This is a genomic window from Pseudomonas sp. PDM19 (assembly GCF_014852215.1).
GTDB lineage: Bacteria > Pseudomonadota > Gammaproteobacteria > Pseudomonadales > Pseudomonadaceae > Pseudomonas.
The window spans coordinates 1,711,413-1,824,101 of record NZ_JACVBG010000001.1 but is presented as its reverse complement, the minus strand read 5'-3'; the positions used below and the strand labels follow the sequence as shown (position 1 = coordinate 1,824,101).

General features: G+C 66.3%; 102 protein-coding genes (2 of these 102 running past the window's edge). 59 read left to right on the top strand and 43 right to left on the bottom strand.

All coding sequences use genetic code 11. The annotated features are described in order from the left end of the window. Together IB273_RS08055 and IB273_RS08050 are read right to left on the bottom strand one after the other, a co-directional pair. A protein-coding gene (locus tag IB273_RS08055; RefSeq protein WP_192223756.1) for a DUF3313 domain-containing protein crosses the window boundary here: on the bottom strand, nucleotides 1-452 show its 5' portion. 220 nt of this gene lie to the left of the window's left edge; only the first 452 of its 672 coding nucleotides appear in the window; the start codon lies at nucleotides 450-452; its stop codon lies beyond the left edge, outside the window. Nucleotides 453-533: 81 nt separating this feature from the next. Next, the gene (locus IB273_RS08050; RefSeq protein WP_192223755.1) at nucleotides 534-1,835 is read right to left on the bottom strand and encodes an OmpP1/FadL family transporter; all 1,302 of its coding nucleotides are present in this window, start codon (nucleotides 1,833-1,835) and stop codon (nucleotides 534-536) included. A 411-nt stretch (nucleotides 1,836-2,246) separates the two neighbouring features. Here IB273_RS08050 and IB273_RS08045 point away from each other — a divergent pair, with 411 nt between their 5' ends. Together IB273_RS08045 and aguA are read left to right on the top strand one after the other, a co-directional pair. Continuing rightward, nucleotides 2,247-3,134, top strand: coding sequence for a LysR substrate-binding domain-containing protein (locus tag IB273_RS08045; RefSeq protein WP_081518331.1), 888 nt, complete (start codon nucleotides 2,247-2,249; stop codon nucleotides 3,132-3,134). Nucleotides 3,135-3,435: 301 nt separating this feature from the next. Further along, nucleotides 3,436-4,551 (top strand): agmatine deiminase, encoded by a 1,116-nt coding sequence (aguA, locus tag IB273_RS08040; RefSeq protein ID WP_192223754.1) that lies wholly within the window; start codon nucleotides 3,436-3,438, stop codon nucleotides 4,549-4,551. Nucleotides 4,552-4,603: 52 nt separating this feature from the next. Here aguA and IB273_RS08035 read toward each other — a convergent pair whose 3' ends face one another. After that, a complete protein-coding gene (locus IB273_RS08035) occupies nucleotides 4,604-5,785 on the bottom strand; it encodes a GGDEF domain-containing protein (protein ID WP_192223753.1) in 1,182 nt (393 codons plus the stop codon). 217 nt (nucleotides 5,786-6,002) lie between these two features. On the opposite strand from IB273_RS08035, the gene IB273_RS08030 reads away from it, so the two are divergent. After that, nucleotides 6,003-6,266: a hypothetical protein gene (locus tag IB273_RS08030; RefSeq protein WP_192223752.1), complete on the top strand. Its 264-nt coding sequence runs from the start codon at nucleotides 6,003-6,005 to the stop codon at nucleotides 6,264-6,266. Between the two features lie 10 nt (nucleotides 6,267-6,276). Here the strand turns inward: IB273_RS08030 and IB273_RS08025 are convergent, their stop codons facing one another. The 6 genes from IB273_RS08025 to IB273_RS08000 all read right to left on the bottom strand — a co-directional run bounded on the left by IB273_RS08025 (nucleotide 6,277) and on the right by IB273_RS08000 (nucleotide 16,637). Then, on the bottom strand, nucleotides 6,277-7,104 hold the full coding sequence (locus tag IB273_RS08025; RefSeq protein WP_192223751.1) for a peptidylprolyl isomerase: 828 nt from the start codon (nucleotides 7,102-7,104) through the stop codon (nucleotides 6,277-6,279). A gap of 12 nt (nucleotides 7,105-7,116) precedes the next feature. Next, the gene (gene narI, locus IB273_RS08020) at nucleotides 7,117-7,800 is read right to left on the bottom strand and encodes a respiratory nitrate reductase subunit gamma (protein ID WP_081518326.1); all 684 of its coding nucleotides are present in this window, start codon (nucleotides 7,798-7,800) and stop codon (nucleotides 7,117-7,119) included. Nucleotides 7,801-7,829: 29 nt separating this feature from the next. Beyond that, complete coding sequence (gene narJ / locus IB273_RS08015) at nucleotides 7,830-8,600, bottom strand: nitrate reductase molybdenum cofactor assembly chaperone (protein ID WP_192223750.1); 771 nt, start codon at nucleotides 8,598-8,600, stop codon at nucleotides 7,830-7,832. Continuing rightward, a complete protein-coding gene (gene narH, locus IB273_RS08010; protein ID WP_081518324.1) occupies nucleotides 8,593-10,152 on the bottom strand; it encodes a nitrate reductase subunit beta in 1,560 nt (519 codons plus the stop codon). Before narH ends, narJ begins: the two co-directional genes overlap by 8 nt. After that, on the bottom strand, nucleotides 10,149-13,913 hold the full coding sequence (locus IB273_RS08005; protein WP_081518323.1) for a nitrate reductase subunit alpha: 3,765 nt from the start codon (nucleotides 13,911-13,913) through the stop codon (nucleotides 10,149-10,151). Before IB273_RS08005 ends, narH begins: the two co-directional genes overlap by 4 nt. Nucleotides 13,914-13,988: 75 nt before the next feature. Next, nucleotides 13,989-16,637 (bottom strand): nitrate/nitrite transporter, encoded by a 2,649-nt coding sequence (locus IB273_RS08000; protein ID WP_081518322.1) that lies wholly within the window; start codon nucleotides 16,635-16,637, stop codon nucleotides 13,989-13,991. A gap of 456 nt (nucleotides 16,638-17,093) precedes the next feature. Here IB273_RS08000 and hemN point away from each other — a divergent pair, with 456 nt between their 5' ends. Then, complete coding sequence (gene hemN, locus IB273_RS07995) at nucleotides 17,094-18,491, top strand: oxygen-independent coproporphyrinogen III oxidase (protein WP_192223749.1); 1,398 nt, start codon at nucleotides 17,094-17,096, stop codon at nucleotides 18,489-18,491. 110 nt (nucleotides 18,492-18,601) lie between these two features. Here hemN and IB273_RS07990 read toward each other — a convergent pair whose 3' ends face one another. Beyond that, the gene (locus IB273_RS07990) at nucleotides 18,602-18,928 is read right to left on the bottom strand and encodes a hypothetical protein (RefSeq protein ID WP_192223748.1); all 327 of its coding nucleotides are present in this window, start codon (nucleotides 18,926-18,928) and stop codon (nucleotides 18,602-18,604) included. A 487-nt stretch (nucleotides 18,929-19,415) separates the two neighbouring features. On the opposite strand from IB273_RS07990, the gene IB273_RS07985 reads away from it, so the two are divergent. Next, entirely contained in the window at nucleotides 19,416-19,913 is a 498-nt protein-coding gene (locus IB273_RS07985) for an adenylosuccinate synthase (RefSeq protein WP_192223747.1), read from the top strand. Between the two features lie 54 nt (nucleotides 19,914-19,967). On the opposite strand, the gene IB273_RS07980 is transcribed toward IB273_RS07985, so the two are convergent. After that, nucleotides 19,968-21,356, bottom strand: coding sequence for an aldehyde dehydrogenase family protein (locus IB273_RS07980; RefSeq protein ID WP_192223746.1), 1,389 nt, complete (start codon nucleotides 21,354-21,356; stop codon nucleotides 19,968-19,970). Nucleotides 21,357-21,464: 108 nt separating this feature from the next. On the opposite strand from IB273_RS07980, the gene ptrR reads away from it, so the two are divergent. The 6 genes from ptrR (at nucleotide 21,465) to IB273_RS07950 (ending at nucleotide 30,948) form a co-directional block, all read left to right on the top strand. Then, a complete protein-coding gene (ptrR, locus tag IB273_RS07975; protein WP_192223745.1) occupies nucleotides 21,465-22,349 on the top strand; it encodes a putrescine utilization regulator PtrR in 885 nt (294 codons plus the stop codon). Nucleotides 22,350-22,430: 81 nt separating this feature from the next. Next, nucleotides 22,431-24,014 (top strand): response regulator, encoded by a 1,584-nt coding sequence (locus tag IB273_RS07970; RefSeq protein WP_225610099.1) that lies wholly within the window; start codon nucleotides 22,431-22,433, stop codon nucleotides 24,012-24,014. Between the two features lie 103 nt (nucleotides 24,015-24,117). Next, nucleotides 24,118-24,963, top strand: a complete 846-nt coding sequence (locus tag IB273_RS07965; protein WP_151187452.1) for a hypothetical protein — start codon at nucleotides 24,118-24,120, stop codon at nucleotides 24,961-24,963. A 48-nt stretch (nucleotides 24,964-25,011) separates the two neighbouring features. Further along, nucleotides 25,012-29,193 carry a YadA-like family protein gene (locus tag IB273_RS07960; protein ID WP_192223743.1) on the top strand — a complete coding sequence of 1,394 codons (4,182 nt, stop codon included), beginning with the start codon at nucleotides 25,012-25,014 and terminating at the stop codon, nucleotides 29,191-29,193. A 50-nt stretch (nucleotides 29,194-29,243) separates the two neighbouring features. Continuing rightward, on the top strand, nucleotides 29,244-30,068 hold the full coding sequence (locus IB273_RS07955) for an OmpA family protein (protein ID WP_192223742.1): 825 nt from the start codon (nucleotides 29,244-29,246) through the stop codon (nucleotides 30,066-30,068). Between the two features lie 10 nt (nucleotides 30,069-30,078). Then, nucleotides 30,079-30,948, top strand: coding sequence for a hypothetical protein (locus tag IB273_RS07950; RefSeq protein WP_192223741.1), 870 nt, complete (start codon nucleotides 30,079-30,081; stop codon nucleotides 30,946-30,948). A gap of 59 nt (nucleotides 30,949-31,007) precedes the next feature. On the opposite strand, the gene IB273_RS07945 is transcribed toward IB273_RS07950, so the two are convergent. The 3 genes from IB273_RS07945 to IB273_RS07935 form a co-directional block, all read right to left on the bottom strand. Beyond that, nucleotides 31,008-31,334, bottom strand: a complete 327-nt coding sequence (locus IB273_RS07945) for a hypothetical protein (RefSeq protein ID WP_192223740.1) — start codon at nucleotides 31,332-31,334, stop codon at nucleotides 31,008-31,010. Nucleotides 31,335-31,339: 5 nt separating this feature from the next. After that, on the bottom strand, nucleotides 31,340-31,939 hold the full coding sequence (locus IB273_RS07940) for an NAD(P)H-binding protein (protein ID WP_151187448.1): 600 nt from the start codon (nucleotides 31,937-31,939) through the stop codon (nucleotides 31,340-31,342). 94 nt (nucleotides 31,940-32,033) lie between these two features. Beyond that, nucleotides 32,034-32,822 carry an AraC family transcriptional regulator gene (locus IB273_RS07935; protein ID WP_192223739.1) on the bottom strand — a complete coding sequence of 263 codons (789 nt, stop codon included), beginning with the start codon at nucleotides 32,820-32,822 and terminating at the stop codon, nucleotides 32,034-32,036. A gap of 143 nt (nucleotides 32,823-32,965) precedes the next feature. On the opposite strand from IB273_RS07935, the gene IB273_RS07930 reads away from it, so the two are divergent. Then, nucleotides 32,966-33,319 carry a VOC family protein gene (locus IB273_RS07930; protein WP_081518306.1) on the top strand — a complete coding sequence of 118 codons (354 nt, stop codon included), beginning with the start codon at nucleotides 32,966-32,968 and terminating at the stop codon, nucleotides 33,317-33,319. On the opposite strand, the gene IB273_RS07925 is transcribed toward IB273_RS07930, so the two are convergent. Beyond that, a complete protein-coding gene (locus IB273_RS07925) occupies nucleotides 33,289-34,179 on the bottom strand; it encodes a LysR family transcriptional regulator (RefSeq protein WP_192223738.1) in 891 nt (296 codons plus the stop codon). The genes IB273_RS07930 and IB273_RS07925 overlap by 31 nt on opposite strands. 141 nt (nucleotides 34,180-34,320) lie before the next feature. Here IB273_RS07925 and IB273_RS07920 point away from each other — a divergent pair, with 141 nt between their 5' ends. Beyond that, nucleotides 34,321-35,868, top strand: coding sequence for an MFS transporter (locus tag IB273_RS07920; protein ID WP_192223737.1), 1,548 nt, complete (start codon nucleotides 34,321-34,323; stop codon nucleotides 35,866-35,868). A gap of 153 nt (nucleotides 35,869-36,021) precedes the next feature. Further along, the gene (locus tag IB273_RS07915; protein ID WP_192210771.1) at nucleotides 36,022-36,273 is read left to right on the top strand and encodes a hypothetical protein; all 252 of its coding nucleotides are present in this window, start codon (nucleotides 36,022-36,024) and stop codon (nucleotides 36,271-36,273) included. 18 nt (nucleotides 36,274-36,291) lie between these two features. On the opposite strand, the gene IB273_RS07910 is transcribed toward IB273_RS07915, so the two are convergent. Continuing rightward, the gene (locus IB273_RS07910) at nucleotides 36,292-36,873 is read right to left on the bottom strand and encodes a sugar O-acetyltransferase (RefSeq protein WP_081518302.1); all 582 of its coding nucleotides are present in this window, start codon (nucleotides 36,871-36,873) and stop codon (nucleotides 36,292-36,294) included. A 199-nt stretch (nucleotides 36,874-37,072) separates the two neighbouring features. Here IB273_RS07910 and IB273_RS07905 point away from each other — a divergent pair, with 199 nt between their 5' ends. The 7 genes from IB273_RS07905 to IB273_RS07875 all read left to right on the top strand — a co-directional run bounded on the left by IB273_RS07905 (nucleotide 37,073) and on the right by IB273_RS07875 (nucleotide 44,091). Beyond that, entirely contained in the window at nucleotides 37,073-37,930 is an 858-nt protein-coding gene (locus tag IB273_RS07905) for a MurR/RpiR family transcriptional regulator (RefSeq protein WP_192223736.1), read from the top strand. Nucleotides 37,931-37,932: 2 nt separating this feature from the next. After that, a complete protein-coding gene (locus IB273_RS07900) occupies nucleotides 37,933-38,574 on the top strand; it encodes an isochorismatase family cysteine hydrolase (protein WP_081518701.1) in 642 nt (213 codons plus the stop codon). A gap of 15 nt (nucleotides 38,575-38,589) precedes the next feature. Next, nucleotides 38,590-39,930, top strand: a complete 1,341-nt coding sequence (locus IB273_RS07895; RefSeq protein ID WP_192223735.1) for a glutamine synthetase family protein — start codon at nucleotides 38,590-38,592, stop codon at nucleotides 39,928-39,930. Then, the gene (locus IB273_RS07890) at nucleotides 39,914-40,657 is read left to right on the top strand and encodes an N-formylglutamate amidohydrolase (protein WP_192223734.1); all 744 of its coding nucleotides are present in this window, start codon (nucleotides 39,914-39,916) and stop codon (nucleotides 40,655-40,657) included. Before IB273_RS07895 ends, IB273_RS07890 begins: the two co-directional genes overlap by 17 nt. Nucleotides 40,658-40,771: 114 nt before the next feature. Beyond that, the gene (locus IB273_RS07885) at nucleotides 40,772-42,115 is read left to right on the top strand and encodes an APC family permease (protein ID WP_192223733.1); all 1,344 of its coding nucleotides are present in this window, start codon (nucleotides 40,772-40,774) and stop codon (nucleotides 42,113-42,115) included. A gap of 119 nt (nucleotides 42,116-42,234) precedes the next feature. Next, nucleotides 42,235-42,720: an Lrp/AsnC family transcriptional regulator gene (locus tag IB273_RS07880; RefSeq protein ID WP_081518297.1), complete on the top strand. Its 486-nt coding sequence runs from the start codon at nucleotides 42,235-42,237 to the stop codon at nucleotides 42,718-42,720. A gap of 309 nt (nucleotides 42,721-43,029) precedes the next feature. Next, nucleotides 43,030-44,091, top strand: coding sequence for an ornithine cyclodeaminase (locus tag IB273_RS07875; RefSeq protein WP_192223732.1), 1,062 nt, complete (start codon nucleotides 43,030-43,032; stop codon nucleotides 44,089-44,091). Between the two features lie 3 nt (nucleotides 44,092-44,094). Here IB273_RS07875 and IB273_RS07870 read toward each other — a convergent pair whose 3' ends face one another. Then, complete coding sequence (locus IB273_RS07870) at nucleotides 44,095-45,042, bottom strand: LysR substrate-binding domain-containing protein (RefSeq protein WP_081518295.1); 948 nt, start codon at nucleotides 45,040-45,042, stop codon at nucleotides 44,095-44,097. Between the two features lie 129 nt (nucleotides 45,043-45,171). Here IB273_RS07870 and IB273_RS07865 point away from each other — a divergent pair, with 129 nt between their 5' ends. Beyond that, nucleotides 45,172-46,770, top strand: a complete 1,599-nt coding sequence (locus IB273_RS07865; protein ID WP_192223731.1) for an amidohydrolase — start codon at nucleotides 45,172-45,174, stop codon at nucleotides 46,768-46,770. A 273-nt stretch (nucleotides 46,771-47,043) separates the two neighbouring features. Here the strand turns inward: IB273_RS07865 and IB273_RS07860 are convergent, their stop codons facing one another. From IB273_RS07860 to IB273_RS07840, 5 genes are all read right to left on the bottom strand, one after another. Next, on the bottom strand, nucleotides 47,044-47,259 hold the full coding sequence (locus tag IB273_RS07860) for a hypothetical protein (RefSeq protein ID WP_192223730.1): 216 nt from the start codon (nucleotides 47,257-47,259) through the stop codon (nucleotides 47,044-47,046). Nucleotides 47,260-47,273: 14 nt separating this feature from the next. After that, complete coding sequence (locus IB273_RS07855) at nucleotides 47,274-49,310, bottom strand: pyridoxamine 5'-phosphate oxidase family protein (protein WP_192223729.1); 2,037 nt, start codon at nucleotides 49,308-49,310, stop codon at nucleotides 47,274-47,276. Between the two features lie 55 nt (nucleotides 49,311-49,365). Beyond that, complete coding sequence (locus IB273_RS07850; protein WP_081518291.1) at nucleotides 49,366-49,989, bottom strand: glutathione S-transferase family protein; 624 nt, start codon at nucleotides 49,987-49,989, stop codon at nucleotides 49,366-49,368. A 244-nt stretch (nucleotides 49,990-50,233) separates the two neighbouring features. Then, complete coding sequence (locus tag IB273_RS07845) at nucleotides 50,234-51,136, bottom strand: LysR family transcriptional regulator (protein ID WP_192223728.1); 903 nt, start codon at nucleotides 51,134-51,136, stop codon at nucleotides 50,234-50,236. Further along, nucleotides 51,133-52,044, bottom strand: a complete 912-nt coding sequence (locus tag IB273_RS07840) for a LysR family transcriptional regulator (protein WP_192223727.1) — start codon at nucleotides 52,042-52,044, stop codon at nucleotides 51,133-51,135. Before IB273_RS07840 ends, IB273_RS07845 begins: the two co-directional genes overlap by 4 nt. A 190-nt stretch (nucleotides 52,045-52,234) precedes the next feature. Here IB273_RS07840 and IB273_RS07835 point away from each other — a divergent pair, with 190 nt between their 5' ends. The 5 genes from IB273_RS07835 to IB273_RS07815 all read left to right on the top strand — a co-directional run bounded on the left by IB273_RS07835 (nucleotide 52,235) and on the right by IB273_RS07815 (nucleotide 58,180). After that, entirely contained in the window at nucleotides 52,235-53,119 is an 885-nt protein-coding gene (locus tag IB273_RS07835) for a DMT family transporter (protein ID WP_192223726.1), read from the top strand. Between the two features lie 292 nt (nucleotides 53,120-53,411). Further along, nucleotides 53,412-54,161, top strand: a complete 750-nt coding sequence (locus IB273_RS07830) for a creatininase family protein (RefSeq protein ID WP_151187432.1) — start codon at nucleotides 53,412-53,414, stop codon at nucleotides 54,159-54,161. Nucleotides 54,162-54,335: 174 nt separating this feature from the next. Next, nucleotides 54,336-54,725, top strand: coding sequence for a hypothetical protein (locus IB273_RS07825; RefSeq protein WP_151187431.1), 390 nt, complete (start codon nucleotides 54,336-54,338; stop codon nucleotides 54,723-54,725). Between the two features lie 23 nt (nucleotides 54,726-54,748). Continuing rightward, nucleotides 54,749-55,165: an organic hydroperoxide resistance protein gene (locus tag IB273_RS07820; protein ID WP_151187430.1), complete on the top strand. Its 417-nt coding sequence runs from the start codon at nucleotides 54,749-54,751 to the stop codon at nucleotides 55,163-55,165. A gap of 141 nt (nucleotides 55,166-55,306) precedes the next feature. Next, entirely contained in the window at nucleotides 55,307-58,180 is a 2,874-nt protein-coding gene (locus IB273_RS07815) for an ATP-binding protein (protein WP_192223725.1), read from the top strand. A gap of 6 nt (nucleotides 58,181-58,186) precedes the next feature. On the opposite strand, the gene IB273_RS07810 is transcribed toward IB273_RS07815, so the two are convergent. The 3 genes from IB273_RS07810 to IB273_RS07800 form a co-directional block, all read right to left on the bottom strand. Further along, on the bottom strand, nucleotides 58,187-58,831 hold the full coding sequence (locus tag IB273_RS07810) for a response regulator transcription factor (RefSeq protein ID WP_151187428.1): 645 nt from the start codon (nucleotides 58,829-58,831) through the stop codon (nucleotides 58,187-58,189). 74 nt (nucleotides 58,832-58,905) lie between these two features. Beyond that, nucleotides 58,906-59,277, bottom strand: a complete 372-nt coding sequence (locus tag IB273_RS07805) for a response regulator transcription factor (protein ID WP_151187427.1) — start codon at nucleotides 59,275-59,277, stop codon at nucleotides 58,906-58,908. Beyond that, entirely contained in the window at nucleotides 59,277-62,075 is a 2,799-nt protein-coding gene (locus tag IB273_RS07800; protein ID WP_192223724.1) for a PAS domain-containing protein, read from the bottom strand. The genes IB273_RS07805 and IB273_RS07800 overlap by 1 nt, the downstream gene beginning before the upstream one ends. A gap of 221 nt (nucleotides 62,076-62,296) precedes the next feature. Here IB273_RS07800 and IB273_RS07795 point away from each other — a divergent pair, with 221 nt between their 5' ends. The 5 genes from IB273_RS07795 to IB273_RS07775 all read left to right on the top strand — a co-directional run bounded on the left by IB273_RS07795 (nucleotide 62,297) and on the right by IB273_RS07775 (nucleotide 66,977). Then, nucleotides 62,297-63,646: an epoxide hydrolase family protein gene (locus tag IB273_RS07795; protein WP_225594933.1), complete on the top strand. Its 1,350-nt coding sequence runs from the start codon at nucleotides 62,297-62,299 to the stop codon at nucleotides 63,644-63,646. Nucleotides 63,647-63,703: 57 nt separating this feature from the next. After that, nucleotides 63,704-64,711 (top strand): alpha/beta fold hydrolase, encoded by a 1,008-nt coding sequence (locus tag IB273_RS07790; RefSeq protein WP_081518699.1) that lies wholly within the window; start codon nucleotides 63,704-63,706, stop codon nucleotides 64,709-64,711. Nucleotides 64,712-64,725: 14 nt separating this feature from the next. Then, nucleotides 64,726-65,226, top strand: coding sequence for a cytochrome P460 family protein (locus IB273_RS07785; RefSeq protein ID WP_192223723.1), 501 nt, complete (start codon nucleotides 64,726-64,728; stop codon nucleotides 65,224-65,226). Between the two features lie 58 nt (nucleotides 65,227-65,284). After that, nucleotides 65,285-66,121: an oxidoreductase gene (locus IB273_RS07780; protein WP_192210764.1), complete on the top strand. Its 837-nt coding sequence runs from the start codon at nucleotides 65,285-65,287 to the stop codon at nucleotides 66,119-66,121. Nucleotides 66,122-66,203: 82 nt separating this feature from the next. After that, on the top strand, nucleotides 66,204-66,977 hold the full coding sequence (locus IB273_RS07775; protein ID WP_192223722.1) for an alpha/beta fold hydrolase: 774 nt from the start codon (nucleotides 66,204-66,206) through the stop codon (nucleotides 66,975-66,977). A gap of 218 nt (nucleotides 66,978-67,195) precedes the next feature. Here IB273_RS07775 and IB273_RS07770 read toward each other — a convergent pair whose 3' ends face one another. Both IB273_RS07770 and IB273_RS07765 read right to left on the bottom strand, forming a co-directional pair. Further along, on the bottom strand, nucleotides 67,196-67,714 hold the full coding sequence (locus tag IB273_RS07770) for a ProQ/FinO family protein (protein ID WP_081518277.1): 519 nt from the start codon (nucleotides 67,712-67,714) through the stop codon (nucleotides 67,196-67,198). A 562-nt stretch (nucleotides 67,715-68,276) separates the two neighbouring features. Next, on the bottom strand, nucleotides 68,277-68,702 hold the full coding sequence (locus IB273_RS07765) for a hypothetical protein (RefSeq protein WP_192223721.1): 426 nt from the start codon (nucleotides 68,700-68,702) through the stop codon (nucleotides 68,277-68,279). A 362-nt stretch (nucleotides 68,703-69,064) separates the two neighbouring features. Here IB273_RS07765 and IB273_RS07760 point away from each other — a divergent pair, with 362 nt between their 5' ends. Next, entirely contained in the window at nucleotides 69,065-69,991 is a 927-nt protein-coding gene (locus IB273_RS07760; protein ID WP_081518274.1) for a cation diffusion facilitator family transporter, read from the top strand. Between the two features lie 45 nt (nucleotides 69,992-70,036). Here IB273_RS07760 and IB273_RS07755 read toward each other — a convergent pair whose 3' ends face one another. Then, nucleotides 70,037-71,080 carry a helix-turn-helix transcriptional regulator gene (locus IB273_RS07755; RefSeq protein ID WP_192223720.1) on the bottom strand — a complete coding sequence of 348 codons (1,044 nt, stop codon included), beginning with the start codon at nucleotides 71,078-71,080 and terminating at the stop codon, nucleotides 70,037-70,039. A gap of 135 nt (nucleotides 71,081-71,215) precedes the next feature. Here IB273_RS07755 and IB273_RS07750 point away from each other — a divergent pair, with 135 nt between their 5' ends. The 4 genes from IB273_RS07750 to IB273_RS07735 all read left to right on the top strand — a co-directional run bounded on the left by IB273_RS07750 (nucleotide 71,216) and on the right by IB273_RS07735 (nucleotide 76,999). Beyond that, on the top strand, nucleotides 71,216-73,036 hold the full coding sequence (locus tag IB273_RS07750; RefSeq protein WP_192223719.1) for a DUF1302 domain-containing protein: 1,821 nt from the start codon (nucleotides 71,216-71,218) through the stop codon (nucleotides 73,034-73,036). Nucleotides 73,037-73,038: 2 nt separating this feature from the next. After that, complete coding sequence (locus IB273_RS07745; RefSeq protein ID WP_192223718.1) at nucleotides 73,039-74,385, top strand: DUF1329 domain-containing protein; 1,347 nt, start codon at nucleotides 73,039-73,041, stop codon at nucleotides 74,383-74,385. Nucleotides 74,386-74,446: 61 nt separating this feature from the next. Continuing rightward, on the top strand, nucleotides 74,447-75,829 hold the full coding sequence (locus tag IB273_RS07740; protein ID WP_192223717.1) for a DUF1254 domain-containing protein: 1,383 nt from the start codon (nucleotides 74,447-74,449) through the stop codon (nucleotides 75,827-75,829). Between the two features lie 180 nt (nucleotides 75,830-76,009). Beyond that, nucleotides 76,010-76,999, top strand: a complete 990-nt coding sequence (locus IB273_RS07735) for an AraC family transcriptional regulator (protein ID WP_192223716.1) — start codon at nucleotides 76,010-76,012, stop codon at nucleotides 76,997-76,999. Here IB273_RS07735 and IB273_RS07730 read toward each other — a convergent pair. From IB273_RS07730 to IB273_RS07720, 3 genes are all read right to left on the bottom strand, one after another. After that, nucleotides 76,996-77,529: a GNAT family N-acetyltransferase gene (locus IB273_RS07730; protein ID WP_225610097.1), complete on the bottom strand. Its 534-nt coding sequence runs from the start codon at nucleotides 77,527-77,529 to the stop codon at nucleotides 76,996-76,998. The two genes, IB273_RS07735 and IB273_RS07730, sit on opposite strands and share 4 nt — an antisense overlap. Before the next feature lie 93 nt (nucleotides 77,530-77,622). After that, on the bottom strand, nucleotides 77,623-78,909 hold the full coding sequence (locus IB273_RS07725; RefSeq protein ID WP_192223715.1) for a glycosyltransferase: 1,287 nt from the start codon (nucleotides 78,907-78,909) through the stop codon (nucleotides 77,623-77,625). A gap of 86 nt (nucleotides 78,910-78,995) precedes the next feature. Beyond that, entirely contained in the window at nucleotides 78,996-79,928 is a 933-nt protein-coding gene (locus IB273_RS07720; RefSeq protein WP_151187415.1) for a GntR family transcriptional regulator, read from the bottom strand. A gap of 199 nt (nucleotides 79,929-80,127) precedes the next feature. Here IB273_RS07720 and IB273_RS07715 point away from each other — a divergent pair, with 199 nt between their 5' ends. From IB273_RS07715 to IB273_RS07675, 9 genes are all read left to right on the top strand, one after another. After that, a complete protein-coding gene (locus IB273_RS07715) occupies nucleotides 80,128-81,177 on the top strand; it encodes a spermidine/putrescine ABC transporter substrate-binding protein (RefSeq protein WP_017519222.1) in 1,050 nt (349 codons plus the stop codon). A 172-nt stretch (nucleotides 81,178-81,349) separates the two neighbouring features. Continuing rightward, on the top strand, nucleotides 81,350-82,222 hold the full coding sequence (locus IB273_RS07710; protein ID WP_081518266.1) for an ABC transporter permease: 873 nt from the start codon (nucleotides 81,350-81,352) through the stop codon (nucleotides 82,220-82,222). Continuing rightward, the gene (locus IB273_RS07705; protein ID WP_081518265.1) at nucleotides 82,215-83,030 is read left to right on the top strand and encodes an ABC transporter permease; all 816 of its coding nucleotides are present in this window, start codon (nucleotides 82,215-82,217) and stop codon (nucleotides 83,028-83,030) included. The genes IB273_RS07710 and IB273_RS07705 overlap by 8 nt, the downstream gene beginning before the upstream one ends. Then, entirely contained in the window at nucleotides 83,023-84,102 is a 1,080-nt protein-coding gene (locus IB273_RS07700; RefSeq protein ID WP_192223714.1) for an ABC transporter ATP-binding protein, read from the top strand. The genes IB273_RS07705 and IB273_RS07700 overlap by 8 nt, the downstream gene beginning before the upstream one ends. A 32-nt stretch (nucleotides 84,103-84,134) precedes the next feature. After that, nucleotides 84,135-85,439 (top strand): nucleotide disphospho-sugar-binding domain-containing protein, encoded by a 1,305-nt coding sequence (locus tag IB273_RS07695; RefSeq protein ID WP_192223713.1) that lies wholly within the window; start codon nucleotides 84,135-84,137, stop codon nucleotides 85,437-85,439. Continuing rightward, nucleotides 85,432-85,812, top strand: a complete 381-nt coding sequence (locus tag IB273_RS07690) for a cupin domain-containing protein (RefSeq protein WP_192223712.1) — start codon at nucleotides 85,432-85,434, stop codon at nucleotides 85,810-85,812. Before IB273_RS07695 ends, IB273_RS07690 begins: the two co-directional genes overlap by 8 nt. A gap of 223 nt (nucleotides 85,813-86,035) precedes the next feature. Then, nucleotides 86,036-86,380, top strand: coding sequence for a cupin domain-containing protein (locus IB273_RS07685; protein ID WP_192223711.1), 345 nt, complete (start codon nucleotides 86,036-86,038; stop codon nucleotides 86,378-86,380). A 4-nt stretch (nucleotides 86,381-86,384) separates the two neighbouring features. Further along, on the top strand, nucleotides 86,385-87,437 hold the full coding sequence (locus IB273_RS07680) for an aminoglycoside phosphotransferase family protein (protein WP_081518260.1): 1,053 nt from the start codon (nucleotides 86,385-86,387) through the stop codon (nucleotides 87,435-87,437). Then, a complete protein-coding gene (locus IB273_RS07675) occupies nucleotides 87,434-88,936 on the top strand; it encodes an aldehyde dehydrogenase family protein (RefSeq protein WP_192223710.1) in 1,503 nt (500 codons plus the stop codon). The genes IB273_RS07680 and IB273_RS07675 overlap by 4 nt, the downstream gene beginning before the upstream one ends. Nucleotides 88,937-88,943: 7 nt before the next feature. On the opposite strand, the gene IB273_RS07670 is transcribed toward IB273_RS07675, so the two are convergent. From IB273_RS07670 to IB273_RS07655, 4 genes are all read right to left on the bottom strand, one after another. After that, nucleotides 88,944-89,540 carry a GNAT family N-acetyltransferase gene (locus IB273_RS07670; RefSeq protein WP_192223709.1) on the bottom strand — a complete coding sequence of 199 codons (597 nt, stop codon included), beginning with the start codon at nucleotides 89,538-89,540 and terminating at the stop codon, nucleotides 88,944-88,946. Between the two features lie 111 nt (nucleotides 89,541-89,651). Further along, nucleotides 89,652-90,326, bottom strand: a complete 675-nt coding sequence (locus IB273_RS07665; RefSeq protein ID WP_151187410.1) for a polysaccharide lyase family 7 protein — start codon at nucleotides 90,324-90,326, stop codon at nucleotides 89,652-89,654. A gap of 98 nt (nucleotides 90,327-90,424) precedes the next feature. Further along, nucleotides 90,425-91,105: a response regulator transcription factor gene (locus IB273_RS07660; protein ID WP_081518256.1), complete on the bottom strand. Its 681-nt coding sequence runs from the start codon at nucleotides 91,103-91,105 to the stop codon at nucleotides 90,425-90,427. A gap of 54 nt (nucleotides 91,106-91,159) precedes the next feature. Continuing rightward, entirely contained in the window at nucleotides 91,160-92,482 is a 1,323-nt protein-coding gene (locus IB273_RS07655; RefSeq protein ID WP_151187409.1) for a CapA family protein, read from the bottom strand. Nucleotides 92,483-92,778: 296 nt separating this feature from the next. On the opposite strand from IB273_RS07655, the gene IB273_RS07650 reads away from it, so the two are divergent. The 6 genes from IB273_RS07650 (at nucleotide 92,779) to IB273_RS07625 (ending at nucleotide 101,053) form a co-directional block, all read left to right on the top strand. Further along, the gene (locus IB273_RS07650; protein WP_081518697.1) at nucleotides 92,779-94,632 is read left to right on the top strand and encodes a DUF1302 domain-containing protein; all 1,854 of its coding nucleotides are present in this window, start codon (nucleotides 92,779-92,781) and stop codon (nucleotides 94,630-94,632) included. 27 nt (nucleotides 94,633-94,659) lie between these two features. Further along, a complete protein-coding gene (locus IB273_RS07645) occupies nucleotides 94,660-96,018 on the top strand; it encodes a DUF1329 domain-containing protein (RefSeq protein WP_192210751.1) in 1,359 nt (452 codons plus the stop codon). A 359-nt stretch (nucleotides 96,019-96,377) separates the two neighbouring features. Continuing rightward, a complete protein-coding gene (locus IB273_RS07640) occupies nucleotides 96,378-97,283 on the top strand; it encodes a LysR family transcriptional regulator (RefSeq protein WP_081518253.1) in 906 nt (301 codons plus the stop codon). Between the two features lie 123 nt (nucleotides 97,284-97,406). After that, nucleotides 97,407-98,615 (top strand): M20 aminoacylase family protein, encoded by a 1,209-nt coding sequence (locus IB273_RS07635; protein ID WP_192223708.1) that lies wholly within the window; start codon nucleotides 97,407-97,409, stop codon nucleotides 98,613-98,615. Beyond that, entirely contained in the window at nucleotides 98,612-99,886 is a 1,275-nt protein-coding gene (locus tag IB273_RS07630; protein ID WP_192223707.1) for an MFS transporter, read from the top strand. Before IB273_RS07635 ends, IB273_RS07630 begins: the two co-directional genes overlap by 4 nt. Nucleotides 99,887-99,943: 57 nt before the next feature. Next, nucleotides 99,944-101,053 carry a M14 family metallopeptidase gene (locus tag IB273_RS07625; RefSeq protein WP_151187405.1) on the top strand — a complete coding sequence of 370 codons (1,110 nt, stop codon included), beginning with the start codon at nucleotides 99,944-99,946 and terminating at the stop codon, nucleotides 101,051-101,053. On the opposite strand, the gene IB273_RS07620 is transcribed toward IB273_RS07625, so the two are convergent. From IB273_RS07620 to IB273_RS07600, 5 genes are all read right to left on the bottom strand, one after another. Further along, nucleotides 101,023-101,538 carry a GNAT family N-acetyltransferase gene (locus IB273_RS07620; RefSeq protein ID WP_138216976.1) on the bottom strand — a complete coding sequence of 172 codons (516 nt, stop codon included), beginning with the start codon at nucleotides 101,536-101,538 and terminating at the stop codon, nucleotides 101,023-101,025. The genes IB273_RS07625 and IB273_RS07620 overlap by 31 nt on opposite strands. A 96-nt stretch (nucleotides 101,539-101,634) precedes the next feature. After that, entirely contained in the window at nucleotides 101,635-101,814 is a 180-nt protein-coding gene (locus tag IB273_RS07615) for a hypothetical protein (protein WP_024762799.1), read from the bottom strand. Between the two features lie 165 nt (nucleotides 101,815-101,979). Continuing rightward, nucleotides 101,980-102,426, bottom strand: coding sequence for a hypothetical protein (locus IB273_RS07610; RefSeq protein ID WP_081518247.1), 447 nt, complete (start codon nucleotides 102,424-102,426; stop codon nucleotides 101,980-101,982). A 609-nt stretch (nucleotides 102,427-103,035) separates the two neighbouring features. Then, a complete protein-coding gene (locus tag IB273_RS07605) occupies nucleotides 103,036-103,257 on the bottom strand; it encodes a hypothetical protein (protein ID WP_138216975.1) in 222 nt (73 codons plus the stop codon). Between the two features lie 490 nt (nucleotides 103,258-103,747). Next, nucleotides 103,748-104,371: a Crp/Fnr family transcriptional regulator gene (locus IB273_RS07600; RefSeq protein ID WP_225610096.1), complete on the bottom strand. Its 624-nt coding sequence runs from the start codon at nucleotides 104,369-104,371 to the stop codon at nucleotides 103,748-103,750. A 241-nt stretch (nucleotides 104,372-104,612) separates the two neighbouring features. Here IB273_RS07600 and IB273_RS07595 point away from each other — a divergent pair, with 241 nt between their 5' ends. The 5 genes from IB273_RS07595 to IB273_RS07575 are packed head-to-tail and all read left to right on the top strand — an operon-like array spanning nucleotide 104,613 to nucleotide 109,537. Next, on the top strand, nucleotides 104,613-105,509 hold the full coding sequence (locus IB273_RS07595) for an ABC transporter substrate-binding protein (RefSeq protein WP_231709032.1): 897 nt from the start codon (nucleotides 104,613-104,615) through the stop codon (nucleotides 105,507-105,509). Between the two features lie 10 nt (nucleotides 105,510-105,519). Beyond that, entirely contained in the window at nucleotides 105,520-106,272 is a 753-nt protein-coding gene (locus IB273_RS07590; RefSeq protein ID WP_151187402.1) for an ABC transporter permease, read from the top strand. Then, nucleotides 106,265-106,954 (top strand): ATP-binding cassette domain-containing protein, encoded by a 690-nt coding sequence (locus tag IB273_RS07585; protein WP_151187401.1) that lies wholly within the window; start codon nucleotides 106,265-106,267, stop codon nucleotides 106,952-106,954. Before IB273_RS07590 ends, IB273_RS07585 begins: the two co-directional genes overlap by 8 nt. Continuing rightward, nucleotides 106,951-107,394: a CopD family copper resistance protein gene (locus IB273_RS07580; protein WP_151187400.1), complete on the top strand. Its 444-nt coding sequence runs from the start codon at nucleotides 106,951-106,953 to the stop codon at nucleotides 107,392-107,394. The genes IB273_RS07585 and IB273_RS07580 overlap by 4 nt, the downstream gene beginning before the upstream one ends. A gap of 28 nt (nucleotides 107,395-107,422) precedes the next feature. Continuing rightward, entirely contained in the window at nucleotides 107,423-109,537 is a 2,115-nt protein-coding gene (locus IB273_RS07575) for a TonB-dependent receptor family protein (protein ID WP_151187399.1), read from the top strand. A 356-nt stretch (nucleotides 109,538-109,893) separates the two neighbouring features. Here IB273_RS07575 and IB273_RS07570 read toward each other — a convergent pair whose 3' ends face one another. The 3 genes from IB273_RS07570 to IB273_RS07560 form a co-directional block, all read right to left on the bottom strand. Continuing rightward, entirely contained in the window at nucleotides 109,894-110,328 is a 435-nt protein-coding gene (locus IB273_RS07570; RefSeq protein ID WP_192223706.1) for a hypothetical protein, read from the bottom strand. 178 nt (nucleotides 110,329-110,506) lie between these two features. Next, nucleotides 110,507-110,965 carry a hypothetical protein gene (locus tag IB273_RS07565; RefSeq protein ID WP_192223705.1) on the bottom strand — a complete coding sequence of 153 codons (459 nt, stop codon included), beginning with the start codon at nucleotides 110,963-110,965 and terminating at the stop codon, nucleotides 110,507-110,509. A 321-nt stretch (nucleotides 110,966-111,286) separates the two neighbouring features. Continuing rightward, on the bottom strand, nucleotides 111,287-111,838 hold the full coding sequence (locus IB273_RS07560) for a hypothetical protein (RefSeq protein ID WP_192223704.1): 552 nt from the start codon (nucleotides 111,836-111,838) through the stop codon (nucleotides 111,287-111,289). Nucleotides 111,839-111,999: 161 nt separating this feature from the next. On the opposite strand from IB273_RS07560, the gene IB273_RS07555 reads away from it, so the two are divergent. After that, nucleotides 112,000-112,248, top strand: coding sequence for a helix-turn-helix domain-containing protein (locus tag IB273_RS07555; protein WP_192223703.1), 249 nt, complete (start codon nucleotides 112,000-112,002; stop codon nucleotides 112,246-112,248). A 397-nt stretch (nucleotides 112,249-112,645) separates the two neighbouring features. After that, nucleotides 112,646-112,689, top strand: partial view of an acetoacetate decarboxylase family protein gene (locus IB273_RS07550; protein WP_192223702.1) — the beginning only. The gene runs 961 nt beyond the window's last position; the window shows 44 of its 1,005 coding nt (coding positions 1-44); it begins with the start codon at nucleotides 112,646-112,648; its stop codon lies off the right edge, out of view.

The window sequence follows — 112,689 nt, the reverse complement described above, 5'->3', positions numbered from 1 at the left end:
CTGACGCCGGCGGCGATCAGGGCGATCGGGATCACCTCGTAGGGTTGCAGGCCCTTGGTCTCGGCGCTGACGGCGGTGATCGCCGGACGCACGATCAGCACGCCCGGGCCGGGGCCGGTGGCCAGCGGCAGGGCCTTGGCGAATTGCGTCTGCAGCGCCTGGTCGTAGTACTGGGTGATGCCGTCCAGGGTGCTCTGCGGGATCTTCTCGCTGGGCTGCGGTTTCGGGTAGAGCTGGCTCGGCTCGACGTAGACGCTGGTGAACTGGCTGACGTCGATGCCGGGCTTGATCCAGCGCATCACCGGCGCGCCGGAGGGCGATTTCTCTTCCTTGAGGACGCTGTAGTCCTTGAGGAAGCCTGAGTAGTTCTCCGGCTCCACGTACTTGCTGGCGCAGCCGGAGAGGGTAAGGGTGGCCACGCACAGCGGCAGGGCCAGGAATTTCAGGTTCATTGCAGTGCTCCTTAGGGATGTTTCTTGTGGAAGGTGTCGTATCGCAGTGTCAGGGCCGCGCTCTTGTCGTCGCGTAGGCCGTCAGAATCGCCAGGTCGCACCGCCGCCGATGATGTGCAGGGCGGCGTTGTTGTAAGTGCCGGAAAGGGTCTCGCCGGAGCGTGACTTGGTCTGCTCGACGTCCATGTCGCCGAGCCAGACGAGGGTGTAGGCCAGGTGCAGGTCGAGGCCTTCCTCGACCTGGTAGTTGATGCCGGTCGCCAGGCGCCAGGTCTCGGCCATGGGGTTGTCCACGGTGCGGTCCTTGTCGTCCACCGCCGAGCTGTCGTAGCCCAGGCCGAGGCTCCAGCGCCATTGCGGGGTGGCCTGGTACTGGGTGCCGATGGAGGCGTGCCAGGTGTCCTTGTACTTGCGGTCGACAGTACGGTCGACGCCGCCGGCGTTGGCGTCGACGTCCACGCCGATCTCGCCGAACTCGCTCCAGTCCTGCCAGCCCAGGCTGCCCAGCAGCTTCCACTGCGGGTCCAGCTGGTGGGCGATGCTCAGGGTCGCCGTCTGCGGGATGTTCACGTCCAGCTCCAGCGAGCTGACGTCCAGGCGGTTGAGCGCGGCATTGATGATCGGGTTGCTGATCTTGCTCACGTCGGGGCTGTCTTCGAATTCCAGCTTCACCTTGCTGGTGTAGGCGAGGCCGATCTGCGTGCGCTCGCTCAGGTCATAGAGCAGGCCCAGGTTGACCCCGACGCCGACGTCGGTGTCCTTGTATTCCAGCTGGCCGTCGGGGTTGTCGCGCAGGCCCAGCAGGTTGTTGTTGATGGCCATCTCGGTGCGGTAGTAGCCGTAGACGATGCGCGGGCCGATGCCGACGGTGAGGTCGTCGGTGAACTTGTGCGCGATGGTCGGCTGGAAGGACACGCCGATGATCGCCGTTTCCTGGCTGAAGTAGCGGCCGGCCCAGCCATCGTCATAGTTCAGCGCCAGGCCGAAGTTGCCGTACATGCCGAAGCCGATGGCCGAGCGCTCGTCGATCTGCTGGCTGACGAAGAAGCTCGCGCCGGGCAGCCATTCCAGGGCGTTGCCGCCTTCGTTGCCATCGAACTGGTTGTTGTCGTCACGGGAGAAACGCAGGTCGCCGAGGATGACCTGGGCGTTGGCGCTGATCTGCGTGCCCTTGAGCCTGGCGATACCGGCGGGGTTGCTCATCAGCACGCTGGGGTCGCTGGCCAGGGCGGCGGAGCCGGCGTTGGCCAGGCCCATGCCTTCCTGCCCGGCCTCGTAGATCATGATGCCGCCCGCGGCGGCGGGGCCGGAGAACAGGATACAAAGCGATGTGGCAATGGTGGCGCTGATGGCCTTTGCGGCGCCTGTGCTGTCTCTGGTCATCGAGCATCCCCTGCTGATCCCTGACTGGCTCTCGCGTCGCCTCGGCGACATGAAAGGCATTCGCTCCGAATGCGCTCTGGAGACGTTGAGCCTGCTACCCATAGGACATGGGGAAGCAGGTTGTGTGAAAGAGCCTAGATAGCGATCCGGGATATGCAACACGGGTTTTGCTTCAAGACGCGATAGATGTGCAGGAGACGACACAACCAGCGGCAGAAAGAGTCTCCAATCGTCTGGCCTGGCGATTGGCCCGTTACCGGACGACTGTGCCCCCGCAATGTGGCATTGGCCCCGTGCGGGTGGCGGCTGTCGCGAAATGAGTGAGGCCCCTGCCGCGATGCCGTGGCTTGCGCTGGGCGTGGCGCCTCGGTCAGCATGCCGGCCGCCATTCTTCGAAAAGACCTGCCACCCATGCGCCGCCTGCCCTCGCTTACCGCCCTGCGCACCTTCGAGTCCGCTGCCCGCCATGCGCACTTCGGCCGCGCCGCCGCCGAGCTGTGTGTCACCGACAGTGCGGTCAGCCACCAGATACGCCAGCTCGAAGAGCAACTGGGGGCGACGCTGTTCGAGCGCCAGGGTCGCCAGGTGCAGCCCACTCCCCAGGCGCGGCGCCTGCTGCGCAGTTTGCAGCAGGCCTTCGAGCTGATCGGTACGGCATGCGATGAGTTGCGCGATCCGGGCTCCCAGGCACAGCTGCATATCGCCGTGACGGTGGAGCTGGCGCAGAAGTGGCTGGTGGGCAGGTTGGCGGATTTCGCCGAGCGCTATCCGGAGGTAGTCCTGCACCTGCATGAACAGCCGCTGGAGGCGCCGGGGCCGGCCGCCGAGATCGACCTGGCGATCACCTACGGCACCGGTCCGGCAGACGCCAGCACCTACTTCGTGCGGCCGTTGCCGACCCTGCAGTTCTTCCCGGTGTGCAGCCCCGGGCTGTTCAACCAGTCGCCGCTAAAGCACCCGCGCGACCTGGCGCGCCACTGCCTGCTGCACGACGACCAGGACGGCAAGTCCTGGACTGCCTGGCTGACCACCCATGCCAGTGACATCCGCCCCAGCCGCCACGTCTACCTTGGCCACGCCGGGCTGACCATGGAAGCGGCGGTGCGCGGGCAGGGCGTGGCCATCGGCGACAACCTGACCAGCGCCGAGGACCTGGCCAGCGGCCGGCTGGTGCGCCCGTTCGCCGCGCAGATCACCTCTCTGGGGCAGTACGCGCTGGTTTGCGAACGCCTGCGTCTGGAGAAGCCGGCGGTAGCGGATTTTATCGAATGGATGACCGACCAGCTCAATGACATGTGAGTCCGGCGCGGTCTGTTCTGGCGGCTTGACCTGCGTCTGGCAGGATGAACGCCAGGTAGGATGGCGTGGAGCGCAGCGATACCCATCGATGCGCCGTGAAGCCCAGGCAGCATGGGTGTCATAGGCTCTACCCATCCTACGGCGAGGTTTGCCGGTAAAGTCGGTACTGTTGGTGGGTCTCATCTTTTTGCTGGTTTTCGATGAATTGAATTCAGCTATTCCGCGAAATTCATCAATGGTGCTCTCCGCGGCGAGCCGGCAACCTTGAGGCATTCCTGTCCCTGATTGCGGAGTACCACCGATGTCTCGCACCCACTCGACACTGCCCAAGGCCGACGGCTTCCGCCTGCCCGGCGAATTCGAACCCAAGGCCCGCTGCTGGCTTGGCTGGCCCGAGCGCACGGACGTCTGGCGCAACGGCGGCAAGCCGGCGCAGAAGATCTGGGTCGAGGTGGTCAGCGCCATCGCCAGCAGCGAGCCGGTAACCGTCTGCGCCTCCGCCGCGCAGTACGCCAACGCCCGGCGCATGCTCCCGGAGAATGTGCGCGTGGTGGAGATGACCTGCAACGACACCTGGTTCCGCGACAGCGGCCCGGCTTTCCTGGTCAATGACGCCAGCGGCGAGATGCGCGGGGTGGACTTCCAGTTCAACGCCTACGGCGGGCTCGATGGCGGCCTTTATTACCCCTGGGACAAGGACGACCAGATCGCGCAGAAAATCCTCGAGATCGAAGGTTTCGACCGCTATCGCGCGTCGATCATCGCCGAGATGGGCAGCATCCGCAGTGACGGCCAGGGCACCCTGCTGACCACCGAGCAGTGCCTGCTCAACCGCAACCGCAATGCCCACCTGGGCAAGGAAGAGGTCACCCGCCGGCTCTGCGACTACCTGGGCGCCGAGCACGTGATCTGGCTGCCGCGCGGGTGCAAGTTCGACGAAACCGACGGCCACGTCGACGATCTGGCCTGCTTCGTGCGGCCGGGCGTGGTGGTGATGCAGTGGACGGACGACCGCAGCGACCCGCAGTGGGAAATCTACCAGGAGGCCTACGACGTGCTGCGCAGCGCCCGCGACGCCCGTGGCAGCGCGCTGGAGGTGCACAAGCTGCCGCAACCGCAGGTGCTGGAGTGGACGGCTGCCGAGGCCGAGGGCCTGGACCAGGTCGACGGCAGCTTCGACCGCCAGGAAGGCACGAAGATCTGCGCCTCCTACATCAACTTCTACACCGGCAACTCGGCCATCGTGATGCCGTTCTTCAACGACCCCAACGACCGCATCGCCCAGGGTGTGCTGGCCGAGCTGTTCCCGGACAAGCGCGTGATCGGTATCGACAACTCGCGGGAAATCCTCCTGGGCGGCGGCAACATCGGCTGCATCACCATGCCCCAGTACGCGGCGCCGGCGCGCCACACCTGAGGTCCCCACACGGCCCGCCTTGCGCGGGCCGCGTTGCTCCTATCCGCTCGAGTCAGCCCAGGCGCAGCGGATCGCCACCGGCCACCGTGCGGTCCATCAGGCGGATGCTGTCGCGGCCGCCGCGCTTGGATTCGTAAAGCGCAGCGTCGCCTTGCTCGATCAGCGCGGCGAGGCTGGCCGGTGGCTGGTCGAACAGGTTGGCGCCGATGCTCAGGGTGACTGCCTGGGGCGTGGCGAAGTTCTGCGTGGCGGTGGTCTGGAACTGCTCGCGCAGCTTGCCGGCCAGTTCCAGCACCTGTTCGCCGCTGATATTGCTCAGCAGGATGACGAACTCGTCACCGCCCAGGCGCGCCGCCACGGCCCGCTCGGGCAAAGCGGCGCGGATCATCTCGCTGAGCGCCACCAGCAGGCGGTCGCCGGCGGTATGCCCGTGCAGGTCGTTGACCTGCTTGAAGTTGTCGATGTCGATCAACAGCAGCGCGCCGGGGCGCTCCGGGGAGGTCTCCTCGAACACGCGGGGCGCACGGACTTCGAGGGCGCGGCGGTTGTACAGGGCAGTCAGCGGGTCCCGCGCGGCAAGCCGGGCGATGCGTTTCTCGCGGCGATAGCGCTCGGTGCCGGTCATCGACAGGGCGATCAGCATGATCGCCATGGCGCCTTCGACCAAGGAAATCTGGATGATCTCGCCACGGAAGGCGGCCAGGTCGATCAGCGTGCCGGGGATGATCACCGTCGCGCCCTTGGCCAGGTAGAAGGCGCCGTGCACCAGCATCACGTAGCGCAGCTGCACTGCGCCCACGCTCAGGGACTTGCCGTGGGGCCGCAGCAGGTAACTGGCGGGCAGGGAGAGCAGGGCGACCAGCCAGGAGTTGGCCAGCAGCATGAGCTTGGACCACAGCGGGCCGCCGTCGGGGAGCGCCAGCAACGCAATCCAGGTGAGCGGGACGAGCAGCCAGCCCCGCGACAACCTCGCTTCGGTGAACTTCGCCACGCCGCTGAGGAAGAACCAGTGCGCCAGCACCAGCAGGCCGTTGGCGAACCAGATGCCCACCAGCAGGTAGCCGCTCATGCGCAGCAGGGCGAGGGTGGAGCCGATGGTGATGGTGGCGAAGCCCGCGCTCCAGTAGAGCAGCGAGCGTTCGCGCACGCTGCGCCATTCGATGGCCAGGTACAGCGCTGCGGCCGCCGCGAGGGCGACCGTGATGGTCAACATGGTGGGTGGATCGAGCGACATTTTCGAAACCGTACTGCACTGTCGGCAAAAACCGTGATTGTAAGCGCCCTTGCTGGTTTTCCGGTATGCCAGCCGGGCGCTTCCGGTCGGGTTTGCAGCGCTCCTGCCGTGTCTGGGAAGCGCTTCTTGCGCTTTCGTCGCATTGCGGAAGCGGCCAGTGGCCATCAGACTGCGCGGGTTCGTGAGTATTCGCTGGGGGGCTGGGAGGCCCGAAGCCATGGAGAAGCCACCGCGCCGACGCTGGAGTCCGCTCTGGATGCTGATCGTCGCCGCCAGCTACCTGATTGCCATCCTGTTCACCGTTGCGCTGGCGGGGCTGGGCTGGATTCTCTTTTCCGGTGGCCTGGACGTGACCGTGGTGAAGGAGCGCCGCTACCTGCTGCTGGGTAGCGGCGGACTGATGCTGGCGGTATCGGCCTATATCCTGCTGATGTCGATCCCGACCAGCCTCCTCACGACGGTGCGCCGCGACCGCTCCTGAGCCCGGCGTGTCAGAGCCCGATATCGCTGCGCCGGTTGCCGGAGCCTTCGATGGGGTCTTCATCCAGGCTGAAGCCGCGGACACCGATTTCCTTCTCCAGCGCCAGCAGGTACTGGCGCAGGGCGTGGCGGGTGGATTCCTCGCGCAGGCTGTGGTGTACGTGGTTGGCGACCTGGGCATAGGGCAGCGGCTTGCGTTCCTGGCGCTCGTCGATGCTCACCACGTGCCAGCCATAGCGTGACGCCAGTGGCCGGTCGTGCAGGCCTACCGGCAGGCGCTGGATGGCCTGGTCCAGCTCGGCGACGGTCTGCCCGGAGGTCAGCCAGCCCAGTTCGCCGCCTTCGTCCTTCGACGGGCAGGCGGAATGCCGCTGGGCCAGGTCGGTGAAGCGCTCCGGGTGCTCGCCCAGCTCCTTCAGCAGCTTCTCGCCCAGCCGGTAGTGCGCGTCGCGGGCCTTGGCGTCTTCCGGTGCGGCGGGCAGCAGGATGTGCCGCACTCGCAGGCGGGTCGGTTCGGAGAAGCGCTCGCGGTGGGTGTCGAAGTAGCGCCGGCAGCTGGTTTCGTCCGGCTCCGGGACGTTCAGCTCGCGTTCCAGCAGGGCCGCGATGGCCTGGTCATCATCCTCGATGTTCGCTGTCAGCCCGAGCATGGCGGCGCGCTGCGACAGCAGCTCGCGCACGACCAGTGCGCGCACGGCGCTGAGCTGCGCATCGGCCAGCGAGGAGGCCGGGTGGAAGGGCGTCTCCTTGGCGATGTCGGCCTCGGTCAGTTCGGTGTCGCCGACGCGGATCACCGGGATCGGCGCATCGGGGAGGTTCTCGACGGCAATCATGTCCATTGGCTTTGTTCCTTAGCCGCGACGGCGGACGATCTGGTAGTTACGGCCGAAGTAGCCCAGCGGAATGCTCCACACGTGCACCAGGCGGGTGAAGGGGAACAGCAGGATGATGGTCAGGCCGATGAAGATGTGCAGCTTGAAGATCAGCGGGGCTTCCATCACGAAGTCGGCGGCGCCGCCGCGGAAGAACACGATGGCCTGCGCCCAGTTGGCCAGCGCCAGCATCATGCCGCCGTCCAGGTGGTCCATGGATTCGAAGATGGTGGTCAGGCCCAGGCAGGCCTGCAGCAGGAGCAGGGCGATGATCAGGTTGTCCATCACGCTGGAGGAGGCGCGCACGCGCGGGTTGGTCAGCCGCCGCCAGAGCAGCATGGCGCCGCCGATCACGCAGAGCACCCCGGCGATGCCGCCGAAGATGATCGCCATCAGCTGCTTGTGCCCGGCCGAGAGGAACGGCGCGTAGACCCAGTGCGGCGTCAGCAGGCCGACCAGGTGGCCGCCGAAGATCGCCAGGATGCCGATGTGGAAGAGGTTACTGGCCAGGCGCATGTGCTTCGACGAGAGCATCTGGCTGGAGCCGGTCTTCCAGGTGTACTGGCCATAGTCGTAGCGCATCAGGCTGCCGATCAGGAACACGGTGCCGGCGAGGTAGGGGTAGATGCCGTAGATGAATTGGAGCAGGTATTGCTCGAACATGATGGGCCTCCGTTCATTCTTTGCCGGGTTCAGGGGCGCTCTGACGGCATGATCTGCACGACCTGGGGCAGCGCTTCGTACTTGCGCTCGGCCAGGCGTCGTCCTTCGGCTGACTGCAGGCTGCAGTCCTTGTCGGTTTCGGCGTGGAAGCGCACGGCTTCTTCCTCCCACACCGCGTCCAGCGCCTGGGGCGTGTTGTCCGGTGCTTCGCTGGCGGCCACCGGGCGCTGCTCGTCGATGGCCTCGGTGGCGCCGATCAGCGCGAGCAGGGCGCGCGGCACCAGCGCGTAGCGGGTGTCGCGCTCCTCAAGACGCGCGGTGAGCAGGGCGAGGATGTGCTGGATGTCGCCCAGCCACTGGCCGATTTCCTCATGGCTGCAGGTCGACAGGTACTCCAGGAACAGCGGCAGGTAGTCCGGCAACTCGCGGGCGTCGAGCTGGAAGCCGGCGGCCTCGTACTCGGCCAGCAGGTTGACCATGGCCTGGCCGCGGTCGCGGGATTCCCCGTGCACGTGCTCGAACAGCAGCAGCGAGGTGGCACGGCCACGGTCGAACAGCTCGACGTAGGCTTCCTCGAGATCGAGCAGGTCGCCGGCGGCCAGTTCAGCGCACCACTGCGCCAGCTCCGTGCGCAGCTTCAGTGGCAGGCGGTCCTCGCCGTCGAGAATCTCCACGGCTTCGGCGCAGGCCGCCTGCAGCTCGGCGGTGGGGTAGTCGAGCAGGCGCGCCAGCACGCGCAGGCTGAGCAGGCCGACGATGGGGCCGTCGTGAGGTTTGGGAATGGCTTCGTAGTTACCCATGGCGGCTGTCCTCCACCGGGTCGAAGGTCTGCACCGGCTTGACCAGCGTGGTGGTGTTCTTGCGTCCGCCGAACAGGCTGACCTGGTTGTTGCCGCCACCATTGCAGCCGTCGCCGAAGGTGAAGCCGCAACCGCTGCGTTCGGCATAGGCCTCGGGGATGTGCTCGCGGTGCCCGGTGGGGATGACGAAACGATCCTCGTAGTTGGCGATGGCCAGGTAGCGGTACATCTCCTCGACCTGGTTCTGGGTCAGGCCGACCTGTTGCAGCACCTCGGTGTTCAGCTCCTTGTCGACGTGCTTGGCGCGCATGTACACGCGCATCGCCATCAGGCGCTTGAGGGCCAGCACCACCGGTGCTTCCTCGCCGGCGGTGAGCATGTTGGCCAGGTAGCGCACCGGGATGCGCAGCGACTCGACCTTGGGCAGCACGCCATCGAACTCCACGTGCCCGGCCTCGGCGGCGGACTGGATGGGGGAGAGCGGCGGCACGTACCAGACCATCGGCAGGGTGCGGTATTCCGGGTGCAGCGGCAGGGCCAGCTGCCAGTCGATGGCCAGCTTGTAGACCGGCGAGGCTTGCGCTGCGGCGATCACGTTGTCGGGGATGCCGTCCTTGCGCGCCTGGGCGATGACTGCCGGGTCGTGCGGGTCGAGGAATATCTCGCACTGGCGGTGGTAGAGGTCGCGGTCATCCTTGGAGGCGGCCACTTCCTCGATGCGGTCGGCGTCGTAGAGCAGCACGCCGAGGTAGCGGATGCGCCCCACGCAGGTTTCCGAGCAGACGGTGGGCTGGCCGGTCTCGATGCGCGGGTAGCAGAAGATGCACTTCTCCGACTTACCGCTTTTCCAGTTGTAGTAGATCTTCTTGTACGGGCAGCCGGAGATGCACATGCGCCAGCCGCGGCACTTGTCCTGGTCGATGAGGACGATGCCGTCTTCCTCGCGCTTGTAGATCGCGCCGCTGGGGCAGGAGGCCACGCACGCCGGGTTCAGGCAGTGCTCGCACAGGCGCGGCAGGTACATCATGAAGGTGTTTTCGAACTGCCCGTAGATGTCCGCCTGGACCTGGTCGAAGTTGATGTCCTTGCGTCGCTTGGCGAACTCGGTGCCCAGCAGTTCTTCCCAGTTCGGGCCCCATTCCACCTTGTCCATGCGCTGCCCCGAGATCAGCGAGCGCGGCCGCGCCACCGGCTGGTGGTCGCCCTGCTTGGCGCTGTGCAGGTGCTGGTAGTCGAAGGTGAAGGGCTCGTAGTAGTCGTCGATCTCCGGCAGGTCCGGGTTGGCGAAGATGTTAGCCAGTACCCGCCACTTGCCGCCGATGCGCGGGTTGATGGAGCCGTCGGCGTTGCGCACCCAGCCGCCGTTCCATTTCTTCTGGTTCTCCCATTCCTTGGGGTAGCCGATGCCGGGCTTGGTTTCGACGTTGTTGTACCAGGCGTATTCGATGCCTTCGCGGCTGGTCCAGACGTTCTTGCAGGTGACCGAGCAGGTGTGGCAACCGATGCACTTGTCGAGGTTCAGGACCATCCCGACCTGGGAACGAATCTTCATTTGACGGCCTCCTGCTGATAGTCGTTGCCTTCACCGTCGAGCCAGTCGATGCGGCGCATCTTGCGCACGATGACGAACTCGTCGCGGTTGGAACCCACGGTGCCGTAGTAGTTGAAGCCGTAGGAGAGCTGCGCGTAGCCGCCGATCATGTGGGTCGGTTTGGGGCAGACCCGCGTGACCGAGTTGTGGATACCGCCGCGCGTGCCGGTCATCTCCGAGCCTGGGATGTTCAGGATGCGCTCCTGGGCGTGGTACATCATCGCCATGCCCGGGCGCACCCGCTGGCTCACCACCGCGCGGGCGGCGATGGCGCCGTTGGCGTTGTACAGCTCGATCCAGTCGTTGTCGGAGACGCCAATGGAGCGTGCGTCGTCTTCGGACATCCAGACTATCGGCCCGCCGCGCGACAGGGTCTGCATCAGCAGGTTGTCGCTGTAGGTGGAGTGGATGCCCCACTTCTGGTGCGGGGTCAGCCAGTTCAGGGCGATCTCCGGGTTGCCGTTGCTTTTCGGCGCGGCAACGCTGGCGGCGGCCTTGGTGTCGATGGGCGGCCGGTAGACCATCAGGCTTTCACCGAAGGCGCGCATCCACGGGTGGTCCTGGTAGAACTGCTGGCGGCCGGTGACGGTGCGCCAGGGGATAAGCTCATGCACGTTGGTGTAGCAGGCGTTGTAGCTCACGTGCTCGTCTTCCAGGCCGGACCAGGTCGGGCTGGAGATGATCTTGCGCGGCTGCGCGACGAGGTCGCGAAAGCGGATTTTCTCCTCTTCCTTGGGCTTGGCCAGGTGCGTGTGGTCGCGCCCGGTGATCTTCGACAGCGCCGCCCAGGCTTTCACCGCCACCTGGCCGTTGGTTTCCGGCGCCAGGGCGAGGATCATCTCGGCGGCGTCGATGGCCGAGGCGATCTTCGGCCGGCCGGCGGCGGAGCCTTCCAGCTTGCGGTAGTTGAGCTTGCCGAGCAGGTCGACCTCGGTCTCGGTCTTCCAGGCGATGCCCTTGCCGCCGTTGCCGATGGTGTCCAGCAGCGGGCCGACGGAGCTGAAGCGCTCGTAGGTTTCCGGGTAGTTGCGCTTGACCTCGATGAGCGACGGCATGGTCTTGCCGGGGATTGCCTCGCACTCGCCTTTCTTCCAGTCACGCACTTCGGGCTGGGCCAGCTCGCCGGGGCTGTCGTGCTGCAGGGGCAGGGTGACCAGGTCGGTTTCCTCGCCCAGGTGGCCGACGCACAGGCGCGAGAAGGCCTGGGCGATGCCGTCGTAGATCTGCCAGTCGCTGCGCGCTTCCCACGCCGGGTCGGTGGCGGCGGTGAGCGGGTGGATGAAGGGGTGCATGTCCGAGGTGTTGAGGTCGTCCTTCTCGTACCAGGTGGCGGTGGGCAGCACCACATCGGAGTAGAGGCAGGTGGTGGACATGCGGAAGTCCAGGGTGGTCAGCAGGTCGAGCTTGCCTTCGATGGGCTCGTCCTTCCAGACCACCTCCTCGGAGCGCTGCTTGCCCGCTTCGCCCAGGTCCTTGCCGAGTACGCCATGCTTGGTGCCCAGCAGGTACTTGAGCATGTACTCGTGGCCCTTGCCGGAAGAGCCGAGCAGGTTGGAGCGCCAGACGAACAGGTTGCGCGGGTGGTTCTGCGGGTTGTCCGGGTCTTCGCTGGCAAAACGCAGCTGGCCGCTTTTCAGTTGCTCGACGGTGTAGTCCACGGTGCTCTTGCCGGCGGCCTGGGCGGCGGCGGCCAGGCGCAGCGGGTTGATCCCCAGTTGCGGCGCGGAGGGCAGCCAGCCCATGCGCTCGGCGCGCACGTTGAAGTCCACCAGGCTGCCGCTGAAGTCCTGCGGGCGGGCGAGCGGGGAGAGCAGCTCCTTCACTTCCAGCTTCTCGTAGCGCCACTGGCTGGAGTGGTTGTAGAAGAACGAGGTGCCGTTCATGTGGCGCGGCGGACGGTGCCAGTCGAGGGCGAAGGCCAGCGGCGTCCAGCCGGTCTGCGGGCGCAGCTTTTCCTGGCCGACATAGTGCGACCAGCCGCCGCCGCTCTTGCCGATACAACCGCAGAGGATGAGCATGTTGATCAGCCCGCGGTAGTTCATGTCCATGTGGTACCAGTGGTTCATCCCGGCACCGACGATGATCATGGAACGGCCATGGGTCTTGTCGGCGTTGAGGGCGAACTCGCGGGCGATGCGGATCATCTGCGCCGCCGGCACCCCGGTGATCGCCTCCTGCCAGGCCGGGGTATAGGGCTTCATCTGCCCGTAGTCGCTGGCGCCGTCGTCCTCGCCCGCACCGCCGACGGTGGCTTGCAGGCCACGGTCGATGCCGTAGTTGGCGGCGGTCAGGTCGAACACGGTGACCGCCAGCACCTCGCGGCCATCGGCCAGTTTCAGGCGCTTGGCCGGCACATGGTGGTAGATGACGTCGCGCACTTTCACGTTGGGGAAGTGCTGGCGCTCGATGCCGCCGAAGTAGGGGAAGGCCACCCGCGCCACTTCGTCATGCTGGCCGAGTTGCGACAGGCGCAGGCTGATCTCCTTGCCGTCGGCGTCGACCTGCTCCAGGTTCCAGTGGCCGCTCTCGCCCCAGCGGAAGCCGATGGCGCCGCGCGGCACCACCAGGCGGTCGCCGCTCTCGTCCCAGGCCACGGTCTTCCATTCGGGGTTGTTGGCCTGCTCCAGGTTGCCGTCGAAGTCGCTGGCGCGCAGCTGCTTGCCCGGCACCAGGCTGCCGTCGTCGCGCTGTTCCAGCTCGACCAGGATCGGCATGTCGGTGTAGCGGCGGATGTAGTCGGTGAAGTAGGCGCTGGGTTTCTCCAGGTGGAATTCCTTGAAGATCACATGGCCCATGGCGATGGCCAGCGCGGAGTCGGTGCCTTGCTTGGCGCTCATCCACTCGTCGCAGAGCTTGGAGATTTCCGCGTAGTCCGGGGTGATGGCGATGGTCTTGGTGCCCTTGTAGCGCACCTCGGTGAAAAAGTGCGCGTCGGGGGTGCGGGTCTGCGGGACGTTGGAACCCCAGGCGATGATGTAGCCGGAGTTGTACCAGTCGGCGGACTCGGGCACGTCGGTCTGCTCGCCCCACACCTGGGGCGAGGCGGGCGGCAGGTCGCAATACCAGTCGTAGAAGCTCAGGCAGACCCCGCCGATCAGGGACAGGTAACGGGTGCCCGAGGCGTAGGAGACCATCGACATCGCCGGGATCGGCGAGAAGCCGGCGACGCGGTCCGGGCCGTAGGTCTTCACGGTGTAGACGTTGGCAGCGGCGACCAGGGTCTGCATCTCGTCCCAGTCGGCGCGGACGAACCCGCCACGGCCACGGATGGACTTGTACTGCTTCGCCTTCTGCGGGTCCTCGACGATGCTCGCCCAGGCCAGCACCGGGTCCTTGTGGGCTGCCAATGCCTCGCGCCAGAGCTGTACCAGCGCCTTGCGCACCATGGGGTATTTCAGCCGGTTGGCGCTGTACAGGTACCAGGAGTAGCTGGCGCCGCGCGGGCAGCCACGGGGCTCGTGGTTGGGCAGGTCGGGGCGGGTGCGCGGGTAGTCGGTCTGCTGGGTTTCCCAGGTGACCAGGCCGTTCTTCACGTAGATCTTCCAGCTGCAGGAGCCGGTGCAGTTCACCCCGTGGGTCGAGCGGGCGATCTTGTCGAACTGCCAGCGCTGGCGATAGCCGTCTTCCCAGTCGCGGCTCTCATCGCGGGTTTCGCCGTGGCCGCCGGCGAACTCCGGGGGACGCTTGACCAGGTAGCGCAGGCGGTCGATGAAGAAGCTCATGTTTCTCCTCCTTGGCAGGGCGCGCGGTTAGCAACGCGCCTCTCTAGCAACGCGACTCTTCAGCAACGCAGCTCGTCAGCAACGAACTTCGGCATTGCCACGGGTGTAGTAGAACCAGGTCAGCGCGATACACAGCACGTAGAACACGATGAACCCGTAGAGCGCCCATTCCGGGCCTCCGGTGAGGTCGAACGAACTGCCGAACGATTTCGGGATGAAGAAGCCGCCGTAGGCCGCTACCGCCGAGATGAAGCCTACCGCTGCGGCAGACTCCTTCTCGCTCTGCAGGCCCTGTTGCTCGGCGGGCAGGCTGGGGAACAGGCGGGGTGTCATGATCCGGAAGATCGCCGGGATCATCTGCGTGGTGCTGGCATTGCCCACCCCGGAGAAGAAGAACAGCAGCAGGAACATCGTCAGGAAGCCCCAGAAGGCGCCCGGCTGGTCCTTGCCTTCGATGAAGAACAGCACGCCGCCGACGCACACGGCCATGGCGACGAACACCCAGAGGCTGATCCGCCCGCCGCCGAAGCGATCGGCCAGGCCGCCGGTGAAGGCGCGGGCGAGGGCACCGATCAGCGGGCCGAGGAAGGCGAACTTGAGCACGTCGACGCCGGGGAACAGGTGCCCGGCCAGCAGCGGGAAGCCGGCGGAGAAGCCGATGAAGCTGCCGAAGGTGCCGGTGTAGAGCACGCTCATCAGCCAGGTGTGCTTGCGCTTGAAGATCGCCATCTGGTCGGCGAAGGACGACTTGGCGCTGGCGATGTCGTTCATGCCGAACCAGGCGGCGATGGTTGCCAGGATGATGAACGGCACCCAGATGAAGCCGGCGTTCTGCAGCCACAGCGGCGTGCCGGCGGCGGTCATCTGCGGCTCGCCGCCCAGGCTGCCGAACACCGCCATGGTGATGCACAGCGGCACGGCGAACTGCATGACGCTCACGCCCAGGTTGCCCAGTCCGGCGTTCAGGCCCATGGCCGCGCCCTTGGCCTGTTTGGGGAAGAAGAACGAGATGTTCGCCATGCTCGAGGAGAAGTTGCCGCCGCCCAGGCCGCAGAGCAGGGCGAGGATCAGCATCACGAGGTACGGCGTGTTCGGGTTCTGCACGGCAAAGCCGATCCACAGCGCCGGCAGCAGCAGCGACGCGGTGGACAGCGCCGTCCAGCGCCGGCCGCCGAAGATCGGCACCATGAAGCTGTAGAAGATGCGCAGGGTGGCGCCGGACAGGCCGGGCAGGGCGGCCAGCCAGAACAGCTGGTTGGCACTGTACTCGAAGCCCGCCAGCGGCAGCTTGGCTACCACCACCGACCAGACCATCCAGATGGCGAAGGCCAGCAGCAGGTTGGGGATGGAGATCCACAGGTTGCGCGTGGCGATGCGCTTGCCGGTCTGCTCCCAGAATGCCGGGTCCTCGGGGTGCCATTCGCGCAGGACGAAGCTGCTGGGGGTGGACAGCTCCGGCAGGTCGCGCGAGGAACTGCGCTCGGCCCATTCCACCCGCTCGGCCATGCGGATCGCGTAGTGCATCCAGGCCAGGGCGCCGGCGGCGATGAGGAACAGCAGCATGAAGCAGCTCTGCCAGATGCCGACCACGTCGTTGAGCATGCCGAAGGTCAGCGGCAGCAGGAAACCGCCCAGTCCGCCCATCATCCCGACCAGGCCGCCGACCACGCCGACGTGTTGCGGGTAGTAGGTGGGGATGTGCTTGAACACCGCCGCCTTGCCCAGGGACATGAAGAAGCCCAGCACGATGATGATCGCGGCGAAGCCGATCAGCCCCAGGTGCATGGCGAATTCGACCTCGCCGCGCACACCGGTGACGACATAGCGGGTCGGTGGATAGCTGAGCAGGAAGGTGCAGATCACCGACAGGCTCAGGGTCCAGTACATCACCCGGCGCGCGCCGTAGCGGTCCGACAGCCAGCCGCCGAGGATGCGGAACAGCGAGGCCGGCACCGTGTACAGCGCGGCGACGAAACCGGCGGCGGCCAGCCCCAGGCCGTACACCTCCATCAGGTAGTGCGGCAGCCACAGGGCCAGCGCGACGAAGGCGCCGAAGACAAAGAAGTAATAGAGCGAGAAGCGCCACACGCGCAGCTCGGCCAGCGGCGCCAATTGCTCGGACAGCGGGATGGCCTTGGCCTGGCGGGTGGCAGCCTGCGGGTCGGTCTTGGCCAGCAGGATGAACAGGATGCCCATGACGCCGAGCACGATCGCATACACTAGCGCGGCGCCGCGCCAGCCGAGGGCGAGCATCAGCAGCGGGGCGGCGAGGTTGGTCAGGCCGGCGCCGACGTTACCGGCGCCGAAGATCCCCAGCGCGGTGCCCTGTTGCCCGGCTTCGAACCAGGTGGCGGTGTAGGCAGTGCCGACGATGAAGCCGCCGCCGGCGAGGCCCACGCCAAGGGCGGCCACCAGCAACATCGGGAAACTGTTGGCGAAGGTCAGCAGGTAGACGCAGACGGCCGACACCAGCATCAGCAGGCCGAACACCCAGCGGCCGCCGTAGCGGTCGGTCCACAGGCCGAGGAAGATGCGCGAGATCGAGCCGGTCAGCACCGGCGTCGCCATCAGCAGGCCGAGCTGGGTATCGCTCAGGCCGAACTCGTTCTTGATCTGCAGGCCGAGGATGGAGAACAGCGTCCATACGGCGAAGCACAGGGTAAAGGCCAGGGTCGACAAGCCGAGAGCGCGATAGCGGTCGCCGGCTGGAATTGAAGTAGCCATTCTGCACGCAGTCCCTTGAAGGTACCGTCAGCAACGGTTCGTTCCATCCAGCCGTAACGATGCCGGGGCAGGTCAGTGGGTACCTGCGCTCGCGGGCATTGCCATTAGCCGAATCACGGTGTCTTGTGGAATCTCTGGTTATCTTGGCACCGCTCAGGTGCTGCAGAGGTCCAGCCTAGACGCAGATCACCGGGAATTCCAAAACGAGGCGGGATATTGCTGCGAACGTGCGCAACTTGGTGTTTCGCTGTATAGAAATATAAATAGCGATGGCCATTGGATTGCCATTGCGTGAACAGGCGTGCTGCCATCGATCAGCAACTACTGTAGGAACGTGGAGATTCGTCCTGCACGACAGAACTTCTTGATCCTGCGCAGGAGGCGCGTAGCTTGAGCGGAGTATCGTGCGGCGGCGACTCGCAGCGACAGACTGCCAGCGCCTCAGGAGCCCGTGTCATGCCCGAATCGATGAGTTTCAACCGCGCGCTGGTGGAGAAGTACGACCGTCCCGGCCCGCGCTACACCTCCTATCCCACCGCGCCGCAGTTCCATGGCGCGTTCGCCGCCGACGACTACCGCGCGGCCGCCCGGCGTAGCAACCATCCCGCCGACGGGAGCGCAGCCAAGCCGCTCTCGGTGTACATCCATATCCCGTTCTGCAAGAGCCTCTGCTACTACTGCGCCTGCAACAAGATCATCACCCAGAAGACCCACCGCGCCGTGGAATACCTGGACTACCTCAAGCGCGAAATCGCCATGCAGGCCGAGCTGTTCGACGGCGCCCGCAAGCTCACCCAGCTGCACCTGGGCGGCGGCACGCCGACCTACCTGACCAGCGAGCAACTGGGCGAGGTGATGGACAGCCTGCGCGAGCATTTCAACCTCGACGAAAGCGACGCCCACGAGTTCTCCATTGAAGTCGACCCGCGCACCATCAGCCGTGAGCGCATCGCCGAGCTGCGCGCCCAGGGCTTCAACCGCCTGAGCTTCGGCGTGCAGGATTTCGACGCGAAGGTGCAGGAAGCGGTCAACCGCGTGCAGAGCGAGCAGCAGGTCTTCGACCTGGTCGCGGCGGCGCGCGAGGCGAGATTCAAGTCGGTCTCCGTGGACCTGATCTACGGCCTGCCGCTGCAGACCGTGGCGAGCTTCGACACTACCCTCAGCAAGATCATCGCCCTGCGTCCCGACCGCATCGCCGCATACAGCTACGCCCACCTGCCCGAGCGGGTACGCGCGCAGCGGCTGATCCGCCGCGAGGACATGCCGCCACCGGAGCGCAAGCTGGAACTGCTGGAACTGACCATCCAGCGGCTGACCGAAGCGGGCTACGTCTACATCGGCATGGACCACTTCGCCCTGCCCGACGACGAACTCACCGTGGCCCGCAGCAACGGCACCCTGCAGCGCAACTTCCAGGGCTACTCGACCCACGCCGACTGCGACCTGATCGCCCTGGGCGTGTCGTCCATCAGCAAGGTCGGCGACACCTACGGGCAGAACGTGAAGGAGCTGTCGCAGTATTACGCGCGGCTCGACGAAGGCCTGCTGCCGGTGCACAAGGGCTACCGCCTGACCGACGACGACTGCCTGCGCCGCGAAGTGATCAGCGCGCTGATGTGCCATGGCCGCGTCGACTATGCCCCGCTGGAAGAGCGCCACGGCATTCGTTTCGGCGAGTACTTCGAGGGTTCGCTGCGGCAGTTGCGCGAGCAGGTCGGCGACGGCCTGATCGAACTGCATGACGACGCGCTGGTGCTGCTGCCCCAGGGGCAGCTGATGATGCGCAGCGTGGCCATGGCCTTCGACGCCTACCTCGGTGGCGAGCAGGCGGAGCGCTTCTCGCGCACCATCTGACGCTGCTGCCCGATACAGAACGGCCCGCCTTCCTGGCGGGACGTTGTATTTTTCGCAGCCCCCGAGATAAAAATCCCCGGCCTGGACCGGGGATTTTTCTTTCAAGGCTTCTACGCGCGCCGCCGCCGGCGGTCATGTTCCGCCTGGTACAACGACTGTGCATCGGAGATCAGCAAGAGCAGCGCGCGGCAGATCAGGAAGACGTTGGGTATCGCAGCGTCGTCCTGGTCGACCCTCTCGAGGACCGCCAGCATGTCGAGGGTGGCGCTCATTCGATCTTCCGCGGCATCGTACAAGGCCTCGTCGGGGGCGTCTGCGCGCAGGAACAGCGCAGCGTCCGGGGCGAAGTAGCTGTGTTGTGACGTCGTCGCCAGGGGGATGAAGCGGGGGCCGGCGGGACGCGGGGTTGGGGGTGTCGTATCATCGGCGTTAGCCATGGTCAGCTCCTTAATGGTCAGCTCCTTAAGAGCTGGTTGTGGTCAGCGGGCCGGCGGTGTTACAGCACCTTCGGCCCGCGTCTTTTGCGTTATCGCAAACTCCTTTACCTGATCCGCGCCGTTCGGCACCTCTGGATCATGTCTGTGTCGGTGCGCCGCTCCTTTGCCCAAGACGAACGCTCAGGAACGTGCCTGCAATGAGCGGCGTACTGCCGGAAATGTGTCGCTATTTTATCTGCTCCCGATGCGAGGGCTCCAGGCGTTGGAATGGATTCCTCCCTATCTGGTCGGGGCTTGGGAAAAGGCTGACGTGTTTCCTAGGTACCTTCGGCCACGGTGGCACCGTTGACCGCTCGACAGGGAGCATTGGCTACCTGAAATCCGCGAGGCCCATGGTGGTGATGGGCTATTGAAACGGTCGCGAGTCGCTTGCCCGCTCGGCAACGTGCAGGCAATCGACATCCGCGGCGGAGGTTTTGGCTGAGAAATGGACATGACGCACGCAGAGCTTTGCGAGATTGCCCGAATGTGGCTTACCCGGCGAAATGCGCTGTGCAACCACGGTTGCCACTTGGGCTTGCTGGGACGGGAGTGGATGAAGGGGGCGCATGTGCCCGATGTATTGGGGTTCAAGGCGGTCGGGAAGCGGGTCGAATCCGTGGCGATTCAGGTTCGGCTGGCCTGGTCCGATGCCGATGAAGCGGCGCGCAAGCAGCCACCCGCGAAGACGCTGGGGATGGGGCTGTACCGCTATTATCTCTGCCCCGAGGGGGCCATTCAGCCCTACCAGTTGCCACCACGGTGGGGAATGTTGTGGGTGACGCGCAAGGGGCAGGTAGTCCCTATGGCGGGTGCTGTTGCGGAGTCCTGGAACCGGCTTACGTTCCATTCCGTGGCCCAGGACTGGCAGCACGAACGGGATATCGAGCAGGAAAGCTGGCTCCTGGTTCGTGCGATGACCCGACAACCGTTTAGCTTGCCTTAAGGCCAAGCGACGTGAACGGCCCGCCTCCATGGCGGGCCGTTGCGTTCTCAGCGCTTAGCGGCGATCGACCCACACGGTCTGTGCGTTGCAGAACTCGCGCACGCCGAAGTGCGACAGCTCGCGACCGAAGCCGCTCTTCTTCACGCCGCCGAAACCGACGCGGGCATCGCTGGCGCTGTAGCCGTTGATGAATACGCCACCGACGTCCAGCTCGGCGGTCATCTGCCGGGCGCGGGCGAGGTCGGCGGTGAATACCGTGGCGGTCAGGCCGAAGTCGCTGTCGTTGGCCAGTTCCAGCGCGTGGCGGGCGTCCCTGGCGCGGATGATCGAGGCCACCGGGCCGAACAGCTCCTCGCGGAACGAGGTCATGTCCGGTGTCACGTCCGCCAGCACGGTGGGCTGGTAGAAGTTGCCCGCGCCTTCGGCCTTGCCGCCGCCCAGCAGCAGGGTGGCGCCTTCGGCCAGGGTGCGTTGCACCTGGTCGTCCAGCTCGTCGCGCAGGTCGTAGCGGGCCATGGGGCCGACGTAGGTCTGCGCCTGGGTCGGGTCGCCCATCAGCAGTTCGCGGGTCGCGGCAAGGAAACGCTCGGTGAAGGCGTCGGCGATGCTGTCCTCGATGATGAAGCGCTTGGCGGCGGCGCAGACCTGCCCGGAGTTCTGGAAGCGTCCGGCGACGGCGGCCTTCACGGCCACGTCGAGGTCGGCATCGGCGAGCACGATGAAGGCGTCCGAGCCGCCCAGTTCGAGCACGCACTTCTTCAGCGCGGCGCCGGCCTGGGAGCCGATGGCGGAGCCGGCGCGCACGCTGCCGGTCACGGTGACGGCGGCGATGCGGTCGTCGCGGATGGCCTGGGATACCAGGTCGTTACCGACGTTGATCACCTCGAACACGCCGGCCGGGAAGTCCGCCTGCTGGAACGCCTGCAGCATTCCGTAGGCGCTGCCCATGACGTTCGGTGCGTGCTTGAGCACATAGGTGTTGCCTGCCAGCAGCGCCGGCACTGCGCCGCGCAGCACCTGCCAGATCGGGAAGTTCCACGGCATCACCGCGAGGATCGGGCCCAGCGGGCGGTACTCGATCCAGGCGCGCTCGTGCTCCACGCTGGTGGGCTCCGGGGCGAGCATCTGCGGGCCGTTGGCGGCGTACCAGTCGCACAGGCCGGCGCACTTTTCCACTTCGCCACGGGCCTGGGTGATGGGCTTGCCCATCTCGGCGGTGATAGTGGCGGCAAGGGCATCGGCGTTGGCGCGCAGCGCCTGGCCGAGGCGTACCAGGGCGGCGGCGCGCTGCTCCAGCGGGGTGCGCTTCCAGGTCGCGTAGCCCTGGGCCGCGCGGGCCAGGGACTGCTCCAGCGCCTGCGCGGATTCGAAGGCGTAGCTGTCGATCACCTCGCCGGTGGCGGGATTGCGGGAGATCGCGTGGGTCTGCGGGGAGATGCTCATGGCTCGCTCCTGGAGGGTGGGTTGCAGGAAGTGGAGCCAGTGTCGCGTTGAATCATGCTTATGAAAACTGAATAATAATGACGACTACGCTCTCGTTTGGAGAATGAAATGGACCTCGTCCAGCTGGAAATCTTCTGTGCCGTGGCGGCCCACAAGAGCATCGCCGCCGCCGCCCAGGCCATGCACCGCGTGCCGTCCAACCTGACCACGCGGATCAAGCAGCTGGAAGCGGACCTGGGCGCCGACCTGTTCATCCGCGAGAACAATCGCCTGCGCCTGTCCCTGGCCGGGCACGACTTCCTCGTCTACGCCACGCGCATCCTCGGCCTGGTGGAAGAGGCGCGGGTGGTGGTGTCGGGCAAGGAGCCCACGGGGCGCTTCCCCATCGGCTCGCTGGAGAGCACGGCGGCGGTGCGCATCCCGCGCCTGCTGGCGCGCTACCACCAGCAGTACCCGAAGGTGGAGCTGGACCTCTCCACCGGCCCGTCGGGCGACATGATCGACGGGGTGATCGCCGGCGAGCTGATCGCCGCCTTCGTCGACGGGCCGATCAAGCACCCGGCACTGGAGGGCGTGCCGGTGTTCGACGAGGACATGCTGGTGGTCGCGCCGTCACACCACACGCCGATCCAGCGCGGCCAGGATGCCGACGGCGAGATGATCTACGTGTTCCGCGACAACTGCTCCTACCGTCATCACTTCGAACGCTGGTTCGCCGCTGACGGCGCGGCCCCCGGCGCCATCCGCGAGCTGGAGTCCTACCACAGCATGCTCGCCTGCGTGAGCGCCGGCGGCGGCCTGGCGGTGATGCCGCGCAGCATGCTGAGCAACATGCCCGGCAGCGCCTCGGTCAGCGCCTGGCCCATGAGCGGCGACTTCGCCCGGCTGAACACCTGGCTGATCTGGCGCAGCGATTCGCGCTCTCGCTCGCTGGAGCTGTTCCGCCAACTGGTCGACGAGCAGGCGACGGCGCTGGACATGGCGGGGGGCTGATCTTCTCGATAAAGGCGCTGCGTGGATGGTCGGCGGTGCCTATGCTGTTGCGGACGGAAACCGGCTCGGGGCAGGGTAGCTATGGCCAGGGTTTTGCTCGCGGATGCGACACCGATAGTGCGCGATGCCTTGCGCACGTTGCTGGAAGAAATGGGCCACGAGGTGGCGGCGGAGGCGATCGATGTGCCCAGTGCCCTGAGCCTGGCGCGTGAAGCTCGCCCGGACCTGGTGATCCTCGAACTGAACCTGCCGGGGGCAGGCGGGCTCGACCTGCTGCGGCGCCTGCGCGCTCGCGATGCCCGGCAGAAGGTGCTGGTCTACAGCCGGCAGAACCCGGCGCATTTCGCCCCGCTGTGCTTCCAGGCCGGCGCCAGTGGCTTCGTCAGCAAGCATGAAGACACCGCCCTGCTGCGCAAGGCCATCGTCGATGTGCTCGCCGGGCGCGGCCACTTCGCCCGCGAGCACATGCAGTCGGGCCCCGAAGATGTGCTGGGCAGCCTGACACCGCGCGAATTGTCGGTACTGCAACTGATCGCCGAGGGGCAGTCGAACGTGCGCATCGCCGAGCAGCTGCGCATCAGCTTCAAGACGGTCAGCACCTACAAGGCGCACCTGCTGGAGAAGCTGCGCGTTGGCTCCAACGTCGAGCTGGCCGAAATCGCCCGTCGTGCAGGCCTGGTAGCGGATTATCCGTCGGGTGCGGCGGTGGCCGAAGCGCTGCCCGCCGAGATCGGCCTTTTGCGCGAACTGGTCGATGCCGCGCCCAACCCGATGTTCGTGCGGGGTGTCGACAGCCGCCTGCTGTTCTGCAACCAGCGCTTCCTCGACTTTCACCAGGTCAGCGCGGACGAAGCGCTGGGCGCCACGCTGGCCGGCAGCACCTGGCTGCCGGCACAGCATCGCGAGTCGCTGCCGGGCCGCTTCCAGACCGTGATAGAGAAGGGTGTTCCGGTGACCTTCACCCTGCGCGCCGAGCTGCATGGCAGGCATCGCGTGCTGCACAACTGGATGGTGCCCTGCCGCGACTCCAGCGGCCAGCCGAGCGGCGTGCTGGGTGGCTTGCAGGACATTACCGACAGCGAGGACGAGCTGCTCGAATGGCGCGACCGCGCCCTGGCCGCCGAAGCCGGGCTGCACCGGCTCCGCGAGATCAGCACGGCAGCGCTGGACGAGCTGCACTCCCGCCTGGACGGGCTCGAACTGCACCCGGCAACACCGGGCCTGGACGGAGTCGTCGAAGCGCTGCGTCGGCTCAAGAGCACCAGTAACCCGAAAGAGGATCACCCCGCGCCGTCGCTGACGCCTTGTGACCTGGAGGACCTCATCGAGCGCGGCCTGGCTCAGTACCCGACCTGCCGTTTCGACAACCAGTGCAGCGAGCGGCTGCGCAGCTGGCTGGATGCGGAGCTGTTTTCCCATTGGCTGAACGGCGCGCTGGAGCTGCTTGTCGCGCCACGGGGTGTGATGCTTGCGGCCCGGGCGGTGCAGCAGGGGCAACTGCTGGTGCGCCTGGAGCTGAGTGGTGTGGGCGGAGGCAACAGCATCATCCTCCAGCAGTATGTCCTGCGCCTGGCGCAGCGGCTGAATGCGCGCATGGGCATCCAGCGCAGCGCGGAGCACCTGGCCATCGATCTGGAACTGGAGCTGCGCCTGGCGGCCAACTGATTGCGGAACAACTCTGATGCCGGGGCGGGGAGGACTCCTAGTTCGCTCCGCACGCGCCATTCCTAGCATGACGGCAACTCGAACATTTACAGGAGTTGCCGCCATGAACCCTCTCTCGAAAACCGCCGATCGCAGTCGCTCCGGCAAGCTTTCCACCATCGCCCTGGCATTGCTGGTCGCCACGGGGTCGGCCCTGGCCGGCCCGGCGCAACCGGTGCCGCAGGCGCCCGCGCAAACCGTCGCACAACCCCTGGTGCTGCTGGCCCACCAGCAACTGCTCGAAGGTGACCTCGCTTCGGCCCAGGCGCTGCTGCGTGAAGCCGGCGCGCAAGGGCAGGGCGGCAGCCGCGCCCTGGCCGAGCAGGCCTTCATCGAGGATGCCGGCGGCCGCCACATGCGCGCCCGGCAGTTCTACGACGCCCTCAAGGGCAGCGACCAGGCGGCGGTGATCGCCTTGCCGTCGGCAGTGAACCTGGCCGCGCTGGGCCGCTTCGATCAGGCCGGCAAAGCCTTCGCAGAGCTGCAGAAGACCTCCCCCAATCCGCAGGTCCAGGCCTACGCCGGCCTCTGGAACCTCTGGGTAACCGCCCGCCAGGCCAGCGATGCCGGAGTCAAGCCGGCCGTCACCAAGGCGCGTGTTGAGAAACTCGCCCGTGCCATCAAACCGGTCGACGAGCACCAGCGCGCCATGCTCGCGCTGTTCCAGGGCAAGTCCGACAGCTCCGCGGTGTTCGCCCAGATCGATGGCCTGCAGGCCCCCGACGCGGTCAAGCGTGACCTGCGCACCGAGGCCGGATTGTTCGCCGGTGGCTACCTCGACTACGTCCGCCAGGACCACGCCGGCGCACTGCGCCTTTACGAGCGCGCGCTGCAGCAGTCGCGCCCGACGGCCATGGAACGCCCGCAACTGATCCAGTCCAGCCGCGCCCTGCAGCTGTCCTCCCGCTGATTTCCCTTCGCAGAAATCCGGGGGCAGCGCCCCTGGAAGGAGCTTCTCATGAACAGGATTTATCGTCTGGTGTGGTCGCGCAGTCGCGCTGCCTGGTGTGTTGCCTCGGAGCTGACCAGTCGCGTCGGCCAGAGTGGTCATCGCGGCGCCGGCGCGGGCCGTCCGTTAAAGCAGGCCCTGTCTCTGCTGGCGTTGAGCGTCGGCCTTGCCGTCAGCGGGATGGCCGGTGCGGTGGCAGGTAACCCCGGTCTGTACGTCAACGACAGCACCGACATTGGCTGCAACTTCATGCATGACACCGGCATGACCGGAGAAATGGGCTGGAAATATGACGGCAACAACGCCAAGTGCCAGTCAGATGACAAGTCGACCCAGACTGGGCGGGTGCTTTTCTACGGCACCGGAGTGCAGAAAGACGGCACCAATTCGCTGACCCTGGGCAACGAACTCTTCGTCAACGGCGGCCGAATCGGTCTGAACAAAAAGATCGATGGAAGCAACTCCATGGCCATCGGCAACGTCAACGATGCCAATGGCACCAGCGCCACTGGCGCCGATGCCATCGCCATCGGCAACAACGCCCAGAGCCTGAGCCAGTATGCCAGCGCCTTCGGGACAGGGGCGAAGGTCGGCAGCGAGTCGAGCCAGGGCCTGGCCGTGGGCAACAACGCCCTGGTGCAGGGCAGCAAGGGCATCGCCATCGGCAACGGCGCGCAGACCCTTTCCAACGACGCGCTCACGCTGGGCAATGGCGCGACCGTCAATCGCGGCGCCACCGACAGCATGGCGCTGGGCAACAACAGCCAGGTTGCCGCGGACGCCAACAAAGCGACAGCGCTGGGCTTCGGAGCCAATGCTCAAGCTTCCCGGTCCACGGCGCTGGGCGAAAGTTCGATGGCGGGCGCAGCGGGCTCCGTTGCGATGGGCAGCGCTGCGAAGGTCGGCCAGAGCGCCACCGACAGCCTCGCGCTGGGCAGCGGCAGCCTGATCGTCGACGGTGCCCAGAACGCTGCAGCCCTTGGCAAGGGCGCGACTGCCAATGCCAACAACTCGCTGGCTCTGGGCACATCCGCCGTGACCGGCGCGACCAATTCCGTAGCGCTGGGCAGCTCTGCCGTGGTCGGGACCAACTCCAGCAATGGCCTGGCCCTGGGGAGTAGCAGTCAGATCGGAGTCGGCGCGAGCAACACGGTGGCTTTGGGTACAAAGGCAATGGTCGGTGACCGTGCCAGCAACGGCATGGCGCTGGGCAACGGCAGCAGTGTTGCGGTGGATGCCAGTAACGCAATTGCCCTGGGCAACGCGAGCTCAGCCAGTCGCTCCAACTCGGTGGCCATCGGCAATGGTGCGCAAGCCAAAGGGCTGAACAGCATCGTGCTGGGCGCCAACAGCACCAGCACTGCCGGCAGAAGCATACGCACGGAAACTGCCTACGTTCCGGCTGGCGCCACCAGCGTTGCCGGCAGTGTTGCCGATAGCGAGTTCTCCATCGGTCGTGCTGGCGACACCACCAACACTCCCATCGTCCGGCGCCTGACCAATCTTGCCGCTGGCGCGCAGGATACCGACGGCGTCAACGTCAGCCAGCTGAAAGCCCTGGGCGACCAGGTGGCCGACGGCGACGCCGGCGCGGTCAAGTACGAGCGCAACCCGGTCACCGGCACCATCAACTACAACAAGGTGGTGATGCAGGGCGATACCTACAACTCGGTGACCAGGACCGGTGGCACGAAGATCACCAACGTCGCCCGTGGTGCGGATGACAGCGACGCGGTGAACATGTCGCAGCTCAACGAGACCAACGAGAGTGTCACCAACGTCGATAACCGCGTCACTCAGGTCGACAACCGAGTCACCCATGTCGACAACCGGGTGAACAATGTCTTCGGCAACGACAGCGACGCCAACGTTGCCGATAACGGACGCGGCATCCGCTATGTTCGCACCAATGACAATGGCCTGCCGGTGGACGACGCCTATGCCACCCACCCGGGTTCCACGGCGGTGGGCTACCAGGCACGGGCCACCGCTGAAGGCTCCCTGGCTCTGGGACAAAATGCCACCGCCAGCACCGCCAACAGTGTGGCGCTGGGGGCGGGCAGCAGCACCGGCGCCAATCTGGGCCTGGAGGCCTTCATGGGTGGCGGCCAACCGGCCAGGGGCCGGGCAAGCGGCGAGGTCTCGGTGGGCTCTCCTAACGCCGAGCGCCGTATCACCAACCTCGCCGGCGGCGCCGACGACACCGATGCGGTGAACGTCTCGCAACTGCGGGGTGTTTCCGAACGAGCCGAGCGCGCCGAGCAACTGAGCCAGGATGCGCTGCTCTGGGATTGGAGCAGCAACAGCTTCAGCGCCACCCACCACGGCAATGGGCCGAACAAGATCACCAACGTCGCAGCCGGCGATATCAACGACAACTCCACCGATGCAGTGAACGGTTCGCAGTTGTCCGCGACCAACACTCAGGTGACGAACCTGGGTGGCCGCGTCACCAACGTGGAAGGAGATGTCTCCAACCTGGGCGACCACGTCGAGAATATCTACAACACGGGCACCAAGTACTTCCACGCCAACTCCACCGGCACTGATTCGGCGGCGCTCGGCCAGGACTCCGTCGCCATTGGCATGGGCGCGGTGTCCAGCCATGACGGCAGCGTGGCGCTGGGCGCCGGCTCAGTCGCCGATGGCAGCACCCTGGGGCATCAGGCGTATCTGGTGGGCGGCAGTGCGACAGGTGAAGTCAATGTCGGCAACCGCCGTGTCACGGGTGTCGCGGCAGGCGCGGATGAGACCGACGCGGTGAATGTCTCGCAACTCAAGGGTGTCTCCGACCGCACCGACCAACTGAGCCAGGATGCGCTGCTCTGGGACCCGACCGCCAATGGTGGCAACGGGGCCTTCAGCGCCAACCACGGCGGGCGCGGGCCGAACAAGATCACCAACGTCGCGGCCGGCGATATCAACTCCACTTCCACCGACGCGGTGAACGGCTCGCAGCTGTACGAAGTGACCACCCAGATCAGCAACATCACCCTGGGCGGCATCAGGTACTTCCACGCCAATTCGCAGAAACCCGACTCCATCGCCAGCGGCGCCGATTCCATCGCCGTCGGCCCGGCCGCCCAGGCTTCCGGGACTTCCTCCCTGGCCATGGGGGATGGCGCCAATGCCAGCGCCAGCAACGCCAGCGCCATCGGCAGCAACGCCGTTGCCAGCGGCGAAGGCGCCACGGCGGTCGGGACCGGCTCCAGCGCCACTGGCAGTTCCTCGGTGGCCATGGGCGAGGGTGCTGCCGCCACCGGTGAGCGCAGCTCGGCCATCGGCGCCGGAGCCAGTGCCGAAGCCACCAACAGCGTGGCCCTGGGCGCCGACTCGGTGGCCGATCGCGATAACAGCGTCTCGGTGGGCAGCGCCGGCAACGAACGGCAGATCACCAACGTCAAGGCCGGCGAGGCCGACACCGATGCGGTCAACGTCTCGCAGTTGCGCGACCACGGTGACACGGTCAACAGCACCATCAACAACGTCGACAACCGCGTCACCCAGGCGAAGACCGACATCACCCAGCTGCAGAGTGGCACCGATGGCATGTTCCAGGTGAACAACAGCAGCAGCCTGCCCAAGCCGCGCCCCACCGGCACCGATGCGGTGGCCGGCGGCGCGGGAGCGGAGGCCTCCGGCAACAACAGCGCGGCCATCGGCACCCGTGCGCGGGCCAGCGGCATCAATGCCACAGCGCTGGGCAACGGCTCCAGCGCCCAGGCGCAGAACTCGGTGGCGCTGGGCGCCAACTCGGTGGCCGACCGCGCCAACAGCGTCTCGGTGGGCAGCGCCGGCAACGAGCGGCAGATCACCAACCTTGCCGCCGGCACCGCGCCGACCGATGCGGTGAACGTCAGCCAGCTGCAGCAGAGCATGGGTGACATCTCCAACCAGTTCTACGACTACACCGACTCCCGCTACAACGCGCTGCGCCACGACCTGAAGAAACAGGACGACATCCTCAGCGCCGGTATCGCCGGGGCCATGGCCATGGCGACCCTGCCGCAGCCGCACTCGGCCGGAGCCAGCATGGCCACCGTCGGGCTGGGCAACTACCGCGGCCAGGGTGCGCTGGCAATTGGCGTCTCGCGTATCTCCGACAACGGCAAGTGGGTCACCAAGCTGCAGGGCAGTACCAGCAGTCAGGGTGAAGCCGGCGTCGCTGTCGGTCTCGGTTACCAGTGGTAAGTCATTGCGTCGCGGCCCGGCTCCGGCCGGGCTGCGCGAAGGAGGTCAAGATGAACACTTTCACCATCCGCAACCTGTGCACCCTGGCCCTGGCCTGCAGCGGACTGCTGCTGGCGGCCTGCGGCAGCCACAGCGTGGTCGATGCCCAGGGGCACAGTGCCGATCCGCAATTCCCCGCGATCAGCGACTCCTACCGCCCGCAGGGCAGCTACGTGAACCTGGAAAACCTCGGCAAGGTACAGCCGGGCATGGGCAAGGCCCAGCTCTACGAACTGCTCGGCACCCCGCACTTCCAGGAAGGCCTGTTCGGCGTGCATGAATGGGACTACGTCCTGCGCTTCCGCCGTCCGGGCCAGCAGGACCTGCTCTGCCAGTACAAGGTGCTGTTCGACAAGGACATGCACGCGCAGACCTTCCTGTTCTCGCCGGCCGACTGCCTGGAGCAGGCCCGACCGGCCCCGGCTCAATCACCCGTGACGGCATCGGCTGCTTCGCAGCGCGTCACCCTCGGCGGTGACGCCACCTTCGCCTTCAACAGCGCTGAACTCAGCCCGGCCGGCCGCGCCAGCCTGGCGCCCCTGGCCGAACAACTGAAGGCGCAGCAGCCATCGCAGATCAGCATCACCGGGCACACCGACCGTCTTGGCTCGCCGGCCTACAACCTCGAGCTGTCGCGGCGCCGTGCCGAAGCGGTGCGCGACTACCTGGCCGCCGCTGGCGTGCCGTTCGCCTCGATGCACGTACGCGGTGCCGGGGCCGCTGAGCCGGTAGCCGATTGCCCGGACCTGCCGCGCGCCCAACTGATCAACTGCCTGGCGGCCGACCGCCGGGTCGTCATCGAATCCAGCGCCGTTGCGGCGCAAGCCCAAGAGTGAGGAACACGCCATGAACATCCAGAGCAAATGGCTGACCGCGATGCTGATCCCCGTCTGCCTGCTGGCCGGCTGCAAAGGCTCCGACCAGACTCCCGCCAGCGATGCCAAAGCCACCGCCCAGCAACACCTGGGCACGCTGGACTACCCGGCGCTGCCGATCATCCGCAACGCGGTGTTCAGCATGAGCCCGCTGGTGGACGGCAAGCGCAACCCCGCCGTGATGCAGCAGATCTGCGGCCTGGCCCGAGGTGAATCCACCCAGGCGGATGTGGACCGCTTCGTTGCGGCCAGTGGCGAAAGCGCGCAGCACCTGAAAGAGAAGGGCGGCGTCACAGCGCTGCTGGTGAACGGCAATCATGCCGGCCAGCAGATCGCCTGTGCCGCCTACCTGGCGACCGCGCCGATGATCCAGGTGGACGGCAACGAGTTCATTGCTCCGCGCAAAGGCACCGACGGCAAGCTGCAGGTCGACCAGGCCCGCCTGGGCGAAGTCATGGCCGTGCGCATGGCCCTGGCCCGCACCGACGCCGAGTACTTCACCCTGATCGCCGAGAAGCTGCAGCAGACTCCCGGTCTCACCGATGCCCAGTACCAGTCACGCACCCGCGAGCTGTTCTCCGAACTGGCGCCGGCCTACCTCAAGCGTGTGAAGGAGCAGATGCCGCCGGCTGGCACCCGCTTCGACCTGAAGCAGATGGACAGCGAGCGCTTCGCCTTCAGCACCTCCAACGGCGGTGAATACGAATACACCAGCGACGGCATGACCCTGCGCCAGGACAACATCACCTGGTACGGCGATGGCCAGCTGATGGGCCAGCCGCATACGCTGAAGGTGGCCTATTACCCCCATGCAGTCACTCAGATCGTGGATCACCCCTGAGGCTCGAGGGCGCGGCGGACGGTGGTCCAGGCCATCGTCCGCCGTCGCACCGCTTTCACTTATCTCCCCGGCCGGCTGTCGCTGCGGCTTTCGCGCATGACCCGGCGCAATCCATACGCCACTCCCGCCCCCAGCATTGCGCCCAGCAGTGTGGCAAGCAGCTCCGCCAGCAGGCCGATGGCGCTGTCGATGCTCATGCTCCGCAGGTAATTGCCCAGCTCCGGCCACAACCCGAGCCAGAGGCCGACGAACACCAGCACCAGGTCGTACCAGATACCGCTGACGCCGGCCGGGCGATAGCCGCGCACGAAGAGGATGAAGGCGCTGAAGGCCAGCGCCAGTAGCAGGGTGCCGAGAAACTGGCTGAGTGCATCGGGGCCGGACATGGCGGCTACTCCTCACCGCTGCGCAGACGCAGGCACTGGCCGCTGTGCAGGCTCAGCTGCATCTCGTCCAGCAACGCCTCGGCGTAAGACAGCGCCAGGGCGGAGTCCTCGGCGGAGGCGCTACCGGCACGGCTGAAGTCGTCGATGCGCAGGCCCTCGGGCATTGGCGGTGCTTCCACCAGTGTCCAGTCCAGGCCGCTCACTTCGAGGCTGCGGGCGAGGCCGGCGCCGAGTTGTTCCTGTTCGGCATCGGCAGGCTCCACCAGCCAGCCCCAATGGCCCACCAGCAGCAGGCGCGGGACTTCCGCGCGCAACGCACCGTCGATCAGGGCGCCGCACTGCGGCGGCAGCTCTTGCGCCGGCTGGTCGGCGAGGAAGGCGAAGACTACATCCAACCCCGAAACGGCCTGGCTGACCACGATGGACGAGTCCAGGCTGCCCAGCTTGCAGCGCAGGCCGGGGCGCGCACGCAGGCGGTTGAGGTCGTCGAGCAGCACGGTCACCTCGTGCTGGCGTTGCAGGGCGCCTGCTATCAGCGCCTGGCCGAAGCTGCCCGAAGGTTTGAACAGTCCCAGCTTGAGGGTCGGGGTTTCCAGGTTGTGCATGGAGGCTCCTTCGACAGCGGTGGTTCGACGGATGCGACATGTGCATATCGAAGGAGAGGGCCGGCGAGGGTTCAGTCCGATTGCGCCAGCGGCGCTAGCCGGTCACCGCAGTGCTGTCCGCCGAGGCCTGGTAGCTGCTGGGCGCCACGCCCAGGCTGCGGCGGAACATGCTGGAGAAAGCGCTCGGGCTGTCGTAGCCCAGCTCCAGCGCCACGCGGGTGACCGGGTTGCCCGCCGCCAGCCGGGTGACGGCGGCGAGCAGGCAGGCCTGCTGGCGCCAGGCGCCGAAGGAGAGGCCGGTCTGCTGGCGGAACAGCCGGCTGAAGGTGCGCGTACTGCAATGCAGCTCGCCGGCCCAGCGCTCCGCGGTGACGTCGATGGCCGGTGCGCGCAGGAACGCCCGGCACAGCTCCAGCAGGCGCGGGTGCGCCGGCAGCGGGGCAAACAGCGGCAGGCTCGGCGCCTGGCGCAGCTCGTGGAGCAGCAGGCGGATCAGGTCGCCGTCGCGGCCGCGCTCGTCGTGCAGCGCCGGCACCTCGACGCTGGCCAGCAGCAGGTGATGCAGCAGCGGCGAGACGGTCAGCGCCTGGCACAGCAGGGTGTCGCGCACCGGCACCTGCGGGTCGATGTACAGGCTGCGTGTGCTGACCCCGCGCATCAGCACACGGTGCTGCTTGCCGGCGGGAATCCACACGCCGCTGTAGGGCGGGATCACCCAGGCGCCGTCCTCGGTCTCTACCTCCATCAGCCCGCTCATGCCATAGAGGAACTGCGCCCGGCGGTGGGCGTGGGGCTTGAGCAGCGTGCCGAGCGGATAATCGGTGCCGATGGCGAGCACAGCGCGGTCGACGTCGTCGACGCTGGCGAGGGGGATGTTGAGCATGGCGGCGAATCTGGCTGAGTCGCGATGATTATTCGTCAATTAGCGTAAAATGGCCAATCAGCCTGCGGCCGACCGGCGCGGTGCGCTTTGCTCGCGGGGATTTGCCGTAGGATCAGGCCGACATGACTTGCCAGGAGGCGACTATGGGTATCCGCGGGAACGACCGTCAGATCGACAACATCGAGTTCAACGTCAGCGACATCGCGCGCAGTAAGGCCTTCTACGGTAGCGCCTTTGGCTGGAGCTTCACCGACTACGGTCCCACCTACAGCGAATTCAGCGACGGTCGCCTCACCGGCGGTTTCACCACCGGCGAACCGGTGCGCCCCGGCGGCCCGCTGGTGATCCTCTACGCCGACGACCTGGCACAGACCCAGGCCCGCCTGGAGGCGGCTGGCGCCACCATCAGCCGCGCGACCTTCGCCTTCCCCGGCGGCCGGCGCTTCCATTTCATCGACCCGGACGGCTACGAGCTGGCGGTGTGGTCGGCGGACTGAGCCCGGACCTGTTCGATATAGCGCCGCACCAGCGGTGATTTCTCGAAGCGCCGGTGCAGCAGTGACAGCCACGAGCGCGGCGCGCAGTCGGCGAGCGGACGGTAGTTCACCTGCGGTAATTGCACCCGGCGCACCACGGACTCGGGGACGATGGCGATGCCGCGGCCGAGGGACACCAGCGCGATCACCGCGACCAGGCTGCCCGGCTGCTGGCCCAGGCGCGGGGCAAAGCCGCCGGCTCTGGCCACTTCCAGCGTGCCGGAGATCTGCTCCGGAAGGATGAAGGTTTCACCACTCAAGCGCGCGGCGCGAATCTCCGGCAGCTCGTTGAGGCGCGAGGAAGCGGGCAGGGCGAGGACGAAGCCTTCCTCCTGCAGGGCGATGGCTTCCAGCTCCTCCGGCAGGCTCATCGGCGAGCGCACGTAGGCGAGGTCGAGCGTACCGTCGCGTACCTGCGCCGGCAGTTGCGCCATGGGCGCTTCGCTGATGTCCAGGTCCACCGCCGGCAGGGCTCGGGTGAATTCCTCGACATGCTGCTGCAGCACGCCGGAGTAGGCCGCCGAGGCCACATAGCCCAGGCGCAGATGCCCGGTTTCGCCCCGGCCGGCGCGCTGCGCGCCCAGTTGCGCGGCGTCGAACTGGCGTACCGTGAGTCCGGCTTCCGCCAGCAGGGCTTCGCCGGCGGCGGTCAGGCGCACCTCGCGCTGGCTGCGCTGGAACAGCAGCACGCCCAGCTCCTTTTCCATGTCCTGGATCTGCCGGCTCAGGGTCGGCGGGGCGATGCCCAGCTGTTCGGCCGCGCGGGTGAAGTGGCCGTGGTGGGCGACGCTGAGGAAGTAGCGGAAATGTCGGATTTCCATGTTCGTTAGTCGCAGGCTAATGACGAAGGCCGCCGTGGCTAACAAGCCCGGCGCACGCGGGCGTTACCGTGGAGGCAACACTACAAGGCTGGCGCGACGAGGGCAAAACCCGGCGCGTCGGTCAGCGCGGGAAGCCTTGCCATGTCCGACCCTGTGATTCGCCCACGACCCTCCGCCCGTTTCACCCTGCTGACCGCTTCGGCGGTGTGCGCGCTGATCATCCTCGACACCAACATCGTCGCGGTTTCGCTGCCGAGCATCGCCCGCGATCTGTCCGGCTCCTTCGCCGATATCGAGTGGGTGGTCAGCGCCTACCTGCTGGCCTTCGCCGCCTGCCTGCTGCCCGCCGGCAGCCTGGCCGACCGTTTCGGCCGGCGGCGCATGCTGCTGCTCGGGCTGGTGCTGTTCGGCGCAGCCTCGCTGGCCTGCGGTGCGGCGCCGAGCCTGCTGTTCCTGGATATCGCCCGCGCCGCCAAGGGAGTCGGTGCCGCGCTGTTGCTGACCTCGGCGCTGGCCGCCATCGGCCATCGCTTCCACGAACCCGAGGAGCGCCTGCGCGCCTGGGCCTTCTGGGGCGCGTGCATGGGCGCCACCATCACTTTCGCGCCGCTGCTGGGCGGGGTGATATCCGCCACCCTGGGCTGGCGCTGGATCTTCTACCTCAATCTGCCGCTGGTGGTGCTGCTGGGGGCGATGGCGCTGCGCAGCATCGAGGAGTCCCGCGACAGCGCTGCCGCGCGCCTCGACCCGCTGGGCAGCCTGACCTTCGCTGGCGGCCTGGGCTACCTGATCTGGGCGCTGATCGATGGCAACCGCGTCGGCTGGGACAGCCCGCCGACCCTCGCTCGGTTGCTGGTCAGCGCCGGCCTGCTGGGCCTGTTCGTGCTGGTGGAGCGCAGCCAGGCGCGGCCGATGATCGACCTGCGGCTGATGCGCAGCGGCCGCTTCATCGGCGCCTTGCTCGGCATGTTCGCCTACGCCGCCTGTGCCCAGGTGATGATGACCCTGCTGCCGCTGTACCTGCAGAACGGACTGCAGCTGTCGGCGGTGGCGGCGGGCGCGGGGATGCTACCGTTCGCCGTGGCGATGCTGCTGGCGCCAAGGGTGGGCATGCGCCTGAGTGGGCGCTTCAGCCCGGCGCAGAATTTTGCCTTCGGCCTGGTGCTGGTCGGCGCGGGCAACCTGCTGTGCGCGCTGGCGGCCGGGCAGCGCGGCTACCTGGCCTTCGCCCTCGCCAGCCTGGTGCTGGGTGCCGGCGCCGGGCTGCTCAACGGCGACACGCAGAAGAACATCATGGCCTGCGTGCCCCGCGAGCGCACCGGCATGGCCTCGGGGTTGAGCACCACCACGCGCTTCGCCGCCATCGTGCTGGCCATCGGCATTCTCGGCGGCGTCCTGGCCGCACGCAGCGCCCAGTTGCTGCGCGACGCACTGGCAAAGCTTGCCCCTGCGCAACTGGACAAGGCTGCCGAGATGGCGACCCGCGCGGCGGCGGGTGACTTCACGGCGGCGCTGTCGCTGGTCGATCCGACACTGCGTGATGCGCTGGCGCCCGCAGTGCGCCAGGCCTTCATCGGCGGTTTCGAGGGTGTATTGCTGGCGGCGGGTGTCGCGGCGCTGGTGTTCGCCGTGCTGGTGGGCACGCTGCTCAAGCGGCCGATGCCGGCGCATGAGCCGGTGCCGGCCTGAAACGGCCGTTTGTCCGTTAGCCGACGGGACGGCGGTGGTTGCCGGAACTGTGGTTCGTTCGGCCGGGTCAGGAATCAGGAAGAGTGCGCGTTGTGCGCCTCGTCGCCGCCATCCAGAGCAGAACGGGCCATCCGCGGCCAGGGGGAGAAGCGCATGCAGCAGTCAGTCGAGCCGGAATTCATGGCGCCCAGTGAATACCTGACGTCCACGGGCGTCGCCGTGTTGATGTCGCCGCGTTACATCGCCCCGGGGAAGGTCGGCGAGGTGCTGCTGTCGCTGGCCAAGATGCCGGCCGGCGTGTCGCCGCTGGATGTGGTGGTCGGCCCGTGGGAGTCCCACGAGGAAGCCTTCCAGGCGTCCCATGACGCCGCCGAGCGCTGGGTCGAGCGCCTCGACGACGCCTGAGTCAACGTGGTACGGCCGTCAGCGGTAGCGCTGGCGGTCCGCCTCGCTGATCGGCCGGATGACTCGCGCCGGGTTCCCGGCCGCCAGTACGCCTTCGGGGATGTCACGCACCACCACGGCGCCGGCGCCGATCACGCTGTTCGCGCCGATGCTCACGCCGGGGAGGATGTTCACCCCGGCGCCGATCCATACGTTGTCGCCGATGCTCACCGGGTGCGCGTACTCCAACCCCTGGTTGCGCCGCTCGGCGTCCAGCGGGTGGCCCGCCGTGTAGATGCCGACGTTGGGCGCGATGAACACGTTGTCGCCGATTGTGACCCTGGCGCCATCGAGGATCACCAGGTTGACGTTGGCGTAGAAGCGCTCGCCGATCTCGATGTTGAAGCCGTAGTCGCAATGCAGCGGGCCTTCGATCACGAAGCCTTCGCCGATGCGCGCGAACAGCTCGCGGAGAATTGCCTCGCGGCGCTCGCCGTCATCCGGGTGGCTGTGGTTGAACTCGAAGAGCTTCGCCTTGGCCTCGGCGCGCTGGCGCAGTACCTGCGGGTCGTGGTTGGCGTCGTAGAGCAGCCCGGCGGCAGCTTTTTCCAGTTCGTTCATCGAGGCGGGTCCTTGTTGCGTTGAGAGGTGTTCGACGCGCACAGGGCAAGCCGGTTCCCTCCCTGGGCAACAGCCTCCAGGGCTCTGCGTCGCGGAGCGGAAGAGTGCGCCGGTGATTTGTAGTGAATGCTACAAAAAATACGTATTGAAAGTTTCTGAAGCGCATTATACAAATGATGCCATAACAAGAGGCGCCTCCATGCTCACACTCAAAGATCGCCTGAATTCCCCGGAAGTCGAGCTCACCAAGGCCGAACGCAAGGTCCTGCGCGCCTTGCTCGACGACTACCCGCGCGCCGGCCTCGGGCCGATGTCGCGCCTCGCGCGCCAGGCCGGGGTCAGCGACCCCAGCATCCTGCGCCTGGTGAAGAAGCTTGGCTTCAGTGGCTACAGCGACTTCCAGAACGCGCTGATGGCCGAGGTGGATGACCGCCTGCGCTCGCCGCGCACCCTGCTCGCCGGGCGTCGCGAAGGCATGAGCCGCGACGACGTCTGGTCCAATTACCTGAGCGACGCCAGCGAAGGCATCCAGCGCACCCTGGCGCTGACCCAGGCCGACGACGTGCGTCTGCTCGGCGACTGGCTGCTCGACCCCAAGCTGCGCGTGCTCTGCCACGGCGGTCGCTTCAGCCGCTTCCTCGCCGGCTATCTGGTGGCGCACCTGCGCATGCTGCGCAGCGGTTGCCTGTTGCTGGACGACGGCGCCGCGCTGCCCGACCAGTTGGGCGACATCGACCGCCAGACCCTGGTGGTGGTGTTCGACTACCGCCGCTACCAGGCCCAGGCGCTGGGCGTGACCCGTGCGGCCAAGGCCCGTGGCGCCCGCGTGGTGCTGTTCACCGATATCTATGACTCGCCGCTGCGCGAGTTCGCCGACCTGATCATCAGTGCCCCGGTGGAATCCCCATCGCCCTTCGACACCCTGGTGCCGACCATGGCCCAGGTCGAGGCGCTGATCGCCAGCCTGGTAGCGCGCATGGACGGCCAGCTCGACGAACGCCTGGAAGGCATCGACCACCTGAGAGCTGCCTTCGGCAGCCACATCCTCGAGGAATGACCGTGTTCAGCTTGCCCCACCAATCGCCCCGTGACCTTCCGTTCACTCGCGGCCAGACCGCCATCCTGTTCGTCGACATGCAGAACGCCTGGGTCATCCCCGGTCGCGATGCTCATGTCGACCCAGCGACGCACCGCTACTTCTACGACCGTGTCGAGGCGAGCGTGATACCCAACCAGCAGCGCCTGCTGGCGGCCATGCGCGAGGTGGGCGGGGAGGTGCTGCACACCATCATCGAGAGCCTCACCGCCGATGGCCGTGACCGCTCGCTGGACCACAAGCTCTCCGACATGCACCTGCCCAAGGGCAGCCCGGACGCCCAGGTGATCGACGCCCTGGCGCCGCGCGAGAACGAGATCGTGCTGCCGAAGACGTCCTCGGGGGTCTTCAACTCCACCGCCATCGACTACGTGCTGCGCAACCTGAATACCCGCCACCTGATCATCTGCGGCGTGGTCACCGACCAGTGCGTGGACATGGCCGTGCGCGACGCCGCCGACCGTGGCTACCTCGTCACCCTGGTCGAGGACGCCTGCGCCACCCACACCGCCGAACGCCACCAGGCCTGCCTGGAAGCGATCAAGGGCTACTGCTGGATCGCCGACACCGACAGCGTGCTGGCCCGTATCGCCGCGCTGGCCTGAGGCCGGGAGAACGTCATGAGTCAGAACAATAACAATCCCGCTCCGATGCGCCTGACCAGCTTCGTCACCACCGACCTCTGCGGCATCACCCGTGGCCGCTCGCTTCCCGAATCGGAAGTCGCCGAGCAGCTTGTCACTGGTTGTGGCTGGGTGCCCGCCAACAGCGCGCTGACGCCCCAGGACATCATCGCCGACGACAATCCCTGGGGCAGCCACGGCGACCTGCGCCTGCTGCCCGACCCGAGCAGCCGGGTGCGTCTTGAAAACGGCCCGGACGCCCAGGCCGCGCCGCTGGATTACCTGCACGGCGACCTGGTGACCACCACCGGCGCGCCCTGGCCGGTGTGCCCGCGCACGCTGCTGCGCGAGGAGATCGCCCGCTACCGGGAGCTCGATCTGCAAGTCACCGCTGCCTTCGAACATGAATTCAACCTGCTGGGCCTGGCGGACGAGCACGCCGCCGCTTTCTCCCTGCAAGCCCAGCGGCAGACCGGCAACTTCGGCGGCTGGCTGATGAGCGCGCTGGAACAGATCGGCGCCGAGCCGGAAATGTTCCTGCCCGAGTACGGCCGCAACCAGTACGAAGTCACCTGCCGGCCGACCCAGGGCGTTGCTGCGGCCGACCGCGCAGTGAACGTCCGCGAAGTCACCCGCGAGATCGCCCGCCAGTTCGGCTGGCGCAGCACCTTCACGCCGCTGCTGGCGCCCGGCGCCGTGACCAACGGCGTGCACCTGCACCTGAGCCTGCAACGCCTGGACGGTACCCCGGTGTTCTACGACGAAGCCGCGCCGAGCAACCTGTCGAAGCTCGCCGAGCACTGGGCCGCTGGCGTGCTGCGCCACCTGCCGGCGCTGTGCGCGCTCACCGCGCCGACGGCGGTGTCCTACCTGCGGCTGAAGCCGCACCACTGGAGCGCCGCCTACGCCTGCCTGGGCCTGCGCAACCGCGAAGCCGCGCTGCGCATCTGCCCGGTGGTGGAGATCGGCGGCAAGCCCAAGGCGCGCCAGTTCAACCTGGAATTCCGCCCCATGGACGCCACTGCCAGCCCGCACCTGGCCATGGCCGCGGTGCTGATCGCCGGGCGCCTGGGCATTCAGCAGGAGCTGCCGCTGTCGGCGGTCACCGACGTCGATCCGCACAGTCTCAGCGACGCCCAGCGCGAGGAGCTGGGGATCAAATCGCTGCCGGGTTCGCTGGAGGAGGCCCAGCGCCTGCTGCTCGCCGATAGCGAACTGTGCGCCCAGCTGCCGCCGGCGCTGCTGCAGACCTACGTCTCCATGAAGCGCCAGGAGCAGGCCCTGACCCGTGAACTCAGCGAAGAACAACTCTGTGAATCCTATGCAAAGTTCTACTGAATCCGGCCTCTACCGGCGCCCAGCATTCGAGATCGTCAACCCGCAGGGCAAGAGCCCGGTGCTGCTGGTCTGCGAGCACGCCAGCCGCTACATCCCCGAGGAGCTGTCGCAGCTGGGCCTGGACGACGCGGCGGCCGCCGAGCACATCGCCTGGGACATCGGCGCGCTGGACCTGGCCCGCGAGCTGTCGGCGCGCCTGGATGCCACGCTGCTGGTGGCCAACTACTCGCGCCTGCTGATCGACCTCAACCGCCCACTGTCGGCGCCGGACCTGATCCCCGAGCACAGCGAGATCTACCCGATTCCCGGCAACCGCAACCTGAGCGCGGCGGCCCGGCAGGAGAGGGTGGCGAACCTGTTCGAACCCTTCCACCAGCGATTGACCGCGCTGCTCGACGAGCGCCTGGCCGCCGCCCGGCCAACCCGGCTGGTCGGCGTGCACAGCTTCACCCCGAGCTATCGCGGCGAGCCGCGCCCGTGGGTCGCCGGGGTGCTCTATGCAAAAGCCGAAGCCTATGCCCAGCGCATGGTTGCCGGGCTGCGCCAGAGCGGGGAAGAAATCGGCGCCAACCAGCCCTATGTGATCGACCCGCTGGAGGACATGACTGTCCCGGTGCATGGCGACGAGCGCGGCGTGGACGCCGTGCTGATCGAAATCCGCAATGACGGACTGCGGACCCCGCAAGGGGTGGAAGCCTGGGCAGTACGCCTGGCTCCCTGGCTCTGAGGACCCAAGCCCGATCTGGTGCGTTCGGCCGGGGCGGGCGGGTTCTGAAAACAACAACAATTCAGCGCATGAGCGCCGAACCCTGAATGCTGCCGTTCCCAGAGGAAGTGCCCCGTGGCTATCGAACAGTTCGGATACAAGCAACAACTGCGCCGCAGCCTGACGCTCGGCGACCTGGTGATCTACGGGATGATCTTCATGATCCCGATCGCCCCCTTCGGCGTGTACGGCTGGGTGCATGCCGACGCCCACGGCATGGTGCCCATGGCCTACCTGGTGGGCATGGTGGCGATGCTCTTCACCGCGCTGAGCTATGGCGCGATGTCCCGCGCGTTCCCCATCGCCGGCTCCGTGTACTCCTACGCCCAGCGCGGCATCCACCCCAATGTTGGCTTCATCGCCGGCTGGGTCCTGCTGCTGGACTACCTGCTGATCCCGCCGCTGCTCTACGTGTTCAGTGCGCTGGCGCTGAACCACCTGTTCCCGGCGATCCCCAAGCTGGTGTTCATGCTGATCTTCCTGGTGTCCGCCACGCTCATCAACCTGCGCGGCATCACCCTGGCGGCGCGCTTCAACCTGCTGTTCCTGATCGCCGAACTGGCGGTGCTGGCGATCTTCCTGGCGGTGGGTTACCACGCGCTGGAAGGCGGGCTGGGCAATGGTCGGCTGACGCTGGAACCGCTGCTGCAGCCGGAGCATTTCAACCTCGGCCTGGTGATGAAGGCGGTGTCCATCGCGGTGCTGTCGTTCCTCGGCTTCGATGCAATCTCCACCCTCGCCGAAGAGGTCAAGGGCGACCCGGCCAAGCAGATCGGCCGCGCCTCGCTGATCGCGCTGTTCGTCATGGGCGCGATCTTCATCGTGCAGACCTGGCTGGCCACTGACCTGGCTGCGGGCATGACCTTCAAGTCGGCGGACACTGCCTTCTACGAGATCGCCGAAGCGGCCGGCGGCAGCTGGCTCTCCACGCTGACGGCGGTATCCACCGCGCTGGCCTGGGGCGTGACTGTGTCGATCACCTCGCAAGCTGCCGTTTCGCGCCTGCTGTACTCCATGGCCCGCGACGGCAAGCTGCCGCGTGTGCTGGCCAAGGTGCACCCGAAGTACCAGACCCCGCACATCAGCCTGTACCTGGTCGGCGTGCTGTCGCTGGGCATCGGCATCTACTTCCTCGACTCGCCGGACGTGCTCACCTCGCTGGTCAACTTCGGCGCGCTGACCGGCTTCTGCCTGCTGCACCTGGCGGTGATCAACCACTACTTCATTCGCCAGAAGAGCGGCCAGGTGCTGCGCCACCTGGTGTTCCCGCTGGTTGGCCTGGTGATCATCGCCTACGTGCTGTTCAGCATGAGCCGCGAGGCGCAGGAGCTGGGCGCAGGCTGGATCGCCATCGGCCTGGTTTACCTCGTGGTGCTCAGCCGACGCGGCAACGGCAGCGAGCTGGCGCGGAAAATCTGAAGGGGTGCGCCGTGCTGTCGCAGACGGCACGGCGCGCTTTGACAGACGGCGGGGCGTGCCCCATAAAGATCGGGCGGTGCAGGGACGCCGCCAACACCGACGAACCAGCGTGAAACAGCATGAGCAGGAAAGATCAGGACAGTACGCCCTTCACCCTGGACCGCATCGACGAGGAGATCATCCGCATCCTCCGTCACCAGGGCCGCATCACCTACGGCAAGCTGTCCGCGCTGGTCCACCTCACCCCGCGCCCCTGCCAGGAGCGCGTCCGCAAGCTGGAGCGGCACGGCATCATCCGTGGCTACGGCGCCGTCATCGACGAACAGAAGATCGCCTCGGGCCTGTCGCTGCTGGTGCTGGTCGCGTTGTCCAACCAGAGTGGCCGCACCGCGCAGAAGGCCTTCGAGGCACGCATGATCGCCTGCCCGGAAGTGCTGCACTGCCAGCTGATCAGCGGGACCTTCGACTACAGCGTGCGCATGCGCTGCCGCGACATGGAGCACTACCGCGCGCTCACCGAAACCTGGCTGAACGATGAGAGCCTGCACATCGACAAGCTGGTTGCCCACCCTGAGCTGACGACTATCAAGGAGTCCGCCAGCTAGCGCTGTGGACTCGCTTTTCTCCTGCGTTTTCCTCCGCTGATATCCCCCCGCCAGCGGCTGCCTCAAGCACAGCCGAATCGGCTGTCGTGACCCTTCAATACAGCCGTATCGGCCGGTGAAGCCTTGCATTACAGCCGGGTTTTCCCCTTGCCCGGTGGGAGAATCGTGTGGCCCCTCTCCTGAAGTGCAGACCTGATCCAGGGCCTCTGCGACGTTGTTGTGCCCGCTGTTCGAGGCATGCTGGAGCGGGGCGGTGCCGTTCGAATACACCGACAGAAAAGTCCAATCACAACAATCGGAGGTCCCACCATGACTCGCTTCGTCGACGTCCCCACGATGTCCCAACTGGTCCAGCAGATCGGTGTCGCCCGCTTCATCGGCGAACTTGCCGACACCATTGCCCAGGATTTCGTGCGCTGGGAATCCTTCGACAAATCCGCCCGCGTCGCCAACCACTCCGAGATCGGCGTCATCGAACTGATGCCGGTATCCGACACCGCCCGCTATGCCTTCAAGTACGTCAACGGCCACCCGCAGAACACCCAGCGCGGCCTGTTCACCGTCATGGCCTTCGGCGTGCTGGCCGATGTCGAGACGGGCTACCCGGTGCTGCTCTCCGAGCTGACCGTGGCGACCGCGCTGCGCACCTGCGCCACCTCGCTGATGGCTGCCCGCGCGCTGTCCCGCCCGGATTCACGACGCATGGCGCTGATCGGCAACGGCGCACAGAGCGAGTTCCAGGCGCTGGCGTTCCATCATCACCTGGGCATCGAGGAAATCGCCGTCTACGACATCGATCCGCAGGCCACCGATAAGCTGATCCGCAACCTGGCGGATGTCCCCAACCTGAAGATCATCCGCGCCGGCTCCACCGCCGAAGCGGTGCGCGGCGCCGACATCGTCACCACGGTGACCGCCGACAAGGCCTACGCGACCATTCTTACCCCGGAGATGATCGAGCCGGGCATGCACATCAACGGCGTGGGTGGCGACTGCCCGGGCAAGACCGAACTGCACGCCGACGTCCTGCGCGCCGGCAAGGTGTTCGTCGAGTACGAGCCGCAATCGCGGGTCGAGGGCGAGATCCAGCAGATGCCGGCGGACTTCCCGGTGACCGATCTGTGGCGCGTGCTGGCGGGCCAGCTGGCCGGGCGCGACAGCGCCGAGCAGGTGACCATCTTCGACTCGGTCGGCTTCGCCCTCGAGGATTACTCCGCGCTGCGCTACGTGAATGAGCAGGCCAGTCGCCTGGGCCTCGGCGAGCGCATCGACCTGGTGCCGTGGAGCGAGGACGAGGACAACGATCCCAAGGACCTGTTCCGCTACACCCGCTCCACCAAGGCGCGCAAAGGGCTGCGCCGCATCGCCTGATGTTCAGCGCGCCAGTTCTGCCTCTGGTGGAATCGCCAGGGGCGGGCGGCTGAGGTCGCTGGCGCTCTGCGTGGTGGCGACGACGCGGGCCTTCAGCCATTGGCTGAAGGCTTTCACCACGGCGCGCTCGGCCTTCACCGGATCGGTCACCAGGAAGTAGCCACGGCTGGACTGGATGGTGATGTCGAACGGACGCACCAGCAGGCCACGGGCGAGGGCATCGCCGCTGAGCAGGTTGTCGCCGATGGCCACGCCCTGGGCGGCGATGCACGCGGCGATGGTGCAGGGCGCATCCGCGAACAGCACGCCGGAGCGGTGATCGATGGCGCTCGCGCCCACCGCGCCGAGCCACAGGCGCCAGTCGGCAAAATCATTCATGTGCAGCAGCGTGTAGTGGGCCAGGTCCGCCGGCTGCTGCAGGCCGCCGCGCGAGTGGATCAGGCGTGGGCTGCAGACCGGAAAGAAGTGCAGGGCCACCAGTTGCTCCACCGTCTGGTTCGGCCAGTCGCCGCTGCCGTAGGCGATGAACAGGTCGGCGTCGCTGGCGCTGGTGTCCTGCGGCACGCGCGGCGTCACTACGTGCAGTTGCACCTGCGGGTACTGCGCGAGGAAGTCGCCCAGGTGCTGGCACAGCCAGTAGGTAGCGAAACCGGGATTGCAGCTCACGCACAACGGGCCGCTGACCTGCTGCTCGTCGAAGCTGCTGCCGGCCAGTTGCACCTCCGCGAGGATGCGCCGCACGTCGCGGGCATACCTTTCCCCTCGATAGGTCAGGCGAATGCCGCGCCCGGTGCGCTCGGTCAGGGCGAAGCCGAGGCGTTCCTCCAGCGTGGCGATGCGGTGGCTGACCGCGCTGCGGGTGAGGTTCAGCTCCGTTGCGGCGGCAGACACGCTGCCCAGCCGGGCCACGGCATCCAGCGCCCGCAGGGCGGTCATCGAGGGAAAGTGCATGGGGATTCCAATGGGCGATTGGTGAAACTATCAGGACATGGGTGGCGAAATCCTGCGCTTGTTGCAAATTCCGCTTCACCAATACTAGGCCACACGACAACAACAACAGGCAACGATGAGGAAGCCGCCATGTCGAAATTCAAGGCCTACGTCCAGCAGTGGATCGACGAACACCGCCAGCAATTGTCCGACTGGCACCAGGTGATCTGGCATTTCGCCGAGCCGGCGTTCCGCGAGTACAAGTCCTGCGCCTGGTACGTGGAGCTGCTGCGTAACGAAGGCTTCACCGTGGAAGAGGGCAGCGGCGGCATGCCCACCGCCTTCGTCGCCACTTTCAGCAATGGCGATGGCAGCGAGGGTGACGGGCCGATCCTCGCCACCTACGCCGAATACGACGCAGTGCCCGGGAACTGCCAGGCGGCGGCGACCAGGCCGATGCCACGCGATGGCCTGTCCAGGTACGCGCCGGGCCACACCGACCCGCACTCCGCGCTGGGTATCAGCGCCCTGGGCGGGGTGCTGGCGGCCAAGGCGGCGATGCTGGAATTCGGTATCCGGGGCACCATCAAGTTCTTCGGCGAACCGGCGGAAAAACTGCGCGCGTCCAAGCCCGTGCACGCCGCCAAGGGCTACTACGACGACCTCGATGCCGCCGTCAGCTTCCATCCCACCTACATGCTGCCGCTGAACAACACCACCACCTGGGACACCCACTGCGGCATCGCCTACTCGTACATCTACACCTTCACCTGCGAAGAGCCGCAGAACTGGATCGCTGCCGACCGCTACAGTCCGATCCCGCAGAACCACCTGGCCGCCCGCGCTCCTGGCGCCAATGATGCGCTGGTGCACTTCTACACCTTGAACGAGAGCCTGCGTCGCTCGACCCTGCCGTTCACCGGGCTGTGGAGCTTCAACGAAGCCATCCTCACTGCCGGGCAAGCCACCGCCGACAACCTGCCGCCGCACGTCTCGCAGATCCAGTACCTGCTGCGCTGCGACTCCATCGAACAGGCCGAGACCATCTCCACGGTGATGGACAACAACGCCGCCGCCGCGGCCATGGCCACCGGCTGCCAGTGGAAGAAGACCTGGGTCTGCAAGTCCCGTGGCGGGCTGGCCAACCATGCGCTGGCCCAGGCCTGCTACGACAACCTCGCCGCCATCGGCGCGCCGAGCTGGGGTGAACAGGCCATCGCGGTGGCGCGGGAAATCCAGGTGAACCTCGGTCTCGAGCCCATGGACGAACCCTTCCTGCCGGCCACCCAGGCGCTGATCGAACCCCAGGAATGCGAGCGGCAGATGCGCATGCAGATGCCGGCCTGGCAGAAGTACCTGACCTCCGACGACTACCCCGAATACACCTGGCACTGCCCGACCGTGCGCCTCTACGTGGCCCGGCCGATGCTCAGCGCGCCAGCCGGCTTCACCTATCCGGACTGGGTGTCCAACGCCCTGGGCGGCATCCGCGAGACCATCGACCCGATGATCGACGTGGCCTCCAAGACCATCGGCAGCACGCTGATCGAGCTGTTTACCGATGCCGACCTGCTGGCCGAGGCGACCCGCGAATTCAACCAGCGCACCGGCGGCGGCATCGGCGGCGAACAGTGGCAGGCGCCGCTGCTGCCGAAGGATTTCAAGGTCCCGCACCGCTTCCGCTGGCCGGAGTACATCCGCACGGTGCGCGGCGAGGAGTGGTGGATTCCGGCGCGCGAGGACGAGTGATCCCGAGCTACCGAACCCGCCAGGAAATGCGCACGTAGGATGGGTGGAGTGCAGCGATACCCATCGATCCCTGCCTGCGATACAGCATGGGTATCGCAGGCTCCACCCATCCTACGTTGGCGTTCCCTTGTGATCTGGTGTGGTTGGTTGGGCGCGCCTGAACCCGTTCCGTAGGGCGCATAACGCGCCAGCGTTATCCGCCGTCATGGCATCGGCGGATAACCCGTTCCGGGTTATGCGCCCTACGCGGTTGTACATAGGCGCGAATAGCGCCTATCGGGCGCGTTTGAGCCAGCGGACCAGTGCCGCGCTAATCTCCACGGCGCGCGAGCGCGACGGACAGCCCGGCGTCGAGAGCAGCTGTGGCAGCAGGAAGCCCACTTCCGCTTCGTTCGGCCCGCAGAGACCCGGCGCGGCCGATTCGACGACTTCCTCGTCCCAGCGCGGGAAGCGCTCGCTCCCGCTTTCGAATGCAGTCAGTGCGTTCATGATCGTTTCGCCTCCTAGAGGTCCAGCACCAGCGGTTGCACGCCGCTGTCGTCCTGCGCCGGAATGGCGCAGCAGATCAGTACGCTGCCCGCTTCGGGCAGTTCCGCCGGTGGATTGGGGTAGTGCACCTGGCCGCTGACGATCTTCGTCCTGCAGGTGCCGCAGGAGCCGCCGCGGCAGCTGAAGTCGGGTGCCAGCCCACGGGCCTCGGCCAGCTCCAGCAGGCTGCCGCTCTCGGGCTTCCAGCGGGCCTCCTTGGCCGAGCCGGCGAAGTACACCGGCACCGGTTCGGTGGCCGCGGGCGGCTGCATCAGCGTCGGCTCCTGGCCGTCACCCCGGCGCTTGAGCGTCGAGGGACCGAAGGTTTCGGCATGGATGCGTGCGTCGGCGATGCTCAGGCCGCGCAGGCCGTCGTAGATCGCCTGGGTGAATTCGCCGGGGCCGCAGACATAGAAGTCGTAATCGTCCAGCGGCAGCCGCGCCTTGATCGCCTCGATATCCAGGCGCCCGACCTGTTCGAAGTCGCGACCGGCCAGCGCTTCGGGCTCCGGACGGCTGAGTGCGCGGTGGACCAGCAGTTGCGGCGTGCGCTGGCGCAGCTCGGCGATCTCGCGCTGGAACGGTAACTGGCCCAGCGTCCGCGCAGACTGGAACAGGTGAACACGCCGCGCCGGGCCTGCCACCAGCTCGCGCAGCATCGACAGCAGCGGGGTGATGCCCACGCCAGCGCCGATCAGCACCACTGGCCGTGTGCTGTCGCTTTTCAGGGTGAAGCTGCCCATGGGGGCGCGGACCTGCAGGTGATCGCCGACAGCAATCCTTTCATGCAGGTACCGGGACGCCGGGCCCTGGGCCTTTACGCTGATGCGCAATTGGCCGTCAGACGGCGCGCTGGAGAGGCTGTAGGTGCGGATCAGCGCCTGTTCGCCGGCCGCCAGGCGCACCGGCAGGTGCTGGCCCGGAACGAAACTCACGGCGAGGCCGGTGGGTGGTTGCAGGTAGAACGAGCGGATGTCTTCGCTTTCCGGTTCCACGCGCAGCACCTGCCAGTCCTGCCACTGCTGGCGCTGCTCGCGCTCCTGCAGTTTGGCGTCGGCCTCGGCCCAGGTGCCGGTCATCAGGCTGGTGGGCGAGTACTCGCGGAAGTTCCAGCGCAGCGCCAGGGCGTTGCGGCGCAGCACCGCGTGCTGTACGTCCAGGGTCCACAGGCGTTCGGCGCCTTCGAAGGCCGCCAGCAGCGGGCTGTCGAAGAGGATTTCGGTGCGGCCGTGAACCTGCAGCACGTCACCGCTGGTGAAGTCGACAAACAGCAGCCCCGCCTGCGGATTGGCCTGCAGGTTGCCGAGGGTGTTGAAGTGCAGGTTGCCGGCATAGTCGGGGATGGTCAGGTGATTGCCGTCGACCCGGACGAAGCCGGGGCGGCCGCCGCGATGGGAGACGTCCACCGAGCGCTCGCCGTCCTCGTGCTGGACATAGCTGGCGACGAAGAAGGTGTCGGCGTTGCGGATGATGGTTGCCAGCTCCTCGTTCAGCGCACCGAAATCCTCACGCGGGGCGCGCTGGCTGTAGCGCTGCTCGTCGCGGCTCCACTCGCGCTTCTGGATGTACTGCGGGCAGTTGCCGAAGGAGTGCTCGACCGCCACCGTCAACAGGCCGCCGTCCACTTCGCGGAGGACGCCGTTCATGCGGTTGCGCCGGCGGGTGTGCAGCTCGATGCCCAGCAGGCCGATCGGGTGGCCGGCTTGCAGGCCGCTGGCGGCGGGGTCCTGGCTGTCGGGGACGCTGTCGAGCAGCAGGCTTTTCGGGTCAGGCGAGGTGACGAAGCCTTCCGCACCTTCGAGCAGGGTTGCCCAGGGCCGACCCTGGTCATCCACGGCGCCGGCGATGATGAAGGGCAGCTGATGGTAGAACTCACGGTGCTGGTCGGGCATGTAGTCGCGGATGACTTTCTGGCCATGGACTTCCATGCGCTCGGCGACGCCGACGCGCTCCTGGATCGCCTTCTCGCCGGCGTGCCAGGGGGAGGTACGGTGTTTGGGCAGCTGGAACATGACGGGCACCTCGCGACGAAGGGGCTGCCGGGTCACCCCGGCAGCGAAGGTTGCATCAGGCTTGCAGGCCGATGGCGGTGCGCTGCATCGGCACGAAGTGCGGCAGGGCCTCCACGCGGGCCAGCCAGGCGCGCAGGTTGGGGTAGTCCTGCAGGGAGACGTTGCCCTCCGGCGCATGGGAAATGTAGGAGTAGTTGGACACGTCGGCGATGGTCGCCTCGCTGCCGGCCAGGAAGGGCGTCTTCGCCAGTTCGCGTTCCATCACCTGGAACAGGGTGTGGGCGCGGGTGGCGACTTCCTCGGGGTTGAAGGCGGCGCCAAACACGGTGATCAGCCGCGCGGCGGCCGGGCCGTAGGCAACCTGCCCGGCGGCGACCGACAGCCAGCGCTGCACGCGGGCGGCGCCCAGCGGGTCTTCCGGCAGCCAGCGGCCGTTGCCGTATTTTTTCGCCAGGTAGACCAGGATGGCGTTGGAGTCGGAGACGATGACGCCTTCGTCATCGATCACCGGCACCTGGCCGAAAGGGTTCAGGGCGAGGAAATCCGGGTGCTTGTGGGCGCCCTTGGCGAGGTCCACCGAGATCAGTTCGGTGGGCAGCTGCAGCAGCGAGAGCATCAGCTCGACGCGGTGGGCGTGGCCGGACAGCGGGTGGCGGAAGAGTTTGATGGTGTGGGACATGACCGTGACTCCGTTGGCTTGAGTGGGTGGGCAGCGCGAATCGGTCCGGGGTGGGTTGCTCGAGCTGATGGGTGAATGCTGCGCCCGATGGCCGGCGCGCAGAATCACCACGGCGGGCAATCCAGCGTTTCAGAATTCGGAAGAATGGGCGGGGCAGGTGAATGCCGGTGGCGTTTGCATGCCGGGCTGGCGCCGGCCCTGCCTGCGACAGCCCGAGCGGCGGGGCCACAGGCGAGGGGCGAACCTACCCGCGCAACGCCGGATGCGCCCGCAGGCGCGGCACCACGAAATCGAGGAAGGTACGCACCCGCGCTGCCGCGCGGCGGCCTTCGCGGTAGATCAGCTGCACCGGCAACCCTGGCGCCGCGTAATCCTGCAACACCACCTGCAGGTCCCCGCTGCTCAGTTCGGCATGGGCCTCGTGGCTCATGCAGCGGGTCAGCCCGAGCCCCAGGCTGGCAGCGCGGATTGCCGCGTGGGTGGTGCTGCACGCCAGCTTCGGTGAGAGACGCACCGAACGCGGCGCGCCCTGATGACGGAAGCGCCATTCGCTGACAGCGCCCTGGCTCCCGGCGACGATGATGCGGTGCGCCTTGAGGTCTTCCGGCGCCCGCGGCACGCCATGGCGTGCAAGGTAGTCGGGCGATGCGCAGATCACCGGCCGCACCGTGCCCACCGGCAAGGCGAAGCCGGACGAGTCGGGCAAGGTGCCTATCACCAGCGCCACATCGATGCCGTCTTCCAGCAGACGCGGCAGGTCCTCGCGGTGACGGCTGACCAGGCGTACATCGGGAAAGGCCGCCAGGTAATCCAGCGCGATAGGCGCGAAGAGGCGGTCGGCCATCAGCAGCGGCAATGTCAGGTTCAACTGCCCGGCAGGGTGGGCCTGCAAGCCGTCGAGCGAGCCTTCCGCCTCATCGATACCCTGGAGAATCTGCCGGCAACTGGCGGCGAAGGCTTCGCCATTGGCGCTCAGCTCGACCCCACGCGGGCCGCGCAGCAGCAACTCGCATTGCAGGCGGGACTCCAAAGCGGCAACCAGGCGCATCACCGACGCGGTGGACAGCTCCAGCCGACGCGCGCCCGCGGCGAGGCTGCCGGAGCGCGCCACGGCGTCGAACGCCTGCATTTCCCGGTAGCGGCTCACGGCTGTGTGGCTTGCAGGGCCGGGTCGGCGCGCAGGCGTTCCGCGCAATGCGTGACGAAGCTGCGAACCTTCGCCGGCAGCCGCGTGCTGTCCTGATAAAGCAGGTGGATCGGCAATGGCGCCGTGGCGAACTCGTCGAGGACGATCTCCAGCTCGCCACGCGCCACGGCCTCGGCGGCCTGGTAGGAGAGGACGCGGGTAAAGCCGCCGCCCAGGCGCGCGGCGTGGATGGCGGCGTTGTTCGAGCTGACCACGAAACGCGACGGTGGGCGCAGGGTCAGCGGGCCGTCCGCGGTGACGAACTGCCAGTCGGTGAGCAGCACGCTGGTGGCGGCCATCACCACCGGCACGTCGAGCAGTTCGTTGGGGTGCTGCGGGCGGCCGTGGCGCTCGAGAAAGGCCGGGGAGGCACAGACCACCGGGCGGATTTCGCCGACTTTCAGCGCGGTCAGGCTGCCCTCGGGCAGTTGGCCGATGCGCACGGCGACGTCGATGCCCTCGTCAAGCATGTTCACCACGCGATCGACCAGCAGCGCGTTGACCGTCACCTCGGGATGGGCGTCCAGGTAGCCGGCGATCAGCGGGATCAGGTACAGCTCGCCGAACAGCACCGGCGCGGTCACCGCCAGGTTGCCGCGCGGTCGCAGGGCGCTGCCGGAGGCCAGCTCCTCGGCTTCTTCCAGTTCCTGGAGGATGCGCCGGCAGTCCTCGACATAGCGCTGGCCGGCCTCGGTCAGCCGCACGCTGCGGGTGCTGCGGGCCAGCAGCAGGGTACCCAGGCGCTGCTCCAGCGCGGCGATGGCGCGGGTCACGCTGGGCGGCGACAGGCCCAGCTGCTTGGCGCCAGCGGCAAAGCTGCCGGCTTCGGCCACGGCCAGCAGCACTGTCATTTCCTGAAACCTGTCCATGGATCACCGTTGTCGCCTTGAGCGGGTCGCCAGACTGTAGTGGGAAGCCGCGCCGGTTTGAAGTGCCGGCGGCTTGCGGGCGACATCGGCGTGCTTGCCAGCGCCCTGTGGCTTGACCGCGCCCCGGCCACTCCGGCACAAGCGCTGGAGGCGCCCGCCGCGAGGCCGCCACCGCCAAGAGCCTTCTCCCATGACCAGCAAGACCTCGGCCACCGCGCTGGCCGCTGCGAACAATCCGCGCCTGGGCATCGCCCTGTGCCTGCTGTCGATGCTCATCTTCGCCTGCCAGGACGGCATCACCAAGGTGCTGGTCCGCCACTTGCCGGTGGCCGAACTGGTGATGGTGCGCTACTGGGTGTTCGTGCTGTTCGCGCTCATCGTCTGTCGCTCCCAGGGCGGCGTGCGCGTGGCCAGCCGCAGCGCCAGTCCCTGGCAGCAGGTGGTCCGCGCGTTGCTGGGCGTAGGCGAGATCGCCATCTTCGGCCTGGCCCTGCGCTATCTCGGACTGGCCGAGACCCACGCGCTCTACGCGGTGTTCCCGCTGATGACGCTGGGCCTGGCGAGGGTGTTTCTGGGTGAGCGGATGGTCGGCCGGCAATGGCTGGCGGCGGCGGTGGGTTTTGGCGGTACGCTGCTGATCCTGCGCCCCGGCATGGGCGTGTTCGAGCCCGCGGCGCTGATCCCGCTGGCGGCGGCGCTGACCTTCGCCTTCTTCAACATCCTCTCGCGGCGTATCAGCCAGACCGACTCCTTCGCCACCACCACCCTGTACATGGCCGTGGTCGGCGCCGTGGCGGCCACCTCCGCCGGGCTTCCCGCGTGGGTCACGCCGACGCCCCACGAAGCGATGCTGATGTCGATCGTCGCCGTCTCCGGAGTGATCGCTCAGCTGCTGCTGATCCAGGCGCTGAAGTACGCGCAGGCCTCGACGCTGCAGCCGTTCAACTACTCGCTGCTGGCCTTCGCCACGCTGATCGGCCTCATCGTCTTCGGCGAGACGCCGACCCTCTGGACCATTACCGGCGCGCTGCTGATCCTGCTGGCGGGGTTGTATTCAATCCGGCCGAAAGGTTAGCCCCTGATGCCTCTGCGCCGGGCTGTCGCAGGTCTGGCCAGCTCCTACACCAGCCTCGTACTCCGTGCCCCCTTGTAGGAGCGGGCCATGCCCGCGAACGGCGGACAAGGTCCGCCGTCAACCGGCCGCACCGAACCCCCGATAGACACCATGGTGCAATGTCCGACATCTCGGCCTTCGTGGTGTCATTTCCGGCAGGGGAAACCCGGCCATAGCTCCGAGAACCCCGCAGTCCGAACGTGCGCCGCACGCTCATCCCACCCAGGCGAACCCATCGAATCGCGAGGTCTCCATGCTCCTACCCCTTTGCACCTGGTCCGAAATCGAGCAGTTCCTTGGCCGCAGCCGGACCATCGTCATCCCCATCGGCTCCAACGAGCAGCACGGCCCCATCGGCCTGCTGGGGACCGACTGGATGTGCCCGGAAATCATCGCCCACGAAGCGCAGAAGTCGGCGGACATCCTCATCGCGCCGACCTTCAACATCGGCATGGCGCAGCATCACCTGGGCTTCCCTGGCACCATCACGCTGCGCCCCTCGACCTTCATCGCCGCCATCTGCGACTGGGTGAATTCCCTGGCTGCCCACGGCTTCGAGAAAATCCTCTTCCTCAATGGCCACGGCGGTAACGTCGCCTCCATCGAGGCCGCCTTCTCCGAACTCTACGCCCAGGCCAGCTTCGCCCGCCGCCCGGCCGGCTTCGCCCTGAAGCTGTGCAACTGGTGGGACCTGGAAGGCGTCGGCGAGCTGGCCAACCGGCAGTTCCCCAAGGGCCATGGCATTCACGCCACGCCGTCGGAGATCGCCGTGACCCAGTGGGCCTATCCGCAGCACATCAAGTCGGCCGAGTACTCGCCGCCGATCGCCAACTGGGGCCCGATCCGCGAAGCGGCGGACTTCCGCGCGCGCCATCCGGACGGCCGCATGGGCTCCGATCCGGGCCTTGCCACGCCGGAGAAGGGGCGCGAGCTGGTGATGCTCGCCGCCCTCGGACTGGTGCAGGCGGTCGAGGCCTTCAGCGGGGAACCCTCGCCGTTCTGAGTGCCATCCGCCGCTGCGTTACCTCACGCAAACCCGAGCCGCGCTCGGGTTTCTGCTTTTTTGCGCCGCGCAAAGCCGGCCAGCTAACAAGAGCTAACAGCAGATAACTCGCCCGATTGCGCCGGCCTTGCCACTCTGGCAACCGGGTGTCATTGGCTAACCAGGGAGGCCTCCATGACTCAGCATGATGGCTGCATGAATCTGGCGGGGCGGCGCAGCAATGCCGAATTCGGCGCGTTGATCCTCGGCTCCGGCGAGCACGACGAGGTGGCATCGCGCCAGCTGTACATGGCCGTGCTGCCGCTGCTCATCGCCTTCTTCGAGGGCCAGGCGCAGGCCGGGCGCATCGGCCAGCAGGATATGGGCGACCTGCTGCGCGCCACCCTGCGGCAGGTTGGCCGACAGCGCGCCAGCTACGACCCGGCCGTGCCTTTTCGCGCCTGGCTGCTGGAGCTGGCTCGGCATGAACTGAGCGCCCACCGTTGCGCGCTGCCGGCCGCAGGGCCCGTCGTGTGTGAAGCGCAGAAACCGGCGCGGCGCAGGCGTACCGCCGCCGCCCACTGAGTCCAGGTTTTCAGGAAGACCCGATGCAGTCGATCGAGAAGGTTCTCTACACCGCCCGCGTGCATACCCGTGGCGGCCGTGATGGTGAAGCACGCAGTGATGATGGTCGGTTGCAGGTTCGGCTGACGCCACCGGGAGCACCGGGGGAGGGAAGCAACCCCGAGCAGTTGTTCGCCGCTGGCTGGTCGGCCTGCTTCATCGGCGCGCTGCGGCATGCCGCGAATGCGCGCAAGCAGGAGTTCCCGGCGGACACGACGGTGGATGCCGAGGTGGAGCTGGTGCACGGCGAGCAGGGTTTCTTCCTGCGGGCCCACCTGGCGGTCCACCTGCCGGGGCTGGACCCTGAACTGGCGCAGCGGCTGCTGGATGCCGCACAGCAGAGTTGCCCCTACTCGAAAGCGCTGCGGGGCAATGTCGCCGTCACCCTGAGCCTGTGCTGATGGGGCATCGCCACCGGCCATTGGGCGTGACAGCCCGCATAAAAGGTCACGCAAAGGCTTGATCGCGTGCTCGAAACTCCTATCCTGCTAGGACTTGCGGGCCAGTCTCGCGCCCACTCCCTCTGTCGGAAGAGACGCCCCGTGGAGTCCGCAGCGGACGATCTGTCCTCCTCAATCAAAACGCCGGTCGAATTCGGCCCATTCCGGGTCGTGCCCGGCAAGCGCCTGCTCACCCGTGATGCGCAGCCGATGGATATCGGCGGGCGAGCCTTCGATCTGCTGCTCGCCCTGCTGGAAAAGCCCGGTCGCGTGCTCTCCAAGCGTGAACTGCTCAAGCGCGTGTGGCCCGACATGGTGGTGGAAGAGGGCAGCCTGCGCTTCCACATGACCGGCCTGCGCCGCGCCCTGGGCGACGGCGAGGACGGCGCGCGCTACATCGCCACCCAGGTGGGTGTCGGCTATGCCTTCGTCGCACCGGTGAATCTTGGTAGCGAAGCGGTGTCGGCAGCGCCGCCGGTAATGAGCATGGGCGAAGGTGTCGGCAGCTTGCCGCCGCGGGTGAAGCTGATCGGCCGCGAGGCCGATGTGCAGATGATCCTGCAGCGCCTGCGCGAGCCCCGCCTGTTCACCATCGTCGGCACCGGCGGAGTCGGCAAGACCAGCCTGGCCAACGAGGTGGGCCACCGACTGGCCGCCGAACGCCGGCAGGCCGTGCGCTTCATCGACCTGGCGCAAATCGAGGATGAGCAGCTGGTGGCCTCGGCGCTGGCCGCCTCGGTGGGTGTGCCGGTGCAGTCCGAGGACCCGCTGGCGGTGCTGCTGGCGCACCTCCGGGGCCAGGACCTGCTGCTGATCGTCGACAACTGCGAGCACGTGGTGGACGTGGTGTCCGCGCTGGCCGAGCGTATTCGCGATGCCGCTCCCGGCGTCGGCCTGCTGGCCACCAGCCGCGAGCCGCTGCGCGCGCGGGACGAAGAGGCGCACTGGCTGGGCCCGCTGGATTTCCCCGAAGACCCGCAAGGCTTGCCGCCAGAAGCTTTGCTGGCGTTCCCTGCCGTGCGGCTGTTCGTCGAGCGCGCCGAGGCCGCCAACGCCTCGCTGCAACTGCAGGACGGCGACGCCGACCTGATTGCCGACATGTGCCGGCGCCTGGGTGGCATGGCCTTGCCCATCGAACTGGCGGCAGTCCGGGTGGCCATCCATGGAGTGAAGGCCACCCATTCGCTGCTGGGCGAACGCTTCTCCCTGGGCTGGTCCGGCCGGCGCACCGCGCAGCCGCGCCACCAGACGCTGCGCGCCATGCTGGACTGGAGCTACGGCCTGTTGTCCGGCAGCGAGAAACTGGTGTTCGACCGCCTTTCGGTCTTCGTCGGGCCGTTCTCCCAGGAGGCGGCCGCGCAGGTCGTTGCCGATGCACGGATCGATGCGCTGGAAGCGGCTGCCATCCTCGATGAGCTGACCGCCAAGGGACTCGTGGCGGTGGACCGCAGCGAGGCCGCCACGGCCTATCGATTGCTGGAAATGACCCGCGCCTTCGCCCGCGAAAAGGCTGCTGCCCATGGCCATGAGGAGGCGCACGCCCTGGCCTTCCGTCACGCCGCCTATTACCTGTGGTTGCTGGAGCAACTGGGTAGCGTGCCTGAGGTCATCTACGCAGGCTGTGCGCGTCTGGCCAGCCAGCTGGGCAACGTGCGCAGCGCGCTGGAGTGGAGCTTCGGCCCGCAGGGCGACCCTGGCCTGGCACTACCGCTGGCTGCGGCCAGCGCGCCGCTGTTCCTGCACTATTCACTGCAGGTGGAGTGCCGTACCTGGTGCGCTCGGGCCACCGAGTTGCTGGAGCTGGGCTACTTCGGCACGCCCACCGAAATGGAACTGCAGGCGGCCCTCGGGCTGGTGCTGATGTTCACCCGCGGCAACAGCGAGTCCGCCGGCAAGGCCCTGCTTCGCGCGCTGGAAATCGCCGAGGCGCTGGGCGACCACTGGGCCGAACTGCGGGTGCTCGGGCGCCTGCAGATCTTCTACGAACGCATCGGTGACTTCGCCTCTTCGCTGGCCTGGGCGGAGCGCGCGGTGCTGGTCGGCGATACCCTGGGCGAGCCGGAAGCGGTGGCCGTGGCTGCCTCGCTCGCCGGTATCTCCCATCACCTGTTGGGCGACCAGCAGCGGGCGCGCGAGGAGCTGGAAAAGTCCCTGCGCAACAGCCTGCCTTCCGAACGCAGCCGCACGTTGCACTATGGCTTCGACCACCACAACCGCACGGGCCTCGCCCTGGCGCGCACGCTCTGGCTGCTGGGTTGCGCCGACCAGTCGCGGCGCTGGGCGGACCAGGTGGAAGCCGAGGCGGCGGAGCTCAATCATCCGGCCACCCATTGCATCGCCCTGGTGTGGACGCTGTGCATCCATCTCTGGACCGGCGAGCTGGACAAGGCTGAGCGCAGCCTGGCGACCTTCAGCCGGATCGCCGAGGCCAACGCCTTCGCCCCCTATCAGGCCGCGACCCCGGGCCTGCGCGCGGCCATCGCCATTCGCCGCGAACAACCCGGCGACGCGGTGCGCCAACTGGAAGAAAGCCTCACGCGTCTGCACGGCATGCGCTACGAGTTGCTGACCACCTCCTTCGAGATCGCCCTGGCCGAAGGCCTGATCCTTGCCGGCGAACACCGCCGCGCGCTGGGCGTGGCGCGGCGCTGCATCGCGCACTGCCGTAGCAGCGGCGATGCCTATGCCTTGCCGGAGCTGATGCGTATCGAGGCGCAGATCATCGCTGCGCTGGGCGAGGAGGGGGATCAGGCGGTGGAGCGTGTTCTCCAGGAATCGCTGGCGATGGCTGGCGAACAGGGCGCGTTCGCCTGGGTCTTGCGTTCGAGCCTGGACCTGGCACGGCTGCGCGCGAAGCAAGGGGATGTGGCCCAAGCGCTGGCGCTGCTGGAAGCCTGCCAGCCCGAAGAAGGCCTGGACACGCTCGACGTCTGCCAGCTGGAAGCTTTGCGGCGGGCGCTGGGCGCTACCGCCTGAGCGATCTCAGCGGCTCTCGGCCGGCCCGATGGCGAGCAATGCCGCCATGTTCACCAGGTCCGGCAGCGTGCGCGCCTGCATCTTGCGCATGACCCGGCCACGGTGCGCCTTCACGGTGATCTCGCTGATGCCCAGGTCGGCGGCAACCTGCTTGTTCAGGCGGCCGGCCACCACCATCTCCAGCACTTCCCGCTCGCGGCTGGTGAGCAGGGCGTAAGCCTGGCGCAGGGCGTCGAGGCGGGACTGCTGGCCGAGCGCTGCGCGGCTGTGTTCCAGGGCGTCGGTGATGGCCTGCAGCAGCGTATCGCTGTCGAACGGCTTGGTGAGGAACTCCACCGCGCCGGCTTTCATCGCGCGCACGGTGAGCGGTACATCGCCGTAGCCGGTGATGAAGATGATCGGCATCGCCGGGCGCGCACCGGCCACGCTGCTTTGCAGGTCGAGGCCGTTGAGGTCCGGCAGGTTGACGTCCAGCACCAGGCAGCTGGGCGTTTGGCTTGGCGGCTCGTCGAGAAAGGCCGTGGCGGCGTCGAACAGCACCGGCTGCCAGCCAGCCGAGCGGATCAGCAATTCCAGTGACTCGCGCACCGAGATGTCGTCGTCGACCACGTAGACGATGGGTGTCGCCTCTGGCTTGGGCCGGGTTTCCATGCGCGGGGATGAGCCTGGGTGAGGTGGGGAGTGGTGCAACATGCCATGTCCTCCGAGTGGCGTCGACCGGGCTGTCAGCCGACCGGCAGGGCGGCGCTGAGCGCCTTGAGCAGTTCCGCTTCGCTGAACGGCTTGAGCAGGCAGGCCACCGCGCCCTGGGCAATCAGGCGCGGGCAGGTGGTCGCGTCGCTGTAGGCAGTGATGAAGATGATCGGTACGGGGATCGCGCGCGCGGCCAGCTCCTTCTGCAGCTGCGGCCCGCTCATGCCCGGCATCGACACGTCGAGGATCAGGCAGCGGGTGCGCAGCAGGGCGTCCGAGGCGAGGAAGTCCTCCGCGCAGGAGAACGCGTTCACCTCGAAGCCGAACTCGCGCAGCAGGTCCGGCAGGGATTCGCGCACCGATTCGTCGTCATCGACCACCGACACGAGCAGGGGCGTGGCCATCAGCGGATCTCCATCGGTTGGTCGTGGCTGGGCGATGCCGGGGGCAGCGCGAAGATGAAGGTGGAGCCCGGCCCGTCGTGGGTGGTGGCCCAGACCCGGCCGGCGTGGTGCTCGATGATCGAGCGGCTGACCCACAGGCCGATTCCCATGCCCGACTGCTTGGTGCTGAAGAAGGCGTCGAACAGCCGGCCGGCGTCCTCCGGCGCAAAGCCCGCGCCGTTGTCGCGGACCGCCAGGAAGATGCTCGCGTCCAGGTCATGGCCGGTGCTGATGCGCAGCTGGCGCGGGCGGTCGTGCACTTCGTCCAGCGCATCGATGGCGTTGAGGATGAGGTTGAGGATCACCTGCTGCAGCTGCACGCGGTCGCCGCTCACGGCGGGCAACCCTTCCTGCAGCGTGGGCAGCACCGTCACGCCGTGGCGCTGCAGCTCGTTGTGCAGCATGGCGATGACTTCCCGCGTGGCCTCGTTCAGGTCCACCTGTTCGCTGACCGTTTCGTGGCGGGCGAACAGGGCGCGCAGGCGCTTGATCACATCCGCCGCGCGGTTGCCGTCGCGGATGGTGCGCCGCGCGGTTTCCCGAGCACCTTCCAGGTTGGGAGTTTGCGCACCCAGCATGCGCAGGCAGGTGCTGGCATTGGTGATGATGCCCGACAGCGGCTGGTTGACCTCATGGGCGATGGACGCAGTCAGCGCGCCCAGGCTGGCGACGCGGGCGACATGGGCCAGTTCGGCGCGGGTCCGGTGCAGGGTCTCCTCGGCGAGGCGGCGCTGGGTGACGTCCTGCGCCGTGGCGATGTACAGCAGTGCGCCGTCGGCTTCGCGGGTGGCCTGCGCGACCAGGTGGACGTGGCGCACGGCGCCGCTGGGGAGCAGCAGCCGGTGTTCATGCTCGAAGTCGCAGCCGTCGCGGCGCTGGCGCCTGAGCATGGCTTCCACCGTGGCGCGGTCGTCCGGGTGGATGCGCGAGAAGATCAGATCGAAGCCCGGCGTCAGGCCCGGCTGCAGGTCGAGGAGCCGGTAGATTTCTTCCGACCAGGCGATCTCGTCGTTATCCACGCGCCAGGAGAAGGTGCCGGTGAGGCTGATACGCTGGGCCTTGGCCAGGAAGGCTTCGCTCTGGCGCAGGGCCGCTTCGCTGCGCGCGCGGTCGATGGCGATGCTGGCGAGGTGGGTGAACTGCGAAATGAGCGCGCACTGGTTTTCGGCCACCTTCTGGGGCTGGCCGAAATAGACCGAGAGGATGCCGCTCACTTCGCCGTGGTTGGACACCACTGGGATGGCCGCCAGCGCGCGCAGCCCGCAGGCCTGCGCGTGTTGCCGCCAGGCGGGCCAGCGTGTTTCGCCGTCCAGGTCGTCGATCTGCACGGTGGCGTTTCCGAGCACGGCTTGCGCTTGCGGGCTGCTGAGCGCGTCCACCGGCTGGCCGTCCGTGCCGCCATACATCGAAGTCGGCAGGTGCGGTGCGGCGCCGGCCTGCAGGCGCAGCGTCGCTTCGGGCAAGCGGCCATGGCGCGGCGCGACCAGGGTGATGGCGCAGCGGCTGCCCTCGAGGTTGGCTTCCACCAGTTGGCAAAGGGTTTCCAGCACCTGCGGCAGGGCGCAGCCGCCGGCCATCAGGCCGAGCAGGCGTTTTTCGCCGGCCAGCAGCAGCTCGGCGCGCTTGCGCACATGGATGTCGGTGTTGCCGCCGTACCATTTCAGCACGCGGCCAGCCGCGTCCAGCTGGGGCACCGCGCGGATGAGGAACCAGCGGTAGCTGCCGTCGAAGCGGCGCAGGCGCGCTTCGAACTCGCCGGCGCTGCCCGCTTCCAGCAGGCCCTGCCAGTAGACGCCCAGTGCCGGCGCGTCGTCGGGGTGCAGGGCGGTCATCCAGCCAACGCCGGCGGCGCTTTCCGGGGTCATGCCGGTGTAGTCGAACCAGCGCTGGTTGAGGAACTCCACGCTGCCGCCCGGATCGGTGCGCCAGACGAAGCCGGGCACGGCGTCGATCAGGGTGCGCAGGCGGTCCTCGGAAACGCTGACCTCTTCCAGTGCCTGGGCCAGCGACTTCTGCGCCTGGGCGATCAAGGCCTGGTCGCGCCGCTGTTCGTCGATGTCCACCTTCAGCACGAACCAGCGCTGAATACGCTCCTCGGCATCGCGGTGGGGCAGGCCGCGCACGTGGAACCAGCGGTAGATGCCGTCCGCGCCGCGCACCCGCTGCTGGAAGTTGTACGGATCGCCGCTGGCCACCGAGTGCTTCCAGGCGGCCAGCGCGCAGGGCAGGTCTTCGGGGTGGATGGTGTCGGAGCTGGTCCAGCGTCGCAGCTCATCGAAGCTGGCGCCGAGGTACTCGCGGTTGTGCCGGTTGACGCACTCCAGCTCGCCGGTGGGCGTCATCAGCGAGATCAGCGCGGGAATGCTGTCGATCAGGTCCTGTGTCTCGCGCGTCACGGTCAGGGGCGGCGCCGGCAGCAGGTCCTCGATGTCGATGCTCTGGCCGCACCAGCCGGTGGGCTCGCCGAGGTCATTGGTGAGCGGGCGGGCGCGCAGCAGGAAGCGGCGATAGACACCGTCGTGCCGGCGCAGGCGGGCCTGCAGGTCATGGGCGACGCCGGACTGGCGGATGGCGCTCCAGGCGTGCTGCAGCGCCGGCAGGTCGTCGGGATGCACCAGCGCCTGCCAGGCATGCTCGCCGAGGGCGTCGGGGGCGCGCCCGGCATAGAGGCGCCAGGCCTGGTTGACGCTTTCCAGGCGGCCTTCGACGCTGGCGGTCCACGCCATGTCGGGCAGCTTGTCGACGACTTCGTTGTGCATACCGGTCCTCTCCCGGCGCTAGCCGTGGGGCGAGCATGCGCCTTGCTGGCGGGGCTGCCAATGATACCTAGGTGTCGGCCGCGGCACCGCAAGTGCGTCACGCGCCGGGCCCGATACCAAGGTATCGACCGACACCATGGTGCAATCGCGGCACCTCCCGGGCTTTGTTGAGATCGCTGCAGGTCGCCGATCCGTCGGCCAGTGACTCAGGGAGATCGACCATGCCTGCCGCCTTGTTATCGCCTCACCTTCGCCGCCGCTTCAGCCGCACGCTCATGGCCTCCGCCGTGGGCCTGTTCCTGCTCGGTGACGGCCAGCATCACCTGCTCCAACAGACCTTTGCCGCGACCGCCAGCAGCGCCGCCACCGCCGATGACAGCGTGCGGCCGTTCCGCATCCAGGTGCCGCAGGAACAACTGGACGATCTGCGCCGGCGCATCGCCGCGACGCGCTGGCCGGACCGCGAGACGGTCAACGATGCCTCGCAGGGCATCCAGCTGGAGAAAGTCCGAGCGCTGGTGGACTACTGGGGCAAGGACTATGACTGGCGCCGCGCCGAAGCCCGGCTCAACGCGCTGCCGCAGTTCATCACCCGTATCGATGGCGTGGACATCCAGTTCATCCACGTGCGTTCGAAAGAGCCGCATGCCATGCCGCTGATTCTCACTCACGGCTGGCCCGGCTCGCCGCTGGAGTTCCTCAAGACCATCGGCCCGCTGACCGACCCGGTGGCTTATGGCGGGCGCGCGGAAGACGCCTTCGACGTGGTGATCCCGGCGATCCCCGGCCATGGCTTTTCCGGCAGGCCGACCGCCACCGGCTGGGGCCCGGACCGGGTGGCCCGCGCCTGGGACGTGCTGATGAAGCGCCTGGGCTACAGCCACTATGTGTCCCAGGGTGGCGACCATGGCTCGGTGATCTCCGATGCCCTCGGCCGCCTGGCCCCGCCCGGCCTGCTGGGCATCCACCTGAACATGCCGGCGACGGTGCCGCCGGAACTGGTCGGGCCGATCAACAGCGGCGCTCCGGCTCCAGCCGGGCTGGGCGCCGACGAGCGCCGCGCCTTCGACGCGCTGAGTACCTTCTTCGGCCGCAATGCCGCCTACGGCGCGATGATGGTGACCCGCCCGCAGACCATCGGCTATTCCCTGGCCGATTCGCCCGCCGGCATGGCCGCGTGGATGTACGAGAAATTCGCCGCCTGGACCGACAGCGGTGGCGAGCCCGAGCGCGTGCTGAGCCGCGACGAGATGCTCGACGACATCTCGCTCTACTGGTTGACCAACACCGGCGCTTCCTCCTCGCGCTTCTACTGGGAGAACAACAACAACAACTTCAGCGCCGCCGCGCAGAAGACCTCGCAGATCAAGGTGCCGGTGGCCATCACCGTATTCCCCGGCGAGATCTACCGGGCGCCGAAAAGCTGGGCGCAGCGCGCCTATCCCTCGCTGGATTACTTCCACGCGGTGGACAAGGGCGGCCACTTCGCCGCCTGGGAGCAACCTCAGCTGTTCAGCGAGGAACTGCGCGAAGCGTTCCGCCCGCTGCGAGCTGGCCTCACCAGCCACTGAACCCGCCGAATGCCGGCAACCATCGGGCAGGCCGAACGCCTGCCCTGGAGAACCCTGATGACCCTGTTCAAGCATCCGCACCTCGGCGCCTCGGCGCTGGCCATCGCCCTGGCGCAATTCACCTCCTGCTCGGTGGCGCAGGCCGCTACCGCGCCATCGACCGACCCGGCGTTCGGCACGCTCAAGCACGTCGACGCCGGCCTGCTCAACGTCGCCTACGCCGAAGCCGGCCCGGCCGATGGACCGGTGGTGATCCTGCTGCACGGCTGGCCGTACGACATCCACAGCTACACCGAGGTGGCGCCGCAACTGGCCGCCAAGGGCTATCACGTGCTGGTTCCCTATGCCCGCGGCTACGGCGAAACGCGCTTCCTCTCCGCCTCGACCCGGCGCAATGGCGAGCCGGCCGCGCTGGCGGTGGACGTCATCGACTTCATGGATGCACTGAAGATCAAGAGCGCCGTACTGGCCGGTTACGACTGGGGCGCGCGCTCGGCGGACATCGTCGCGGCGCTCTGGCCGGAGCGGGTGAAGGCGCTGGTGTCGGTCAGCGGTTACCTGATCGGCAGCCAGGAGGCGGGCAAGGCGCCGCTGCCGCCAGCCGCCGAGCTGCAGTGGTGGTACCAGTTCTACTTCTCCACCGAGCGCGGCAAGGCCGGCTACGACAAGTACCGCCACGAGTTCGCCAGGCTGATCTGGCAACTGGCTTCGCCGCAGTGGAAGTTCGACGACGCCACCTTCGAACGCAGCGCCCAGGCCCTGGACAACCCCGACCACGGCGCGATCTCCATCCACAACTATCGCTGGCGCCTGAACCTTGCCGAAGGTGAACCGCGCTACGCGGAGCTGGAGAAGAAACTCGCAGCCTTCCCGAGCATCAAGGTGCCGACCATCACCCTCGAAGGCGACGCCAATGGCGCGCCGCACCCGCCGGCCGAGGCCTACGCCAAACGCTTCAGCGGCAAGTACGAGTACCGCCTGATCACCGGCGGCATCGGCCACAACCTGCCGCAGGAGGCGCCGGACGCCTTCGTCAAGGCGGTGGTCGACGCCGATCATCTGTGAGCCGGAGAGCCGCCATGAACATCACTGGAAACACGCTGCGCCGTATCGCCCTGACCGGCTTCGTCCTGCTGGTGGCGACAGGCGCCAGGGCCGACGGCGACGCCTCGCCGATCTACGGCGTGCGCATGCCCGAGGGCTACCGCAATTGGCAGCTGGTGGCGCCCGCCCTGGAGGCGGGGCCGCTGAACGAACTGCGCGCCGTGCTGGGTAACGACATCGCCATGAAGGCCTACCGCGCCGGCACCTTGCCGTTCCCTGACGGCAGCGTGCTGGCCAAGCTCGCCTGGAAGCACGTGCAGTCGCCGGAGTTCGAGCCGGCGTCGATCCCCGGCGCGGCCACCACCGTGCAGTTCATGGTCAAGGACTCGAAGAAGTACGCGGCTACCGGCGGCTGGGGCTTCGCCCGCTTCATCGACGGCAAGCCCGCCGATGAAGCGCAGCACCAGACCTGCCTGGCCTGCCACCAGGCGCGGGTGAAGGACCACGACCTGGTCTTCACCCGCTACGCACCCTGATAGCTGCTCCTGAGCACTGCACCTTGAGCGCTATACCTTGAGAGAAGTGGAGGTTCCCATGAACCAACGATGGCTGATCACCGGTTGCTCCCGCGGCCTGGGCCGCGCGTTGGCCGAGGCCGTGCTGCAGGCCGGGCACCGCCTGCTGGCCACCGCCCGCGATCCGGATGTCCTGGCGGACCTCGCCCGGATCTACCCGCAGACGCTGCGCCTGGCGCCGCTGGACGTCACCGACCCGGCCGCCGCACAGGACGCCGTGGGGCAGATGGTCGAGGAATTCGGCGGGCTCGACGTGCTGGTCAACAACGCCGGCTTCGGCAACGTCAACTCGGTGGAAGACACCTCGCTGGAGGAGTTCCGCCGGGAGATCGAGACCAACCTGTTCGGCACCATCATCGTCACCAAGGCGGCCATCCCGGTTCTGCGCCGGCAGCGCAGCGGCCACATCATCCAGCTGTCGTCGGTGGGCGGGCGCATCGGCGCGCCAGGGCGTGCGCCCTATTCGGCGGCGAAGTGGGGCGTGGAGGGCTTCTCCGAAGTGCTGGCGCGCGAGATGGCGCTGGTCGGCGTGCGGGTGACGATCATCGAGCCCGGCGGCCTGCGCACCGACTTCGCCGGTGCTTCGACGACGCTCTCGGAAGGGCGCCTCGAGTACGACGCCGTGGTCGGTGCGGTGGCGCGCCGGCAGCGCGCCTACGACGGTCAGCAACCGGGTGATCCGCAACGCGCCGCGCAGGCGATCCTCGCGGTGGCCTGGATGGATCGTCCGCCGTTGCGCCTGGCCCTGGGCAGCGATGCGCTGCAGGCCATCGAGAACGCCGACAAGGCACGCCTGGCTGAGCTGCGCCTGTGGCGCGAGCTTAGCCAGTCCAGCGATTTTCCCCGCTCGGCATGAGCGTTCCCCGCACGGTCCGAGATTCCCCCGAGCCGCCGTGCGGGGCTTTTTATTCCTCACATCCTCAGCAAGGAGATCCACCATGAAGACGACCCTCACCGCCCTGGCGCTCGCCAGCGGCCTGCCGGCCGGCAGCGCCTTTGCGGCCACGGTGAAACCGACCGTGGTGCTGGTACACGGCGCCTTTGCCGACGCGTCCAGCTGGAACGGCGTGACCCGCATCCTGGAAAAGGACGGCTACAGCGTGATCGCCGCCGCCAATCCGCTGCGCGGCGTGGCCAGCGACGGCGCCTACATCGGCAACATCGTCGGCAGCGTCAAGGGGCCGGTGGTGCTGGTGGGGCATTCCTACGGCGGCAACGTGATCAGCGCGGCGGCCAGTGACCGGGCCAACGTCAAGGCGCTGGTCTACGTCGCCGCGTTCGCCCCGCAGAAAGGGGAGAGCGCTGCCGAACTGGCCGGCAAGTTCCCCGGCAGCACCCTCGGCCCGACCCTGGCCGCCCCGGTGGCGCTGGCCGATGGCGGCAAGGACCTGTACATCCAGCAGGACAAGTTTCACGACCAGTTCGCCGCCGATGTTCCTGCCGGCGAAGCCGCGCTGATGGCGGCAGCGCAGCGGCCGGTCACCGAGGCGGCGTTGAACGAGAAGGCCGGTGCGGCTGCCTGGACGGCCATTCCGTCGTGGTTCGTCTATGGCGATGCGGACCGCAATATTCCGCCGCAGGCGATGGCCTTCATGGCTCAGCGCGCCCAGGCGAAGGACGTCGAGGTGGTCAGCGGGGCTTCCCATGTGGTGATGGTCTCGCACCCCGAGGCGGTGGCGCGCTCCATCGAGAAGGCGGCTACCGGCTACTGATCGCCGGGAGCAGGTTGTTGCGTGACGGCTGGCGCTTCACTGCGCTGGTACCATCGGAGACAGCGGGGCAAATGGCTTCTGCCAGGTGTGGGTGCAACCCGTGAACGCAACACGCCGAACCCTGTGTGAGCAGAGGCAGCTTCCGACCTGAAGCGGACTGCCGTATCGGCCAATCCCCATCCGGGTGATGGCCGATACGATTCGGTGCGCGAGCGAGTTCAGTCGGGGGTCTGAGCTGCGTTGGTCTCAGCAGCGGAATCGGCAGCGACCGGAGTGCGGTTCTTCAACTTCTCGCGATTCCGACGTTCCTGGCTGCGATGACGGGCAGCCTGCTGCTTCGCATGCAGGGCCTGGGCGGCGGTCACGGTGCCGACGGGCTGGCCGTTCAAGTCCAGACGCGGCGCGTTCTCCACCATGCTGGCCCAGTATCGGGTTCCCTTGCACCAGGCCGCGACGCCCAGTTTGAGCTGCTCGCTGGTAATCCCCAGTTGCGCCAGGTGTTGCTCGGCATCCTTGAGAATCCCCTCCTTGAGCGGAACCTTGGGCGCCGGATTCACCGGGAAAGCCAACGGGAAATGCCGCTGCAAGCGCCAGATCGCTTCCAGCGCAGGATCCTGCTCGCGAGGTTTCTCCTGCGGTGTGGTCTTCGGCTTGCGGCGCTTCTCGTTAGCGGCCTTGGCCTGCTCTTTTTCAGCCCGCAGGCGGTCACGTAGCCCAGCTAGTTGTTCAAAACCCATCGTTCAATTCACAGCTTCGAGGTTGATTGCGTGGTGCAAGGTTATTCCATACAGCTCTCGGGATCACCTGTATCAGCACAATTCGTCGCTGTTTTCGTCGGTTAAGGGTGACTTCGCAGCCGACAGAGGCTCGGCGCAAAGCCTTCCGGAGGGCCGAGTGGCTGATCCTCAAACCGTCGCCGGGTGCAGATGAATCTCTACATGGCCTTGCTGGGCGCGGGGCTGGGCATGGTGATGCAGGTGCTGATCCTGGCAGTGCAGAACAGTGTCGAGTTCCGTCGCATGGGCGTGGCCACCTCGGGCGCCAGCTTGTTCCGCTCCATCGGCGTCTCAGTGTTCGGCGCGCTGTTTACACACGAACTGATGAACCGGTTCGCCAGCAGCTCCCGGCCAACCTGTCGCCGGCCGATGTGCACGCCTCGCCGTGGGCCCTGCAGCGGGCTACCTGAAGGCGTTCTCAGGGGCGATGGGTGGTGTGCCTGGTCAGCGGCGTAGTTTTCGCGCTGTCGTGGCTGCTGCAAGAGGTGCCGCTACGCAAGGCCTGACCAGACCGCGCTGCTGGTTACTGGTCAGAGAGATGGCGTAGGGAGGCGCTCCGCCGCCGCAGGTAGAAGGCGGCCAGTGCGTAGGAGCCTGCGGCGGGCACCCCAAAGGTCAGCACGGTGCGCCAGACAGAGTTCAGCGCTGCGAGGAAGCTCACCGCCTGGCTCTCCATGGTGTAGGGGACTAGGCCGAGACTGGCGCATGCGACGAATCCGGCGGCGGCGCTGACCATGTACAGCAGAAGGATCAGCAACTGCCCGCCCGAGCCCTTTGCCGTGTGGTTCACCAGCAGGAGGGCATAGGCGAGGGATATCAGGATCAGGCTCAGTAGGGCTGCCATCATCGGCAGGTGCCTGGGGTGGTCCCCGAGGAGCAGGTTGATTGCGCCCATCAGCGCGCTGATGACCGTCACTGCAAGCATGACCACGAGATTTACGGTACGCATGACACTTCCGTGTGCGGTGAAAGATGCTTTAGACGAGCGAGGCGCCGTTCGTGGCGGGTATTGCTGCGGTTCCTGGAGCAACCCTCGCCGGCGCTTGCCGATGAATCAGGACGGCGGCCGATTGCGCGCAGCTTATGCAGTCATTGGCCGCCGGGGCATTGGCCGAGCCGCCGGGGACTCCGCACGCCACGGCCCAGTCCGGCCGCCGGCGTCCTTGCGAAAGTGCATAGCGACTTTGCCCAGGCGCCAATAGCCTTGGTGCGGGCGCTGGCATATAGTCGCGCCCCCCAGCGAAGCCGCCAGCTCCCATCGGGCCTGCATCCGGCTACGCAACCACTCAAGGCGCGAGGAGCACGCCAGTCATGAAAACAGAACAGGGCATCCTGCGGCTTTCCATCATCGTTACCGTCCTGCTGGCCGGTTTCGGGATCATCGTCGGCCTGCTTTCGGGATCCTTCTCCATCGTCTTCGACGGCGTGTACTCCCTGGCCGATGCCAGCATGAGCGGCCTGGCGCTGATGGTGGCAACCCTGATCCGCCGCCATACCACCGAGGGCGACGCCAGCCGGCGTCTGGCCGAGCGGTTCAACATGGGATTCTGGCACCTGGAACCCATGGTGCTGGCGCTCAACGGCACGCTGCTGTCAGGCGTCACGCTGTACGCGCTGATCAACGCCATCGGCCGGTTGCTGACGGGCGGCCATGCGCTGGAGTTCGGTTTCGCCATCCTCTACGCGGCAGTTGCCACGCTGGTCTGTTTCGCCCTGGCGGCGGTGCAGTTCCGCGCCAACAAACGCATCGGCTCGGACTTCGTCGCCCTCGACGCGAAGTCCTGGGTGATGTCCGGCAGCATTTCCCTGGCCTTGCTGATCGCCTTCCTGGTCGGTGATGTGGCCACCGTGAGCGGCTACGCGCACATCGGCCCTTATGTCGACCCGGCGGTGCTGGCGCTGATCTGCCTGGTGATTCTGCCGATTCCCTTCCTGACCATCCGCCAGGCCTTCAAGGACATCCTCCTGGTCACCCCGCCGGAGCTCAAGGAGCACGTCGACGAGGTGGCCGCGGCTGTCGTCTCGCAGCATGGCTTCCTGGCGTACCAGGCCTACGTCGCCAAGGTCGGGCGAGCGCAGCAGATCGAGCTGTATTTCATCGTTCCGCCGGACTGGCCGGCGCAGACGCTCGCCGAATGGGACAGGCTGCGCGACGAGATCGGCGAGGCCATCGGCGGCGAAGGCCCCAATCGCTGGCTGACCATCGCCTTCACCACTGACCCGCTCTGGACTCGCTGAGGGGTATTGGGGCCGGGGATTGCCGCCGCTCGCGCGGCGATCGCCTCATTGCCTCTGCATCCGGTACGCGCCGGGCGTGGCGCCATACCAGCGGCGGAAGGCGCGGATGAAGCTGGACTGTTCATCGAAGCCGAGCCGGTCGGCGATCTCGGCGATGGTGCTGGCGGTGGCTTGCAGCAGGTCCACCGCCAGCAGGCGTCGGTGCTCCTCGACAATGCGGCCGTAGGACCAGCCATCGCGCTGCAATGCGCGGTGCAGAGTGCGCGGCGTCATGTGCAGACGAGTCGCTATTTCATCCAGCCCCGGATTGTCCGCCAGCCTGTGCAGGACCTCGGCGCACACGCGCTCAAGCTCCGAGCCGGTTTCGGTCTGCGCGGCGTACTCGCGCAATGACAGCTTCAGCGCTTCATGGATGGCCGGGCTGCCCCCATCGCGTGGTTCCTGCAGGGCGGCGAGGTCAAGGAGCATTTCGTCCCGGCAGGAGGAGAACACCACCGGTGCCCGGATGACCTGCAACCAGGGCCGCGGATCGGACGGCTCCGGGCGCCGCAGGCGTACTTCGCGCAATGCCGGCAATGCACCGGGCGCGCTGCGCAGGTGGCGCAGTTGGCGAACCATCCAGTAGTCCACTTCAGGAAGGGCCAGCTGATAATCGTTGACGGGCCGAAGAGTCAGTCGCAGGCAGTCGCCATGCTGTTCGAGCCGCTGCTCGAAATGTGCGGCGACCAGTGGCCAGAAGTGCAGCATCTGCTGCAACGCCGAATAGCGATCCGGCATCAGCTGCATCAGATAGGCCAGACCCTGCATCTGCACCGGGTCCAGTTGCCGGGCCAGCTCCAGGCCGATGGCCGGGTCCGCGCTCTGCTCCAGTGCCACTTCCCAGAAGCGCCGCGCGAGAAACAGTGGCAGGCGCAGATTGCCCGCGCGCAAGGCCGCAGGATCGACACCCCACGCCGGGAAGAAATGCGCCAGGTCCACGCCCTGGTCCTCCAGCCCCTGTACCCACGACAGGATGATGGAGCCGCATAAGGCCCCCCTATGTCGGTGCTCGGGAAAACTATTTGTCCCTTCCTGACTATCTGCCGACACCGCGCTGCTCCCATCTTGCCCACGGGCTGCGGTCACTCCGCACCCGGGACTGGAATTTAGTGGGCGCCTCTGTCGCCGGCAACTCCCCCGAGTCCCTCGACCTGCCAACTACAACAACTACAGGTACGTCTCAGCATGAATCACCTTCTGCATGCCCGGGGAATCGCACGCCCCAGCCTGCTGGCGCTGTGCATCGGCGCCGCCATCAGCCCAGGCGCCCACGGCGTCACCTGGCAGCTCAACGACGACTGGAGCGCCACCTCCAATACCACGCTCAGCCTCGGCACCAGCTGGGCTCTGGACGCTCCCGACAAGCACCTGCTGACCGCGGCCGATGCGCGCAGCATCGGCCGCGAGGGCAGCGGCATCAACTACAACGGCGACGACGGCAAGCTCAACTACCGCCGCAACGAGACAATCTCCACGCTGTTCAAGGGCCTGACCGACCTGGATGTGCAGGACGGCAACCAGGGCGTGTTCCTGCGCTTCAAGTACTGGTACGACCAGGCGATGGAGGAGGGCAATGGCGACTTCCAGCGTTTCGACGATTCCGGCTGGCAGGACCTGGCCAGATTCAAGGGCTTCGAGAACCTCGACGCCTACGTCTGGAAGGACTTCCAGGTTGCCGATCGCAAGCTGGGTGTGAAGGTCGGCAAGCAGGTACTCAGCTGGGGCGAGGCGCTGTTCCTGCAGAACGGCATCAACGCCATCAACCCGCTGGATGCATCGGCTTTCAACCGCCCCGGCGTCGAGCTCAAGGAAGGCCAGCTGCCGGTGGAGATGGTCAGCTTCAACTACGACCTCGCGGACTCGCTCAGCCTCGAGGGCTTCTGGCAGTACAACTTCCGCCCGACGGTGCTGGATGGCTGCGGCACCTTCTTCAGCAGCAATGACAACATCGCCGAAGGTTGCCAGGTCGATTACATGGTTTCCGGCGGCACCGGCACCACCGGCCAGGCGCTGGCCCAGGGGCGTTACCTGCAGCGCACCAGCACCGACTACCCCAGCGATACCGGCCAGTACGGCCTGGCCATGCACTACGTGATCGAAGCGCTCAACGACGCGGACCTGGGTGTCTACTACGCCAACTACCACAGCCGTACGCCGCTGATTAACGGGGTGATCGCCCGCAAAGGGCCGGTATCGGCCGTACGCACCAACCTCAATACCGGTGACTACTTCACCGTCTACCCCGAAGACATCCATATGTTCGGCTTGAGCATGAGCGGCGTAGCGGGCACCACCGCGCTGTTCGGCGAACTCAGCTACCGGCCGAACATGCCGCTGGGCTACAACCCCGCGGACCTGGTGGCACTGCTCTCCGGGCAGGCCAATACGCCGATCCTGCCGATGACCGCCGCCGAGCTCGGCGCCGCCAGGGGCGATGAAGTGCAGGGCTACGTGCGCTTGCCAGTCTGGCAGTTCAGCCTTGGCGCCACCGACACGGTGAACAACGTCCTGGGCGCTACTCGCCTGGCCTGGGCAGGAGAGGCGGGGGCCAACCTGCTCCAGGGCATCGGTGATGATCGACTGGGCCGAGCCGGCTCGTTCGGCCGCACGCCGCCCACCAATGGCGTGCAGTGCAGTGCTGCCTCCGCAGCCGGTATTCCCGGTGGTGTGACGGCCGCGCAGCTGGCCGACTACAACGCCGACAACTGCAACACCGACGGGCTGATGAGCCACTTCTCCTGGGGCTATCGCCTGCGCCTGGCGCTGAACTACGAGGACCTGCTGCCGGCGACGGTGGTTACACCCTCGATCAACTGGCGCCACGACGTGCAGGGCTACGGCCCGAACTTCCAGGAAGGCCAGCAGGCGGCAGGACTTGCCCTGACCTTCGACTATCGCAACAACTACTCGCTGGAGCTGGCCTACAACAGCTTCTTCGGCTCCAACGAGTTCTCCACTGTCGATGACCGTGACTTCGCCTCTGTCACCCTGAAAGCGAGCTTCTAGCCATGCGCCCACTTATTTGCAAACTTTCCCTGGCGGTCGCTCTCGTAGCCGCTTGCGGCCTGGCGCAAGCCAAGCAGACCGACGCCGCATTGCTCGACGGCAAGCTCACTCCGGTAGGCGCCGAACGCGCCGCGAACGCCGACGGCAGCATTCCTGCCTGGACTGGCGGCATGAAGGCCGGCGCCGCCGCCATTGCCGGTAATGGCGACTACAGCGACCCGTTTGCCAGCGAGCAGCCGCTGTATGTGGTCAGCAAGGCCAATCTGGCGCAATACAAGGACCTGCTCAGCCCCGGCCAGCAGGCCATGTTCGTCCGCTACCCCGACTACCGCATGCGTGTCTTCCCCAGTCACCGCAGCGCGGTCATTCCCCAGGCGTACCTGGACGAGTCGCGCAAGAACCTCACCCAGACAGGCCTGGCAGACAACGGCAACGGCCTGACCAACTATCACTTCGGCGTTCCCTTCCCTGAACCCACCGAGGCGCTGGAAGTGCTGTGGAACCACATCACCCGTTACCGCGGTGGCTCGATCGCGCGTGACTTCTCCTCGGCCACCGTGCAGGCCAAGGGCGACTACACGCTGGTCACCTACAGGCAACTGGTGGGCTTCCGCGAGAAAATCAGCGACCTCGAACCGGAAGCGAACCTGCTGTTCTACACCCGTGTGCAGACCAACAGCCCGTCACGTTATGCCGGCGAAGTGACGCTGGTACAGGAGCCGATCAACCAGGTCAGCACCCCGCGTGCGGCCTGGCAGTACAACCCCGGGCAGCGCCGCGTGCGTCGCGCGCCGACAGTGGCCTACGACAACAGCGCGCGGTACAGCTTCGGCCAGGTGGTTTCCGACAGCGTCGATGGCTTCAACGGTGCGCCCGATCGCTACGACTGGAAGCTGATCGGCAAGCGCGAAATGCTGGTGGGCTACAACGCCTTCGGCCTCGCCAGCAAGCAGGTCGGCTATGACGAGATGCTCAAGCCGGGCTACATCAACCCGGACGTCAACCGCTACGAGAAGCACCGCGTGTGGGTCATCGAGGCCACCCTCAAGTCGGGAGCCCGGCATGTCTACGGCAAGCGTCGCTTCTACATCGACGAAGACACCTGGCAGGTCATGGCCAGCGACATCTACGACAACCGTGGCGAGCTGTGGCGCAACTACGAGTCGTTCCTGACCATGTACCACGACCTGCAGCTGCCGATGACCGCGGCCGAAGCCACCTATGACCTGATCTCCGGGATCTATGCGGTGAACTACCTGACCAACGCGATCGATCACCGCGCCGAGTTCGGCAAGGAAGTGAAGGAGGCCGAGTTCACCCCGGCCGAACTCAAGCGACTGGGCAAGTAAGCGCGGGCAGGGGCCATGAGGCACGGCCCCTGCGAACCCTACCACTGAGGATCGATCACAGATGCCATTCTCCAAGCGAACCCGAATCGGCCTGGGGCTGACCGGTGCTGTGCTGTTGGCCGCCGCTGGTGCCGGCTACAGCCTTTATCAACAAGCCCGCGCCACAGCCGAGGCCTACGCCTTCGGCTACCCACTGGTGATCATGGAGCTGACCAAGCAATACCAGCTTGGTCGCGGCCAGACTTCGGTGAACCAACTCAATCACCGTCTGCGCTTCCCCGATTACCGTTTCAACAGCGTCGTCGCGCCCAACGTCGACACGCTCTATTCGCTGTCTCACCTGGACCTGCGATCGGGGCCGGTGGTGCTGAGTGTTCCCGACACGGACGGGTACTACTACATGATGCCGATCCTGGATGCCTGGACCAACGTGGTGGCCAGCCCCGGCACCCGTACCCAGGGCAGCAAGGCCGGGCGCTTCCTGATCGCCGGCCCGCACTGGCAGGGCACTCTGCCGGAGGGCATGCAGCTCATCCGGGTGCCCACGCAGATGGCCTGGATCATCGGCCGCTTCAAGAGCCACGGCCCGAGCGACTACGCCGAGATCAACGCCCTGCAACGCCAGTTCGACCTGCGTCCGCTCGAGCAGGGACAGAAGGCTTCACAGCCGGACCCGGCCATGGCCAGGTTGCCGAAGCTGAGCGACGACCTGCCGCCGGACCAGCAGTTGCAGGGCTGGACCCAGGATGAATTCTTCTCGGCCTTCTGCCAGTTGCTGGCGGACAACCCGCCCAGCGGTCTCGACGACGAGCAGATGCGCCGCATCAAAAACGCTGGCCTGGTCAGCGCGGACTGCCAGCCCCATCAATCTGCCTGGCAGCGCCTGGGCAGCCGCATCGGCTACCGCAAGGTCACCGACCTGATGGCGCATTCCGAGGAGCTGCGCGACAAGCTGCCCACGGTCAACGGCTGGAGGGTCAGCTACGACATGGGGGCATATGCGGACCGTTATGCCCAGCGAGCGCTGGTGGCGAAAATGGGCCTGGGTGCCAACACGGCGGACGACGCGATCTATCCCAATACCCGTGCCGACAAGGATGGCCAGCTGCTCAGCGGACGGCATCGCTACGTGATCCACTTCGACAAGGCACAGCTGCCACCGGTGAAGGGTTTCTGGTCGCTCACGCTGTACAACCCCCAGCTGCTGCTCGCCGACAACCCGCTGAACCGCTACGCCGTCGGCGACCGTGACGATCTGCACTACAACGCCGACGGCTCGCTGGACCTGTACATCCAGCACGAAGCGCCCGAGCGCCCGGAGTTGCGCAGCAACTGGCTGCCTGCGCCGGACAGCGAGTTCAGCCTGTTCCTGCGCCTCTACTGGCCGAAGCCGGAGGTCCTCCAGCGTGACTGGCAACCGCCGCTGGTGCAGCGGGAGTCCTGATTCATCGTGCGACTGCTCCTTTGTGCCCCGGCCCCCACCGGGGCTTTTTTTGCTGGGGAGGTTGAATGCGCTGCGCGCCGCGGCCATGCTCGTTTCAGAGCCACCGTCCGCCAGCCGATCATGAAGCGCACTTCCCCTGTCTCACTGCCGCCCAGCACACAGGCCACTGTCGTGCGCTGCATGGCGACTACCCTGGGCCAGCACTACGGGATCGATCCCATCCCGGTGCTCAGGCGCGCAGGGATCGATCCGGGCATCATGCAGGAGGTCGACGCACGCCTGCCCATCACCTCGCTCAGCCCTCTGTGGTTGCTCTGCGCAGAAGTCACTGGCGACGCGAACTTCGGCATCCGCGCGGCACGTTACCACCAGTCCGCCAACCTCTACGGGATGGACCTGGCGCTATACGCCTGCACCACGCTCGGCGAGGCTGTGCAGCGCCATGTGCAGCTGGTCAACCTGGCCAGCACCGTAGGCCAGCCGCTGTTGAGACAGGACGAGCGGAGTGACTGGCGGATGGAGTTCCACCTCAATGGTGGTTACACGCCCACCGACATTGCCCGCGACTTCTACTGGCATTTCCACGTACGCATGTTCGAACGCCTGACGGGAAAGCCGGCTGCCGCATTCATGCGCGGCATCGAGCTGGCCCGGACGAGCCCGGCGGACCGGCAGGAGTGGGACGCGCTGAATGTACGGGTCAGCTTCGATCAGCCGCTGAGCGCCTTTGTGTTCCACAATGCTTCCTGGGATTTGCCTCTGCCGGGGGCCAACCCGCGCCTGCTTGCCCAGGTGGAACGCCCCATTCTGCAGTACCTGGCCCAGCACGGCATGCCGCTGCCGCTCAGCGCCCTGCGCGCGCGCCTGGCGGAATTGCTCACCGGGCCGAGTTCACTGGAGGAGCTGGCGGGGCATCTGGATATTGCCCGTGGGCAGCTCGAGACGGCCTTGCAGCAGCACGGCCTGAGCTTTGCCCAGCTGCTCGACCAGACGCGGGAGGCGCAGGCGCTGCAACTGCTACGCGATCCGCAGTGGTCGATGGAGCAGATCGCCGAGCGCATCGGCTTCAGCAGCGCCAGCAGCCTGATCCGCGCCTTCCGCCGCTGGCAGGACTGCACGCCGCTGGCCTGGCGCAAGCGCTGGCTGTCGCAGGAGTCGGGGCGGGTCTAGGCGCTGCCCCAGCGCTGGCGCGGCAACTCATAGCAGAGCCAGGATGCGGGCGTGCCGGAGAGGTCCAGGTCCGCCTGATAGGCCAGCCTCGCGCCCAGCTTGGCCGTGCCTTTCTGCGAGCGGATATTGCTCGGCGCGATGTGGAACCACACGCGCTCGAAATGCTGGAAGGCATGGCCGAGCATCAGCGTCTTCAGCTCGCGGTTGGTCGCGCCGCCCCAGTAGCGGTGGTTGATGAAGGTGAAGCCGATGCCGATGTCGGCCGGCTGGTCCGGTACCGGGTAGTAGCGCGAGCAGCCGATGGCCGCGCCGCTTTGTCGGTCGAGGATCAGCAGGCAGCCGCCGGCCTGTACCAGAAACTGGAAGTAGGGCTCGAAAACTTCGCGGCGAAAGCGCTCGGTGGCCGGGTGGCCGGCCCAGGTTTCCGGCGCACTGGCAGCGGCGAACAACGAGTCGAAATCATCGGCGCGCAGCGGGCGCAATTGCAGGGTGTGGCCGAGCAGGGTCGGCTGGTCATCGAAGGCGGTCATGCCGTGCTCCAGGGTGGCTGGAGCCCAGCTTAAGGGGGGAATGGTCCGTCGCCGAGTGCCAATCGCCAGTACTTCGACAGAGCCAATCCGTTGTCAGTCGGCGCAGATGCGGAGGATCGCCCGCGCCGCCGTTTCGGTGCCGCGCGAGGCCTGCATCTGCTCGCGCACGGTGCTCAGGCGTTGCGCCATGGCCTTGTCCGCGAGCAGTTCGGCAAGGGCGGCGGGCAGCGCCGCCAGCGGATCCTCGAAGCGCGGCAGGTAGCGCGCCACGCCGACTTCCTCGGCGCGCCGGGCGTTGTCGTGGCCGTCCCAGCAGTAGGGGATGATCACCGACGGCAGGCCGAAATACAGCGCTTCGCAGAAGCTGTTGTTGCCGCCGTGATGGATGAACAGCTGGCACTCGCGCAGCACCGCCGGCTGCGGATACCAGCTGTCGAGGTAGACGTTGTCCGGTACCGTGTCGTAGTGCTCGCGGTAGGCGCCGACGTTGATCAGGAAGCGGTACGGCAGCTGCGCCACGGCGTCGATCAGCCGGCGCATCATCGCCACGTCGGCGGCGCCCAGGCTGCCGAAGCTCACGTAGATCAGCGGCGCGTCGTCATGCCGGGGAAACTGCGGCGGGATGTACGGCGCCTCGCTGCGCACGCAGCCGTCGAGGTACAGGTAGCGCTCGGCCGGCAGCGGCTTCTCGCGCTCGTAGCGCACCGGCGTTGGCGACAGCAGCAGGTTGAGCCAGGGCGAGTCCTCGAGGAACTGGCCGGCGGGCAGGGCGGGGTGGCCGCACTCGGTGAGGAAGCGGGCGAAGCGCTCGTGTGCCGGCCTGGTCGCGTGCAGGTAGTGCTCGCGGTAAGTCGAGCAGGCCTGAGCATCGCTGCTGCTGGCGCCGGACAGGTAGGGCGGCACGGCAGCATCGGGCAGCTCGGTTTCCGCGCAGGAGACCATGCGTATCCAGGGGCAACCGGCGGCGGCGATGGCCGGGAAGCTGACCACGTTGTCCAGCACGATGGCGTCGGGCTTGAGCCGGGCGAGCAACTGCTGCAGCGGCTTTTCCGACTCGATGGCGGTGTCGATGATGGCTTCCCAGGCCGGCGCCACGTAGCTGTCGATCTGCGCCAGGGGCGGCTGGTCGAAGTACGGCACGTTGCGCTCGATGAAGCGCTCCCAGTAGTGCTGGTGGTCGGCGGCGGAGAGCGGCGAGTCCAGCTGCAGCGGGTACTCGGCGAAGCCGTACTCGGCGAAGATGCCCTGGAAGTGCGCATGGCAGATGAACACCGGGCGGGCGCCGAGCTCGCGCAGGGCCTGGGCGATGCCGATGCAGTTCAGCGCGGCGCCGAAGCTGGCCTCGGGGAAGAAGGCGATGGTTCTTGTTCTTTGCGTCATGGGCACATCCGGGTGTTGCTCACGGGCACTGCGTGAAACTGATACTGCATTTTTTCGTTAAAAAAAACACCGCGAGAGAAAAATAATCAGCGACGACCCAGGGCGAACGACTGCGGAATCCCGCGGTTGGCGGTCTGCGGGCGTTGTGCGAAGGACAGCCGCAGGTGCAGGCGCATCAGGTCGGCGGCGACTTCCAGCTGGCCGCGTTCGATCTGCTCGATGATCCGCAGGTGCTCGCGCAGGGCTTCCTGCAGGCGGTGCACGCTGACCATCGGCAGCAGGTTGGGCAGGCGGCGCAGGCGCTGGTGCTGCAGCAGGGCGTCGCCGACGAAGCGGTTGCCGCAGCCCTGGGCGATCAGTTCGTGGAAGCCGATGTCCAGCTCGCGGAACTGCGCCACGTCGAAGCGCTCGATGGGCGCACTGAGTAAGTCTTCCATGGCGCCGCGCAGCAGGGCGAGGCGCGCCAGATCAGGGTCGAAGCCGGGCGCCAGCAGCGCTTCCGGCTCCAGGATCAGGCGGTAGCGCAGGCTGTCTTCCAGCGCCGCAAGGTTGTTCAGCAGCGGGCGGAACGACCAGCTCTGCCCGGCGCCGCGCTCCAGCACCTGGTCTTCGCTGAGCTGCGCGAGGACCTTCTGCGCGGCAGCGCGGCCGATGTCGTAGCGGCGCATCAGCTCGCTGGCGCTGAGGCTGTTGCCCAGCCGCCCGGCCATGCGGTCGCGCAGTACCGAGGCGGCCAGCGCCTGTTCCTCGGCCTGGGGCAGGGCGGGGCCGAGTACCTGGGCGGAAGGGTCGGCGGCGAGGCGATAGCCCTTGCCCGGCTCGTGGGCCACCAGTTGCTGTTCCAGCAGCAGGTCCAGCCCCGCGCGGATCAGCGTGCGCGATACGCCGAAGGTGCGCGCCAGTTGCTGCTCGGACAGGCCGTCGCCATCTCCCAGCCCGGTGTCCTGGGCGTGCTCGATGATCCGCCGGGCCAGTTCCAGGTGGTTGGTGCGCGGTCTTTTCTCGGTGTCCTTGCTCAAGCGGCTTCTCTCCAGCAGGCCCCGGCAGGCGTGTCGCCGCGGGGCGACCCCTTATGCCACAGCGTGGGTGGTCCAACAAGAATGCAAGAAATGGTTGACTTCGCCAGTGGTTCTGTTTTTATTTTGAAAAAAAGACATGTAGTACGCTTTTCGTTCCGCTGCCGTCGACACAACAACAACCAATCGTCAGGTGCGCAAGATGAAGCTGAAGACCATGCTCTACGCAGGGGCAACCCTCGCGCTCACGCTGTCCGCCACCACGGCCAGTGCCAAGGATCTGGTGATCTCCATCTGGGACGGCTACATGGCCCCGGACAACCTGGAGAAGTTCCAGAAGGCCACCGGGCTCGAAGCCGACAAATCCCTCCACGCCACCAACGAAGAGATCATGGGCAAGCTCATGGCCTCCGGCGGCGAAGGCTATGACGTGGTGTTCGTTTCCTCGCCCTTTGCCGAGATCCTGCACAAGCAGGGCCTGCTCGCCGAGATCGATCCGGCCAAGGTGCCGAACCTGAAGAATCTCTACCCCGAAGCGCAGAAGCTCGAGTACGACGTCGGCAACCACTTCTCCGTGCCTTACACCTGGGGCACCACCGGCATCTGCTACCGCTCGGACAAGGTCAGCCCGGCGCCTTCGAGCTGGAGCGACCTGCTCAAGCCCTCCGACGCCCTCAAGGGCAAGACCACCATGCTTGCCACCGACCGCTGGCTGCTGGGCGCGGGCTTCCTCGCCAACGGTTGGTCGGTGAACGACGGCAACCCGGACCAGATCAACGCGGTGCGCGACCAGCTGATCGCCACCAAGAAACGCCTGTTGTCCTTCGACGACACCACCTTCTACTCCAAGCTGGCCTCGGGCGAGGCGCTGATGGCCCACGCCTGGGACGGCTGGTGCAACTACGGTACCCAGGCCAACGAGTCGATCAAGTTCGTCGTGCCCAAGGAAGGTTCCGACCTCTGGGTGGACACCATGGTCGTGCTGAAAAGCTCGAAGAACCCCGACGCCGCCTACCGCTTCATCAACTACATGCTGGAGCCGGCGAACCACGCCTGGGTCGCCGAGAACATCCTTTACAAGGTGCCCAACCAGGCGGCGATGGCGACCTTGAAGCCCGACCTGCTGGCCAAGTACCCGAACCTCACCACCACGCCGGCCGAACTGGTCAAGCAGCAGCAGTTGCGTGACGTCGGCGGCTCCACGCAGAAGGCCTACACCCGCGCCGTGACCGAGATCATGGCTGCACAGTAGGGCCGGCTGCGCGTCGGCGATGCTGCGTTGAGAACAAGCGCGGGCTTGCTTATTTACATCCGCGCCCACGCTTGTTCTCGCCTTGCCTCGCTCTAGCTCGCTCGCCCCACAAGTTCACTGTATTCAATAACCCTGAAGCACCCCGCCTGGCGTGGGGTTGGGGGAACTACGCATGACCGCTTTGTCCGCCGACCGGAAACTCTCGGCCTGGCTGCTCGCGCCCGGCCTTGGCTGGCTGGCCCTGTTCCTGCTGCTGCCGTGCCTGCTGGTGCTGGTCTACAGCTTCCTCGAGCGTGGTGCCTATGGCGGCATCGACTACGTGTTCACCTGGGAAAACTACCGCCGCGCGGTGGACCCGCTGTACCTCGACATCCTCCTGCGCTCGGCGAAGATCGCCGGCCTCGCCACGCTGTTCGCGGTGCTCATCGGCTACCCGGCGGCCTACGCGATCACCCGCAGCACTCCGCGCCGGCAGGCGGTGTTCCTGTTCCTGGTGATGTTGCCGTTCTGGAGCAACTACCTGATCCGCACCTACGCCTGGATCGTGCTGCTCAACCGCGAAGGCCTGCTGAATCGCCTGTTCAATCTGCTGGGCTACAGCGGCGAGCCGATCAGCCTGCTGTACACCGACGCCACCGTGGTGCTCGGGCTGGTCTACAACTACATCCCCTTCGTCATCCTCGCCATCTACAGCTCGCTGTCGCGCATCGACAACGAACTCTGGGAAGCCTCGCGGGACCTCGGTGCCTCCGGCTGGACCACCTTCCGCCGCGTAATCCTGCCGCTGTCGGTGCCGGGCGTGGCCGCCGGCGCGGTGTTTGTCTTCGTGCTCTCCATCGGCAACTTCATCACCGCCGACCTTTTGGGCGGCAAGCAGGTGCAGATGGTCGGCAACCTGATCTACGCGCAGTTCCTCACTGCACGCGACTGGCCGTTCGGCGCGGCGCTGAGCTTCTTCCTGATCGGCATCATGATGCTGTTGCTGTTCATCCAGGCCATGGTCTCGCGCCGGGCCCAGGGTGCGGAGGGCGAACGCCATGCGTAACTCCAGCAACGTCTCCGGCATCGCCCTCGGCGCGCACCTGTGGCTGGTGTACGCCTTCCTCTATGTACCGATCCTGGTGCTGATCCTGCTGTCGTTCAACGCCAGCGGCCTGCCCACCGCCTGGGGCGGCGCGTCGCTGAAGTGGTACGCCAAGCTGCTGGCCAACGCCTCGATCCAGCACGCGGCGCTGAACACCCTGATCGTCGCGCTGACCTCCACCTTCATCGCCTGCGTGCTGGGTACGCTACTCGCCCTCGGCGTGGAGATGCGCGCCCGCAACAACCCCGGCAAGAAGGGCGCGAACCTCGCCGACACGCTGCTGATGGCGCCGATGATCATCCCCGATATCGTCCTGGCCATCGCGCTGCTGAGCTTCTTCAACCTGCTGAAGATGAGCCTGGGGCTGCACTCGATCATCCTCAGCCACGTGGTGTTCAACATCGCCTTCGTCTGCGCGGTGGTGCGCACGCGGCTCAAGCACTTCGACTACTCGATCCTCGAAGCCTCCATCGACCTCGGTGCCGGCTGGTTCACCACCGCGCGCCGCGTGCTGCTGCCGGCGATCTTCCCCGGCGTGATGGCCGGCGGCCTGCTGGCATTCACCCTGTCGGTGGACGAATTCATCATCGCCTTCTTCAACTCCGGTTCCGGCAGCGCGTCCACCACGCTGCCGATGCAGATCTACTCGATGATCCGCTTCGGCGTGACCCCGGAAATCAACGCCCTCGCCACCCTGGTGATGCTGGTCAGCTTCACCGCGCTGTTCGCCTCCCAACGTCTGAACAAGGTGCCCAAAGCCCATGACTAAGTCATCCGACCTGCTCGTGCTGGAGCAGGTGAGCAAATCCTACGGCGAGGGCCTGACGGCGGTGGACCAGGTGTCGCTGAGCATCCGCGAGAACGAGTTCTTCGCGCTGCTCGGTCCCTCCGGCTGTGGCAAGACCACCCTGATGCGCATGATCGCCGGCTTCGAGACGCCCAGCTCCGGCGCGATCTATCTCAACGGCCAGGACATCTCGCCGCTGCCGCCGAACAAGCGCCCGCTGAACCTGATGTTCCAGTCCTATGCGCTGTTTCCCAACATGACCGTGCGCGGCAACATCGCCTACGGTCTGGAGATGGAAAAGCTGCCGGCCGCTGAAATCCGCCAGCGCGTCGATGCGGTGCTGGAAACCGCGCAGCTCGGCCCGCTGGCCAACCGCCGGCCGAACCAGCTCTCCGGCGGTCAGCGCCAGCGCGTCGCCCTGGCCCGTGCGCTGGTCAAGCGCCCGCGCGTGCTACTGCTGGACGAACCCCTCGGCGCGCTGGACAAGAAGCTGCGCGAGAAGATGCAGCTGGAGCTCAAGCGCCTGCAGCACGAGAGCGGCATCACTTTCATCATGGTCACCCACGACCAGGAAGAAGCCCTGGTCATGTCCGACCGCATGGCCGTGCTGCGTGACGGCAAGGTCTGCCAGTGCGGCAGCCCCAGTGAACTCTACGAGAATCCGGGCAGCCGCTTCGTTGCCGACTTCATCGGCGTCAGCAACCTGATCGAAGGCCGCCGCGTGGGCACCAATCGCCTGCAGGCCGGCGACCAGGTGCTGAACATCGAGACCACCGCCGAGTCCAGCCCGGAGAGCGTGACCCTGGCGCTGCGCCCGGAGCGTTTACGGGTTCTCACCGACGCCACGCCGGCCACCGACAACCAGATTCACGGCGAGGTGGCCGAAGTGGCCTACCACGGCCTGGACACCAACCTGCACGTGAACACGGCGCTCTCCAGCAAGCCGCTGATCGTCCGCGTGCCGTCCTCGGACTACGACTTCTTGCGCCTTGCCGCCGGCATGCCGGTGCGCCTGGGCTGGGATGCGCGGCACGGCCGCGTGCTGACTCACTGATCGCCTTAGAACAAGACTGACTGGAGAGCACCATGAGTAGTGAACGCAAGGTCATCGCATTCTTCCCCGAGGCCGCCTACGGCCCGGCCCTCAATTCCGTAGGCATCGCCCAGGCCTGCGAGGCGATGGGGCACAAGGCGGTGTTCCTCACCGATCCGGGGATGACCGGGGTGTACTCGGCCTACGGCTTCGAGGAGCACTACGTGAACATGTCCGAGCCGATGCCGGCCGAGGAAATGGCGCGCTACTGGACCGACTTCATCAACGGTCACATCCCCAACTTCCGCAAGGCGCCGATCGACCAGCTCGACAACTACGTGAAGGAGTGCTGGGAGGCCATCGTCTCCACCTCCAAGTGGGCGCAGAAGGAGCTGCCGGCGATCCTCGACCGGATCAAGCCGGACCTGATCTGCGTGGACAACGTGATCCTCTTTCCGGCCATCAAGCACTACGGCAAGCCCTGGGTGCGGATCATCTCCTGCTCGGAAAACGAAGTGCACGACCCGGACATCCCGCCGTACCTGTCGGGCATGAGCGTCGACGACAAGGACGGCCACGCGCGCTTCCAGAAGCGCTTCGAGGAAGTGATCGCGCCGATCCACGCCGACTTCAACGACTTCCTCGCGCAGTGCGGCGAGCGGCCGTATCCGCTGGGTACCTTCTTCGAAGAGTCGCCCTACATGAACCTGCTGCTCTACCCGGACCCGGTGAAGTTCGAACGTCGCCACCCGCTGCCGGCGCGGCAGTTCCATTACCTGCAGGGTTGTGTGCGCACCGACAAGCCCTATGAAATCCCGCAGTTCAAGGCACACAACGACAAGCCGCTGCTGTATGTCAGCTTCGGCAGCCTGGGCTCGGGCGACGTCGAGCTGCTCAAGCGCCTGGTCACCACCATCGGTAAGCTGCCGTACCGCGCGCTGTTCAACGTCGGCGAGCACGTGGAGAAGTACACCGACCTGCCGGACAACGTGATCGTCTCCAACTGGTACCCACAGCCCTCGGTGATCGCCCAGGTCGATGGGGTGATCCACCACGGCGGCAACAACAGCTTCACCGAGTGCCTGTTCTTCGGTAAGCCGGCCATCGTCATGCCCTACGTCTGGGACGGCCACGACAACGCCATGCGCGCCCAGGAAAGCGGCCACGGCCTGCGCATGGACCGCTACGACTGGAGCGAGGAAGACCTGGCGCGCAACATAGCCCAGCTGCTGAGTGACCAGCTGATGCAGGGGCGCCTGGCGCGCACCAGCGACTACATGCGCTCGCGCAAGGGCCCGGAAGACGCTGCGCGCATCCTCGACCAGTTGGTGCAGGGCAAGGCGGTGAACCATGCCTGAGTTCAAGGCCGCTTCCTTCAATGGAGAGAGCACCGCGCCGCACATCCGCGGCGCCCGGGACTACGACGACCTGGTGGACTGGGGCGTGCAGGCCGACGCGCTGGAGGGTGTCTCGCACTCCAGCGGCCGGCTGCTGTTCAAGGGCCCGAACAACAGCCCGGAAACCGGCCTGTGGGTCTGCACCCCCGGCCGCTGGCGGCTGTCGATCCCGCGCGACGAGCTCTGCCACTTCGTCGCCGGCCGCGCCACCTACCGCTCCGACGAGGGCGAGGTGATCGAGGTCGAGCCCGACACCCTGGTGCTGTTCCCGGCCGGCTGGACCGGGGAATGCACCGTGCACAGCACGCTGCGCAACCTCTACATGCTCGCTTGAACCCGTAGGGCGCATAACTCGGAACGGGTTATCCGCCATTGACCTCGCGCCGAGACACCGGCGGATAACCGTGAACGGTTATGCGCCCTACGCCCGGCCCGATTTCGATCGTAGGGCGCATAACGCCACAAGCGTTATCCGCCGTCGATTTCCACCGATCCCACCGGCGAATGACCACGAGCGGTTATGCGCCCCATACGATTCGACCCATCAGGAGTGAACGATGAAGACCCCCGTTATGTACCGCCCGCTGCAGGTCACCGAACTCAAGGACTGGGGCGTGATCCCGACCATGCTCGAGGGCGAGTCCCATGTCAGCGGCGTGGTCCTGCACAAGGGGCCCGAAGGCCAGTCCGAATGCGGCATCTGGCATTGCACGCCGGGCAAGTGGTTCTGCCACGTGACCAGCGACGAGTTCTGCCACTTCCTCGAGGGCCGTTGCACCTACGTGCACGAGTCCGGCGAGGTGATCGAGATCGAGCCGGACACCGCGGCCTTCTTCCCCAAGGACTGGAAGGGCGTGTGCACCGTGCACGAGACCATCAAGAAGGTCTACATGATCCGGTGATGCCATGAACCTGCCCTGCGAAACCACCCGTGCCGCTGCCCGCGAGACCTTCCTCGCCGGCAGCGGCCTGTCCGGCGCGGCCATCACCGCGCTGCCGGCGGACGCCTCGATGCGGCGCTATTTCCGCCTCGACGGCAAAGGACTGCTGCTGATGGATTCGCCTCCCGGCGCCGAGCCGCTGGCCCCTTATCTGCGGGTGGCGCAGCTGCTGCGCGACTGCGGGCTGTCGGCGCCCAGCGTGCTGGCCGCCGACCGCGAGCTGGGTCTGGCGCTGGTGGAGGACTTCGGACAGGCCACCTATACCCGGTTGCTTGCCGACGGCCATGACGAGGTGGCGCTGTACCGCCTTGCCGTGGATGCCCTGGTGCGCCTGCACCGCGCGGGCCCCCAGGCCGCCGAAGGCGTGGCGGCCTACGACGGGCAGAAACTGGGCGATGAAGCGGCGCTGTTCATTGACTGGTATGCGCCACTGCTGGTGGGCGAGCAGGCTGCCGCGAAGCTGCGCGAGCGCTATCTGGCGGAGTTCGCCGCGCTCTGGCGCGATGTCTCGCTGCGCCGTGAAGTGCTGGTGCTGCGCGACTACCACGTCGACAACCTGATGCTGCTGGAGGGCAGGGCGGGCGTGGCGGCGTGCGGGCTGCTGGACTTCCAGGACGCGCTGTTCGGCGCGCCGGCCTATGACCTCATGTCCCTGCTCGAAGACGCGCGCCGCGATATTCCCGAAACCCTGCGCGTGACCCTGCTCACCCATTACCTCAGCCAGCGCCCGGAAGTGGACGGCCGGCGCTTCATGGCCGACTTCCAGGTGCTCGCCGCACAGCGCCACGCCAAGGTGCTGGGCATCTTCGTGCGCCTGGCCAAACGCGACGGCAAGCACGGCTACCTCAAGCATCTGCCGCGCGTGCTGCGGCTGTTCCAGCGCGCGCTCGACAGCGAACAGTTGCGCCCGCTGGCAGCGCTGCTCGACACCCATCTGCCGAACTGGCGCCAGGGGCTTGAGAGCGACGTGATCGCCCAGCGCCTGGCCTCATCCGAATCCCTGCGGAGCATTCCATGACCGACTTTCACGTTGATCTGCCCCTGCGTTTCATCGGCCCGCAATATCAGGGCGTAGCGACGCAGCGCCTGCGCGACATCATCAACCCCGCCGACCTCACCCCGGTCGGACGCATCGCCCTGTGCGACGCGGAAGACGTGGACGCCACCATCGACGCGGCCAACGCCGCCCAGCGCGAGTGGAAGCGCGTGGACGCAAAGTCCCGCGCGGCTATCCTTCACCAGCTGGCCAACGCTATCGAAACCGACCAGGCCACCCAGCGCGAAGTGGCGCGGCTGATGACCCTGGAAATGGGCAAGCCATTCCCCGAAGCCATGGGCGAGCTGGCGAACTGCGCGCCGATCTTCCGCTACTACGCCGAGATGGCCCGCGACGAGGCCGGCAAGGTCGCCGGCACCACGCAGCTCGGCTCGTTCCAGCATGTGCGCTACGAACCCTACGGCGTCAGCGTGCACATCATGCCGTTCAACTTCCCCATCCTGCTGATGTGCTGGACCCTGGCCGCCTCGCTGGCGGCGGGCAACGCCTGCATCGTCAAGCCGGCGGAAAGCACCACGTTGTGCACGCTGAAGTTCATGCAGCACTTCAAGGTGTTGCCGGCGGGGATGGTCAGCTGCCTGCCGGGCGATGCCAGCACCGCGCAGCGCCTGGTGCAGTCCGAGCGTACCCACGCCGTGGCCTTTACCGGCAGCGTCGCCGCCGGCAAGGCGGTGGCGGTGGCCTGCGCCGAGCGGATGAAACCGGCGGTGATCGAGGCCGGCGGCAGCGACCCGATGATCATCTCCCGCCACGCGCCGCTGGAAGTCGCGGCGGCCGGCGCGGTGACCGCAGCCTTCCACCTGAGCGGGCAGATCTGCACCTCGGCGGAGCGCTTCTATGTGGTCGATGAAGTCCATGACGAGTTCGTCGCGCGCTTCGCCGAGCGCACCCGCGCGTTGCGCATCGGCCACGGCCTGGAGCGTTCCGAGATCGGTCCGATGGTCAGCGAGGCGGCCCGCGCCAAGGTCATCCGCCTGGTGGACGACGCCATAGCCAAGGGAGCCACGCTGGTCTGCGGCGGGCGCATTCCCGAACAGTTCCCGGTGGGCTGGTATTACGAGCCGACCATCCTCACCGACGTCACCCCGGCCATGGCGATCTTCCATGAGGAGTGCTTCGGCCCGGTGGCGGCGATCTGCAAGGTGAAGGACTTCGACGAGGCGGTCCGGCTGGCCAACGACTCGCCCTTCGGTCTGGGCGCCTCGCTGTTCTCCACCGACCTGGCCGAAGCCATGGAAGCGGCGGATCGCCTGGAGGCGGGGATGGTCTGGGTGAACAACCCGCTGATCGACAACGATGCGTTGCCGTTCGGCGGCTGGAAGATGTCCGGCATGGGTCGCGAGCTGGGCCGCCAGGGGCTGGATGCGTTCCGCCGCTCGAAGATGGTGATCATCGACCACCAGCCGCAGATCCACTCCTGGTGGTACCCGTACAGCGACGAGGTGTTCTACCAGGGCTGAGCGGCCATCAGATCGGGGCGCGGCCGAGCCTTTCCAGCAGCCGTGCCTTCACCTCCGGCCACTCGCTGTCGATGATGCTGAAGCGCACCGAGTTGCGCTTGCGGCCGTCGGGCATGATGCGCTCGTGGCGGACGATGCCTTCCTGCACCGCGCCCAGGCGCAGGATGGCGGCGCGAGACTTCTCGTTCAGCTCGTCGGTGGTGAACTGCACGCGCACGCAGTCGAGTTCCTCGAAGGCGTAGGTGAGCAGCAGGAGCTTGGCCTCGCTGTTGATCGGCGTGCGCTGCGCCGACAGCGCGAGCCAGGTGTGGCCGATTTCCAGCTTGCGGTTGGCGCGGTCGACCTTCCAGAAACGGGTGCTGCCGACGACCCTGCCGGTGCGCCGGTCGAGGATGGCGAAGGGCAGGACGCTGCCTTCCTCCAGGCCCTTTTCGGCCTTGGCGATATAGCCCGCGACGGTATCCGGGCCGGGCACCACCGTGACCTTGAGGTTCCACAGTTCGCCATCGGCGGCGGCCTCCAGCAATGCCGGCGCATGTTCTGCACGCAGCGGCAGGAGTTCGACGTGCTGGCCTGTCAGGTGGGGGCAGGTGAGGGCGGGCATACGGATGGGCTCTGGGTGCGACGATTCCACAGCCTACCGGATGCCAGCGCTTTTCTGTAGGAGCGGGCCATGCGCGCGAACAGCGCCTGTAAGGCGCCGCTTTCCGCACGCTCACGCATGCCTGATCTGCAGGTCCTTGATCACGCACACCGACGCATCGCTCGCCAGGGTCGTGTCGGTGAAATCGATCTGGTTGTAGACCCCGCCGTGGAAATCGAAAACCCGTGCTGCCCAGCTGACATCCAGCGGCATCGAAGGCAGCGCCGAATTACGCCCGTTGCAGCTGGCCTGCACCGTCAGCATCAGGCTGGACGTGGCGAGGATCAGGATGTCGAACTCCGCACCCAGCGGCACGTTGTCCAGCACGGTGCTGTTCACCGGCGTGGTCTGGTTGAAGTTCTGGCGGAAGCCCATGGTCAGCTTGCCCTTCTGCCAGAACACTTTGAGCAGCGGGCTGTCGTCGTCCTTCACGTGCATCTGCGCCACCACTACCTTCTGTGCCGAGTTCACCTGGGTGACCTTCATCAATTGGTGGTTCACATGCTCGGTGGCGCCGCTCAGGGCCCAGTAGATCGGTTCCTTCCATTCGCAGCGGGTGCGGTGGACGCTCTTGCTCGCCACGCCCTTGGTCGGCGCGGTGAGTTGCAGGCTGCCGTCGGGCAGGCGGGTGACCAGGTTCGGATACTGCGCCAGCGCCTGCGGGCCGGGAATCTCGATGGAGACGGTGTCGGTCGGGGTCTTGCCCACGGGCAGGGCGATATTGAGGTTGTCGATGCTGACGGTCATGCCGGGCACTCCTGCGGCGGTGAGGGTGCCTGGTTTGACTGGGCGGAGTTCCCCGCGCGACGATTTTTCGGCCGGGCGGTCATGCGGACTAAGCGCTGTCAGCCGACGAAGCGATAGCCCTTGCCGCGCACCGTGACGATCAGCGGACTTGGCGGGTCCTGGTCCAGCTTGGCGCGCAGATGGGCGACGCGTACGTCCACCGAGCGGTCCAGGCCGTCCCAGGTGATGCCGCGCAGCGCCAGGAGCAGGTCGTCGCGGCTGAGGGTCTGGCCGGCGTGGGCGACGAGTTGCCAGAGCAGGTCGAACTCGGCGCCGGTCAGGTCGATGCGCGAGCCGTTGCGCCGCACTTCGCGCTGGCGGGCATCGAGCACCAGTCCGGAGCGCTCCAGGCGGTCAGTCGGCTCGGGTACGTTTCGTGGTCGTCGCAACAGGGTCCGCACGCGGGCCAGCAGCAGGCTCGGGCGCACCGGTTTGCAGACGTAGTCGTCGGCGCCGTTCTCCAGGCCGTCGATCTGCTCGGTGTCTTCGGAGCGCGCGCTGAGCATGAGGATCGCGCCCTGGTAGCGCGGACGGAGGCGACGGCAGATGGACAGGCCATCCTCGCCGGGCAGCATGCGGTCGAGGATCACCAGGTCCGGGCGCTCGTCCAGCACCCGGTCGGCGGCGCGTGCGCCATCGGACTCGATGCCGGCGGTCAGGCCATGGTGTTCGAGGAAGTCGCGGGTGAGGGCGGCAAGGCGCAGGTCGTCCTCGACGATGAGAATGCGGGCTGTGGTCATGGGGATGGGAAGAAGAGGGCGCCGGGCAGCTTGTGGCCGCCCGGCGCTGCGGCATCAGAGTGTGACGCGCGCAATCGAGCCGTCCACCGACAGCCGAGTACCGTAAGGTTCCGACAACGCGGCGAAGCGCTGCAGGATCGCTTGTGCGTGTTCGCCTTCGGCCAGGCGCGGGCGGCCGCGGCGGTGTACCGCCTCGCCCAGGCCCAGGCTCACCGGGTGCAGCTCGATGCCGGTGAGGCGGCGGCCGTCGAACTGGCAGACCGGCACCAGGCTCTCCCAGAAGCGCGCATCGGAGGGGAAGCTGCGGGTGTCGTTCTGGGTGCGCTGCAGGAACACCTTCGAAGGCGTCTGGTTGCGGTCCACGCGGAATTGCTCGTAGCTGTCCGCCGGCAGGCGCTCCACCAGCTCGTTCTGGCCGATGAAGTTGCCCAGGCTGTAGAAGATCGGCTTGCCGTTGTAGATCTCCATGCCGCGCAGCAGGTGCGGGCCGTGGCCGACCACGATATCGACGCCGGCGTCGATCATGCGCCGGGCTACCGGCTGGATGAATTCGGCAGCCACTTCCAGGTCCCACTCACCCTTGGCGTCGTGGCCCAGTTCGTGGGCGTGGATGCTCAGCACCACCACGTCGGACAGCGTCCGTGCTTCCTCGACCCAGCGCAGGATGTCGTCCATGTCCTTCTTGCGCGGCAGGGTACGCAGGCGCGCGCTCTCGCCCTGGCGGAACAGCAGCGGGGTGAAGGGGCCGAACACCGCCAGCGATGGATCGGGGATCGGGTGGGCGAAGCCCAGGTCCACCGCGCCCTGATACAGGCGGTCGAGGCCGAGGCTGGCGATGATGCCCCGCATGGCTTCCATCTGTGCGCCGTCGAGCTGGTGCACGGTGTCGTAGCGCAGTGGGTTGAGACCGGGGCGGCCGGGCATGTCGCGGGTTTGCTCGCTGGCTTCCTGGCCTTTGCCGAAGGTGGAGGTGCAGGCCAGCAGCGAGACGGTGCCGGCAGGCTTGGTGCAATACACCGGGCGGCGGGCTTCCTCGAGGTTGCGGCCGGTGCCGGCGAACAGCAGCTCGCGCTTGTCCAGCTGTGCGTGGGCGGCCTGCAGACCGGCGATGCCGTAGTCCAGGCTGTGGTTGTTGGCGGTGGAGAACAGGTCGAAGCCGCCCTCCACCAGCTCGTCGAGCACCCACGACGGCGCACCGAAGTGCGAGCCGCCGCTTTCCAGCACGGCGTCGCCCTGGAAGTCGTTGGGCAGCACTTCCAGGTTGGTGAAGCTGACGTCGGCGCCGCGCAGCAGGTCGAACAGCGGGAGCAGGGTTTGGTCTTCGCGGCTGTTCAGGCGGCGCTGCAGGATGCTGTCGCCGGTCAACGCAATCTTCATGGTCCACCTCAGGGTCGGGGAGTCGCTGATGGCGGCGGACTTTAGGGCAATGCGCGGCCCGGGTCGGCTGAATCCTGGGTATCGCGATAGCCGTCGGTTATCACCCGCAGAGCCGCACCCGCAAAGCCTCGCGCGCTGCGAGACGGCGGCGTTTTCATTCTGGCTATGGGCATCACTTTTTTTCAGAAGTCAGCGTTGTGACAGCGCTCTAACCTGCGCTCGCCTCCCGGCCCAAGAGCCGCGGAGCAGGGGTGGCACGGCTTGCCGTGACCAGCACGATCCAGGCGGAGAGCAGCATGAAAAAAACAATAACCGGCGCCGCAGGCTTCAAGCCGCACGCGCTGGCGCTGGCTACCAGCATGGCCCTTGGCGGGGCATCTTCGGCTCAGGCAGTGAGCTTCAACGTGGGGGAAATCGAGGGTCGCTTCGACTCGACCCTGTCCATTGGCGCAAGCTGGGCGATGGACAGCCCGGACAAGAAATTCATCGGCACCCGCAACGGCGGCACGGCGTCCAGCCAGACCTCCGATGACGGCCGGCTGAACTTCAAGCGCGGCGAGACCTTCTCCAAGATCTTCAAGGGCCTGCACGACCTGGAGCTGAAGTACGGCGACAGTGGCCTGTTCCTGCGTGGCAAGTACTGGTACGACTTCGAACTGAAGGACGAACACCGTCCGCTCTATGACATCGACGACAGCGGCCGCGATACCGCCGCCCAGTCTTCCGGCGCCGAGCTGCTCGACGCCTTCCTCTACCACAACTACGAACTGCAGGACCGGCCGGGTACCGTGCGCGTGGGCCGCCAGGTGGTGAGCTGGGGCGAGAGCACCTTCATCCAGAACGGCATCAACTCGATCAACCCGGCGGACGTCGCCGCGCTGCGTCGACCCGGTTCCGAGGTGAAGGAAGCGCTGATCCCGGTGAGCATGCTGTATTTCAACCAGGGGCTCACCGACACCCTGTCCATGGAGGCCTTCTACCAGCTGGAGTGGGAGAAGACCGTGCCGGACAACTGCGGCACCTTCTTCGGCAGCGACGTGGCCGCCAAGGGCTGCGACATCAACATGGCGGTGAACGGCAGCGACTTCGACCGTGACATCGATGGCACCGGCATCCGTGGCGGCTACGGCTATGTGCCGCGTGGCAAGGACCACGACGCCCGCGACGGCGGCCAGTTCGGCGTGGCGCTGCGCTGGATGTATAACGATACCGAGTTCTCCGCCTACGCGATGAACTACCACAGCCGCACGCCGACCAGTAACTGGGTGGTGGGCAAGGGCGCGCTGGCCGACCCGGTCGGCGGGCTGATCGGGCAGGGCGGCGTGAGCACCGCGCGCTGGTACCTGGACTACCCCGAGGACATCCGCCTTTACGGCCTGGGCTTCAACACCACCTGGGGCAGCACCGCGGTGCAGGGCGAGATCAGCTACCGGCCGAACATGCCGCTGGGCATCAACTCCAGCGACGTCTCCGGCGCCGCCACTCTCGGCTCGGCGGCGACCAGCCCGCTGGTCAACGGTGGCCTGCCGATCTTCTCCAGCGGCTGGGCAGACTCGGCCTACGGGTCGCTGATCCAGGGTTACGAGCGCAAGCCGTTCACCCAGGCGCAGATGACCTTCACCAACACCTTCGACCAGATCGAACTGATCGGCGCCGAGCGCCTGACCCTGGTGGGCGAGATCGGCTTCAGCCACATCGCCGACCTGGGCTCCACCGACGGCTCCGACCTGCGCTTCGGCCGCAGCAGCGTATATGGCAACGGTGAGCTGGCCAGTGCCGGCACCTCGGCGCTGCTGGGGCTGTCGGGCAACGCGATCTGCCAGAAGGTGGTGAACACCGCCAACCCCGGCCAGTGCGATGACAAGGGCTTCTACACCCAGAACTCCTGGGGTTACCGCGTGCGCGCGGGCCTGGAATACAACGACCTGCTCGGTGGCGTTTCGCTGCGCCCGAACCTGGCGTTCTCCCACGACGTGCAGGGCTACGGCCCGACCTTCAACGAGGGCGACAAGTCGGTCAGCGTCGGCGTCGATGCCGAGTACCTGAGCCGCTACACCGCCAGCATCAGTTACACCGACTACTTCGGCGGTGATTACAACGTCAACACCGACCGCGATTTCCTCGCCGTCAGCATGGGCGTCAGCTTCTGACGCCCGCCAGCCCCCAGAGGTAAAAGCATGAACAACAAGCAATGGTTGCAGGCCGGCTGCCTGACGCTGGGCCTGCTCGCCGGGCAGGTCATGGCCGCAGTCGGTGCCGACCAGGCCGCGCGCCTGGGCAATGAACTCACCCCGATTGGCGCCGAGAAGGCGGGCAACGCCGACGGCAGCATCCCGGCCTGGACCGGTGGCCTGGCGCTGAACGCCGGCACGGTCGACGCTGGCGGCTTCCTCGCCGACCCCTATGCCGCGGACAAGCCGCTGTTCACCATCACTGCGCAGAACGCCAGCCAGTACCAGGACAAGCTCACGCCGGGGCAGCTGGCGATGTTCCAGCGCTTCCCCGAGACCTACCGCATTCCGGTCTACCCCAGCCACCGTAGTGCGAGCTACCCGCAGGCGGTGATCGACGCGGCGAAGAAGAATGCCACGGCGACCTCCCTGGCCGAAGGCGGCAACGGCCTGACCAACTTCAGCATGACCATCCCGTTCCCGATCCCGCAGAACGGCCTGGAAGTCATCTGGAATCACGTCACCCGTTACCGGGGCAACGCGATGCTGCGCACCACCGCGCAGATGAACCCGCAAACCAACGGCGCCTACACCATCAGCTACATGAAGGAGCAGTTCGCCTTCCCGTTCGGGCTCAAGGACTACGACCCGGCGAAGATGGACAACATCCTCTACTACTTCCGCCAGGAAATCCTCTCGCCGCCGCGCCGCGCGGGCAGCGTGATGCTGGTGCTGGAGACCATCGACCAGGTCAAGGAACCGCGCATGGCGTGGATGTACAACGCCGGCCAGCGCCGCGTGCGCCGCGCCCCGCAGGTGGGCTACGACAGCCCCGGCGCGGAAGGCATGCGGACCTACGACGACTTCGACATGTTCAACGGCGCACCGGATCGCTACGACTGGAAGCTGGTGGGCAAGAAGGAGCTGTACATCCCCTACAACAGCTTCGCGCTCGACTCGCCTGCGCTGAAGTACGACGACATCGTCAAGCCCGGCCACCTGAACCCGGACCACACCCGCTACGAACTGCACCGCGTGTGGCACGTGGTGGCGACCCTGAAGCCGGGCCAGCGGCACATCTACAGCAAGCGTGACCTGTACATCGACGAGGACAGCTGGCAGATCGCCGAGGCTGACGCCTACGACGGCCGTGGCAGCCTCTGGCGGGTGTCCGAGGGCCATGCGCGGCCGTTCTACGACCAGCAGTTCACCTGGCTGACGGCGGAGACCCACTATGACGTGCTGTCCGGCCGCTACACGGTGTCCGGCCTGCGCAACGAAGAAAAGAGCAGCTATGACTTTGCGGTGAAGGCCAGCAGCAACGACTTCACCCCCAACGCCTTGCGCGCCACCGGCATCCGCTGACGGCGGGCTTGACTGGCGCTCACCGGCGCTCCGATGTGTTTATCAGCGGCCTTCGGGCCGCTTTTTTTGTGGCTCGCGCACTCACCTGTAGGAGCGGGCCATGTCCGCGAATCCACCCACCCGCACAGTGGCAACAGGAAAACCTCGTCGTAGGATGGGTCGGGCGGCGTTCCGCGAGCGCAGCGATACCCATGCTGGCGATGCACGAAACTCCCAGAGATTCCCACCGCCTGAATCAGCCGGCAAAAACACCCCCGCGACCCACCAGTCCACCCGCGTTTACCAACCGTTACTCACGCCGGCCTCGATTTTGCTTTATGTTCCGACCTGTTACCGATCCCCGAGCCGACGACCACTCCATGAAGTTGCATCAACTCCGCGCCATCGTCGCCATCTGCGAAAGCGGCAGCATCCAGGAAGCTTCGCGCCTGCTGCACATTTCCCAGCCCGCCCTGTCCAAGAGCATCAAAGAGCTGGAGGCCGAGCTGGGCGTGCCGCTGCTGGTGCGTTCCAACCGTGGCATCACCGCCACCGAATACGGCGAGCGGCTGGTGCGCCGTGCTCGCCTGGTGGTCGAGGAAGTGCGCCGCGCGCGGGACGAGATCGAGACGCTGAAGGGCGCCATGGACGGCCGCGTGGCCATCGGGGTGTCACCGGTGACGCCCAGCCAGCAGTTCGCCAGCTGCCTGCTGCGTTACCGCAAGCGCTACCCCAAGGTGCAACTGCAGATCAGCGAACTGCGCCCGGCCAAGCTGCTCGAAGGACTGCGCGAAGGCCAGCTGGACCTGGTGCTGACCTCGCAGCCCTCGTCACGCAACGTCGACGGCTTCCATTGGCAGGAACTCTACGCCCAGCCCACTACGCTGGCGGTACGCAAGGGCCATCCGCTGCGCAACGCGCGCTCGCTGCACGAGCTGCTCGACGAGGAGTGGCTGGTGCCCGATTCGCTGGATGTGTCCCTCGCCGGGCAGATGTTCGAGCAGTACCAGGTGCGCCACCCCGAGCGCGTCATCGAGTGCGCCTCGGTGGTGCTCTACGCGGAACTGGCGGCCAACACCGACGCGGTGAGCTTCTGGTCGCGACGGGTGTTCGACCTGCCTATCGTCTCCGGTACCCTGGACGCGCTGGACATCGCCGAGACGGTGCCGGGCACCGACATTTCCCTGGTCTGCCGTCCGCCGGAGCTGATGACCCGCGAGGCGCAGACCCTGGTGGACGAGCTGGTCTACGCCTTCAAGGGTCCGCACCTGCGCAAGGCCGACTGATCCTGGCTGGATGAAAGCCCGTCTCGATAACCAGCCTTGATAAGCATGCGCGAAGGTCATTATTCAGCGCCTCGCGCGTGGGGCATCCTGCCGGCCACATCAGAACAATGAGCAGGATGCGGCATGAGTCAGCACCCCCTTACCCAGCACGAGACAGTCGAAAGACTATTCGCTTCCCAGGAAGCCTTCGCCCGGATTCGTCGGGACCTTCACCAACACCCCGAACTGGGCTTCGAGGAAGCGCGCACTGCCGCCATCGTTGCCGGCTACCTGCGCGAATGGGGCTATGAAGTCCATGAAGGCGTGGGTGGCACCGGCGTGGTCGGTGTGCTGCGCCAGGGCAGCAGTGCGCGCAGCATCGGCATTCGTGCCGACATGGATGCATTGCCCATCGACGAAGCCAGCGGCGTACCTTACGCCAGCCAGCACGCCGGCCGCATGCACGCCTGCGGACACGATGGCCACACTGCCATCCTGCTCTGCGCCGCCCGCGACCTGGCCGAGCAGCGCCACTTCGACGGCACCCTCAACCTGATCTTCCAGCCCGCCGAGGAAACCCTGGGTGGCGCCGTGGCAATGATGGACGACGGCCTGTTCGTGCGTTTCCCCTGCGACGCGGTGTACGCGCTGCACAACGCGCCGGGCCTGCCGGTGGGCTGCTTCCTCACCCGCGAGGGCGCGCTGACGGCATCCTCGGATCGCGTGTCGATCCGCCTGACCGGCGTCGGCGGCCATGGCGCCATGCCGCACCTGACCAAAGACCCGATTGTCGCCGCCGCCGAGCTGGTGCTGGCGCTGCAAAGCATTGTGGCGCGCAACGTGCCGTCCACCGAAGTGGCCGTAGTGACCGTGGGGATGCTCAAGGCAGGGGAGGCGGCGAACGTGATTCCCGACCACGCCGACCTGCGCCTGAGCGTGCGCGCCACCAAGCCGGAAGTGCGTGAGTTGCTCAAGCAGCGCATCGGCGAGATCACCCGTGGCGTCGCCGCCGTGCACGGCATGGAACTGCACTACGAGTACGAGGAGCTGGTGCCGGTGCTGGTCAATACGCCGGAGGAAACCCGCCTCGCACGCCAGGTGCTGACCGAACTGGTCGGCCCGCAGCGCCTGCTCTCCGAGATCCCTTCGGGCTTCCTCGGCAGCGAGGATTTCGCCTGGATGCTGGAGCGCCGTCCCGGTTGCTACATCGCCCTGGGCAACGGCAACAGCGGCCCCAGCGGCTGCATGGTCCACAACCCCGGCTACGACTTCAACGACGGCGCCATTCCCTTCGGCGCGGCGCTCTGGGTGCGGCTGGTGGAGACTTCGCTGTCGAGAGGGGGGCAGGCATGAAACAGCGCACCGTAGTCCTCATCCTGCTGATGCTGGTGATGGTCATCAGCGTACTGGACAAGACCATCTTCGCCTTCGCCGGCGCGCAGATCATCGACGAGCTGAAGCTCTCGCCAACCGAGTTCGGCTTCATCGGCAGCGCGTTCTTCTTCCTCTATTCGATCTCCGGCGTGCTGGTGGGCTTCCTCGCCAACCGCTTCCCGACACGCTGGATTCTCGCCGGCATGTCGGTGGTCTGGATGGCCTCGCAACTGCTGGTGGCGCTGTCCAGCGGCTTCGCCGCGCTGGTCGCCGGGCGCCTGCTGCTGGGAGCCGGCACCGGGCCGGGCACGGCGGTCACCCAGCACGCCTGCTTCAAGTGGTTCGGCCCGAAGGAGCGTGTGCTGCCCTCGGCGCTGATCCAGGTGTCGATCATGCTCGGCGCGGTGCTCGGTGCGCTGAGCCTGCCGCTGGCGATCCAGCACTTCGGCTGGCGCACCGCGTATTTCCTGCTGGCGCTGCTCGGGCTGGTCTGGCTGGTGGTCTGGCTGGTCTTCGGCCGTGAAGGCCAGCAGACCGAGGAAGAGGGGCCGGGGTCGTCACTGCGCCTGCCGTACAGCCGCCTGCTGCTCAACCGCAGTTTCATCTGGATCACCCTGATGGGCTTCCTCAGCTACCTGCCCACCGCGCTGGTGTACAGCTGGGTGCCGGTGTACCTGCAGAAGGGCCAGGGCATGACGCCCATGCAGTCGGGCTACACGGTGATGGTGGTGACGGTCGGGGTGATCCTTGCCAACCTGCTGCTCTCCACGCTCTCCCAGCGGGCGATGAAGCGCGGCGCCTCGGTGCAGCGCGCCATGGTGCTGCCGCCGATGGCCTTCGCAGCGGTCGCCGGTGTTGCCTTCTGCGCGCTGACCCTGCTGCACGGCGATCGCCTGGCGATCCTGGTGCTCTACGCCCTGGGCGCGATCCTGGTGAACGTCCTGCCGACCTTCTGCAACACCCTGGTCGCCTACATCGCCCCGAGCGCCCAGCGCGGTTCGATGCTGGCCATTCACATTGGCGGCATGACCAGCGCCGGCATGCTCGCGCCCTGGATCGTCGGCCAGTTGGTCGAGCTGCGCGGCGGTGACATCGCCCATGGCTTCGAGACGGCGCTTGGCCTGTTCGGCGTGCTCACCGTGGTCGGCGCCATCCTCGGCTGCCGGATCATCGCCCCCGAGCGCACCCGCCAGTCCCTGCAGGGCGCGCACAGCGAAGCGCCGCTGCCCGGTGCGGTCGGCCACGCCTGATATTCCCCGAAGGGCCCGCCCAGCGGGCCTCGCAACATCCAATCATCCGGAGCGGTGATGAACCCGTCTGCCTGTTTTTCCCAGAGCTACGCCGAAGCGCGTGGCAAGTTTCTCGCCGCGTGCCTGTCCGCCGGCCTGGTCGTCGAATCCCACCGCCACCCGCTGGCCGGCCGCGATGGCGAACCGCTCGCGCTGGACGTGGCACGCAGTGGTCCGCGCGATGCGCAGAACCTGCTGATCATCAGCAGCGGCTGTCATGGAGTGGAAGGTTTCTGCGGCTCGGCGGTGCAGGTTGCGCTGCTCAATGATCCCGACTGGCTGGAGCAATGCGCCAAGGCCGACTGCGCGGTGCTCTACCTGCACGCGGCCAACCCTTACGGTTTTTCCTGGTGGCGGCGCTGGACCCACGAGAACGTCGACCTCAACCGCAACTTCATCGACTTCTCCCAGCCGCGACAGCGCAACCAGGCCTACGCGGCGCTCGACCCGATCCTGATCCCGCGCCGCTGGCCGTCCTTCGCCAGCCACCTGCGCCTGCTGCGCTACGCCATGCGCCACGGCCGCAAGCAACTGCAGGCGGCCATATCCAGCGGCCAGGACAGCCATCCCAACGGCCTGTTCTACATCGGCGCCAAACCGACCTGGAGCAACCAGGCCGTGCGCCAGGTGCTGCGTCAGCACGCCCGGGACTGCGCACGACTGGGCTGGATCGACGTGCACACCGGCCTTGGGCCCAAAGGCCACGGCGAGCGCATCTATGTGGGCGGGAACGATCCGCAGACGCTGGCGCGCACGCGCCGCTGGTGGAGCGATGAGGTGACTTCGGCGCACGAAGGGGGATCGGTGTCGGTGCAGCTGCAGGGGCAGATGATCCTCAGCGCTGCGAGCGAGTGTCCGCAGGCCGAGCTGACCGCCATCGCCCTGGAGTTCGGCACGCTGCCGGGGCTTCAGGTGCTCAAGGCGCTGCGCGCGGACCAGTGGCTGGCCAACAACCCCGGCGTACCGGCGGAGAAAGCCCTGCGCATCCATCGCCAGTTGCGTGATGCCTTCTACGTGGACGAGGACGGCTGGAAGCGCCAGGTGCTGGAGCAGGCCGGCGAAGCGGCACGGCAAGCCCTCGCCGGTCTGGGCGAAGCTCAGGCGGCGCCGGTTCGCGCGTCCAGGTAACAGATCGTCGTGCGCCGCGACCCATTGGGGCGGCGCTGCGGGTCGGCGAAGGTTTCCAGCTCGTCGAAGCCGGCCTTGCGCATCATCCCGGCGGAGCCGGGGTTCTCCTCGTGGCGCTCGATGTAGATGTCGGGCAGGCCACGGGCGAGCAGATCGGCAATGGCCGCGCGCAGCAGGCGCGTACCCAGGCCGCGCCCGGCTTCGCCGCGATGCACCGTGGCCTCGGCGATATAGGCGTGACGCGGGCGCCCTTCGTGCTGGAAGCGGCCGAACGCAGCGCTTTCATGGAAGGTCACCAGGCCGCGCAGCTCATCGCCATCCACTGCGACCAGCGCCCAGACCGTCCCCGCGGCGATGCCCTGGAAGTGCTCGCGAACCGGACCTTCGGGCAGAAAGTTCCAGTCGTTGGGGCCGTGCTCGAAGATCAGGTCCAGCATGGCCGGAACGTCATCAGCGGTGGCGGGGCGAATCTGCAGGTCGGCCATGGTGCTTTCCTTGAAGTCGGGACGAACGACTCTAGCCACGGTCGATGCCCGGTTGCAGGCACAGTGGCGCAGGAAAACTGTACGGGTAGGGGCGGATCAGCGGCCGGGCAGCATCGGCGTCAGGTGCAGGATGTTCAGCAGGTGCGGAACGCGCAGCGGGTAGCAGGCCTGCAGGCGCACGCGCGCTTCGGAGAGGGTCATCTGACGGGAAAACGAGCGCAGCACGGTCTTGCCCAGGCAGTGACCGTCCTGAAAATGCACGAGGAATTCATTCATGGCGAAGCGACAACGAGGAAACACGCACGAGGTGGCGCACAGGGCGCGAATAATAGCGACTTCGACGCGTTCATCGTTGCCATAAATCATCCTTTGCAGGAACTGTCCGACGGAACGCTCGTTCCGCCGCCGGCCGAACCGACGACCGGCGGCGTCGGAAAAGGCCTATAGCCCAGAAGCATGCTCGTAAGAGTAGTCCAGGCGCAGCACGTTGTAGTCCAGCCGCATGCCAAAGGCGTGCATGAAGAAGGCTTCCAGCTGCAGCTCCAGCGAGCGCGAGGTCAGCGTCGCCAGACGCGCGCCCTGGCGGCGCGTGCGGCGGTTCACCGCGGTGAACTCCTCGTGGACTATGCCCTGGGCGGCCGGGTCGGCGATCAGTCGGTAGCAACTGTCCGGAAGGTCATCGCGCTGAGTAGCGCTAAGGCTGAGTTCGGGGTGGCCGTCAGCGTTGGTGATCAGTTCCACGCTACAGCGCAGGCCTCGGTCGCGGGCGAAGCGCGAGGCCTCTTCGAAGGCCGGCAGGGCCTTCTGCAGGACCTGGATCTCGAAGGCGAGGAGGAATTGCTCGTCGAATTCGACGTCCTGGGTGTTCCGGGCTGCCTGGTTCAACATCGCCGGCATCTCCTGTGTCGATGAAACGAGAAAACTTTCGTAAGCGAGTCGGGATCGCCAAAGTTTCGTCATCGCGGCATTGCAGGACACAACGCACACACAGTCGGCCAGCAATGCCATTTGCCTGAACGAAAGGCCATCACACTTAAGCGGCGTACGACTGTCAATGAGCATTCCTGCATAACGGCGTCCCCCTGCAATAGCCAAGCGTGCACACGCCTGGGGCGCGGCCTGTTGTTGCCACGGCCGGCAGGATCGAAGGCAGGTGTAAAGCTGTCGTTACGGATGGCGCCCGCCCGCCGAGACTTCGGACGGGCGGGCATGTCCGCTCAGAACGTGAAGTCATCCACGGCAAGGGCCGCGCGGGTAATATGTCCGTCTCTGGCGGCTGGCCCCCCCCCTACGGAGGCTTGACAATCCGCCCCTCATGGATCTCCTGGACGAACCCCTCCAGGGGGTCGGCATCTTGCTCCTGCTGACTGGCCATTGCGCGCAACTCAGTCCTAACCTCAGGCACCCGAAGGGCGGGCGCATTCAACCGATCGGCTACCGAGGCGTTGTTGAATGAAGTAGTGCGCAGCGCAGTAATCTGCTGCTTCTCCGCGCTATTCAATCCAATACCCGAATGCTGCCGCCTTGGGTTCGCTCAGCCAGCGTCCGGAGCTTGTCGGCGTCATCCTTCAGCAGGGCTATCACGTCGGCAATATTCGCCGCGTAACCCGCCGGCAACTCTTGTATCGCCTGGTCAAGAACCATTGCGATCGATTCACTGTGAAACGCCAGCTCAGCGAAGGTCACCCGCAATTGTTGAGTAGAGTAGTCCAATGGCATCGCAGCCTCCCCGTGATTAGTGGCGCTCACACCAGTGAGTCGCCATTTCGATCCCATGGCGCCTTGCATCAGCAAAGCACTCCCATGGCCCTGTGGCTGAGCAAACAATCTGGTCAGAAACGCTCACCTGCACTTCGCGTGGCACTAGATCGCCAGGGGCGCCCCACTCAAGTTCAATGAGCGTCTTAGCCCCTGTCGGGTGGACGTAGCTGATCGGGCCTGACCTGTCCGTTATTAGGTGCATGTCAACCCCGGTCGTCCCGAGTCCAGATATCAGCAATAGTCCATCAAGGTGTTCATTTCCATTTCACAAGCTGCTAAGCCACCGACGGAAATGGCGTATGGGAAGGCTTGCTAAGCAACGATGGGCAGACCCATTGGCTGTTCAAGGCCGTTTGCCTACGCTGGTCAAGGACAGCTACCGACCCATAGCGGGGTCTCAAGTTGTTGTTAGGGCTAGATGCCTGCTGCAGGCCGATGGGCGGCCATCTCAGAAAGAACGCACCGCCGGGCTGGCCAACTCCTGCAGGTAAGTGAGATCGCATAGCAGCCATTGCCGGAGCCGGCCCTGGATGCGCCCCGCGTGCTGCCAGTCGGAGAGCAGCCGACTCAGGGATTCAGGACGAATGCCCAGGTGCGTGGCGAGTTGGCGTTGGCTGATCGGCAGATTGAGACACTCGCCCTGGCGACGGTGCAGGCCGAGCAGATAGGCGGCCAGACGCTGGGAGGCGGAACTCGCCGTCAGCCAGTCGACCTCGTTGACCTGGCGGTAGAGGCGCAGGCTGAGATTTTCCAGCATGCGCATGGCCAGCGGCGGATGGCCCTCGCAGGCCTTGCGCAGTGCGATGCGGCTCAGTCGGAAGAATTCTCCGCTGTCCTGGCTGCGGGCGTTCATCGGGTAGCGGCCGTGGGGCATGAACATCGCCGCTTCGGCGATCAACTGGCCTTCGCGGAACAGGTGGAAGACGCGCTCCTCGCCATCGCAGGTGAAGCGCAGCATTTCCACACAGCCATGCCGTACCAGCAGGAAATGCTCGGCGGGATCGCCTTCGCGAAACAGCAGCCTGCCGGTCTCGGCGCGTAGCAGGGTCGCCGATTCACACAATCCGGCCATGAGGGCGTCCGGCAGGTCGGCGAACTGAGGGACGGCACCGAGCAACCGCTGGCATTCACCGCGATCTGGCGCGAACTTAACATTTGTCATTCGTGATGAGCGTGCAGGCTGCAATGATTTGCGAATGAAGATAAGACTTATTCGCATATCAATCAATCGGAGGATTCCGCGCCTCTTCCTTTCACTTGCACTGGTCGCCTGCACCTGTCTGACTTCACTCGGCGGCATGGCCCGGGAAAAGGTGTTGCGGTTGGGTGGCCCCGGCGCGGTGGTCAGCTTCCCGCTGCTGCACATGGTGGAAACCAACGCCCTGGCGGAGTACGCCGAGCGCGTCGAATTCCGGCTCTGGCAGAACCCCGATCAGTTGCGCGTGCTGCTGGCCAAGAACGAACTCGACTACAGCGCCGCCCCGGTGAACCTGCCGGCGCTGATGGCGGGGCGAGGGCAACCCGTGCGGCTGCTCAATGTCTCGGTGTGGGGAATCATCTGGCTGGTGAGCCGCGACCCACAGGTGAAGAGCTTCGCCGACCTGGCCGGCAAGGACGTGGTGCTGCCTTTCCAGCGCGACCTGCCGGCGATCCTGATCGATGAGCTATTGCGCAGCGATGGCCTGGAGCCGGGCAAGGACCTGACGCTGCGCCCGGTCCGCGACGGCCAGGACGCCCAGGCACTGCTGTTGGCAGGTCGAGCCGATCACGCCCTGCTGGTGGAGCCGGCGGTGTCCCTGCTGCTTTGGCGCAACCGCAGCGAGGGTGGGGCGCCGCTCTACCGCGTGCAAAGTCTGGAGAGCGCCTGGAAGCAGGCCTTCCCTCGGCAGCCTGAACTGCCTCAGGCAGGACTGATGAGCAGCCCGCAGCGCGCCGAGGACGGCGAGTTGGCGCGCGCTGTGGAGGCTGCCTACGCCGAGTCCGCCCGCTGGTGCAGTGCGCAGCCGCGGGACTGCGCGGAACTGGTGCATCGGCACTTGCCGCACCTGCCGGTGGAGGCGGTAGAGGAGTCCATCCGCGTCACGCGCCTGGACAGTGTTGCCGCCAGCGCCGCGCGCGGGCCACTGGAGGCGCTGTTCGGCCTGATCACCGAACGCCATCCGCAGGCCATCGGTGGCTCCATGCCGCCTGCCAGCTTCTATGGGCCGTGAGATGAGCCGAATGACTTCCCGACGCTGGGCTGTGCTGGGTGGCGCCCTGTTGCTGGTGGGCTGGCAACTGCTGGCGATACGCCTGGGCTCGCTGCTCATGGCAACTCCCTGGCAGACGCTGCAAGCCATGGCCCGCCTGCCTTTCGAGGCCGACTTCCGTCTTCATGCCGGCACCAGTCTGCTGCGCATTGTCCTGGGCGTTGGCCTGGGTTGCCTGCTGGGCTTCTGTCTGGGCTTGCTGGCCGGGCTGGACGCTCGTGTACGTGGCCTGCTGGAGCCGTTGCGCTGGCTGCTGATGTCGGTGCCGCCAGTGGTGGTCGTGGTGCTGGCGATGCTCTGGGTCGGGCTCGGCTCGGCCATGGTGGTGCTGATCAGCGTTCTCATGCTGGCGCCGGGCATGTACGTGAACACCGTCAAGGGCATGCAGATGGTCGACCGTGGCCTGCTGGAGATGGCGCGGGTCTACCGCTTCAGTCCCTGGCAGAAGTTGCGGCGGCTCTACATCCCTTCACTGACCGCGCCGCTTGGAGCGGCACTGTTGATCGCCACCTGCGGCGGTGTGCGTCTGGTGGTGATGGCTGAAGTGCTTGGCGCGGAAAGTGGAGCCGGTTTCGCGCTGGCTAACGCGCGTAGCACGTTCGACAGCGCCGGGCTGTATGCCTGGACGCTGCTGATCCTGCTGCTGGTCGCTGCACTGGAGTTCCTCCTGCTGCAGCCGCTGCAGCGGCGCATGGGCCGTTGGCAGGAGGCCGCCCATGCTTGAGTGGTATGGAGTCGATCTGCGGCTGGGCGAACGGCACGTACTCGCCGACGCTTCCCTGCGCCTGCTACCCGGTGAGCGGGTTGGCATTCTCGGGCCCAGCGGCGCCGGCAAGAGCAGCCTGTTGCGCCTGGCGGCCGGCCTGCTGAGGCCCCATCGGGGGCAGGCAGACAACGGATTCCGCCATCCCGTACTGGCCTTCCAGGAGCCGCGTCTGCTGCCCTGGTGCCGGGTTGCGGAGAACCTGGAAATCCCTCTGCGCGCCATCGGCCACGACCGTGCAACGGCGCGTCGGCTGGCCAGCCATTGGCTGGAGCGCGTCGGCCTCGCCGGGCATGAGGGTGCCTGGCCGAATCAGCTGTCCGGCGGCATGGCCCAGCGTGTTGCCCTGGCGCGCGCTTTCTCGGTCGAGCCGGACCTGCTGCTGCTCGACGAGCCATTCAGCGCGCTGGACCCGGCGCTGCGCGAATCGCTGCTTGATCTCTGCCGCGACTGGTTGGCCAGTTCTGGTGCGGCGCTGCTGTGCGTCAGCCACCACCCCGGCGAGCTGGTCGGCCTCGTCGAGCGCTTCGTGCTGGTCAACGACGGCTCGCTTCGTCCATTCGACCTCAGTGGACACACCGCCGATCAAGCGGCGGCGGTCCTTCATCAGACCCTGCTGGCCCTAGAGATACCCGCGCCATGATCTATCCGATCCTGCTGACCCTGCACCTGTTCGCCGCGCTGATGTTCATCGGCACGGTGTTCTTCGAGGTGCTGATCTTCGAGAGCGTGCGCAAGCACGTGCCGGCTGCGGTAATGCGCCAGGTGGAGCAGGGCATCGGCAAGCGTGCGCGGCGGCTGATGCCCTGGGTGTTGCTGGTGCTGTTCAGTGCCGGCCTGGGCATGGTCTGGACGCGCTACCTGCCGCTGCTGGCAGACCCGCTGGCGTCCTCCTTCGGCACCTTGCTGAGCCTGAAGATCCTCCTTGCCCTGAGCGTACTCGGGCACTTCTTCACCGCCATGCTCCTGCTCTACAGCGGGCGCATGAACTCGACGTATTTCCGCCGGATTCACCTGAGTGTCTTCAGCCACATGGTCGGCATCGTGCTGCTGGCCAAGGGCATGTTCTACCTGAGCTGGTAAGCCAGATTTCGTGCAGACGGAGCTTGTCATGAGTCGTTGCTTGTCCCCCAAACGCCACTTCCCTTCGAAACTCTCATTTCCCCTGCTGGCCCTCGGCCTGCTGCCCCTGGCGGCGGTGGCGGAAGATCGCCTCGAGCTGGAGCCGATGCAGATCAGCGAGAAAAGCCCCGCGCCGGTCAGCGTGTCGGCGCAGGCCGAACGCCAGCGCCTGGACCGTGTACCCGGCGGCACCAACCTCGTCGAGCCACAGCGGGAGACGCGGCTGGCGACCCTGCGCGACGCGCTGGACTACCAGCCCGGCCTGGTGATCCAGGACTTCTTCGGCGGCACCGACCAGCCGCGCCTGAACATTCGCGGCTCGGGCATCCAGAGCAATCCGGTCAACCGCGGCGTGCTGTTGCTGCAGGACGGCCTGCCGCTCAACGAGGCCGATGGTTCCTTCATCATCGGCCTGCTGGAACCACGCAACGCTTCGTGGATCAGCGCGCGTCGCGGTGCTAACGCCGGCAGTCCCGGTGCGACCGCGCTGGGCGGCGAGCTGGAATTCAATTCACTGACCGGCGCCGACGAAGCCGGACGCGTCCGACTGGAGGCCGGCAGCTTCGGCCGCCAGGGCCTGCAGGCCGCCGCCGGGCTGGATGGAGGCGGGCACGATGCGCGGGTGAGCATCAGCCATGACGAGTACGACGGCTATCGTCATCACTCCGCTTCCCATCGCACCGTGGTGCAGAGCAACTTCGGCCTGGACCTGGGCAACGGTGTGCAGAACCGCAGCTACCTGTCCTATAGCGACCTGACCTTCGAGATCCCCAACGTCATCACCAAGGCGCGTCTGAAGGACGATCCACGCAGCGTGCTGGGTGACGGCAACACCGCGCAGGACCGCCTGCTCAACGTCTACAAGCGCGACCCGCACCGCGACACCCAGCAACTGCGCCTGGCCAACCGTACGCAGTGGAGCGGCGCGGGCTGGCAGCAGAGCTTCGGAATCTACGGGCAGAACACCCAGGACGACTTCACCGATCCGCTCAGCCACACCCTGACCGACAGCGACACGCTCGGCGCGCAATGGCAGCTCGAAGGCGAGCAGCGCCTCTTCGACTATCGCCTGGGCGTCAGCTGGGCCTACAGCGACATGACCCGCGAGCTGTACGCCAACAACCCGCAGAACGGCAGCCGCATGCAGCGCTTCGGCAACTTCGACCTGGAGGCGTCCAACCTCGATCTGCTGCTCGGCCTGGACTGGCACCTGGCGCCAGACTGGACCCTGGTCACCGAGGTGAAGTGGAGCGATGTCCGCCGTGATGCGGACTCGCGTGATGGCGCCGGTCATCTCGACCAGGGCTGGAACTTCGCCACGCCGAAGATCGGCCTGAACTGGACGCCCAGCCCCGACCTGCGCTGGTACGCCAACATCAGCCGCAGCCACGAGGCGCCGACATTCTGGGAAATCGTTTCCGCCGAAGTTTCTCCCGCGGCTCCCGCGGCGGCACAAGCGCAGCTGGTCAACCTCGACGTGCAGCGCGCCACCACGTACGAGATTGGTGGCACCGGTCGAATCGCCCAGACCGACTGGAGCCTGACGCTGTACCAGAGCGACGTGGAAGACGAACTGATCTCCACCAGCGATGCCTACGGGGTGAAGGTGGGTACCTACAACTACGGCTCGCGTACCCGCCACCGCGGCGTTGAGGCCGGGATCAACGGCATGCTGCCGACGGCAGCGAGCATCGGCGGTGACCTGGCCTATCGGGTGGCATGGACCTTCAGTGACTTCCGCTTCCGCGGTGGTGAGTTCCAGGGCAACCAGATCGCCGGCGTGCCGCGTCAGCTGTGGTCGGCCGAGCTGCTCTACCGGCGCGGGCCGTGGAGCATCGGGCCGAACCTGCGCTGGCTGCCGCAGGACACGCCGACCGACCACGCCAACACCCGCAACAACTATCAGGACTCCTACGCGCTCTGGGGCCTGAAGGCCAGCTACAAGGCGCGCGAAGGGCTGAGCGTCTATGTGCAGGGCGACAACCTGGCAGACAAGACCTATGCCAGCAGCTACGTGATCCGCAACCGTGCCGACGCCAGCCAGCCGACCTTCCTCAGCGGTAATGGACGCAGCCTGAGCGTGGGGGCTGAGTATGCGTTCTAGGTGTCTGCGACGTAAAAATCGCGGCGCATCTGGCGATGAGCTGCAGCAACCAGGCTTCACCGCACGCTGCCATCACCAAAGTGAATTTCCGATTCCGGCTGGTTTCAGTCACTGGGCTGTAGACAAGGAGCGCGGTTGCGGAATTCATGGCCCAGGTTGGCGTATCGATCGCGTGGAGACTGCGTAATTACGGGTTTTCAGGCGAACGACGAAACAACAACCAACCAGGGGAAATCCTCGTAGATAGTGGTAAAGCGGGGCCCGAATCGCCCTCATCGGCCCCTAGTGCCTTAGGGGCCTTTACTCGCTACCGGCGCCAGCTACCGACCCATAGCAGCCCCACCTATCGACGACAGTCAGCGCGCTAGCTTTGGCTTTCGCCACCAGGAAATGAAGCGCAAAACATCACTTTTCAAAAGTAAGGCCAGTGCCAACAGGCAGGCCAACGTCAGAGCCATCCCCTCAGCGAGAATGGCTGGATTGCTTTCCTGGTGACTATGCATTCGACCGAGTTGGTTGACGACGGTGGATGCAAACAATTGAGCGGGGAAACACAGCAAGATCGCACAAACACGCCGCACCGAGACATGCAGCCGGTTCAAACGAGCTGGGACAACGGCCGGAAGCCAAGCAGGAAAGCTGAACGCGACGCCTATCGCCAACCAGGCAGCAATGGCGATTCGTGAGGATTGTGGCTCGACAGCAAAAGTGAACGTTACGCCGAGGAGTGCGAAAGAGCCTCCAATGACGCACGCGAGAAGCAGCAAGATGACTCGGGTTAAGTTGGACATCTCTTTACCGACAGGCGAGAAGCGGTGACCAGTTGGCGAGTGAAGCACAAGCGCTATAAATGTGCTGTGTTCAACGTCCGCTTCTGGCCGGTTGCGGTCCTCCCGAAGCAGCCGACGATCGATGCTCTTAGCAACATCAACTAGGGGCCATAGGCCCCTAGAGAAAGCAGTCGAGTTATCAGCGCTGTACAGTCTGCTTTGGCGCGGATAGGCGCGTCAGTGTGTGCTCACGGCCGCAGACTTTGAAATGGATGGTGTCGGCATCTGCTAGGTCGCCTTCTAGGTAACCCATCTCGAAGTCGTCACGGCTGCGCTTGTTCAATTGCTTGGGCTTGAGGACTACGTGACCAGCGACGTTGGAACCGACCACGGTGTACTTAAGGTATTGCGGTTGGCCAGCCCACACTAGATGGTTCTCAACGATGCCGTTAACCGCGCCCGGAATTCCGCCATCTTGAAGGGTAAGGGTGAAGGACTGCATGCTCATACGGGACGGCGGGCATACGAAGTCACCTTTCCAGGTTCCGGCCATGGGTTTTTGACCCATATCGAGTCCGAGCGGTGCGCCTGCGCAGCCAACCAGGGTTATAGATATGGTGGAGACAATCAGAGCACGTTTCAGTATGGGAAATTCCAAGTAGATGTCCTTTCTATAAGAGTTTTTACGGGGGCGAAAAAGGGAAGGAATGGGCAGCGGTGTTCAATAGGACCTTTGATGTATATTTCCTATCACTCAAGATTATCTTGATAATTCTCATTGCGCTGGTGTTGGGCTGTAGTATTCGATGATTTTCCAGGCGGGAGTTGGAGGCTGACCATGGTTCGTCTGTATCCAACCACCCCTGATCATAGGCGGTTGTTTTTTTCATAATTGAAGAGGGCTCTTATCCAGAGATATGAGCCCTTGTGATCGATGGGGTAATTGAGGTGTCAGGATTTTTGGGTCGGTTTTCTATTATTATCTGTCTTTATGAATGGATTTTTTATTAGGTGAGAAAAGTGGCTTTTCTTCAATCGTGAAATTGTCAATTTCTCCTTTTGGCCATCCCTTAAAGTCTTTGATTTTTGTTAAGAGTCTAATTAACAGGGCTAGTGTGAAAACTCCACACGCTGTTCCAAATAGGAACGCTGCTTTGTCCTCGTCTCCGCGAGAGAATAATGCATTCATGATAGGCCATGAAAATGTCCATGCGCCAATCCATGCGCAGATGCTATATAGAAATATGGCGCCCTTGCTTCCCCCGGTGTTAGGGTGGCTTATTTCACCGTTTTCATTTTCTACCGCTACTATGGAGATTTGAGATTTTTTATTTTTTGCGATAAACCAGACTTTATGTTGTCTTCCCTTTCCTGGACCTTGAAAATAATTGAGTAGCTCTCTGCTGAGAGATACTCTTTTTGCTTTTCTGCCATTTATTGTAGCGCTTGCAATTGCTGTCTTTATTTTTCTTGCGTCTAATTCTGGGCCGAATTGTTCTATTGAACATTCCGAGTAAAAGTACTTTACCAATTTTCTTCTCTTTTTGACCGTTGTTGCAAAAGCCCATGTGCTGCTTGCTCGATGCCGGTAGGGAGCGGGCCATGCATGAAGGCATGGAGAAAATATCTGAAAATCAGATATTTGAAAACCAGATATAGGTTGCTGCGCTGACTCTTGAAGGCCAGCACCCTATGACCAAAGCGATTTACCGAGAGGAGTACGGCGCGTTCCTCGCTGTCTTGAAGCGACGCCGATTAGAGGCGGGCCTAACTCAGGAAGCCTGCTCCAGCGCTCTGGGGCGACCTCAGTCCTTCATGAGTGATGTGGAGCGGGGGGTACGCCGCTTAGACATCATTCAGATTCGAGATCTATGTAGAGTGATGGGTTGTGACCTTACTGAGTTGATAGCCGACTTCGAGGCCGAATTGCGAGCCGGCTGACGGTGCAGCATTCCCAGTTGATTGACTGCCTTGCGCGCGCAGTCGTCGGGGGGCTACGGAGCCCACTGGGTAAGCCATGGGGGATTTCAAGGTAATAGGGATTTGGGGGCGTTCTGGTTAGACGAACCATGATCACCGGCAGCTACCAAAGCGGACGAACGCCCCTTCAATACTACGAAGCTCGCTTCTCGGTAGGTTTGCTGCGCCTCATCACCAGCCCCCTAGCGAGGCGACATTCAGTGTACTTATCGCCCTTCACTGTTCAGCGAATAAGCCGGAAGGCTCCTTGACCTTGAAGCTAACTTCAAACTTAGGGTTCCGCACAGACACCGCCAACTGAGTTGGTGGAGATGCTGCCTCCCATAGCGGAGCAGCCCAAGACGCGGAGACCTTCGATATGAAACCTGTTTTACCTGCCCTCGCTTGCGGTTTTCTTCTTGG

Excerpts from the sequence above, each read along its gene's own strand:
- IB273_RS08050 (WP_192223755.1), bottom strand. The coding sequence starts at position 1,835 with ATGACCAGAGACAGCACAGGCGCCGCAAAGGCCATCAGCGCCACCATT.
- IB273_RS08045 (WP_081518331.1), top strand. The coding sequence starts at position 2,247 with ATGCGCCGCCTGCCCTCGCTTACCGCCCTGCGCACCTTCGAGTCCGCT.
- aguA (WP_192223754.1), top strand. The coding sequence starts at position 3,436 with ATGTCTCGCACCCACTCGACACTGCCCAAGGCCGACGGCTTCCGCCTG.
- IB273_RS08035 (WP_192223753.1), bottom strand. The coding sequence starts at position 5,785 with ATGTCGCTCGATCCACCCACCATGTTGACCATCACGGTCGCCCTCGCG.
- IB273_RS08030 (WP_192223752.1), top strand. The coding sequence starts at position 6,003 with ATGGAGAAGCCACCGCGCCGACGCTGGAGTCCGCTCTGGATGCTGATC.
- IB273_RS08025 (WP_192223751.1), bottom strand. The coding sequence starts at position 7,104 with ATGGACATGATTGCCGTCGAGAACCTCCCCGATGCGCCGATCCCGGTG.
- narI (WP_081518326.1), bottom strand. The coding sequence starts at position 7,800 with ATGTTCGAGCAATACCTGCTCCAATTCATCTACGGCATCTACCCCTAC.
- narJ (WP_192223750.1), bottom strand. The coding sequence starts at position 8,600 with ATGGGTAACTACGAAGCCATTCCCAAACCTCACGACGGCCCCATCGTC.
- narH (WP_081518324.1), bottom strand. The coding sequence starts at position 10,152 with ATGAAGATTCGTTCCCAGGTCGGGATGGTCCTGAACCTCGACAAGTGC.
- IB273_RS08005 (WP_081518323.1), bottom strand. The coding sequence starts at position 13,913 with ATGAGCTTCTTCATCGACCGCCTGCGCTACCTGGTCAAGCGTCCCCCG.
- IB273_RS08000 (WP_081518322.1), bottom strand. The coding sequence starts at position 16,637 with ATGGCTACTTCAATTCCAGCCGGCGACCGCTATCGCGCTCTCGGCTTG.
- hemN (WP_192223749.1), top strand. The coding sequence starts at position 17,094 with ATGCCCGAATCGATGAGTTTCAACCGCGCGCTGGTGGAGAAGTACGAC.
- IB273_RS07990 (WP_192223748.1), bottom strand. The coding sequence starts at position 18,928 with ATGGCTAACGCCGATGATACGACACCCCCAACCCCGCGTCCCGCCGGC.
- IB273_RS07985 (WP_192223747.1), top strand. The coding sequence starts at position 19,416 with ATGGACATGACGCACGCAGAGCTTTGCGAGATTGCCCGAATGTGGCTT.
- IB273_RS07980 (WP_192223746.1), bottom strand. The coding sequence starts at position 21,356 with ATGAGCATCTCCCCGCAGACCCACGCGATCTCCCGCAATCCCGCCACC.
- ptrR (WP_192223745.1), top strand. The coding sequence starts at position 21,465 with ATGGACCTCGTCCAGCTGGAAATCTTCTGTGCCGTGGCGGCCCACAAG.
- IB273_RS07970 (WP_225610099.1), top strand. The coding sequence starts at position 22,431 with ATGGCCAGGGTTTTGCTCGCGGATGCGACACCGATAGTGCGCGATGCC.
- IB273_RS07965 (WP_151187452.1), top strand. The coding sequence starts at position 24,118 with ATGAACCCTCTCTCGAAAACCGCCGATCGCAGTCGCTCCGGCAAGCTT.
- IB273_RS07960 (WP_192223743.1), top strand. The coding sequence starts at position 25,012 with ATGAACAGGATTTATCGTCTGGTGTGGTCGCGCAGTCGCGCTGCCTGG.
- IB273_RS07955 (WP_192223742.1), top strand. The coding sequence starts at position 29,244 with ATGAACACTTTCACCATCCGCAACCTGTGCACCCTGGCCCTGGCCTGC.
- IB273_RS07950 (WP_192223741.1), top strand. The coding sequence starts at position 30,079 with ATGAACATCCAGAGCAAATGGCTGACCGCGATGCTGATCCCCGTCTGC.
- IB273_RS07945 (WP_192223740.1), bottom strand. The coding sequence starts at position 31,334 with ATGTCCGGCCCCGATGCACTCAGCCAGTTTCTCGGCACCCTGCTACTG.
- IB273_RS07940 (WP_151187448.1), bottom strand. The coding sequence starts at position 31,939 with ATGCACAACCTGGAAACCCCGACCCTCAAGCTGGGACTGTTCAAACCT.
- IB273_RS07935 (WP_192223739.1), bottom strand. The coding sequence starts at position 32,822 with ATGCTCAACATCCCCCTCGCCAGCGTCGACGACGTCGACCGCGCTGTG.
- IB273_RS07930 (WP_081518306.1), top strand. The coding sequence starts at position 32,966 with ATGGGTATCCGCGGGAACGACCGTCAGATCGACAACATCGAGTTCAAC.
- IB273_RS07925 (WP_192223738.1), bottom strand. The coding sequence starts at position 34,179 with ATGGAAATCCGACATTTCCGCTACTTCCTCAGCGTCGCCCACCACGGC.
- IB273_RS07920 (WP_192223737.1), top strand. The coding sequence starts at position 34,321 with ATGTCCGACCCTGTGATTCGCCCACGACCCTCCGCCCGTTTCACCCTG.
- IB273_RS07915 (WP_192210771.1), top strand. The coding sequence starts at position 36,022 with ATGCAGCAGTCAGTCGAGCCGGAATTCATGGCGCCCAGTGAATACCTG.
- IB273_RS07910 (WP_081518302.1), bottom strand. The coding sequence starts at position 36,873 with ATGAACGAACTGGAAAAAGCTGCCGCCGGGCTGCTCTACGACGCCAAC.
- IB273_RS07905 (WP_192223736.1), top strand. The coding sequence starts at position 37,073 with ATGCTCACACTCAAAGATCGCCTGAATTCCCCGGAAGTCGAGCTCACC.
- IB273_RS07895 (WP_192223735.1), top strand. The coding sequence starts at position 38,590 with ATGAGTCAGAACAATAACAATCCCGCTCCGATGCGCCTGACCAGCTTC.
- IB273_RS07890 (WP_192223734.1), top strand. The coding sequence starts at position 39,914 with ATGCAAAGTTCTACTGAATCCGGCCTCTACCGGCGCCCAGCATTCGAG.
- IB273_RS07880 (WP_081518297.1), top strand. The coding sequence starts at position 42,235 with ATGAGCAGGAAAGATCAGGACAGTACGCCCTTCACCCTGGACCGCATC.
- IB273_RS07875 (WP_192223732.1), top strand. The coding sequence starts at position 43,030 with ATGACTCGCTTCGTCGACGTCCCCACGATGTCCCAACTGGTCCAGCAG.
- IB273_RS07870 (WP_081518295.1), bottom strand. The coding sequence starts at position 45,042 with ATGCACTTTCCCTCGATGACCGCCCTGCGGGCGCTGGATGCCGTGGCC.
- IB273_RS07865 (WP_192223731.1), top strand. The coding sequence starts at position 45,172 with ATGTCGAAATTCAAGGCCTACGTCCAGCAGTGGATCGACGAACACCGC.
- IB273_RS07860 (WP_192223730.1), bottom strand. The coding sequence starts at position 47,259 with ATGAACGCACTGACTGCATTCGAAAGCGGGAGCGAGCGCTTCCCGCGC.
- IB273_RS07855 (WP_192223729.1), bottom strand. The coding sequence starts at position 49,310 with ATGTTCCAGCTGCCCAAACACCGTACCTCCCCCTGGCACGCCGGCGAG.
- IB273_RS07850 (WP_081518291.1), bottom strand. The coding sequence starts at position 49,989 with ATGTCCCACACCATCAAACTCTTCCGCCACCCGCTGTCCGGCCACGCC.
- IB273_RS07840 (WP_192223727.1), bottom strand. The coding sequence starts at position 52,044 with ATGGACAGGTTTCAGGAAATGACAGTGCTGCTGGCCGTGGCCGAAGCC.
- IB273_RS07835 (WP_192223726.1), top strand. The coding sequence starts at position 52,235 with ATGACCAGCAAGACCTCGGCCACCGCGCTGGCCGCTGCGAACAATCCG.
- IB273_RS07830 (WP_151187432.1), top strand. The coding sequence starts at position 53,412 with ATGCTCCTACCCCTTTGCACCTGGTCCGAAATCGAGCAGTTCCTTGGC.
- IB273_RS07825 (WP_151187431.1), top strand. The coding sequence starts at position 54,336 with ATGACTCAGCATGATGGCTGCATGAATCTGGCGGGGCGGCGCAGCAAT.
- IB273_RS07820 (WP_151187430.1), top strand. The coding sequence starts at position 54,749 with ATGCAGTCGATCGAGAAGGTTCTCTACACCGCCCGCGTGCATACCCGT.
- IB273_RS07810 (WP_151187428.1), bottom strand. The coding sequence starts at position 58,831 with ATGGAAACCCGGCCCAAGCCAGAGGCGACACCCATCGTCTACGTGGTC.
- IB273_RS07805 (WP_151187427.1), bottom strand. The coding sequence starts at position 59,277 with ATGGCCACGCCCCTGCTCGTGTCGGTGGTCGATGACGACGAATCGGTG.
- IB273_RS07800 (WP_192223724.1), bottom strand. The coding sequence starts at position 62,075 with ATGCACAACGAAGTCGTCGACAAGCTGCCCGACATGGCGTGGACCGCC.
- IB273_RS07795 (WP_225594933.1), top strand. The coding sequence starts at position 62,297 with ATGCCTGCCGCCTTGTTATCGCCTCACCTTCGCCGCCGCTTCAGCCGC.
- IB273_RS07790 (WP_081518699.1), top strand. The coding sequence starts at position 63,704 with ATGACCCTGTTCAAGCATCCGCACCTCGGCGCCTCGGCGCTGGCCATC.
- IB273_RS07785 (WP_192223723.1), top strand. The coding sequence starts at position 64,726 with ATGAACATCACTGGAAACACGCTGCGCCGTATCGCCCTGACCGGCTTC.
- IB273_RS07780 (WP_192210764.1), top strand. The coding sequence starts at position 65,285 with ATGAACCAACGATGGCTGATCACCGGTTGCTCCCGCGGCCTGGGCCGC.
- IB273_RS07775 (WP_192223722.1), top strand. The coding sequence starts at position 66,204 with ATGAAGACGACCCTCACCGCCCTGGCGCTCGCCAGCGGCCTGCCGGCC.
- IB273_RS07770 (WP_081518277.1), bottom strand. The coding sequence starts at position 67,714 with ATGGGTTTTGAACAACTAGCTGGGCTACGTGACCGCCTGCGGGCTGAA.
- IB273_RS07765 (WP_192223721.1), bottom strand. The coding sequence starts at position 68,702 with ATGCGTACCGTAAATCTCGTGGTCATGCTTGCAGTGACGGTCATCAGC.
- IB273_RS07760 (WP_081518274.1), top strand. The coding sequence starts at position 69,065 with ATGAAAACAGAACAGGGCATCCTGCGGCTTTCCATCATCGTTACCGTC.
- IB273_RS07750 (WP_192223719.1), top strand. The coding sequence starts at position 71,216 with ATGAATCACCTTCTGCATGCCCGGGGAATCGCACGCCCCAGCCTGCTG.
- IB273_RS07745 (WP_192223718.1), top strand. The coding sequence starts at position 73,039 with ATGCGCCCACTTATTTGCAAACTTTCCCTGGCGGTCGCTCTCGTAGCC.
- IB273_RS07740 (WP_192223717.1), top strand. The coding sequence starts at position 74,447 with ATGCCATTCTCCAAGCGAACCCGAATCGGCCTGGGGCTGACCGGTGCT.
- IB273_RS07735 (WP_192223716.1), top strand. The coding sequence starts at position 76,010 with ATGGCGACTACCCTGGGCCAGCACTACGGGATCGATCCCATCCCGGTG.
- IB273_RS07730 (WP_225610097.1), bottom strand. The coding sequence starts at position 77,529 with ATGACCGCCTTCGATGACCAGCCGACCCTGCTCGGCCACACCCTGCAA.
- IB273_RS07725 (WP_192223715.1), bottom strand. The coding sequence starts at position 78,909 with ATGACGCAAAGAACAAGAACCATCGCCTTCTTCCCCGAGGCCAGCTTC.
- IB273_RS07715 (WP_017519222.1), top strand. The coding sequence starts at position 80,128 with ATGAAGCTGAAGACCATGCTCTACGCAGGGGCAACCCTCGCGCTCACG.
- IB273_RS07710 (WP_081518266.1), top strand. The coding sequence starts at position 81,350 with ATGACCGCTTTGTCCGCCGACCGGAAACTCTCGGCCTGGCTGCTCGCG.
- IB273_RS07705 (WP_081518265.1), top strand. The coding sequence starts at position 82,215 with ATGCGTAACTCCAGCAACGTCTCCGGCATCGCCCTCGGCGCGCACCTG.
- IB273_RS07700 (WP_192223714.1), top strand. The coding sequence starts at position 83,023 with ATGACTAAGTCATCCGACCTGCTCGTGCTGGAGCAGGTGAGCAAATCC.
- IB273_RS07695 (WP_192223713.1), top strand. The coding sequence starts at position 84,135 with ATGAGTAGTGAACGCAAGGTCATCGCATTCTTCCCCGAGGCCGCCTAC.
- IB273_RS07690 (WP_192223712.1), top strand. The coding sequence starts at position 85,432 with ATGCCTGAGTTCAAGGCCGCTTCCTTCAATGGAGAGAGCACCGCGCCG.
- IB273_RS07685 (WP_192223711.1), top strand. The coding sequence starts at position 86,036 with ATGAAGACCCCCGTTATGTACCGCCCGCTGCAGGTCACCGAACTCAAG.
- IB273_RS07680 (WP_081518260.1), top strand. The coding sequence starts at position 86,385 with ATGAACCTGCCCTGCGAAACCACCCGTGCCGCTGCCCGCGAGACCTTC.
- IB273_RS07675 (WP_192223710.1), top strand. The coding sequence starts at position 87,434 with ATGACCGACTTTCACGTTGATCTGCCCCTGCGTTTCATCGGCCCGCAA.
- IB273_RS07670 (WP_192223709.1), bottom strand. The coding sequence starts at position 89,540 with ATGCCCGCCCTCACCTGCCCCCACCTGACAGGCCAGCACGTCGAACTC.
- IB273_RS07665 (WP_151187410.1), bottom strand. The coding sequence starts at position 90,326 with ATGACCGTCAGCATCGACAACCTCAATATCGCCCTGCCCGTGGGCAAG.
- IB273_RS07660 (WP_081518256.1), bottom strand. The coding sequence starts at position 91,105 with ATGACCACAGCCCGCATTCTCATCGTCGAGGACGACCTGCGCCTTGCC.
- IB273_RS07655 (WP_151187409.1), bottom strand. The coding sequence starts at position 92,482 with ATGAAGATTGCGTTGACCGGCGACAGCATCCTGCAGCGCCGCCTGAAC.
- IB273_RS07650 (WP_081518697.1), top strand. The coding sequence starts at position 92,779 with ATGAAAAAAACAATAACCGGCGCCGCAGGCTTCAAGCCGCACGCGCTG.
- IB273_RS07645 (WP_192210751.1), top strand. The coding sequence starts at position 94,660 with ATGAACAACAAGCAATGGTTGCAGGCCGGCTGCCTGACGCTGGGCCTG.
- IB273_RS07640 (WP_081518253.1), top strand. The coding sequence starts at position 96,378 with ATGAAGTTGCATCAACTCCGCGCCATCGTCGCCATCTGCGAAAGCGGC.
- IB273_RS07635 (WP_192223708.1), top strand. The coding sequence starts at position 97,407 with ATGAGTCAGCACCCCCTTACCCAGCACGAGACAGTCGAAAGACTATTC.
- IB273_RS07630 (WP_192223707.1), top strand. The coding sequence starts at position 98,612 with ATGAAACAGCGCACCGTAGTCCTCATCCTGCTGATGCTGGTGATGGTC.
- IB273_RS07625 (WP_151187405.1), top strand. The coding sequence starts at position 99,944 with ATGAACCCGTCTGCCTGTTTTTCCCAGAGCTACGCCGAAGCGCGTGGC.
- IB273_RS07620 (WP_138216976.1), bottom strand. The coding sequence starts at position 101,538 with ATGGCCGACCTGCAGATTCGCCCCGCCACCGCTGATGACGTTCCGGCC.
- IB273_RS07615 (WP_024762799.1), bottom strand. The coding sequence starts at position 101,814 with ATGAATGAATTCCTCGTGCATTTTCAGGACGGTCACTGCCTGGGCAAG.
- IB273_RS07610 (WP_081518247.1), bottom strand. The coding sequence starts at position 102,426 with ATGTTGAACCAGGCAGCCCGGAACACCCAGGACGTCGAATTCGACGAG.
- IB273_RS07605 (WP_138216975.1), bottom strand. The coding sequence starts at position 103,257 with ATGCCATTGGACTACTCTACTCAACAATTGCGGGTGACCTTCGCTGAG.
- IB273_RS07600 (WP_225610096.1), bottom strand. The coding sequence starts at position 104,371 with ATGGCCGGATTGTGTGAATCGGCGACCCTGCTACGCGCCGAGACCGGC.
- IB273_RS07590 (WP_151187402.1), top strand. The coding sequence starts at position 105,520 with ATGACTTCCCGACGCTGGGCTGTGCTGGGTGGCGCCCTGTTGCTGGTG.
- IB273_RS07585 (WP_151187401.1), top strand. The coding sequence starts at position 106,265 with ATGCTTGAGTGGTATGGAGTCGATCTGCGGCTGGGCGAACGGCACGTA.
- IB273_RS07580 (WP_151187400.1), top strand. The coding sequence starts at position 106,951 with ATGATCTATCCGATCCTGCTGACCCTGCACCTGTTCGCCGCGCTGATG.
- IB273_RS07575 (WP_151187399.1), top strand. The coding sequence starts at position 107,423 with ATGAGTCGTTGCTTGTCCCCCAAACGCCACTTCCCTTCGAAACTCTCA.
- IB273_RS07570 (WP_192223706.1), bottom strand. The coding sequence starts at position 110,328 with ATGTCCAACTTAACCCGAGTCATCTTGCTGCTTCTCGCGTGCGTCATT.
- IB273_RS07555 (WP_192223703.1), top strand. The coding sequence starts at position 112,000 with ATGACCAAAGCGATTTACCGAGAGGAGTACGGCGCGTTCCTCGCTGTC.